This is a genomic window from Limnohabitans sp. 2KL-1, assembly GCF_003063435.1.
GTDB lineage: Bacteria > Pseudomonadota > Gammaproteobacteria > Burkholderiales > Burkholderiaceae_C > Limnohabitans_A.
In genome coordinates this window covers 1-109,509 of the sequence record NZ_NESL01000002.1, presented here as the reverse complement: position 1 = coordinate 109,509, position 109,509 = coordinate 1, and the positions used below count along the sequence as shown (strand labels likewise).

Below are 109,509 nucleotides of genomic sequence, written 5' to 3'. Positions count from 1 at the left end.
TGATCCAGGTGATGTCCATCGACGCTTTTGTCACAGATTCCGCGCTGGGTGCGGGCAGTGGTTCGCCATCGATGACCCCCACCATGCGCTGCACACCGGCCAGCAGGCCGCCTGCAAAGTCTTGCTGGCGAAAAGCTGGGGTGATGACTTCTTCGATGATGCGTTTGCAGGTGGCGTCGTTGAGGGCCCCTTCCAGCCCGTAGCCCACTTCGATGCGCACGGTGCGGTCGTTTTTGGCCACCACCAAAATCGCCCCATCGTCCACTTTTTTGCGACCCAGCTGCCATTGCCCGACCACGCGCAAGGCGTATTGCTCAATGGTTTCAGGTTGGGTCGTGGGCACCACCAAGACCGCCAGCTGGCTGCCCTTGCGCGCCTCGAAGGCGCTCAGCGTCTGTTCCAGCTGGTTTTGCTGGTCGGTGCTGAGGGTGTGGGTCAGGTCCACCACATGGCCTGTCAGGGGCGGCACGGCCACCAGAGCCGGTGCCTGTGCATGGCACAGGGGGGCGCACACCAGCAGGCTCAGCACGATCAGGCGTGCAAGCCATGCGGCGCACATCTGGCCAAGGCCGGGGTGGATGGCGGCGTCATCGCGCATCAGGGGGCCGTGCCTGAACCGGTGATTTTTGGGGCCCCGGTGCCGGTGTCGGTGCCGAAATTCACCGTAGGGGGCCGCGAAATGGCTTGTTCGTTGTCCACCGTGAAATTGGGTTTTTCCTTGTAGCCCAGCGCCATGGCGGTCAGGTTGGAGGGAAAGGAATGCACGGTGACGTTGTAGTCCTGCACGGCCAGGATGTAGCGGTGGCGGGCCACGGCGATGCGGTTTTCCGTGCCTTCGAGCTGGGCTTGCAGGTCGATGAAGCCTTGGTTGGCGCGCAGGGTCGGGTAGTTTTCCGACACCACCAACAGCCGCGCCAGCGAGCCGCTCAGTTCTTTTTGGGCTTGCTGGAACTTCTGAAAGGCCTGCGGGTCGTTCACCAGTTCTGCCGATGCTTGCACCGAGGTGGCTTTGGCCCGTGCTTCCACCACGGCCTGCAAGGTGCCTTGCTCGAAGTCGGCCTGACCTTTGACCACGTTGACCAGATTGGGGATCAGGTCGGCCCGGCGCTGGTATTGGCTGAGCACTTCGGACCAGCTGGCCTTGATGCGCTCGTTGCCGCTTTGAAACTGGTTGTAGCCACAGCCCGACAGGCTCAGGCTGGCGGTCATCAGGCACAGGGCGATCCATCGGTGAAGAACAGGGGGCATGGCAGGCTTTCCGGTGTGAATGGCGTGGGCTCAGCTTATGCCGACCGGGCGGCTGGCACCGTGCGTTCACAGACACAGCCGGTGGGCCTCAGTCCAGGTGGGCTTCTGGGTGCAGATCGCCGGTCAGCGCTTGGAGGGCTTGTTCGTCCAGGGTTTCGGTTTTCAAAAGCGCTTGCGAACAGCGCTCCAAAAGCGCCTGGTTGCGGCTCAGAATCGCGCTGGCCCGTTGCAGGTTGTGGGCCAGCAGGGCCGAAATGGCGGCATCGAGTTTTTGGCGGGTGGCCTCAGACAGCAGCTCGGGGGGCGGGTAAAACAGGGAGTCTGCCGTACCCGGGGTCCGGTTGCTGTCGTGGCTCACGCAGCCCAAGGCATCGTCCATGCCGTAGTGCATGACCATCTCGCGGGCGATTTGGGTGGCTTTGGCCAGGTCGTCGGCGGCACCGGTGGAGATGTGGCCCAGCATCAGGCTTTCGGCAGCCCGACCGCCCAGCAGCACGCAAATTTTGCGCTCCAGCTCCTCCCGGGTCATCAGGTAGCGGTCTTCGGTTGGCCGCTGGAGGGTGTAGCCCAGTGAGCCGATGCCCCGTGCCACGATGGACACCTTGTGCACGGTATCGCCGCCCGGCAAGGCCAGCGCCACCAGCACATGGCCCATTTCGTGGGTCGCCACCGTCAGGCGTTCTTGCGGGTTGAGCACACGGTTGCGCTTTTCAAGCCCCGCCACGATGCGCTCGACCGCTGCGGTGAAGTCGGCCAGCGTCACGCTGTCGGCCTTGCGCCTTGTGGCCACAATCGCCGCTTCGTTGACCAGATTGGCCAAGTCTGCGCCGGAAAAGCCCGGCGTGATGGCGGCCACGGCGTCGAGCGTCAGCTGGGCATCGAGTGGCACTTTTTTGACGTGCACTTTCAGGATGTCCAGCCGCCCCTTTTTGTCGGGCTTGTCCACCAGCACCTGCCGGTCAAAGCGGCCAGCCCGCAGCAAGGCGGGGTCGAGGATTTCGGGGCGGTTGGTGGCGGCCAGGATGATCACGCCCGCCGAGGTGTCAAAGCCGTCCATCTCGGCCAGCAGCTGGTTGAGGGTTTGCTCTTTTTCATCGTGCCCGCCCAGTCCGAGAAAGGCCCCGCGTGCGCGGCCCAGTGCATCGAGTTCGTCGATGAAGATGATGGCTGGAGCCGTCTTGCGGGCCTGCTCGAACAAATCGCGAACCCGGGCAGCCCCCACGCCCACGAACATTTCGACAAACTCGCTGCCCGACATCGAAAAGAAGGGCACACCCGCTTCACCCGCCACGGCTTTGGCCAGCAGGGTTTTGCCGGTGCCCGGCGGCCCGACCAACAGCACGCCTTTGGGCGTGTGCGCGCCCAGCCGCCCATAGTCGGCCGGGTGCTTCAAAAAGTCGACGACTTCCATCAGCTCCTGCTTGGCTTCGTCCACCCCGGCCACATCGGCAAAGCTCACCCCGGTGTCGTGCACCACATAGACTTTGGCCCGGCTTTTGCCGATGTTCAAAAAGCTGCCTGCGCCTTGCTGGCCCATCACGCGCCGGATGATGAAAAACCAGAGCCCGAAAAACACCAGCGAAGGCAAGATCCAGGACAACAGGTCGCGCAGCCACGGGCTGTCGCTCACCCGGTGGTAGCTGACCTTGAAGCCGTCCAGCCGCGCAGCCAGCCCCGGCTCCATGCGCAAAGTGACCCAGCGGGTTTTGCCGCCCGCAGCTTCTTTGAGCGCACCGCTCAGGGTCTGGTCGGACACCGTCACGTCCTCGATGCGGCCATCGCGCAGGGCTTGCTCAAACTGGCTGTAGGGCACCAGTTCGGTGGTGGCGGCCCCCCGGAAAACGGTTTGCAGCCACAGCCCCAGCAGGACGGCCAGCACAGTCCAGGCCAGCAACCGTGTGTCTTTGCGGCCCTGAGTCGGGCCTTGTTCCGGGCCGTGTTCCGGGCCGTTAGCGGGCAGTCGGCTCATGGCTGGACGGGCCGCGCCCGCTCATGAAAAAACAAGCTGAGAATGGTCATGGCTGCGCAGAAACTCTGCTCAAAAAAGACCATCCTGCCCCCGCTTTGGCCTCCCACTTTGCGCCAGCGCAAGAAAGGGCGTCGGGCTACCTGTTTTACCGGGGTGTTGCGGACCTGTGCAATAAGGGTGATTTCAGCGCATGGCGGCGGCAGCCGATTTGATGGCTTCGCGGATGCGCCCGTAAGTGCCGCAGCGGCAGACGTTTTCGATCGCGTCGATGTCGGCATCGGTCGGTGAGGGGGTGCGTTTGAGCAAGGCGACGGCCGCCATGATCTGGCCCGGCTGGCAAAAACCGCACTGGGCCACATCCTTGTCGAGCCAGGCTTGCTGCACCGGATGCAGTTTGTCGCCTTGTGCCAGGCCTTCGATGGTGGTGATGGATTTGCCTTGCATCGATGCGACGGGTATGGCGCAGGGGTTGACGGCCTGACCATCCATCAGGCAGGTGCAGGCTTTGCACACATTGATACCGCAGCCATATTTGGGGCCGGTGATGCCGAGCTTGTCGCGCAGCACCCACAGCAAGGCCATGCCGGGAGGGGCCTCGACGGAGACAGGTTTGCCGTTGACGGTGAAATCGTATTGGGACATGGGATCGGACGTTTCAGTGGGTAAATGGTCAATGAAGGCGGGTGGCTGGACTGTGGTGTTCAGCCCATTCTGGGTGCGGGCAAATCGCCTGGCGGAATGGGGACAAAGTCCACCGGGTGGTTGAGCGGGAACTTGCGCGCCTTGATGCCGGTGGCTCGCGTATAGGCATTGGCAATCGCGCCGGTGGTGGCCGACATGCCCACTTCGCCCAGCCCGCCCACCGCTGCGCCGTTGCCGGGCATGATGATGATCTGTACGTCTTTGGGGTAAGCCTTCATGCGTGGAAAGTGGTACTGCGAGTAACTGCCCTCCAGCGGCAAACCTTTCTCAATGTGCAAGCCTGCGCTCAGAACCAGCGCGATGGACTCCATCAGCCCCCCTTGGATTTGGGCCTCCACCCCCAGCGGGTTGATCACTCGCCCGACATCAATGGCGATCACGGCTTTGGTGATCTGTGGGGATTGCGGGTTGCGGGCATCGATTTCCACCAGGCAGGCGGTGTAAGAGCGCGCCTCCTGATGTACGCCCACCCCTTGCGCAAAACCGGCGGGCATGGCTTTGCCCCATTGGCCCTGTTCGGTGACTTTGCGCAGCACGGCACGAGCACGCTCGTGGCGCAGGGTTTCCATCCGAAAGCGCACCGGGTCTTTGTTCAGAGCACGGGCGATCTCGTCGACCATGATTTCTTCGACCCCGCGTGTCGGCTGGATGTGCACCGAACGAAAGGAGCTGGTGTTCAGCTCCATCGCGATCGGGCTCAGGATTTTGGAGTTCAGCCCCATGTGATAGGGGGAGCTGACCATGGTGTTGAACAGGGTTTGTTCAAAAGCAAAGTTACCGATGGTTTGCTGCACAACGCCGGGAGCGGACGCCACGGCAGCGGTCAGCATTTCCCCCAGACCGTGCCGGATGTCGGTGCGCGGCAAGGCCACGCGGTGGGCGTAGCTGACCACCTGGCCCAGCTGAATGAGGGCACGGGCCCTGTGGTATTGCGGCGGGCGCAAACGTGTGTGGCGCGTGTCGTCGGTGCGGTGGTACATCAGCTTGCAGGGGCGTCCCAGCGCTTTGGAGACTTGTATGGCTTGCTGCACTGCGTCCCAGAACAATCGCCTGCCGAATGCGCCGCCCGAAGGCACCACATGCACCTTGACCTGATTGACGGGCAGATTCAGATCGCGTGCCACCGCTTTTTGCGTGACCACCGGGCTTTGCAGCCCGGCCCAGATTTCGGCGCTGTTGGCGCGCACGTCGGCAATCGCGCATTCCACTTCGAGTGGGGCGTGGGCCGCTGCGGCCCACTCGAACTCGGCTTCCACCACTTTGCTCAGCAAGGGTGGAATGAGGAAGGGGACGGTGCCTTGGCGTAATTTTTTCTGGATGGTGGCGTCCGACTCCTGGTCAATTGAGCCTGGGCCCCAGATGACTTTGAGTGCCCGCACTGCATCCCAAGCCTGCCCAAAGGTTTCGGCCATCACGGCCACTCCGGGCGGGTTGGGCACAAAGCTGCCGCCGCCGGGAATGGGCACGATGCCGATCACCCCGGGCATGCGCCGGACTTCCCCTTCATTTTCAATCCGGATGAAAGTGCCCCGGATCGTCGGTGGCCGACGCACCATGGTGGGTTTGGCATCGGGAACAGCCTGATCGAGCGTGAATTTCTTTTTACCGGTGACGATGTCCAGTGCATCCACCCGCCGCGTGGGTTGCCCCATCAGTCGGTGTTGTGAAGCGGGTTTGGGCGATACACCCGCGATGGGGGTGGTCCATTGGGCTGCGGCAGCACTGAGGCTGCCATAACTTGCGGGCGTGACGCCGGGGCCGGTCACCATGCCGTCTCGTGTGCTCAGTGTGGACGGGGACATGCCCCACTGCCGTGCTGCGGCATGGATCAGCCGGGCACGGGCCTGGGCGGCCAGATACGGCAACACCCCTGACATGGCCCGCATGGTGGTCGAACCACCGGTTTGCTGGTTGAAACCCAGTTCCTGTCGGGCATCCGAGCACACGACATCGACCCGGTTGAGGGGCAAATCCAGATCTTCGGCAACCATCATGGCGCAAGCGGTCGAGATGCCTTGGCCAAATTCGAGGCGGGGCAGTTCCAGCCGCGCCCGGCTATCTGACTCCACCGTCAGCCGGATCAGGGGCATGGTGGGACTGGCCACGATGTGCACCAGATCGCCATAGTCGAAAAAGTCGGTGATGTCGGGTGGCACCTGCGGTATGGCTGCTTGGCTTTGCGTGGGCGTCGCCAGGCCTGCGCCAAGTGTCAGGACGGGGCCGGCCATGGCAAAGCCCAGCAGTTGGCGGCGGTTCAACGCGGTGATGTCCGGTGGGGTCGCGTCCGCTGCGTGATCGTTGAAGGGGTGTGCGCTGGTCATGGTCTTGGCTCCTTTTTTGGCGCAAAGCACCATGATTGAGAGATTGCAATTTTTTAGAACGTTCGTGCTATTTTAAAATTTGAATAATTTCATTTGCAGTTTTATTGTTATTTTTTGTTACCTTGGATGGTTTTGACGGTGTAAGAGGCTTGGGCGTGGCCTGGGTGTGTGGATGCGACGGGTCATTTGGTGCCGCTGGCCTGGAGGGGACGGCATGCCAGAAAACCCTGCGCTGCATGGCCGTGTGTGCAGTGTTCAACAGACTTGGAGGCCCGTGGCGGCGACAGTGTGTCCAGGGTCGGTCATGGTGATCGGCCTTGACGGCAAAGTGTTTGGCGCACTTGTCATGCAGCAGCAACGCTGTGACTTTTTTGGATGGAGAAAACCCATGAGCAACCTTGCACGATTCAACCCCTTCAGCGAACTGCGCGATCCTTTCAGTGATGATTTTTTCAAGGGTTTTGCCTTGCGTCCTGTGTACCGTCTGATGGAGGGGGAACCTCAAATGCGTTTGGACTTGTCAGAAGATGACAAGAACTTTTTTGTCAAAGCCGAAATTCCGGGCGTGAACAAGGACGACATCAAGGTGTCCGTGGACGGGAATCAGGTGTCGGTGAGTGCCGAAGTCAAAAAGGAAAAAGAAGAGAAAGAAGGTGCCAAGCTCATCCGCTGCGAGCGTTATTACGGCAGCGTCTCGCGCAGTTTCACGCTGGACGAAAGCGTTGACCAGTCTGCTGCCGTGGCCAAATACGAAAACGGGGTGTTGCAACTGACCTTGCCGAAAAAGCCCAACGGCCAAAGCCGCATGCTCAAGATTGCCTGAGCGGCGGACCAGGCACCGCGGCGTTCGTGGAGGCGATGGCCCACAGGGCATTGCCTTCACGGGGTGCTGAATTTCAGTGGTTTTGGCCTTGCGCTCGGCCCGGGAAGGCGACAGTGACACTCGGGCGCATTGCTCATAATGGGGTCTTGCCCGTCACCGCCGATGGTGATGCCGATCCGTTCGCCCCATTCGCCAGCATGTCTTCTACCAAACCCTTGCGCGGTGTGCGCGTTCTCAGCCTTGCACTCAACCTGCCCGGCCCGGCTGCCCTGATGCGTCTGGCGCAAATGGGAGCCCGCTGCACCAAGGTCAATCCGCCTGCGGGTGACCCGATGCAGCACTACACACCCGACGGGTACGCTTTGCTGCACAAAGGGGTGGTGAATAAAACGCTGGATTTGAAATCCGAAGCCGGTCAGGCCGCATTGCACAAGTTGCTGCCTGACACCGATGTGCTGCTCACCTCCTTTCGCCCCTCGGCCCTGACCAAACTGGGCTTGAGTTGGAAAAAATTGCACAAGCAATACCCTGCACTGAGCTTGATTGAAGTGGTGGGGGCTCCGGGGCCGCTGGCCGAAATTCCGGGGCACGACTTGACTTATCAGGCCGAGGTGGGGCTAGTCAATGGCATGGACTTGCCCCCCAGTTTGTTTGCCGACATGGGGGGGGCGCTGATGGCCAGCGAAGCCACACTCAAGGCGGTGATTTCGCTCAAGATCACCGGCCAGGGCAGCCGCCATGAAGTGGCGCTGTCAGACGCAGCCGCTTGGTTGGCCTTGCCCCGACAACTGCGCATGACCACACCCGATGGGGCGGTGGGCGGCGCGCACGCGGGCTACCGCGTGTATGCCTGCAAGAACGGCCGCGTGGCCGTGGCGGCACTGGAGCCACATTTTGCAATCAGCCTGTGCACCGCAGCAGGCTTGACATTGACCCATCCGGTCAAAGACCTGTTCAAGCCCGAGACGCAGCAAGCCATTGCCGCATTCTTGGCCGGCAAAACCCGCCAGCAACTGGACAAGTTGGCCGCTGCCCAAGACATTCCGTTGTTGACCTTGCCGGCTTGACCCGTTGCCATCCAGACTGTCGGGTCAAAGGGCGATGACGGGTGTGGCTGTGGATTGCCTTCGCGCACGCTCGTGCCGCAGGCTGGTGTCGATGGAGCCTACCAGCAAGTTCATTTCCTGCGCCAGAATTTTGAGCACGCCGTCCAGCGACACGATGCCCATCAACTCCTCTTGAGTTCCGACCACGGGCACACGCCGAACGCCATGCTCGCGCATGGCATGCATCAGGTCCAGCAGCGAATCGTTCTCACGGGCCGTGACCAGGTGATCGCTCATGATGTCCTCCAGACACAGTGGCTCGGGGTCCAGCCCGGTGGCAACCACGGACATCACGATGTCTCGGTCTGTGACCAGACCGCGCACCTGTCGGCTGCCATTGGCATCGTCCACCACCACCAGTGCGCCCACATGGTCTTCGCGCATCAGTTGCGCCGCCGCAACCACACTGGTGTGCTTGTAGGCCACCGATACCTTGCGCTTGCAGATATCGCCTGCGGTCAGTTGTTTGTCCATCATGGTTCCTTGAAAATATTGAACGTGTGCATGGGCATCAACCCATACAGACATGCTGCGGGTCCATCGGGTTCTTGTCGGTGAGGGCGCGCACATGACGCCTGCAATCGGCAATCGGCAATCGGCGCAAGCAGGGGGGAAGAAAAAATTGGACACCCGTACGTGGCTGTGCGCCCAGGGTCAAACAACTGTGGAAGTTGGGACCGTTTTATCCGGGCATCCACAGTTGCCGTGTGACGGCGGAAAAACGTCACCAGCACCAACGTCCGGGCCAGGGCCAGCACTTTCATGTCGCTGTCACCGTCAAGCACCAAGGGCACGAACAGGTCGCCGCACGCACGCCAGCTGCTGACCCCGCGCACACCGATGCGCATGTCGCCATGCGCGATGCGTTCAAAGCCATGCGCCGTCAGCTCGGCGAGCGGGCGCATCTGTAGCAAGGGCATGTCAAGCAGCATGCCCCCAGACTGCACGGACATGTCACCGACATATCGCCCGACAAGACATTCGGGCGCATCGTGTCCTCAGACGGACGGGGGTTGTACTTCCACCGCAACAGTTTGATCGGTACAGATCTGGACAGCTTGCTAGAGGGCTCCCCCGTTTACTTTGTCGAGGACATGGGCGAAGAGGGGCCTCAGGCCAGCAGTGTGTACCCGGTGGGCAAGCACCACATTTTGCTGTGATGCGCTGCGCCGCTCAGTCGCCAAAGTCCAGCGGCAAACCCACGTAGTTTTCGGCGATGGTGCGTGAACCCGATTCGCTGTGGATCAGGTAGTCCAGTTCGGCGTCCTGGAACTTCTGGCCGATGTCGCCGTTTTCCGGAAAGTGGTGCATCAGGCTGGTGAACCACCAGCTGAAGCGCTCGGCGCGCCAGATGCGGCGCAGGCAGCGTTCGGAGTAGCTGTCGATCCCTGCTTCGGAGTTGTCCTGGTAGTACTCGATGATGGCCGTAGACAGGTACTTCACGTCGGTGGCGGCCAGGTTCAGGCCTTTGGCGCCGGTGGGCGGCACGATGTGGGCGGCGTCACCCGCCAGGAACATGCGGCCAAAGCGCATGGGCTCGGTCACAAAGCTGCGCAGCGGGGCGATGCTTTTTTCGATGCTCGGCCCAGTGATCAGGTGCTTGCGGGCTTCGGGGTCCAGGCGCTTGCGCAGCTCTTCCCAGAAGGCTTCGTCGCTCCAGTCTTCGACCTTGTCGGTCAGCGGCACTTGCAGGTAGTAGCGGCTGCGGGTGGCGCTGCGCTGCGAGCACAGGGCAAAACCGCGCGTGCTGTTGGCGTAAATGAGTTCTTCGTGCACAGGTGGGGTGTCTGACAGCACGCCCAGCCAGCCGAAGGGGTAGACCTTTTCGTATTCGCGGATTTTGTCCTTGGGTGCACTGGCGCGGCACACGCCATGAAAGCCGTCGCAGCCCGCGATGAAGTCGCACTCGATGGTGTGGGTCTGGCCGTCTTTTTCGTAAGTGACGCGGGGCTTGGCGGAGTCGAACTCGTGCACCTGCACGTTGCCTGCTTCGTAAACGGTGGGCAAGCCTGCCGCTTGGCGGGCGTCCATCAGGTCACGCGTGACTTCGGTCTGGCCATAGACCATGACGTTTTTGCCGCCGGTGAGTTGGTTCATGTTGATGCGGTGGCGCTCGCCTTTGAACAGCAGGTCAAAGCCGCCATGTACGAGGCCTTCTTTGTGCATGCGCTGACCCACACCCGCTTCGTCGAGCAGGTCCATGGTGACTTGCTCCAGCACGCCCGCACGAATGCGAGAGAGCACATAGTCGCCGCTTTGACGCTCCAGGATGATGGCGTCGATGCCGGCTTTGTAGAGCAGTTGCCCCAGCAGCAGGCCCGAGGGGCCTGCGCCGATGATGGCAACCTGGGTTCGGGTGGCTTTGGTCATGTGTGTCTCCGTCAAGGGTCTCAAAACAATGACCGCTAGCTTAGGCAATGCCAGCGCTTTTGGCCGGGGGATCTTTCAGACTTTGTGCGATGATTAGATGGCTTGCGCGAATACCGCGCAAATTGATGCGCATCAATGCAGAGCACAGCACAGCATCTCGGGGCTGAACAGGAAAACCACATGACCATTGCCAAAGCAGACTACATCGAAGGCCTGGCCAAAGGCTTGGCCGTGCTCGAAGCTTTTGACACCGAACGCCAACGCCTGAACGCCACGCTGGCCGCGCAGCGCACGGGCATCACCCGGGCCGCAGCCCGGCGGCATTTGCTCACCCTCGCCGAGCTGGGTTATCTGGAAACCGATGGCAGCCACTATTGGCTGTCGGCGCGGGTGCTGCGCTTTGCGGGCAGCTACATGGCCACCTCACGCCTGCCGCGCACGCTGCAGCCCACGCTCAACCGCTTGGCACAGCAAACACAAGCGGCTTTCAGCGCGGTGGTGCTCGATGGCGGTGAGGGCGTGATCGTGGCGCGCAGTGCTGGGCTGTCCGAGCCTGTCCGGCACCTGGCCTATGGCCTGCACTTGGGCGCACGTTTGCCTGCGCATGCCACCTCCACCGGTCGTGTGTTGCTGGCGAGCTGGCCCAAGGCCGAGTTCAATGCTTGGCTCAAGGGCCGTGAGCTGGCGCGCATCACACCGCAAACCGAAGTGGGTTTGGCCCGATTCAAGGCTTTGATCGACAAGGTGAGGCAAGACGACCACTGCCTGGCCTGTGATGCGCACGAATTGGGCATTCATGCGTTGGCCGTGCCGCTGCGCGACATGCAGGGCCAAACCTTGGCGGCGCTCAATGTGGTGGGCACGGCCGATCAGTTGAGCGATGCGGCGGTGGAGCGCAAATGGTTGCCTTTGCTGCTGGAGGCTGCGCGGGAGTTGCGGCCTTTGCTGTAGCGCTTCATTACCTCAGCGCTGGCGCTGCAAAGGTGTGCCGTGCCGTTGTCGGGCATCGATCAAGCCGGCAAAGGCCTCGGCACTGGTTTTTGCAGGGGTGTAGCCAAACCGGGTTTTGAGCGCGGTGTTCAGCAGCACGGGGCGGTAGCGTAAAAAGTCGAGTTGCTCGGGGCCATAGCGACTCACGCCCAATCGGCTGCCGAGCCACAAGGCCGATTTGAGCAGCCAGGCGGGTAACACGCGAGGCGGTTTGTTCAGCCGCCGGGCAATATCGAAGATCGTGAGCGCGCCGTCTCCGGCCAGGTTGAAGCAGCCGCTTTGGGCCTGGCCGCTCAGGGCGTGCAGGATGGCCTCGGTGACATCTTCGTCCCAGATGAATACAAAGGGGCTGTCGGAACCCTGGATGGCCAGCAGGCGGGGTTTTTCAAAAAGGGCCGTGATCTGGTTGTCCACCCGGTCACCCAGGATGGTGCCGATGCGCAGCACGGTTTGCGCCAGTTGCGGATGGTTTTGGCGGTATTGCGCCAGCATCTCTTCGACCAGGCGCTTGTGGTGTGAATAGGCAAAGCTGTCGTTGCCGCGCAAGGGCATGTCTTCGGTGAGCCAGGGCGCATTGTCAGCGTGGTAGCCGTAGGCCGCGCCGCTGGACGAGACCACAATGTGGCGCACGCCGTCTTGCACACAAGCTTGCAGCACATTCTGTGTGCCACCCACATCGACCGAATATTCAAAGGCGCGACTGGAGTCTTTGCCCGGTGTCACGATGGACGCCAGATGGACCACGGTGTCGATGCGGTGCGCGGCGATGGTGTTCGCCAGCGCCGGGTCGCGCACGTCTTGCGTGACCCAGGTGATGCCGGGCAGCTGCTGTGCCGCAGGCAGTTCGCGCACATCCACGGCGATCACGGCTTCGCAAAGTCGGCCTTGGGCCAAGGCGCTGATCAAGCCTTGCCCCAAAAAACCGGCGGCACCGGTGACCAGCACCCGACGTGCTTGGGGAGAGGGTGCACTCATGCGGCGCTTTCAGCCATCGGCCCGCCACTGCGCAAAGGCTTGCGTGCCCAAAAACCGGCCAGGATCAGGCCCGCGATGATGTCCCAAAAGCCCCAGACCCCAGCCACCACGGCCATGCCACCCAGCCCATTGAAGAAGCTGAAGATCAGCACCAGCCCTAAGCCCGCATTGCGGATGCCCACTTCAATCGACAGGGCGCGGCAATCGTAGTCAGACAGGCGAGCTGCCCGCGCCACGGCATAACCGGTGCCAAAAGCCAGCGCGTCGTGCAGCACCACCGCCAGCAGCACCAGCCCCACGTAATCCATGAAGTAACGCCAGTTGCCCGCAATCGCCCCGACGATGAAGCCGATCAGGGCCAAAAAGCTGATGATGCGCAGCGGCTTTTTGAAGCGAGCTGTGAAGGCTGGAAAGCGCTGCACGCAGGCCAGGCCCAGTGCGAAGGGGAGGCCGATGATGAGCAGGATGTGGCCAAACATTTGCAGCGGATCGAGTGCGATGCTGGTCAGCAGGCCCGAAGCCGTGGGGTGGATGCCGCCCCAAAACGCAAAGTTAAGCGGCATGGCCACCACCGAGATGGCATTGGACACAGCGGTCATCGACACGCTCAGCGCCACATTGCCCTTGGCGCGGTGCGTGAGGATGTTGCTGACATTGCCCGGCGGACAGCAGGCCACCAAAATCATGCCCAGCGCGATGCTGGGGGCCGGTTGCAGCACCAGCGTGAGGCCGAAGGTGATGGCAGGCAGCAACAAAAACTGCGCTGCGATGCCCACCGCAAAAGCCATGGGCATGCGCAGCAGGCGGCGAAAGTCTTCCAGCCGCGTGTCCAGCGCGATGCCGAACATCAAGAAGCCCAGCACGGCATTGAGCACGGCCAGCGAGGCGGGGTTGAAATTCAGGCGGATTTCGTCAACAGGCAGCATGGGTGCTTTCGTGATGGATTGAAGCTCAGGCCAGTTCGGCGGCGGTCTGGCGCATGGTGTCGCGGTACACGTCTTTGTTGACGTAGCAGGCCATGCGCTCGACTTTCAGGTAGCGGTAGCCGCCCGACAGATCGGGCGAGGGGCCTTGCCGCGCTTTGGAAAACGCCAGCGCCTGAGGCGATCGGGCATCGAGGCCTTTGAAATAACGCGCCATCACTTCGGCCTGCTCGGCCCGGCCTTCCCAGCCCAGGCCTGCGGCTTCGACCATGCCCAGCACGGCCAGTCGCTCAAAATGCGGCGCAAAGATGTTCAGGTACAGCTGGGGCGACATGCCTTGCCAGTTGAGCAAAGCGTCGTCAATGAAGGGGTAGTGCAGTTTGTAGCCTGTGGCGGCCATGACCAGGTCGTAGTCGGCTTGGCTGCCGTCCTTGAAGTGCACGGTGTGGCCATCGAGCCGTGTCACATCAGGCCGCACCTTCACGTCGCCATGGCCGATGTGGTGCAGGATGAGCGAGTTCACGATGGGGTGCGACTCGTACATCTTGTAGTCGGGCTTGGGAAAGCCAAAGCGCACCGGGTCGCCGGTGAACCATTTGAGCATGGTGCTGTCGACCTTTTGCTTAAGCCAGCGCGGCAGCTTGGTTTTGCCGCCCACGGTGTCGGCGGGCAGGCCAAACACATATTTGGGCACGAAGTAATAGCCCCGGCGCACCGAGATGTCGACGCTTTGCGCATGGTGCACCGCGTCCACCGCGATGTCGCAACCCGAGTTGCCCGCGCCCACGATCAGCACGCGCTGGCCCTTGAACTGCGCGGCCTTTTTGTAGGCCGAGGTGTGCAGCAATTGCCCGCTGAACTGCCCGGGCCATTGCGGCATGTTGGGCTCGGCCAGGATGCCGTTGGCGATCACCACGCCTTTGTACTCGTGGGTTTCAAGCTGGCCGTTGCCCGCATCGAGGGTCACGCGCCAAAGCGTGTCGGGTGCATCGCTCACGGGCTCGACGCGCAGCACCCGCACGCCAAAACGGTAGTGGCGCTTCAAGTTAAAGTGCTCGGCATAGGCCTTGAAGTAGTCGAGCAGCTCGCGGTGGCTGGGGTAATCGGCCGTGCCGCCTGGCATGGGGAATTCCTTGAACTCGGTGGTGCGCTTGCTGGAGATCAAATGGGCCGACTCGTAGACCGTGGAGCGGGTGTTGCCAATGTTCCACAGGCCGCCCACATCGGTGTGGGCCTCCAGGCCTTGAAAGGCGATGCCGTGTTTGGAGAGCGCCCGAGCACCCGCCAAACCGGAGGGGCCAGCGCCGATCAAGGCCATTTGTTGTTGTGTCGGAGTGCTCATGAGGGTCTGTGGGTGATGGTGTCGGTGTCGGTGTCGGTGTCGGTGAGTCCGGGAATCGGTGTGGCCCCGGCCTGGTGGGCGCGGGGTTTTCGGGGCTGGCCCAGCAAGATGCGGTCATGCCAGCGGGCGGGCAAGAGCGACAAGGCACGCGACAGCCAGCCGATGCGGCGCGGCAAAACAATGTGCTCACGCCCCCGGGCCACGCCGCGCAACAAGCTGCGCGCAGCTTCGTCTGGCCCAAGAAGACCGGGCATGGCAAAGGTGTTGCCCGCCGTGAGCGCGGTGCGCAAATAGCCGGGGCTGACGGTGTGCACCGTGAGGGCGCTGCTGCGCAACTCGGCGCGCAGGCTTTGCAAATAGGCGATGAGACCGGCCTTGCTGGCGCAGTAAGCGCCGTTGCCCGGCATGCCGCGCCAGCCCGCCACGCTGGCCACGCCGACCAGTGCACCCGGTTTCTGGCCGTCCAGCATGGTCTGCAAAAACGGTTGAAAGGTGGTGGCCACGCCCAGCAAGTTGATCTCGAGCATGCGGCGCATCACGGCCAGGTCTGCCGGGTCGGCCGTTTCAAAGCCGCCTGCGACACCGGCATTGGCGATGAGCAGATCGGGCGCGCAGTGGTGTGCAAGCCAGTCGCTGGCCATGGCTTGCATGGCCAAAGCATTGGACACATCGGGTGTGTAGATGCGGGTGCGATCCGGGGCCAGAGCGGCCAGGGCGCTCAGGGCGTCACGGTTGAGGCCAACCAAGGCGACTTGTGCGCCCGCAGCGATGAGCTCAGCGGCCAGGGCCTGACCCAGGCCCCCGCAGGCTCCGGTGATGACGGCGTTGCGAAACATGCGCTCCCTGGATGCTTGAGATGAAAGCGTTCATTCTTGCATTTGTCAGGCGGTTTGCGCGCTGGTGAAGACCCTTGTGTTTCACACCCCCAGGTGTTGCTCCAGAACTCTCGGGTCGTCGTGCAGGGCTTGCGAGGTGCCTTCAAACACGACCTCGCCTTTGACCAAAATCACATTGCGGTCGGTGATCTGGGTGACGTGCTTCCAGTTTTTGTCCACGATGATGGCGCTGATGCCGCTTTCTTTGATCAGGCTGCAAATGCGCCAGATTTCTCGGGCGATCAGCGGGGCCAGACCTTCGGTGGCTTCGTCCAGGATCAGCACATCGGGGTTGGTCATCAGGGCTCGGCCGATGGTGAGCATCTGCTGCTCGCCGCCCGACAGCTGCTGACCGCCGTGGTTCAAGCGCTCGGTCAGGCGCGGGAAGGTCTCCAGCACGCGCTCATAGGTCCAGTCGCGCTGACCACGGGTGCCTGCGCGTGCCGCCATCTTGAGGTTTTCAACCACGCTCAGGTTGCCGAAGATGCCCCGGCCCTCGGGCACATAGGCGATGCCCAGCTGTGCCACTTCAAAAGTGGGGCGGCCGTTCATGGTTTGCCCTTTGATCTGCACGGTGCCGCTTTGGGGTGGCACGATGCCCATGATGGATTTGAGCAAGGTGCTTTTGCCCATGCCGTTGCGGCCCATCAGGCCAATGGTTTCGCCACGCGCCACGGCAAAGTCGATGCCGCGCAGGATGTGGCTGGCACCGTAGTAGGTGTTCAAGCCTTGGGCGTTGATCAACAGTTCGCTCATCTCAGTGTTCCTCACCCACTTCTTCGCCTAAATAAGCGGCCTGCACGCCACTGTCGGCGCGCACCACGGCGGGCGTGTCGCTGGCGATCACCTGGCCATTGACCATCACCGTCAGGTGGTCGGCCAGCGTGAAGATCGCGTCAATGTCGTGCTCAACCAGCAGCATGGCGTGGTCTTTTTTCAGACGCAGCAAGAGCTGCACCATGCTTTCGGCCTCCATCACGCCCATGCCGGCCAGCGGTTCGTCCAGCAGCAAGACCACCGGTTCGGTGGCCAGTGTCATGGCGATCTCCAGCTGGCGTTGTTCGCCATGGCTGGCCGCACCCGCGATGGTTTGGCGGCGGTCTTGCAGACCGGCCAGTTCCATGGCGCGTTCGGCCCGGGCGTTGACTTCGGCCATGTTGTCGGCCCGGCCCAACCAGCCCAGTGGGTTGAAAGGCGAGGGCTGCACCCGCGACTGCGCGGCCAGGCGCACGTTGTCCCACACGCTGAAGGTGCGGAAGATGTTGGTTTTTTGGTAGCTGCGGCCCAGGCGGTGGCGCGAGATTTTTTCGGGCGTCCAGCCGGTGATGTTGTGGCCATCGAGCGTGATCTGGCCCGAGGTCGGGGGCAGGTCGCCCGACAGCAGGTTGGTCAGCGTGGATTTGCCTGCGCCGTTGGGGCCGATGACCGCGTGGATGCGTCCGTGCCACAAATCGACGTTGACTTCATTGACGGCCGCCAAGCCGCCAAAACGCTTGGTCAGCTGGCGCGCCGACAGGAGGACTTTGGCTTCACTCATGGCCACTCTCCTTCATCTTTGCGTTCTTGCCCGGGAAAGCCCGGTTGATCAGCCCCAAAATGCCTTTGGGGGCAAACACGATCAGGGCCACGATGAACAGGCCCATCCACATTTGCCAGTGTTTGCCGGTTTTGAACTCGCCCACATCGGGCAAGTCTTTGAAGACGTGTAGCAACACCTCGAAGCTGAAAGCCCCGACGATGGCCCCCGCAAAATTGCCCATGCCGCCCAAAATCACCATCATGATGGCGTGGGCGCTCATGTGAAAGCCCATGAGTTCGGGGTTCACAAAACCGCTTTGCGCAGCCCACAAATAACCGGCCAGACCGGCCAGTGCGCCGGCCAATGTGAATGCGGCCAGTTTGTGGCTGAAGGTGCCAAAGCCCAAAGCGCGCATGCGGTGTTCGTTCACCCGAATGCCCGCCAGCGCTCGGCCAAAGGGGCTCCACAGCAAACGGCGCAAGAAGGCATAGACGCCCACCAGGCAAGCCAGGGTGAAGAAATAAAACACCTGCTTGTTCTCCAGATCAAGCAGCACGGCATCGGGCTTGAAGTTCAAAAAGATGCCGTCTGAGCCGCCCAGCGCCTTGTTGTCAAAAAAGGCAAAGAACACCATCTGGGCAAAGGCCATGGTGACCATGATGAAGTAGATGCCGTGCGTGCGCACCACCAGAAAACCGATGATGAGCGCGGCCAGCGCCGAGGCCCCGACGGCCAGCGGCAAGCTGGTGTACAGGCTCACGGGCGTGTCTTGTGGGGTCAGGAAAGCCAGCGCGTAACCGGCAATGCCAAAGTAGGCTGCGTGGCCCAGCGAAACCAGACCGGTCACGCCTTGCAGCAGGTCCAGACTCATCGCAAAAATCGCCAGGATCATCATGCGGTTGACCATGTCGATGTAGAAGTTGCTGCCAACAAAGGGGAAGGCCAGCAAGGCTAAGAGGCCCAGCACCAGCAGCAATTGCACGCTGCGAGGTAGGATTTCCAGATGGGTTTGGGGGGCGCTCATGAGGATCTCACTGTTTGAAAAGGCCTTCGGGCTTGTACAAAAGCACCGCGGCCATGAGCACATACACCAGCATGCCCGAAATTTGAGGCAGCAAGACTTTGCCGAAAGTGTCGACAAGTCCGACCAACAGGGCCGCGATGAGTGCACCGCGCACCGAGCCGATGCCGCCAATCACCACCACCACAAAGCACATGATCAGCACTTGCCCGCCCATGTTGGGGTAGACGCTGGAAATCGGCGCGGCGATCATGCCCGCAATGGACGCCAGACCCACACCCAACGCGAACACCACGGCATGGATCAGGCTGATGTTCACACCCAGCGCTTCGGTCATCTCGTGGTTGAAGGCCCCGGCACGGATCTTCATGCCCAGACGGGTTTTGGAGATCAGCAAATAAAGGCCCAGTGCCAACACCAGGCACACGCCCGACATGAACAGGCGGTAGACCGGATAAGAAAGCGTGTCGGTCAGTGCAATCGAGGCCGACAGGGCTTCGGGGATTTGCACACCGTGCACATCGTCGCCCCAGAGCATGGAGCGCAGCTCTTCAAACACGTAGATCAGACCGAACGTGAGCAACACCTGGTCCAGGTGGTCGCGGTGGTAGAAGTGCTTGAACAGCAGCTTTTCCAGCAACAGCCCAAAGGCCACCGACAAGGCTGTGCCCACGATGATGGCCAGGGTGAAGCTGCCGAGCATGCCCGCCAGCGACCACGCCAGATAGGCGCCCAGCATATAGAAGCTGCCGTGGGCCAGGTTGACCACGCCCATGATGCCGAAGATCAGGGTCAGGCCAGCAGCCAGCATGAACAGCAGCAGCCCGTACTGGACGCTGTTGAGCAGTTGGATTAAAAAATTGATGAAGTCCATCAGGTCAGGGCCAATTGGAAAAGCGCCAAGCAAAAGTACTTGTAAAAACGGCGGAACAAATCCGCCGCTGCTAGTTTAACGGCTGCTCCGCCCTCAGGAACCCAAGTCGAGAAGGACTCTGCCGTTTTCAATTTTGACGGGCCATGACTTGACCGGTTCAGTGGCCGGGCCGCAGCTGACGGTGCCATCGCGCACATCAAAGAGCGCTTGGTGGAAGGGGCACTCCACCATGTGCCCTTCGACAAAGCCATCGCAGAGTTTGGCGTTGCCATGGCTGCACAGGTTGTTGATGGCATGAACCCCGCCATCTTCGAGTTTGAAGACGGCAATGTCCTGGCCTTCGGGGGTCACAGCGACGCCCGCGCCTTCAAACAGATCGGCCTCGGCGGCCACGTCAATCCAGTTGCTCATTGCGTTCTTTCATTGTGTTTTTGTAGGAGCCAGCCTGCTGGCGATGCACGGGTGGGTGAGCCGTAACCCTTCGCTTGCAGGCAAGCGCCAACAGAAGACGACATCACTTCAGATCGGATAAATGATCGAATTGGGGATCATCTCGCTGTCGTAGACGCAGATGCGCTCGGCGAACTTGAAGCCTTCGGGGGTTTGCACGATGGTGTCGATGTAGCGGCCCACATTGAACACGGTGCTTTCCTTGTCGAGCTTGGTGCGAAACACCGCGTAGTTGGCCTCTGCGTGGATGCGACCGTCTGAAACGCGCCGCACGATGGGTGCGCCCACCACATGCCGCTGGTAATAGGGATCGTGGTAGATCGTTTCGGTGATGCCATACACACGGTCCTTGAGCATGCCCTTGCTGGTCAAGAACAAGGTGGCCAAGGGGAAGCCGCGTTCGAAGTTTTCACGGGGCTGCAGTTTGTAGACGCACTGCTCGGTGAAAAATTCTGGCCACAGGTCCCATTGGCCGCTGTCCACGGCGCTGGCGTAATCGGCATAAAGTTGCTGGATGCCGAACCAGGTTTGCATATCAACCATCATCAATCCTCCATCACTTTTCGCCAGTATTCGTACATGCCCCGGATGAGGGTCTCGGTCACCATGTGGTCGGTTTCGCCCACATCGCGTCCACCCAGCTCCACCAACATGCGGTGTTCTGGCTTGGTCTCGAAGGCTTGTTGAGAGAACTCGATCACTTCGCCGTCGTCTGCCGACACGAAGCCCGCTGGGCCAAACAGGTTGGCCTGACGCAAGCGGCGCACGGTCATGTCGGGGGTGTCGTCTTCAAAGCCAAAGTGGGTCCAGACAAAGTCGAACGCGCCATGGCCGTCGGGCTGGATGTGGCGGGTGGACACGCTGTTGACCTGTTGTTGAAAGATCACGCTGGGGAACAGCGTCATCATCACCGCCGTGGGCATTTGGTCTCCCAGTTGCCACCAGGGTTCGGGCACGATGTCCAGAAAGCTCGGGTCGTTCAGTTGCATGCTTTCCTTGAAGCTGCTGACTTGGGTGACCTGGGCTTTGTCGCCCGTGGCCTGGCCCGCTGTGCCGCGCGTGGAGATCATCGCCGCATGGCGGTGGTGTTCGTCCATGCGCAACTCGGACTTGTTGTCGGCGCGCCAGAGGCCAAAGGTCACAAACCAGGTGTGCAGCAGACCGGGGTGGTAGGGGTCTTTGATGTTTTCCTGCATCAGCTTCCAGTTGCCCGGAATGCGCTGGCGGTTGTAGCCCAAGATGGTGAGCTTGCGCCCGTTGAAGAGGCGGTCGAAGTAACGCAGGATGGTGGGGCCCATGTAGTCTTCGAGCGACTCCACGTCGTGGTCAAACGACGCAAACACCACGCCACTGCGGGTGGCCACTTTGAGTTGTTTCAGGCCATGGTCTTTGGGGTCAAAGTCGGCGGGCATGCCGCCATTGACTTTGCCGTCCTGACGCACACCGCGCCTGAAGGGCACGCCTTGCAGCTTGCCGTCGAGCGCGTAGCTCCACTGGTGGTAAGGGCAAACCAGCTCTTTTTTGTTGCCGTGTCGTTCACGGCAAAACGCCATGCCCCGGTGCGCGCAGACGTTTTCAACGACATGGATCTGACCGTCCTGGCTGCGGGTCAGGATGACGGAGCGCTCACCGATCGCGGTGCGCTTGTAGTCACCCGGGTTGGGGATTTCGGCCTCCAGACCCACATAGCTCCAGTGGTTCTTGTAGAAAAAGCGCTCCAGCTCTTTTTTGTGACTGTCCTGGTTCGTGTACACGGCAAACGGAATCCGGCTGGTGCCGGGCGTCTCCCAGTGGATCGGGTGTTCCTGCATGAGGGGTCCTTGTCAAAACTTGACCTGCATCATGCGCAGAATTGCATATTAAGTAAATCAGATTTTTAATATAATCAAAATTTGAAAATCAAATAAACAGGGCGTATCACCGCATGGACATCACCAAGCTGGATCTGAACTTGTTGGTCGTGTTCCATCACCTGCTGATTCACAAGCGCGTGTCGGTCATAGCCCCGCTTTTGGGTATGAGCCAGCCTGCGGTCAGCAGCGCGCTGGGGCGTTTGCGGGCACATTTGGGCGACGAGCTTTTTTTGCGCACACAAGGCGGCATGACGCCCACGCCCTATGCCTTGCAGCTGGCCGAACCGGTGGCGATGGCTTTGGATGGTTTGCAGCAGGCCCTGAATGTCAGGGCCGCCTTTGACCCTTTGACCAGCACGCGCAGCTTCACCCTGGCGATGACCGATGTGGGGGAAATGTATTTCTTGCCCGTGCTGGTCGATGCCCTGACCCGGGCTGCGCCCGGCGTGACCTTGCAGGTGGTGAGCGTGACGCAGTCGTCGCTCAAGGACGACATGGCCTCGGGGCGCATCGATTTGGCCATGGGCCTGTTGCCGCAATTGCAGGCCGGTTTTTTTCAACAAGCCTTGTTCAGACAAAAATACATCTGTCTCATGCGCCAGTCTCACCCTTTGGCCGCCGACAACAAGCTGACCCTGGACAGCTTCACGCAGGCCGAGCATGTGCGCATCGTGGCGGCTGGAACGGGGCATGGCCGGGTCGATGTGGCTTTGGAGAATCAGAAGTTGCGACGGCAGTTCCGCTTGACGGTGCCGCACTACGTGGCGTTGGGCGATGTATTGAGCCACTCGGACCTGATCGCCACCGTGCCGGAGCGCTTTGCCGACCGAACCCTTGAACCGTTTGGGCTTGTCAAACGCGATCTGCCGATACCGCTGGCAGACAGTGCGATCCACCAGTTTTGGCACAGCCGTTTGCACCGTGACCCGGGTCACCAATGGCTGCGGCAATGGACCTGGGGTCTTTTGGGGGATGGCCAGGTGCCTGACGAAGAAAAACCCATTTGACGGGTGTTCCGCCAGGCGGCGGATCACGGTCAAATGGGTCGGCGCGTGTCGAGTTTTGAAGACAGCAGCAGCCCTGGTGTAACCCAGGGCGCTTGCGGCATCACATGCGGCAGCCAGCGCCGGAGTCGGCCAGGGCCTTGGCGGCGATGCCAATCACCTTGTTTTCCTTGTTGGAAACTTCGCGCAAGTAGATGTCTTGCACGGGGTTGTGCGACTTGCTCATGGTCCACTTGCCGCGTGGGCTGTCGATCACGGCCACTTCCATGGCTTTGATCATGGCGGCTTTTTTGCTCACATCGCCTTGCACCGCGTTGGCCCCTTGCACCAGCAGCAAGCCGGTGTCGTAGCCTTGCACGGCGTACACGTCGGGTTGCATCTTGAAGGTCTTGGCGTAGTTCAGGCGGAACTCTTTGTTGCGCTTGGTGTCGATGCCGTCGCCGTAGTGCAGCGCCGTGAGCACGCCATCGGCTGCGGGGCCAGCGGCTTCCAGCACACCTTCGGTCAGGAAGCCCGAGCCGTACAGCGGGATCTTGCCCTTGAGGCCAGCAGCGGCGTAGTCCTTGAGGAACTTGGCTGCGCCGCCACCGGCGAAGAAGCAGGCCACGGCGTCGGGCTTGAGGGCTGCGATTTCGGTCAGCAGGGCCTGGAATTCGACGTTGGGGAAGGGCAGGCCCAGTTCCTTGACGATGGTGCCACCGGCCTTGGTGTAGCTTTCCTTGAAGCCTTCATAGGCCTCGTCACCGGCAGCATATTTCCAAGTGATCCAGACGGCCTTTTTGTGGCCGCGCTTGACCATGGCTTCACCCAGCGCCATGGTGGGTTGGCTGTTGGAAAAACTGGTGCGGAACACGTTGGGGGCGCACTGGGCACGGGTGGCGATATGCACACCGGCGTTCGGGATCAGGCTGATCACGCCGCTGTCGCGGGCCACTTTGTGGATGCCCATTTGCACACCCGAGTGGACGGTGCCGATCAGCACATCGACCTTGTCGCGTTGCACCAGTTTGTTGGCGTTTTCGATGGCCTTGGATGGCTCGGATTCGTCATCGACCTTGAACCATTCGATCTCGCGGCCGCCGAGCTTGCCGCCTTGCTCGTTGATGGCCATGCGCACGCCGTTTTCAATGGCCACGCCCAATTGGGCGAAGGTGCCGGTGTACGGCAGCATGAAGCCCACGCGGATCTTGCCGCTTTGGGCCAAGGCGGATTGTGGGATCAGTAGACTGGATGAGGTGGCGCCCAGCAAAGCTGCGCCTTGCGTCAGAACATGACGGCGTGAAGAAGAGTGGTTCATGGTTGTCTCCGGTAATGATGGGGTTGTAATGCGTGACAAGCTTTGCCTGTGTTGCAAACCACCAATTCATTATGGAACATTTGTCTCGCTGAATTTTTCAGGGCCTATCCGAGAAAACCCGCAGAGACAGGCGGGTTGTCCATGCAGCGGTCATTCGACCGGAATTGGAATGCGCAATGCACGCACAAGGCCAGGTTCAAGGAAACCCTATACGCTTGATGATGTGGCGGTTCGTGCGGAGATGTTGGTCTGCCCGACAGGGATCGAACCTGTGACCCACAGCTTAGAAGGCTGTTGCTCTATCCAACTGAGCTACGGGCAGAAACAAGAAACGCAAAAGGCCCTTGCGGGCCTTTTTTGTTCAAAACAACAAATTGTTGTTTTCCTTGGAATTTGCCTGAAATGGATCAGGTCAATGGTCGGAGCGGCGGGATTCGAACTCGCGACCCTCTGCTCCCAAAGCAGATGCGCTACCAGGCTGCGCTACGCTCCGACAAGCGATATTCTACCCGGCAAAAGGACGGTTCTTGGCGGTGGGTTCAAAAAAGTTCTGTTTGTCTTCATCCTTGATCCGAATGACCTGTGGGAAGCTTTTGTGGAGCTTCTTGAGGCCATCAGGAAAAAGGCCCACAGGTACAGGCCGCCGGGCATGTTGGTACGGTCTCAGCTGCCTCGTGTGATGGGCATCTCCACATTGCCGGGCATCAGCAGGTGTTTGGCCAGCTCCAGTTTGGCCAGCGAGTTGCGGTGCACCTCGTCCGGGCCATCGGCAAAGCGCAGGGTGCGCTGGTGGACATAGGCATAGGCCAGCGGGAAGTCTTGCGACAGACCGCCGCCGCCGTGGGCCTGGATGGCCCAGTCGATGATCTGGCAGGCCATATTGGGGGCCACGATCTTGATCATGGCGATCTCAGCCTTGGCGACCTTGTTGCCCACGGTGTCCATCATGTAAGCGGCCTTGAGCGTGAGCAAGCGGGCTTGCTCGATCATGCAGCGCGACTCGGCGATGCGTTCTTGCCACACGGTCTGGCGGGCCACTTCACGGCCAAAGGCCACGCGGGTGTTCAGGCGTTTGCACATCAGCTCCAGTGCGCGTTCGGCGCTGCCGATGGTGCGCATGCAGTGGTGAATGCGTCCGGGGCCAAGGCGGCCTTGCGCGATTTCAAAGCCACGGCCTTCACCCAGCAGCATGTTGTCAACTGGCACGCGCACGTTTTTGAGCAGCACTTCCATGTGGCCGTGCGGTGCGTCGTCGTAGCCGAACACCGTCAGGGCGCGCACCACGGTGATGCCGGGCGTGTTGGCGGGCACCAGCACCATGGATTGCTGTTCGTGACGACCGGCATCAGGGTTGGTTTTGCCCATGACGATGTAGATGGCGCAGCGTGGGTCACCGGCACCAGACGACCACCACTTGCGGCCATTGATCACGTACTCATCGCCTTCGCGGCGGATTTCGCACTCGATGTTGGTGGCATCCGACGAGGCCACATCGGGCTCGGTCATCAGGAAAGCCGAGCGGATTTCACCGCGCAGCAGGGGTTCCAGCCATTGGTCTTTCAGGTGCTCGCTGGCATAGCGTTCCAGCGTTTCCATGTTGCCTGTATCGGGGGCCGAGCAGTTGAAGACTTCGGCGGCAAAGGGCACGCGGCCCATGATTTCGCACAGCGGTGCGTATTCCAGGTTGGACAGGCCTTGGGGTGCGCGGGTGGATTTGGGCAGGAACAGGTTCCACAAACCGGCCGCCCGGGCTTTGGGCTTGAGTTCTTCGACGATTTTCGTGGGCACCCAGGCGTTGCCTTTGGCCCTGTTTTCTGCAATCTCTGCAAAGAACCGCTCTTCGTTGGGGTAAATGTGCTCGTCCATGAAAGCCAGCAAGCGGGCTTGCATGTCTTTGACCTTGGGGGTGTATTCAAAATCCATGGTCTCTCTCCTAGGGTTGGGATTCGGTTCTTAAAAATGGGGTCACGCTTGGCGTGCAAAGCGCCAGGCCAACTCGGCCATGGGGCGGGCCCCTGCGCCTGAAGTTTTGGCTTGTTCGCTCGACGCAGTACCGTCTTCGACGCGTTTGGCAATGCCTTGCAAGATGGCCGCGATGCGGAACATGTTGTAGGCCAGGTAAAAGTTCCAGTCTTTGGCCAAGGCCTCGGGTGTGGTGAAGCCGGTGCGCTCGCAGTAGCGGCGGATGTAGTCGGCCTCTTGTGGGATGCCTAAAGCGGCCAGGTCGAGTCCGCCGATGCCCCGGAAGGTGCCCGGGCTGATGTGCCAAGCCATGCAGTGGTAGCTGAAGTCGGCCAGCGGGTGCCCCAGGGTGGACAGTTCCCAGTCGAGCACCGCCAGCACGCGGGCCTCGGTGGGGTGGAACATCAGGTTGTCCAGGCGGTAGTCGCCGTGCACGATGCTGACCAGCGAATCGTCTCTGGCGCTGGGCGGGATGTTTTTCGGCAACCATTCGATCAACTGGTCCATCTCGGGAATGGGCTGGGTGATGGAGGCGGCGTATTGCTTGCTCCAGCGGTTGATCTGGCGTTCGATGTAGTTGCCGGGTTTGCCGTAGCTGGTCAGGCCTTGTTTGGCGAAATCCACCTTGTGCAAAGCGGCCAGCACGCGGTTCATCTCGTCGTAAATGGCACCGCGCTCGGTTTGGCTCATGCCCGGCAGAGACTGATCCCACAGCACGCGGCCTTGCACGAACTCCATGACATAAAACGCGCGGCCAATCACCGATTCATCGTCGCACAGCACATGCATCTGGGCCACGGGCACATCGGTGCCGTGCAGGCCTTGCATCACAGCAAACTCGCGTTCGATGGCGTGTGCCGAAGGCAGCAGCTTGGCCACGGGGCCGGGCTTGGCCCGCATCACGTATTGGCGCGATGGGGTGATGAGCTTGTAGGTGGGGTTCGATTGCCCGCCCTTGAACATTTCCACGCTCAAGGGGCCTGCAAAGCCGGGGAGCCTGGCACTGAGCCAGTTTTCCAGGGCAGGGATGTCGAAGGTGTGGGTGCCCGTGACAGGCCGGGTCCCCACGAAATGATCAAAAACACTCATGGGGATACCCGTAAAAACTGTGGCCGCTGTTTTCAGCGGTGATGTGGATGTGGATGCTGTTGCGTGTCAGTGGTCCGCGTTGACAATCAAAAGCAGGGCATCGCGGTCCAGCACCACCAAGCCACCGGGCTCGATGCGGATGATTTGCTCGCGCTCCATCTGCTTGAGTTCCTGGTTGACCCGCTGACGCGATGCGCCCAGCAGCTGTGCCAGTTCTTCCTGCGCCAACTGCAAACTGATGCGGATGGCTTTGGCGTCTGACAGGCTGGGCACGCCGTAACTGCGCAGCAAGTGGTTGAGCTGTTTGGCCAAACGCGCACGCAAGGGCAGGGTGTTGAGGTCTTCCACCAAGCCATAGAGCTGGCGAATGCGCCGCGCATGCAAGCGCAACATGGCATCGTAGAACTCGACGTGCTGCGACAGGATTTTCTTGAAGTCGGCCTTGGCCACGTTGAGCGTGGTGGTGTCCCCGTGTGCGTAGCAATCGTGCGTGCGCCGGTCCCCGTCGAAGATCGACACATCGCCAAACCAGATCCCTGGCTCCACATAGGTCAAGGTGATTTGTTTGCCTGACACCGAGGTCGAGCTCACGCGTACCGCGCCTTTGGCACAGGCGATCCACTGCTCGGGGGGATCCCCCCGTGCAGCGAGCATATCGCCGTCTTTGTGACGTTTGACGTAGGCGCATCGAAGTATGTCGTGACGAAGTGAAGGTGAAAGGCTTGAGAACCAGCGACCATTGTTGATCGCCTCTCTTTCCTCCATTGTCAGAATGGGCTCATCCATGCTCTGTCCTTTGAGTGACTGGGAATTGTTTTTTTGTCGCCTGGGGGACCAGTCGCTTTATTCGTATTGGGGTTTTTGCTTGTTCAAAAAGGCCGCAATGCCGATGCCGCCATTGGCATGGTGCAGGTTTTTGACAAAGTGATCGCGCTCGCGTGCCAGTTGGGCGTTCAGGCTGCTGCCGTCAGCCTCTGACAACAGTTCCTTGATGCTGGCCAGTGCGTTGGGTGCGCGGGCATTGAGTTGTTCGCACCAATTCAAGGCCTGTTGCAGCGCTTGCCCTGCATCGGTCAATCGGTTGACCACACCCAGTTGCTGCAGTCGCTCGGCACCGATGCGCTCACCGCACATCAGCAACTCGGTGGCCAGCTGGCGCGGCACGGCGCGTGACAGGCTCCAGCTGCCGCCGCCGTCGGGTGACAGGGCGATGCCGCTGTAGGCCATGACAAACACGCTGTTGCGCGCCGCGACGATCATGTCGCAGGCCAGCGCCAGGGAAAAACCGGCCCCGGCCGCAGGGCCTTCGACCGCGGCGATGACGGGCTTGGGGAAGGTGCGGATGGCTTCGATCCAGTTGTGCAGACCTTCAATGCTTTGCGCCTGGTGCTCGGGCGGCAACTGCCGGTTGTTTTGCAGGCGCTGCAAATTGCCGCCCGCGCTGAAGATGCCATTGGCCCCGGTGATGACCACGCTGCGCACGTCGGGGCTCGATTCGGCCACGCTGAGGGCTTCGACCCCGGCGGCGTACATCTCTGGCCCTAGCGCGTTGCGAAACTCCGGGTTGCTGAGGGTGAGGATCAGGGTCTGACCTTCGCTGGTGCTGAGCAGTTGAGCTGTCATTTTGATTATTCAGTTGGGGACAGAGCTAAAGATCTGTCCCTCAAAGTCATTCAGATCGGACAGCGCTGAAGAGCTGTCCCGCAAAGTCATCAGTCTTCCGTGTGCATGAGCGACAGGCCAATCGCACCTCGGCGGCGCAACCAAGGGCTGGGGCGGTAACGCATGTCGCCATAGACGGTTTGCATGTTGAACAGCACTTCGAGGATGCTGTCCGGGCCAAAGCGGTTGCCCATGGCCAATGGCCCCAGCGGATAGGCCAGGCCCAGCGTGACGGCGGTTTCGAGGTCTTGCGGGGTGCAGATGCGCTGCTGGCAAATGTCGGAGGCGATGTTGACGATGCTGGCCACCACGCGCTGGGTGACAAAGCCGCCGCTGTCGCGGATGACCGACACGGCTTTGCCGTCGCGGGCAAACAGGGCGTGTGCTGCATCGCGCATGTCGGTGCGGGTGGCGGGGTTGGTGGCCAGCACGCGGCGTTTGGTGGCCGCGTCGTTGACCAGCATGTCGATGCCCACGGTGCGGGCTGGGTCCAGGCGCTCGACCACGGCCACGGTGGTGATGTCAAAGCCCAGCGGGGCGACGATGGTCAGCGCCTCGGGCGAGGGCGATGCGCCGGTTTCGACTTTGGCGCCCAAATCCTTGAGCAGTTGCAACAGTTCCATGCGGCGGGCAGCGCGGGGCGAGACCCACACGGGCGGGATGTTGTCCACCAAGGGCACGGCGGGTTCGGAGGGCACTTGCGCCACGCCATCCACGTATTTGTAGAAGCCTTCGCCGACCTTTTTGCCGACCACGCCGCCTGCCAGACGCTGGGCGGTGATCACGTTGGGGCGGTAACGCGGTTCTTCGTAATACTGGTGGTAAATCGCCTCGATCACGTGGTGCGACACGTCCAGCGCGGTCAGGTCAAACAGCTCGAAAGGGCCGAGTTTGAAGCCGACTTGGTCGCGCAAAATGCGGTCAATCGTCGCGAAATCGGCGATGCCCTCGCTCACGATGCGCAGCGCCTCGGTGCTGTAGCCGCGCCCTGCGTGGTTGACGATGAAGCCGGGGGTGTCTTGCGCTTGCACCGGAGTGTGGCCCATCTGGCGGGCAAAGTCGGACAGACGCTCGCACACGGTGGCGTCGGTCTTGAGGCCTGCAATCACCTCGACCACCTTCATGAGTGGCACGGGGTTGAAGAAGTGGTAACCCGCAAACTGGCCGGGGCGCTGCAAAGCCGCGGCAATGGCTGTGACCGACAGCGAGGAGGTGTTGGTCACCAGCACGGCCGTGGGGGCCAGCACTTTTTCCAGATCGCTGAACAGGCTTTTCTTGATGTCGAGTTTTTCGACGATGGCTTCGACCACCAGTTCGCAACCGGCAAGGTCTTGCAGACTGCTGGCACCCAGCAAGCGGGTTTTGTAATCTGCCACGGCTTCGGCCGTCAGTCGGCCTTTTTCCTGCAGTTTGTCCCATTGCTGGAACACTGCTTCGCGGGCTTTGGCAATGGCTTCGGCTTGGGTGTCGTACAGCCAGACTTGGCTGCCCGCCTGGGCCGCGATTTGGGCAATGCCCCGGCCCATGGCGCCGGCGCCGATGATGGCAACTTTGGTAAATGCGAGGGTCATGATTCAAAAAGAAGGGTAAAGATCAGGCTGCAAGTTCACACTCAACCCTGGCTTACGCTGGTATTCAGAGCAGTCAACTTGAACTGTAGAAAAACATTATCGCCCCAGTGGGTCCAGTTTTGGCTTTCCAAAAGTGCCTTGGGGCAAGGTGTTTTCAGCTGAGTCTGTGAGCCTTTGAAAGTTCCGGGTCTCGGGTCTGATTCGCTTCAACGCCGCACTTGCAATGCGCCTGGGTTGACGATGTTGGTCGGTGTGCCTTTGATGTAGTTGACGACGTTGTCAAATGCCACGCCGAAATAAAGCTCGTAGTTGTCTTTTTCGACGTAACCAATGTGCGGCGTGCAAATGCAGTTTTCCAGGCGCAGCAACGCAGAGCCTTGCAATATGGGTTCCGATTCGAAAACGTCCACAGCAGCCAGCCCCGGGCGTCCTCTGTTCAGAGCACTGATCAAGGCGTTGGGCGCAATCAACTCGGCACGGGATGTGTTGACCAGCAAAGCGGTTGGTTTCATGCGGCCCAGGTCATCGCCAGTGACAATGCCTTCTGTGGTTTCGTTCAGACGCAGGTGCAATGAGACGACATCGGTGTTTTCAAAAAAAGACTCACGGCTTGTGGCCGCCACATAACCGTCCTTGACCGCTCGGACCCGAGATTCGTCGCTGCCCCAAACATGCACCTCCATGCCAAAGGCCTTGCCGTACCCGGCCACCATCTGGCCAATTTTTCCGTAGCCCCAGATGCCCAGTGTTTTCCCTTTGAGCACGGTGCCTAGCCCGAAATTGACCGGCATGGAGCTGGATTTGAGGCCTGACTGTTGCCAGGCGCCATGCTTGAGGCTGCTGATGTATTGCGGAAGTCTTCGCGAGGCCGCCATGATCAGGGCCCAGGTCAGCTCAGCCGGTGCTACGGGTGAACCCACGCCTTCGGCCACTGCCACGCCCCGTTCGGTGCAGGCCGTCAGGTCAATGTGGCTGCCGACGCGTCCGGTTTGTGCGATCAATTTCAGACGCGGCAATTTTTCGATCAAGGCACGGTTCATGCTGGTCCTTTCCCGGATCAGCACGATCACATCGGCGTCTTTGAGCCGGACGGAAAGCTGACCAATCCCCTTGACCGTGTTGGTGTAGACCTTGGCAGGAAAGTTTTCGAGTTTGGTGGCGCACTCGAGTTTGCGGACGACATCCTGGTAGTCGTCAAGGATCACAATGTTCATATGCGACATTGTGCCTTGTCGGTTGCCTGCTGCTTGTCCGCCATTCGGCTTCGTTGGCATCTGGCCAGCCCGCATCCGGGGCCGATAGGATGAGCCCGTAGGCTATTCCATGGGGCTGTGCCAGCAGCCAACACGGGCCTCAAGATGCCCTGTGCCTGGTTTCCAGGGCTGCGAGGCGATCAAGCTCCGCACAGACATCGGCCATGCGGCCCGAGATGACCATGCGTCCGGCGCAGGCCAAACCTTGGTCACTTTCATGGATCCTTAAAACGCGCAGACTGGGCGCAGTGCGGACGGTTTTTCCCGGCTCATGTCCTTGCAACGGGATGCATGGTGTCGGGCGAGTCGCCCAGACGGGGTGGGGGCGGCCCGAAGGCCGTTTGACCATCACGGGCTGGGGGCGTCCCAGATAAGGCAGTTTGTTGATCAGACCCGATAAAGCAAGCAGAGCGATTCCCATGTGAAACCTTTCAAAAGCATGGAGGTTGGACATAGGCAGGATTGCAAAATAAAGTCGCTGACGTCAGGGCTGATGAACAGCGCCCGCCACCTGATGTCAGGACGTTCGCCATCACATGAGCAAGTTGTTGCGGATCAGTCCCACGGCCAGGCCTTCGATGTCAAAAGGCTCGCCGGGATGGACCAAGATGACGGGGTAGTCGGGGTTTTCAGGCAGCAATTCAATGCCCGTGGCGGTTTTGTGAAGGCGCTTGACCGTCACCTCATCGCCCAGACGAGCCACCACGATTTGGCCGTTGCGCACATCTTTGGTTGATTTGACGGCCAGCAGATCACCGTCCATGATGCCCACGTCGCGCATGGACATGCCCCGCACCCGCAGCAAGTAGTCGGGCTGCTGGCTGAACAAACTGATTTCAATTTGGTAAGTGCGGTCAACATGCTCCTGCGCCAGGATGGGAGAGCCTGCAGCCACGCGCCCCACCAAAGGCAGGCACAACTGGCCCAAACCCGGCAAGCTCATGCTCAGCAGATCGGAGGGGCCGCGCAAGGAGGGGCGCGCGTTGCCCTTAAGGCGAATGCCACGTGAAGTGCCGCTGACGAGCTCGATCACGCCTTTGCGGGCAAGTGCCTTGAGGTGTTCTTCTGCCGCATTGGCAGACTTGAAGCCCAGTGCGCCGGCAATTTCTGCCCGGGTGGGCGGGGCACCTGTGTTTGCAATGGTGTTCCGGATCAGCTCCAGAATTTCCTGTTGCCGGGCGGTGAGTTTGGGGCTGTCGGTCATGGCTGTCTCCTGGGATGGTGGGGTTAACTGTGTTTCCATCCATGTGCTGTATTTTTAAACAGTTATCTTGGTTGTGCAAGCTCATCATGAAAAAATTTGTCATTTCATGACCATGGCGAGCGCATTTTTGCCAAGCAACTTCGCACTTTTTGAATCAACCAGCCCTGGGATGCTGTGCTGCAAGACCGTTCGAACAAAAGACAAAGCCCCTTGACGGGGCTTTGTGCTGATGAATTGCGGCTGGAGCCGCCTGGCCATGTAACGGTTTATTCAGCCAGTGCCGCGAAGGCTCGTGTGGTGATGTCTTCCACGCTGCCGGTCCCGCTGATGGCGCGGTATTTGGGCGCGGTAGCCGCGTCTGCCTTGGCCCAGCTGGAGTAGTAATCCACCAAGGGGCGGGTCTGGGCGCTGTACACATCAAGGCGTTTTTTGACGGTTTCTTCCTGGTCGTCGGCGCGTTGCACCAGTGGTTCGCCAGTCACATCGTCTTTGCCTTCTTCCTTGGGGGGATTGAACTTGACGTGGTAAGTGCGGCCTGACGCGGGATGTGAGCGGCGGCCGCTCATGCGTTCGATGATCGCGTCAAAGGGGACGTCGATTTCCAGCACGTAGTCCAGCTTGACGCCAGCGGCTTTCATCGCATCGGCTTGAGGGATGGTCCGTGGAAATCCATCAAACAAGAAGCCGTTGTTGCAGTCGGTCTGGGCGATGCGTTCTTTGACGAGATTGATGATCAGGTCATCACTGACCAAGCCACCGGACTCCATCACGGTTTTGGCTTGAAGGCCAAGTGGCGTGCCTGCCTTGACGGCTGCACGCAGCATGTCGCCGGTGGAAATTTGGGGAATGTTGTATTTCTGGCAAATGAAAGTGGCTTGCGTGCCTTTACCGGCGCCGGGTGCGCCCAACAGAATCAGTCTCATGAAAGGTCCTTATAGCTTGTCGAAAAATTTGTCAGCAGGACCTCGCAGGGGGCCATCGTGTCTGACGAATGGTTCAAGAATATCATGCGAGGCTCAAACCAGACTTACGTCGACAGCAACGTGCGTACCCTTTCCAGATCTTCGTGCGTGTCGACGCCGGGACCAGGGGGGTGATCGGTGACGTGGACGGCAATCGAATGGCCGTGCCAAAGTGCGCGAAGTTGTTCCAGCGACTCCAGTGCTTCGATGGGGGCCGCAGGCAATTGGGGATACAGTGCCAAAAAACCTGCCCGATAGCCGTAAATGCCCACATGCCTCAGCGGTGCAGGGGAGGGTAGGCGTGTGACTTGGTCACCCGTTTGGCCGTCACGCCACCAGGGGATGGGGGCACGACTGAAATAAAGAGCCATTTGCCGTGCATCCACCACGACTTTGACCACATTGGGGTTGGTGAAGTCGGTCAGCGACGCAATGGCGTGTGCTGCTGTGCTCATGCTGGCCTCGGGCCGTTGTTGGAGCACCCTGGCCACTTGGTTGATGAGTTCGGGATCGATCAAGGGTTCATCGCCCTGCACGTTGATGACCAAGGTGCTGTCTGGCAAGCCCAGCAGTTGGCATGCTTCGGCCAGTCGGTCGCTGCCGCTGACGTGATCTTGTCGCGTGAGCAGGGCCTGAACGCCGTGCACTTTGCAGGCTTGCACGATGCGTTCATCGTCAGCTGCGACCACCACTTGGCTGGCATTCGATTGCTGGGCGCGCTTGGCGACGCGGACCACCATGGGCAAACCGGCGATGTCGGCCAGAGGTTTTTGGGGCAGCCTGCTGGATGCCATGCGGGCTGGTATCAGGACGGTGAAGCCTGCGTTCAAAGATTCGTCGCGCATGGTCAACTCCTCAAATCGCAGGACGCCGAGTGGCCAGTTTTTCGACCTCTTCGTCGCTGAGTGCGCGAGCTTCGCTTTCGAGCAGGATGGGAATGCCATTGCGCACGGCATAGGCCAGGCGAGCGCTGCGTGAAAGCAGCTCCTGGGCTTCGCGGTCGAAATCCAACGGTCCTTTGGTGACCGGGCAGACCAGTAATTCAAGCAGTTTGGTGTCCATGTTGGAATGATAACGGGGGGTTGCGGCTGGTGGTCGTGGCCATCATTTTGTGCAGGGTGCGCTGTTGGTCGTGCGATGGATGGTTCAACCCGCTTTGTTTGGGGCGGGCAGGAGTCGGTCCAGTGCGTCCCAAAAAGCGGGTTCGGGGGTCAGGTGAAGGGGCACGGCCAGGGCATCCGGTTGGTGTCGCCACAGTTTGGCGGCGTCTTTTTCCGTGCACAGCAAGGGCCGTGTCAGGGCCTGGGTGGGCCATGCGGCAAAGTCAAAGTGGTCGGGTAGCGCGGTCGTTTGTTGAAGCGTCAGCCCGTGTTCGCGCAGCATGTTGAAAAAAGCTTCGGGTCTGGCCAGGCCGGCTACAGCATCCAAAGCATGGTTTTTCAAGCTGGCCAGGGCGACTCTTCGGCCTTGTGCATCGTGCGCAACGTCCGCCAATTCGCGGCGAGCCTGATAACCGCCCTTCAAGTTGGACAAGCCCGTGTGCACCACCAGGTCCACTGGTTTAGGCCATGGCTCGCGCAAAGGTCCTGCGGGCAGCAGCCAGCCGTTGCCAATTGCGCGTTCATCCATCACGCAAATTTCAAGGTCCCGGGCGAGAGCCAAATGCTGCAAGCCGTCGTCGCACACCAGGATGTTGACCTCCGGGTGTTGATCCAGCAAAGCCCGGCCGGCATGGGCACGGGACGCCCCCACCCACACGGGAACGCCGGTTTTTTGACGAATCAACAAAGGTTCGTCACCGGTTTCTGCGGGTGAACTGTCAGGCCATACCGCCCGGGTATCCCGGCTTTGACGGCCATGTCCTCTTGAGATCACACCTGGCTTCCAGCCCTGGCGCAACAGGTGTTGCACGAGGGCCATGGTGAGTGGGGTTTTGCCCGCGCCACCGGCGACCACGTTGCCCACCACGATCACGGGAACGGGCAATTGTTGTTGCTTTTGCCAGCCGATTTGGTAAGCCAGCTTGCGGACGCTGAGCAAAACACCATGAATCAAGGCGATGGGTGTGAGCAATCGGGCCGTCAGGCTGCGCGACTGCCAGACCCGTGGCAGCTCACGGTGCAGCCAGGACGCAATGGACATCACGTTTCAGGAGCCCGAGGATTCGGGCGATTGGGTGGCAAATGTGATCTGCGACAAACCTGCCCGGCGCGCAGCTTCCATGGCGTTGATCACCGATTGGTGGCTGGCTTGGGCGTCGGCACTGATCACCAGCGTGGTGGTTTTGGATGCCATGCGGGCCAAAGCGCTGGTCAAAGCGCTGACAGACGTGTCGCCGACAGGCGTCTTGTTGACGGCGTATTGCCCTTGGGTGTTGACCGTCAAAATGATTTGGCGGGGACGGTCCTTTTGTTTTTCTGCCTCGGCCAGCGGCAAGGTCAGGTTGATCTCAGTCAAGCGTGACCAGGTTGAGGTGAGCATCAGGAAAATGAGAACCACCAACAAGACGTCGATGAAGGGTATGAGATTGATCTCGGGCTCGGCCGATCGGTTTTGCTTGCGGAAGTTCACTGGTTTTTCATTCAGAAGCGCAGATGGTTCAAATGGCGTGCAAATTGTTCACAAGCCACTTCCATGGACAGCAGTTGATTGTCTACCAATGACCGGAAATACCGCCAGAACATCAGCGCCGGGATGGCCACAATCAAACCGAATGCCGTGTTGTACAAGGCTATGGAAATGCCATGTGCCAATTGCGCGGGCTGGTTACCGCTGACACTGCTGCTGCCAAAAATCTCAATCATGCCAATCACTGTGCCAAGCAAGCCCAAGAGCGGGGCTGCAGAAGCAATGGTGGCCAAGGCGCTCAGGTAACGTTCCAATTGACCGGCGGCCAGGCGTCCTGCCATTTCCATGCTGCCCGTCAGGTCTTGTGCAGAAGCTTGTGGGTTTTTTTGCAGGCAGCGCAATCCGCTGGCCAGCACGGGGCCAAGGGCACCCATGCTCTCCAGCTTGACGATGGCCTCTTCAGTCGGAGGGCCTCGACGTGTCGCATCCATGGCCTGTTCCAGCGTATGGGGGGGGATAACCTTGGCCGTTTGCAGCTGATACAAGCGTTCAAAAATCAAGGCCAAAGCCAAAATGGAACACAGGATCAAAGGCCAGACTGGCCAGCCGGCAGCTTGAATGATGGACAACAAAACAGTTCCTTCAACGCGGGTGGGTGTGACAAAAGCATGTGATTATGGACGATGCCCAGCATTCCAATGGCCACTGTTTTCAATGTGCGATATGGGGCTTTGAGAGAGCATCGGGCTGTGGATAACTTTGTGAAGAACTTCCCTGAACCGTTCTATTTTGAATACTTGTGTTTGTTGTCTGGCGATTTTTTGAGTGTGTTAAATCATTCAAAATTCAATGAATTCAAATACTTAAATGTTTTTCCATGAAAAAAATCAGCACGGCCCCGCTGGATTTGGGCATGTCGGTTTTTTGTGGAATACTTTTTCGATGAGGCGTTGCCAACGCGCCTAGCGTCTGCCTGACAATCAAGCCGATGAATGAACTGCTGAGTACGAAACCCCGCGCTTGGACCGTGAGCGCCTTGTGCCGCGCTGTCGCTGACAGCCTGGACGCCCAATTCAACCCGGTGAGCGTGCGTGGAGAAATCTCGGGTTTTTCTCGTGCGGCCAGTGGTCATTGCTATTTTTCCATCAAGGACGAAACCGGGCAGATCCGTTGCGCCATGTTTCGCCGAGCGGCCAGCTTGATGAATTTCACGCCACGCGATGGCGAATTGGTTGAGGTTCGGGGGCGTTTGGGGGTGTACGAAGCGCGGGGTGACCTGCAGTTGGTGGTTGAAGCCCTGGAGCGGTCGGGGCAGGGCGCGCTGTTTGAGCAATTTTTGCGACTCAAGGCCAAACTGGAGGCTGAAGGCCTTTTTGATCCTGCACACAAACGGGAATTGCCGGCCCAACCCCGCGCCATTGGTGTGGTGACTTCGCTGGGGGCGGCTGCCTGGCACGATGTGATGACCGCTTTGCAGCGGCGCGTGCCGCACATTCCGGTGTTGATGGCACCCGCCCTGGTGCAAGGCTCGGGGGCTGCCGCCACGTTGGCGCAGGCCCTGCTCGATGTGTATGCCTTCACCGCCGAAGACAACCCGCTCAGCCCCCCTGTGGACGTGATCTTGCTGGTGCGCGGGGGCGGCTCGATGGAAGACCTGTGGTCTTTCAATGACGAAAACCTGGCCCGTGTGATGGCCCAAAGCCCGGTGCCGCTCATTTGCGGCGTGGGCCACGAGACCGACTTCACCATCGCCGACTTTGTGGCCGATGTGCGTGCCCCGACGCCCACGGCCGCTGCCGAAATGGCAGCGACCGACCGGGGTGTGGGCCTGGAGGCCTTGTCGGTGCTGGAACACCGATTGAACCGAGGGCTGTTGCGCCAGCAGGATCGGCAAGCCCAACGTCTGGACAGCGTGGCGGCCCGATGGGGTGTGGGCTTGGCGCGCCAGCAAGAGCGCCAGGCCCAGCGCTTGGCCACCATCGCTGCCCGTTTGAGCCGCCCGCAAGCTTTGCTGGGCCAACACAGCCAGTGGCTGGACCGGTTGGCGCACCGCCTGCAAGCCGGTGTGCAACGTGAGCTGACGGACAGCGGCCACAGGCTGGAGCGCCTGAATGACCGTTTGGGCTTCAACCAGGGCCAGCAGGTGCAGCAACGTGCCCAGCTCCTGGAGCGTGCCGCCTTGCGTTTGTCCTCGGTGGACCCGCATCGGGTGCTGGAGCGCGGTTATGCCTGGCTCAGTGATGAGCGCGGGCAGGCATTGACCCACGTGGCACAGTTTCAGCCCGGCCGGGCGGTGCGGGCGACGCTGGCTGACGGCGAAGTGCCCTTGAAAGTACAGGGCTGATCGCGTCAATGAGAGATGCCTTGTCTTTGTGGGAGGCTGCCCCTGCAGCCGAATGCCTGCATGGGCTCAGGCCGATTTTGGGGATGTGGGTAAGCCATCATGGGCCGGGGCCTGGGCACCTCATGAGGGAGTACCCAAAATCGGTGCCCAGGCCCCGGCCCATGACGGCGATGGGCAGCGTGAGCTCTTCAAAATCGGTTTCTGGGCATTAGCCCACGACGGCGATAGCCGGGTTGACGACGTTTTCAGTGACCTGCTGCGCTAAAGGGCGATCACTCAGCCCCTAAAATGCACGGCTATACCTTCAACCCGCAACAACAAAAGGACACCCTCATGGAACACACCTTGCCCGCACTGCCTTATGCGATCGACGCACTGGCCCCTCACTACAGCCAGGAAACTCTGGAGTTCCACCACGGCAAGCACCACAACGCTTATGTGGTGAACCTGAACAACCTGCAAAAAGGCACTGAATTCGAGAGCATGTCCCTCGAAGAAATCATCAAGAAGTCCAGCGGTGGCGTTTACAACAACTCTGCCCAAATCTGGAACCACACCTTCTTCTGGAACTGCATGAAGCCCAATGGCGGCGGCGAGCCCACAGGCGCGTTGGCCACAGCCATCAACGCCAAGTTCGGCAGCTACGCCGCTTTCAAGGAAGCCTTCGTCAAGAGCGCCGTGGGCAACTTCGGCTCCGGCTGGACCTGGTTGGTCAAGAAAGCCGACGGCTCGGTCGACATCGTCAACATGGGCGCCGCGGGCACCCCCCTGACCACGGGCGACACCGCCTTGTTGACCGTGGACGTGTGGGAACACGCCTACTACATCGACTACCGCAACATGCGTCCCAAGTTTGTCGAGACTTTCCTCGACAAATTGGTGAATTGGTCTTTTGCCGAGAAAAACTTCGGCTGATCCAGACGCTGCCCGCGTCAAAAACCCCGCCTAGCGGGCATGCCGGTCAGCTCAACACTGACCGGCATTTTTTTCGTCTGTTCTATCAAATTGGATCTCAGCGCCTGGTCTGGTGCCGAGGTGTCCGTGAAACAGGGCAAATGGCCCAAGATTGAGCCATGATCCTACACAGTCGTCGCTTTTATTTGACGCTCAGCACCCAAGCGGCCAGTTTTTTGGCGTCCGCCTCGCTCACCTGAGGGTTGGCAGGCATGGGGACCGCGCCCCACACGCCAGAGCCGCCCTTGATGATTTTGCTGGCCAGCTTGTCGGCGGCGGTTTTGTCGCCTTTGTACTTGGCGGCCACGTCCTTGAAGCCGGGGCCGACCAGTTTTTTGTCCACGCTGTGGCAGGCCATGCAGTTCTTGCTGGTGGCCAGGGCCTGATCGGCCATGGCAGGGCTCAAGGCCAGCGCAGTCAGCGTGAGCGCCAAAAGGATTTTTTGCATGAATGCCACTTTCGGAGATCAGTACAAGTCGAGCACGGCACCTTTGCTGGCGCTTGAAGCGTTGAAAGCGAACTTGGCCTGTACGCCGCGTGTGTAGCGGGGTGCGGGGGCTGTCCAGCCTTCGCGGCGCTTGGCCAGTTCGGCTTCGGGCACGTTCAGCTCCAGAATCAGCTTGTGCGCGTCGATGGTGATGCTGTCGCCTTCATGCACAAAAGCGATGGTGCCACCGGCTGCGGCTTCGGGCGCAACGTGGCCGACCACCATGCCCCAAGTGCCGCCGGAGAAACGGCCGTCGGTGATCAGGCCGACGCTTTCACCCAGACCGGCACCGATCAAGGCTCCTGTGGGGGCCAGCATTTCGGGCATGCCGGGGCCGCCTTTGGGGCCGAGGTAGCGCAAGACCATCACGTCACCGGCTTGGATCTTGCCCGCCAAAATGGCTTCGAGGGCCGATTGCTCGTCGTCGAACACACGGGCTGGGCCGGTGATGACCGGGTTTTTCAGGCCGGTGATCTTGGCCACAGCGCCTTCGGGCGACAGGTTGCCCTTGAGGATGGCCAGGTGGCCTTCGGTGTACATCGGCTTGTCGATCGGGCGGATCACGTCTTGGTCAGCGCGAGGAACGTCGGGCACGTCCTTCAGGTTTTCGGCAATGGTCTTGCCAGTGATGGTCATGCAGTCGCCGTGCAATAAACCAGCGGCCAACAAGGTTTTCATGACCTGAGGAATGCCGCCCGCTTGGTGCAGGTCAACAGCCAGGTACTTGCCGCTGGGCTTCAGATCGCAAATGACGGGAATCTTTTTGCGCATGCGCTCGAAGTCGTCAATCGTCCAGTCCACGCCAGCGGTGTGGGCAATGGCCAAAAAGTGCAGCACCGCGTTGGTCGAGCCGCCGGTGGCCATGATCACGGCCACGGCGTTTTCAATGGCTTCCTTGGTGACGATGTCGCGGGGCTTCAAGTCGTTTTTGATGGCTTCGATCAGCACTTTGGCCGATTCCTTGGCCGAGTTCTGCTTTTCGTCGTGCGGGTTGGCCATGGTTGACGAGTAGGGCAGGGACATGCCCAGAGCCTCGAAGGCCGAGGACATGGTGTTGGCGGTGTACATGCCGCCGCAAGAACCCGTGCCAGGAATGGCGCGTTTTTCGATTTCCTTCAGGTCAAAGTCGCTCATCTTGCCTGCAGCGTTTTCGCCTACAGCCTCGAACACGCTCACGATGTTCAGGTCTTTGCCCTGGTAGCGGCCCGGCAAAATGGTGCCGCCGTACACATAGATGGCGGGCACGTTGGCGCGCAGCATGCCCATCATGCCGCCGGGCATGTTCTTGTCGCAGCCGCCGACGACCAGCACGCCGTCCATCCACTGGCCTTGCACGCAGGTCTCGATGCAGTCCGAGATGACTTCGCGGCTGACGAGCGAGAACTTCATGCCTTCGGTGCCCATGGCCATGCCGTCGGAAATGGTGGGTGTGCCAAACACTTGGGCGTTGCCACCGGCTTCTTCAATGCCTTGGATGGCCGCGTCGGCCAGCTTTTGCAGGCCGCTGTTGCAGGGGGTGATGGTGCTGTGGCCGTTGGCCACGCCGACCATGGGTTTGACGAAATCGCCTTCTTCATAGCCCATGGCGTAATACATCGAGCGGTTCGGGGCGCGGGATTTGCCCTGTGTGATGTTGGCGCTGCGGCGGTTGATGGGGGTGATCGGGATGATTTTGTCGCTCATGGTGTTGTCTAGGTAGATGCCCAAAAGAAGGTCGCCACATTCTAACGGGCGAGTCACTGGCTTTTGTGTCCGCTACAGGGCATGGCCGGTGCACAATCCGGGCATGCTGATCCATCCTCAAATTGACCCCGTCGCCCTGCAACTCGGACCTTTGGCCATCCATTGGTACGGCCTGACTTATCTGGCCGCTTTTGGCTTGTTTTTCTGGCTGGGCACACGCCGTTTGGCGCATTTGCCGTTCAAAAATCTGCCGCAATGGCAAAAACGCGATGTCGAGGACATTTTGTTTTTGGGCGTGCTCGGCGTCATCCTGGGTGGGCGTGTGGGGTACTGCCTGTTTTACAAGCCGGCTTATTACCTGTCCAATCCGCTGGAAATTTTGGCGGTTTGGCAAGGCGGCATGAGTTTTCATGGCGGGCTGCTGGGTGTGATGTTGGCCATGGTTTGGTTTGCCCGCACGCGCCAACGCCCATTTTTGCAGGTCATGGATTTTGTGGCCCCTTGCGTGCCGACGGGCCTGGCGGCGGGGCGGGTGGGCAACTTTCTGAATGGCGAGCTTTGGGGACGCTTGGCCGATCCGTCGTTGCCTTGGGCCATGGTGTTTCGCGGCGCTGGCGATTTGCCGCGCCACCCCTCGCAGCTCTACCAGATCGCGCTGGAGGGGCTGCTGCTGTTCGTGCTGTTGTGGCTGTACGCCCGCAAGCCCAGGGCGCAGGGCCAGGTGGCGTTCGCTTTTCTTTTCGGCTATGGCGTGTTCCGCTTCGTGGCCGAGTACTTCCGCGAGCCCGATGCGCACCTGGGACTCTTGAGCCTGGGCATGAGCATGGGCCAGTGGCTGTGCGTGCCCATGATCGTGGGTGGTGCGGCCCTGTGGGTCTGGAGCCGAAAGAGATCTGGGTGAAACCCGGCCCTCTTGGGTTTCTTGAATCCGCTGGGCAGGTTGGCGCGACTCACTTTATGATGCGAGCACTTAAAACGAGGAGACATTTCATGACCGCTCAGTTCAACGCTCAACAGCGCCGGGATTTTTTGAAGAGCCTGGCCGCCTTGTCTGGCAGCCTGCCCCTTTGGGCCCAAGCCCAAAGCAGCTGGCCTTCCAAGCCAGTGACCATGGTGGTGCCGTTTCCTGCAGGCGGCGGTACCGATGCGTTTGCACGGCCTATGTCCGCCCAGTTTGCCAAGCTGACCGGCAAACAACTGATCATCGACAACCGGGGCGGCGCAGGTGGCACCCTGGGCGCCGGGGTGGCGGCCAAGTCGGCCCCCGATGGCTATAACCTGTTCATGGGCGCTGTGCACCACACGATTGCGCCCAGCATGTACCCCAAGCTGGACTACGACCTGGAGCGTGACCTGGTTCCCTTGATCCTGGTGGCCAATGTGCCCCAGGTGCTGGTGGTCAACCCCAAGAAAGTTCCGATGGCCGATTTCAAGGCCTTCCTGGAGATGGTCAAAAAGAACCCCGGACGCCTCAATTACGGCTCAGCGGGCGGCGGCACCTCCCACCACTTGGCGGGCGAGTTGTTCAAGTTGCAGACCAAGACCTTCATCACCCACATCCCTTACCGGGGCGCTGGCCCTGCTTTGCAGGACCTGATCGCGGGCAATGTGGACATGATGTTCGACGGTCTGGGTTCTTCGGCTGCCCACATCAAAGGTGGCCGGATCAAGGCGATGATGGTCTCGGGGGCCAAGCGCAATGCGGCATTCCCGGACGTGCCTTGCTCGGCCGAATTGGGTCTGCCCGATTACACCGTCTCGACCTGGTACGGCGTGTGGGCACCCAAAGGCACGCCAGCCGATGCCCAAGCGCGTGCCATCGAAGAAATCCGCCGTGCTTGCCAGACCGACGACGCCAAAGCCGTCTGGGCCAACCAGGGCGCTGAGTTCCCCAACCTGACCACCACCCAGTTTGACGCTTTCATCAAAAAAGAGCTGGCCAAGTGGTCGCAGGTTGTCAAGGCCTCGGGGGCCAAGCTCGACTGAGCCCTGCATTGAATGTGGAACGGGCCTGTGATCGGGCCCTTTTTCATGCCTTTTTTCACGCTTTCATTTTGAAACCATGACCCACAACAACCTGTTTTCGTCCCTGCGAGCTGCTTTTCCTGCCGACCTGACTGCGGTGGCGGTCGAAACCGACGAGGGCTTGCACTACAGCTGGCAAGACCTGGACCGCGCCACGGCCATGATGGCCAATTTGCTGCAATCGCTGGACTTGCCCGCAGGCAGCCGCGTGGCGGTGCAGGTCGAAAAATCGGTCGAAGCGATGATGCTGTACCTGGCGACCTTGCGTGCCGGGTATGTGTTCCTGCCGCTCAACACTGCCTACCAGAGTGCCGAAATCGAGTATTTCATCGGCAATGCCGAACCGGCCGTCGTGGTTTGCAGCTCAGCCAACTTTGGCTGGGTCAGCAAGATCGCTTTCAAGGCGGGCACGCAGCATGTGTTCACCCTGGGCGATGACCGCACCGGCAGCTTGCTGGAGCGTGCCGCACACCACAGCGACCAACACCAGGCCGTGCCGCGCCAGGCCGATGACCTGGCCGCCATCCTCTACACCAGTGGCACCACCGGGCGCAGCAAGGGTGCCATGCTCACCCACGGCAACATGCTCAGCAATGCGCTCACGCTCAAGGATTACTGGGGCTGGACGAGAACCGGTGGGCCTGAAGGTCGTGGCGATGTGCTCATCCATGCCTTGCCCATCTTCCATGTACACGGTCTGTTTGTGGCCATCCATGGGGCCCTGATCAACGGCAGCAAGATGATCTGGATGGCCAAGTTCGACCCGAAACGCGCCATTGCGCACATGAAAAAGGCCACCGTGTTCATGGGCGTGCCCACGCTGTATGTCCGCATGCTGGCCGAGCCCACGCTCGACAAGGCGGCGGTCAAAAACATGCGTTTGTTCATCGCGGGCTCTGCGCCCTTGTTGATCGAGACTTTTACCGAGTGGCAGCAGCGCACGGGCCACACCATTTTGGAGCGCTACGGCATGAGCGAAACCGCCATGCTCACCTCCAACCCGTATGCGGCTGACAAACGTTACGCCAACCAGTCCGAGCGCCGCGGCGGCACGGTGGGCTTTCCTTTGCCCGGCGTGTCCTTGCGCGTGCGCGGCGACGACGGACAGGACTTGCCGGTGGGCGAGATCGGCGGTATCCAGGTCAAAGGCCCCAATGTGTTCAAGGGCTACTGGCGCATGCCCGAAAAAACCGCTGAAGAATTCACCGCCGATGGTTATTTCAAGACCGGCGATGTGGGCAAGGTCGATGAGCGGGGTTATGTGACCATCGTCGGCCGCAGCAAGGACCTGATCATCAGCGGCGGCTACAACGTGTACCCGGCCGAAATCGAGGGCTACATCAACGAGATGAAGGGCGTGGCCGAAAGTGCGGTGGTGGGCGTGCCCCATCCCGACTTTGGCGAGGTGGGGGTGGCCGTGGTCATCGCCAAACCTGAGGCCAGCGTGCAGCCTGAGGCCATCGTGGCCGAGCTCAAGGCCAAACTGGCCAACTTCAAGATCCCCAAGCGCTGCTTTGTGGTGGCCGAGTTGCCGCGCAACACCATGGGCAAGGTGCAAAAGAACCTTTTGCGCGATCAATACAAAGGGCTTTTTGCCGGCTGAGTCGCAACGGCCCCACAGGGCAGCTGCAAAGATCTGACTTGCGTGGCAGTTTCAGTCGCGCTTCATGGCAAGGCTGCGTCGATCCAAGTTGGAGCGCAGCCTTGTTGCTTTGGGCTCAGCGCAACACCAGCACCGGAATGTGCGAGTGCGTCAGCACCTGCTGGGTTTCGCTGCCCAGCAAGAGGCGTTTGATGCCTTTTCGGCCATGCGAGGCCATCACGATCAGATCGGCTTTTTGCTTTTTGGCGGCGGCAATGATCGCGTCTGACACCACATCCGATTTCACCGTCAGGGTCTTGGTCACCACGCCCTTGGATTTGGCCGACTTTTCAACCGTGCTCAATTGCGCTTGTGCAGACTCGGTCCATTGCTTTTCAACTCGTGAAATTTCCTCGGCCGACAAGGGGATGCTGCCCTCGAAATAAGCTTGGGGGTAACGGGGCACGACTTTCAAGGCCAGCAGTTCTGCGCCACACGTTGAAGCGAGTTCAATGGCACTGGCCACCGCCTTTTTGGACAGGGTGGAACCGTCGGTGGCAACGAGAATGCGTTTGTACATAGATTGCTCCTGATGCGTTTTGGAAGCTTCATGTTAAGCAGGCATGAGGCTTGGTGACTTGATGCACATCAAGCTTTTGTTCGGCCATTTGGCGTATCGTCCGAACATGATCCAAGTCAATGTGCTGCCAGGTTTGGCCGAATCACTCCCCATGCCGCCGACAACAGCGCCTTCACCGGACCACTTGAAGACCGAGCGATTGGCTTTGCTGGACGATCCCGAGGAATGGGCTGCTTTCAGTTTGCCCGACCAGGACCCGATGGGCTGCTGGCGTTCCAGCGTGGTGTTCGAGGGCATGCACTGCGCAGCCTGCGCCATCACCTTGGAAGACGCCTTGCTTGCGGTCCCGGGTGTGCGCTCGGTGCAAATCAGCTCAGCCAGCCACCGCGGGCAAGTGGTCTGGTCGCCCGAACACACCCAGCCCTCCGAATGGATGCGATCGGTGGAGCGTTTTGGCTACAGAGCCCTGCCCGCCAACGATGTCCATGCCCATGAGCGACGCCGCCAGGAGGCCCGGCGCATGGTGTGGCGCTTGTCGGTGGCGGCCATGTGCATGATGCAGGTCATGATGTACGCCACCCCGGCTTATCTGTCAGCGCCGGGAGACATTTCCGACGAGTCGATGCACCTGCTGCGATGGGCCTCGTGGGTCTTGTCCTTGCCTGTCATGTTCTTTGCCTGTGCGCCTTTTTTGGGCAATGCCTGGCGCGATCTGCGCGAGCGCCAGATCAGCATGGACCTGCCGGTGGCGCTGGGCATGGTGGTGACTTTTGTGGTCAGCAGCCTGGGCACTTTTGAACCCGAAGGCCTGTTTGGTGCCGAGGTTTATTTCGATTCCCTGACCATGTTCGTGTTTTTCCTGCTCATGGGCCGCTGGCTGGAGTTGCGCCTGCGCGACCGCACTGCCGGGGCGCTGGAGGCGGTGCTCAACCGCTTGCCTGCCACTGTTCGAAAGCGCATGCCCGATGGGCAATGGGTCCCCATTTCTGTTCGTCGTCTGGCTGTGGGGGATGTGATCGAGGTCCTGGCCGGGGAGGCGTTTGCAGGCGATGGTCGGGTCCTGTCGGGTCAGACCCAGGTGGATGAGGCCTTGCTCACGGGTGAATCCCGACCCTTGACCCGTCAGGCGGGGGATCGGGTGATTGCGGGCAGCCACAACTTGAGCGGCACGCTGCAAGTGCAGATCGAGCAGGTGGGCGCGGCCACCCGTTACGCGCAGATCGTGGCCTTGATGGAAAGCGCCTCGGTGACCAAGCCGTCGATGGCGTTGCTGGTGGACCGCTGGGCCAAACCCTTCTTGATCACGGTGTTGCTGGCCTCGTTGGCCTCGGCTATTTACTGGTGGCCCAGCGACCCGGCCCATGCGGTGATGGTGGCCGTGGCCGTGCTGATCGTGACTTGCCCCTGTGCCTTGTCTTTGGCCACACCTGCGGCCATGTTGGCCACAGCGGGGGCTTTGGCCCGCAGCGGCGTGTTGGTTCGGCGGCTGGAGGCCTTGCAAAACCTGGCATCCATCGACACGGTGATTTTTGACAAGACCGGCACCTTGACCCGCGATGCCTTCGATGTGGTTCACATCCACACCCGCAAGGACATGGACCCCGAGCAAGCGCTGGTTTGGGCGTCGAGTTTGGCGCGGCATTCTTTGCATCCGGTGTCCCGGGCTTTGTGGTCCGAGGCCCGGCGGCGTGCCGAGGGCGCGGCCCGCTTGCCCGAACTGGAGCGCCTCATGGCCCGGGATATTTCAGAACAAGCCGGGCAGGGCCTGCAGGGGCAACTGGACCGGCCTGGCTTGGTGGCCCTGAACCTGCGCCTGGGCTCGGCCCGCTTTTGTGGCGCGCCCCGCCTCAGTGGGCACCATTTGCAAGTCAGTCTTGCCGACGATGCGGGTTGGCTGGCGACTTTCGAGTTGGCCGAAGACGTGCGCCCCGAGGCGGCCAGCGTGGTGACGCGGCTCAAGGCCCTGGGTTTGACGCTCAAGATGCTGTCAGGCGATGGTGTCCAGGCGGTGGCCCAAGTGGCCCGCCAGGTCGGTATTGACGATGCGCAAGGCGGGTGCAGTCCGCAAGACAAATTGAAACAACTGCAGGCCTGGCAAGCGCAGGGGCACAAAGTGGCCATGGTGGGCGACGGCCTGAACGACGGCCCGGTCTTGGCCGGTGCCGATGTGTCTTTCGCCTTGGGGCAGTCGGTGCCGCTGGCTCAGTCCAAGGCCGACTTTGTGCTGATGGCGGGGCAACTGGATGTGCTGGTCAGCACGGTGCTGCGCAGCCGTCAAACTTTGCGCATTGTGAAACAGAACCTGGTGTGGGCGGCGGTCTACAACGCCGCCTGTGTGCCCTTGGCCCTGGTGGGCTGGTTGCCCGCCTGGGCGGCGGGTCTGGGCATGGCGCTCAGTTCATTGCTGGTGGTGCTCAACGCGGTGCGTCTGGCCAGTCCTTTGCCCGCGCAGGCGCATGAGCTTCAACCAGGGCATCCCGCGTGATGCCCGCATGAGGAAAACGCGATGGACATTTTGTATTTGCTGATCCCCTTGTCGGTGGCTTTGGTGTTTTGCATCCTGGGGGGCCTGTGGTGGGCCATTCACCGGGGGCAATTTGAGGACATTGAGGCCGAAGGCGAGCGCATTTTGCGCAACGATTGATTTCGATCAAGTGACCTTGGTGTATACCCGGTCAAACTCTGGCAGTAGTTTTTAAAAAGAAGAGGTGAAAATGAAATTTGCCAATATGCAGGCGACTTCGTACAACGACACCGTTGTCCGACAGTTCGCCATCATGACGGTGGTCTGGGGTGTGGTGGGCATGCTTGTCGGCGTGATCATTGCGGCCCAGCTGACTTGGCCCGAGCTCAATTTGGGCATTTCCTGGCTCAGCTATGGTCGTCTGCGGCCTTTGCACACCAACGCGGTGATTTTTGCGTTCGGCGGTTGCGGACTGTTTGCCTCGGCTTATTACGTGGTGCAGCGCACCTGTAACGTCCGTTTGTTCAACGACAAACTGGCCGCTTTCACCTTCTGGGGCTGGCAACTGGTCATCTTGCTGGCGGCCATCACCTTGCCTTTGGGTTACACCAGCGGCAAGGAATACGCCGAGCTGGAGTGGCCGATTGACATCCTGATCACGCTGGTCTGGGTGGCGTTTGCCGTCGTGTTTTTTGGCACCGTGGGCACCCGCAAGGTCCGTCACATTTACGTGGCCAACTGGTTCTTTGGCGCGTTCATCATCGCCGTGGCGCTGCTGCACCTGGTCAACAGCGCCGCGCTGCCCGTGGGCATGATGAAGTCCTACTCGGCTTACGCCGGTGTGCAGGACGCCATGGTGCAGTGGTGGTATGGCCACAACGCCGTGGGCTTCTTCCTGACGGCGGGCTTCCTGGGCATGATGTATTACTTCATCCCCAAGCAGGCCGAGCGCCCTGTGTACTCGTACCGCTTGTCGATCGTGCACTTCTGGGCCCTGATCTTCACTTACATGTGGGCCGGTCCTCACCACCTGCACTACACCGCTTTGCCTGACTGGACCCAGTCGATCGGCATGGTCTTCTCCCTGATTTTGTTGGCCCCCAGCTGGGGCGGCATGATCAACGGCATCATGACCTTGTCGGGTGCATGGCACAAACTGCGCGACGACCCGATCCTGCGTTTCCTGATCGTGTCCCTGTCGTTCTACGGCATGTCCACCTTCGAAGGCCCGATGATGTCCATCAAGACTGTCAACGCGCTCAGCCACTACACCGACTGGACCGTGGGCCATGTGCACTCCGGCGCTTTGGGTTGGGTGGGCTTGGTGACCATGGGCTCCATGTACTACCTGATTCCCCGCCTGTTCGGCCAGAAAAAGATGTACAGCGTCAAAGCGATTGAAATCCACTTCTGGACCGCCACCATCGGTATCGTGATTTACATCGCCGCGATGTGGATTGCCGGGGTCATGCAGGGCCTGATGTGGCGCGCAGTCAACGCCGATGGCACCCTGACCTACACCTTTGTCGAGTCGGTGAAAGCCACCTTCCCGTTCTATGTGCTGCGACTGCTTGGCGGTTTGTTGTACCTGGGCGGCATGTGTGTGATGTTGTGGAACGTGATCAAGACAGCGACCCAGGGTCGTTCTGTTGAAGTCCAGATTCCCAACCTGACTGCCCACGCCTGAGGAGAAATAAAACATGTCTGAAAACCAAAAATCGGGCGGTCTCTCCCACGAAAAAATCGAGACCAGCAACTTCTTGATGATCGTGCTGATCCTGATCGTGTTGCTGTTTGGCGGCATGGTCGAGATCGTGCCGCTCTTCTTCCAGAAATCCACCACCCAGCCCGTGGAAGGCCTCAAGCCTTACACCGCGCTGCAAGTGGCGGGGCGTGATGTGTATGTGCGCGAAGGCTGCTACAACTGCCACTCGCAAATGATCCGTCCCTTCCGCGCCGAGACCCTGCGCTACGGCTCCTATTCGGTGGCCGGTGAGTTCGTGTACGACCACCCCTTCCAGTGGGGCTCCAAGCGCACCGGACCTGACCTGGCCCGTGTGGGCGGCCGTTACAGCGACGAATGGCACCGCATCCACCTGAACAACCCGCGTGACGTGGTGCCCGAGTCCAATATGCCCGCATATTCATGGCTGGAAAAGAACCCTGTGGACGGTGCCAGCTTGCCCGCTCACATGAAAGGCTTGCGCACATTGGGCGCGCCTTACAGCGACGAAGAAATTGCCAAAGCGTCTGAAGACGTCAAAGGCAAAACCGAGCTGGATGCCGTGATTGCCTACCTGCAAGGCATGGGCATCCACCGCAAGTGAACGGAGCAACGCCATGGACATCAACACCCTGCGCTCCATCGTGACCGTGCTCACCTTTGCCATCTTCCTGGGCATCATCTGGTGGGCCATGTCACGCCGTAACCAAGCCAACTTTGACGAGGCCGCACAACTGCCGTTTCGTCAGGATGACTGAATTGTCCTCAGCACATCACAAATCAAAGGAATCGAAATGAGTGACTTCATCAGCAATTTCTGGCACTTGTATGTGGCCGGCCTCACGCTGGTCAGCATCATCGCCTGCCTGATCCTTCTGTGGTTCAGCGGCAAAGCCAAGGCCATGACGGCCAACGACAACACCACCGGCCACGTCTGGGACGGTGATCTGCGTGAAATGAACAACCCTCTGCCACGCTGGTGGGTGGGCTTGTTCATCATCACCATCGTGTTCGCCTTTGTGTATCTGGCCATGTACCCCGGTGTGGGTAACCTGGCGGGTAAGTTCGGCTGGACATCTGCCGGTCAATACGACGCCGAAGTGGCCAAGGCCAACGCCGAAGTGGCGCCTTTGTATGCCAAGTTTTCGGGCATGCCGCCTGAAGAAGTATCCAAAGACCCTCAGGCCATGGCCATTGGCGACCGTTTGTTCATGAACAACTGCGCTCAGTGCCACGGCTCTGACGCACGCGGCAGCAAAGGTTTCCCCAACTTGGCCGATGCGGACTGGTTGTACGGTGGTACACCCGAGATCATCAAGGCCACTCTGGTTCAGGGCCGCAACGGCAATATGCCCCCCATGGCAGCGGCTGTGGGTTCGCCAGAAGATGTACGCAACGTGGCCCATTACGTGCTCAGCCTGTCGGGCAGCCCGCATGACTCGCTGCGTGCATCGCTGGGTAAGTCCAAGTTCGGTGTTTGCGCGGCCTGCCACGGCATGGACGGCAAAGGCAACCACGCACTGGGTGCGCCCAACCTGACCGACGACATTTGGCTCCACGGCTGGGGCGAGAACGCCATCGTCAACATGATCAACAACGGCAAGGTCAACCAGATGCCTGCGCAAGCTGCCAAGCTGACCGAAGGCCAGATCCATGTGTTGGCCTCTTATGTCTGGGGCTTGTCCAACAAGACAGCCGCTGCAGCCAAATAAGGTCGTCAATCCATCGTTGACCCATTCAGGACACCCCATTGCGGGTGTCTTGTTCATTTGAAAGCAAGTGTTTTGGACTCCAAAGAAAATCCTGCCCGAAAAATCGTGCCCATCGTCCCTGTAGAGGCTGTCACAGGTTCCGGGGATGACGTGCAGATGGTGTCGCTGTACCAGGCGACGCAAAAAATCTACCCACGCAGCGTGCAAGGCATCTTTGCCAAATGGCGCTGGTTCATGGTGGTGCTGACACAACTGGTTTTTTATGGCCTGCCTTGGCTCGAATGGGGTCAGCGTCAGGCGGTGTTGTTTGATCTGGGTGCGCGTCGCTTTTACATTTTTGGCCTGGTTCTTTACCCGCAGGACTTCATTTACCTGACGGCGATCCTGGTGATCTCGGCGTTCTCGCTGTTCCTGTTCACGGCGGTGGCCGGGCGTTTGTGGTGTGGCTATGCCTGCCCGCAAACGGTTTACAGCGAAATCTTCATGTGGGTCGAGCACAAGATTGAAGGCGATCGCAGCGCCCGCATGCGGCTGGACGGCACCAGCATGTCGATCGAGAAACTTTTCAAGAAAGGGTACAAGCACATCGTCTGGCTGGCCATTGCCATGTGGACGGGCTTCACCTTTGTCGGTTATTTCACGCCCATCAAGGACTTGGGCATGGCATTTTTCCTGGGCAACATGGGCTCCTGGGAAGTGTTCTGGGTTTTCTTTTACGCCTTTGCCACTTATGGCAATGCCGGCTTCATGCGTGAGCAGGTTTGCAAATACATGTGCCCCTATGCGCGTTTCCAAAGCGCGATGTTTGACAAAGACACCTTGATCGTCACCTACGATACCGAGCGTGGCGAACCGCGTGGCGCACGCTCCAAAAAAGCCGATCCTGCCGCTTTGGGCTTGGGCGCTTGTGTCGATTGCACTTTGTGCGTGCAGGTGTGCCCCACGGGCATCGACATCCGCGAAGGCCTGCAATACGAATGCATTGGCTGCGGTGCCTGCGCCGACGTGTGCGACACCGTGATGGACAAGGTGGGTTATCCGCGGGGCTTGATCAAGTACTCGACCGAAAACGCGATGAACAACAAATGGACGCGCCAGCAAACCTGGCGTCATGTGTTCCGTCCCCGTGTCTTGTTGTACATCGGCATCTTGCTGGTTGTGGTGCTGGCCTTGCTGACCAGTCTGGGCTTGCGCAAACCCTTCAAGGTCGATGTGGAGCGCGACCGCGCTTCGCTCGCGCGCATTGTGGCCGGGGGACGGATTGAAAACGTCTACCGTTTGCAGATCATGAACGCGGCTGAAACGCCCCTTGATTTCCGAGTCACCGCACAGGGATTGCCCGGTCTGGTTTTGGTCACTGAGCCTGCCGTGCGCGTGGCACCGACCGAGTCGCTTTGGGTGTCGGTCCGTTTGCAGCTGCCGTATGACGCAGCCCCCGCGGGCTCGCACCCGATTGTGTTCACCATCGAGTCGATGCAGCAGGGGGGGGCGGTGCTGTCAGAATTGCAGGAAAAATCGGTTTTCCTGGTGCCTCGGTGATATTTTTCAAAGGCTTTCGCATGTCCAACTCCAAAGATTCCCAACTGGTCAACCGTCCTTGGTGGGCCTTCGGCCATGTGTGGCTGGTGATTGCCGGTCCACTGGTCGTGGTGGTGGCGTCTTTCATCACCTTCTACTTGGCAGCCAACGGGCAAGACCCCGTGCTGACCAAGTCCAGTGCTGAAGTCGACCTCACGGCCCCAGAGGCCCGCACCACCTTGGCCCCCGCGATGCAGGCCAGAAACCACGCGACCACAGGTACTTTGCCTGTCCCCGATTCCAAAAACAAACCCTGAGCGGGTCACCAGGAGAGCGACATGTTGGCAAAACGGATGATGTGGATTGCATGGCCCGCCTTTTTGGTGGCGGGTTTGCTGGAGATGCTGGTCTTTGCACTGGTGGACCCGCAGGATTTGCAGTGGTTTGGGCACCCTTTGGCGCTGTCGCGGCAAGGCGTCTACACCTTGGCTTTTTTTGCCTTCTGGGGGTTGGCCATGGTCTCCAGCGGTTTGACCACGCTGTTGGCCATGTCGCCTTTTGAGGTGAACCGTTGCCCTGTTCCCAAGGATGCAAGACCTGTCGAGTGTGCACGGGGGGCACAGGGCTGCCAATGAACCGGGGACGGGCAGCCAAACGACGCGATGCGCCTGGCGGGACCGCCCGCTTCAATGGCAATGGTTGTTGTGGTTGACCAGGCGCTGCAGGCCTTCGGTGTCCAGAATGCGCACATGGCGCTGTTTGACTTCCACGATGCCGTCTTCGACGAACTTGGAGAAGGTCCGGCTTACGGTTTCGAGCTTCAGACCCAGGTAGCTGCCGATCTCTTCGCGGGTCATGCGCAGCACCAGCTCTGACTGGGAAAAACCACGGGCGTGCAAGCGTTGCACCAAATTCAGCAAAAAGGCCGCCAGGCGCTCTTCGGCCCGCATGCTGCCCAGCAGGAGCATCACGCCATGTTCGCGCACGATTTCGCGGCTCATGATCTTGTGCACATGGTGCTGCAGGGCCGTGACTTCGCGGGAAATTTCCTCGATCCGGTCAAACGGCATGACACAGACTTCGGCGTCCTCCAGGGCCACCGCATCGCAGCTGTGCTGGTCGTTGACGATGCCGTCCAGACCAATGATCTCGCCCGCCATCTGGAAGCCTGTGACTTGGTCGCGTCCATCCTCAGTGGCCAGGCAGGTTTTGAAGAAACCGGTGCGTATGGCGTACAGCGAGGTGAACTTTTCGCCGTTGGTGAACAAGGTGGTCCCCCGTTTGACCTTGCGGCGCACGGCCACCAGATCATCCAGGCGGGTCAGGTCCTGATCGCTCAGCCCCATGGGCATGCACAACTCGCGCAGGTTGCAGTTGGAGCAGGCGACTTTCATGGTTTGGGGATTCATGCTTTATCTCATGGTGGAGTGATGGACTTGCCCTGGATCAATGCTTGAGCTTAAACCGAAAAATTGCCTAAAACGAGGGTATACCCTGAATTCGTGAAAAATCACTGAAAACCAGTATGCCATTTGACGTGAGTCAATGCACCCTTAAAAGCAAACAGGCAAAGTCATCTCCACTGTTTTGTTGACGTTTTAATTAAGGTGCCCTTCCATGTCCGTCATCACGCCTGAATTGCTGACACGTTTTGACGTGCCGGGCCCACGCTACACCTCTTACCCGACGGCAGACCGATTTGTCGAAGCCTTTGGCGAAGCCGATTATGTGCAAGCCTTGGAGCAGCGCCAATTGGGCTTGGTGGGCAAGCCCCAGCCCTTGTCCTTGTACGTGCACATCCCGTTTTGCGAATCGCTTTGCTACTACTGCGCCTGCAACAAGATCATCACCAAGCACAAGGAGCGCTCGGCCGATTACTTGCGTTACCTGGCCAAAGAAGTCCAATTGCACACGCAGCATCTGGGTCGGGGTCAGGCGGTCAGCCAGCTGCATCTGGGCGGCGGCACGCCCACGTTCATGAGCGATGACGAGTTGCGCCAGCTCATGGCCATGCTGCGCCAGCATTTCGAGTTTGTGCCCGGGGGCGAGTATTCGGTCGAGGTGGACCCGCGCACCGTGGACGAGAGCCGTCTGGCCGTGCTGGCCGAGTTGGGCTTCAACCGGCTGAGCTTTGGCGTGCAGGACTTTGACCCCGCCGTGCAAAAGGCGGTGCACCGCATCCAGCCGGCCGAGCAGGTGTTTCAGCTGGTCGAGGCGGCACGCCGGCTGGGCTTTGAGTCGGTCAACGTGGACCTGATCTACGGCTTGCCGCTGCAAACCCCTGAATCCTTTGACCGCACGCTGGCGCAGGTCAACCGTTTGCGTCCGGACCGCATCGCGCTGTATGCCTATGCGCATCTGCCCGAACGGTTCAAGCCGCAGCGCCGCATCCACGCCGAAGAATTGCCCCAGGGGGCGGACAAGGTGGCCATGCTGTCGCGCTCGCTGGACGCCCTGACCGACGCGGGTTATGTCTACATCGGCATGGACCACTTTGCCTTGCCCGATGACGCCTTGGCCGTGGCCAAGCGGCAGGGGCGTTTGCACCGCAATTTTCAGGGCTACAGCACGCAAGCCGATTGCGACCTGATCGCCTTGGGCGTGTCCTCCATCGGGCGCATTGGTTCCACTTACAGCCAGAACGCCAAGACCATGGAGGAGTATTGCGACCTGCTCGACCAGGGCCACTTTCCGGTGGTGCGTGGTCTGGCCCTCACGCGTGACGACCTGATGCGCCGCTCGGTGATCATGGCTTTGATGTGCCAGGGGCACTTGCAGTTTGAAGCCATCAACCTGGCTTGGCTGATCGACTTCAAAACGCTGTTTGCCAAAGAAATGGACCAGCTGGAAGACATGCAGGCGCAAGGCCTGGTGGCGCTGAGCGACACGGGCATACAGGTCACGGCCATGGGCTGGTTTTTTGTGCGCGGCGTGGCCATGGTGTTTGACCGCTATGTGCAGGCCGACCGCAACCGGACCCGTTTCTCCAAAATCATCTGAGGTCCTTGGGTCTTTTGCCCTTGATCCGCCGTCGCCACGGGGCCGTCTGCATCACCCACAATGCGGGTGTCGACATTGAAGCGAACAAACCATGCAAAGTTCTTTGGCCATCACGGCCTTGATGATGGGGGTGCTGGGCGGGCCACACTGCGTGGCCATGTGCGGTGCGGCCTGCGCGGGCCTGGGTCAGGTGGCCGGTGCGCGGCGGGCTCAGGCCTTGCTGGCTTTTCAGCTGGGTCGCTTGGGCGGTTATTCACTGCTAGGCGCTTTGGCTGCCGCCAGTGTGCAGGGCTTGGGCTGGTTGACCACGCAGTCGGCTGCCATCCGCCCGGTCTGGACATTGCTGCACTTGGCGGCCTTTGCTTTGGGACTTTTGCTCATGCTGCAGGCGCGGCAACCCGTGTGGCTGGATGGTGCGGCACGTCGTTTGTGGGCCCGGGTGCGGGCCTTCAATACCCGTTGGGGCCGCGCCGCGCCCTGGATGGTGGGCGGGCTGTGGGCCTTGATGCCCTGCGGCTTGTTGTACTCGGCCTTGATGGTGGCTGCTCTGACCAGTCAGCCTGTGGAGGGGGCGGCCACCATGGCTTTGTTCGCATTGGGCAGCAGCCTCAGCCTGTGGGCCGGGCCGTGGCTGTTCTTGCGCATGCAGACACTGGGTGACGGGGCCTGGGGCATGCGCGTGGCGGGCCTGGCGCTGTCTGCCGTGTCGGCTTGGGCCTTGTGGATGGGACTGGTGCACGATCAAGCCCCATGGTGCGTTACACCCTGAAACCAAAGCGCCGCATGAAGGACGATGCAGACCCGGCCGGGCGTTCACAATCGAAATGGTCCGTGCAAGATGGTTTTGCCTCACGTTTTCGAAAGACTCCCCATGACACTGATTCGAACCCCCTCGATGGTTGCCCTGATGACGGCACTGGCCCTGCCTGTTGTTTCCGTGCAGGCGCAAAGTGTTTCCAGCCCCGCACCTCACGCAGCACATGCCGCAGCAGCGCTGCACCAAGTGCTGCATTTGAGTGCATTGGCCCAGACCGATGTGCCGCAAGACTGGTTGGTGATCAGCCTGTCGGTTCAAAAAGAGGGCTTGCAAGCCCCCGCAGTTCAAAAGCAGCTCAATGCTGTGTTGGCTGCCGCTTTGGCCGTGGCCACGCCCATGGCCAAGACCGGGGCCTTGGAGGTGAGCACGGGTGAAATGAATGTGTCACCGCGTTACGGCCGTGACGGGAAAATCAGCGCTTGGGTGGGCTCTGCACAACTGGTCTTGCAGGGCCGCGATGGCGAGCAAATCGCGACGCTGGCCTCGCGCCTGCAAGAGTTGACGGTGTCGAACATCGATTGGCGGCTGAGCCCGGACCAGAAAAGTGCCGCCGAAGCGCGCATTCAGGCCGAAGCGGTGGCGCGCTTTCAGAGCAAAGCGCAAGCCCTGACGAAGCAGTTCGGCTTTGTGGCCTACACCCTGAGGGAAGTGCGCGTCACAGCGCAGGAGGCGGGCGAAAGCATGGTCATGCCACGCATGGCCATGGCACAAATGGATGCCGCGCCTGCACCCGTGCCGACGGTGGCAGGCAAGTCACGCGTGGTGGTGAACATCTCGGGCAGCATCGCACTGCACTGATTGGCCAGCCGCCATCGGCGCGGCCAAAGGTGCTTCAGGCCGCCAGACCTTTGTAAAGCATGTAAGCGGCCAGCAGGTACAGCACGCTGGCAAACACGCGCTTGAGTTGCTTGACCGGCAGCTTGTGGGCTGTCGCCGCCCCTACAGGAGCCATGAAGACACTGCACAGTGCAATCACCACCAAAGCTGGCAACCACAAGTAGCCAAAGCTGTAAGCGGGCAGATTCTGCACATTCTGACCGCTCACGATGTAACCGGCCACGTTGGCCAGCGCAATCGGAAAGCCCAAGGCCGCACTGGTGGCCACCGCATTGTGAATGGCCACATTGCACCAGGCCATGAAAGGCACGCTGATGAAACCGCCGCCAGCCCCCACCAGACCCGACAGCAAGCCAATCAAGCCGCCTGCACCGAGCAGGCCGGAAAAGCCTGGCACCTGGCGCGAGGGCGCGGGCTTTTTGTCCAGGAACATTTGCGTGGCTGAAAAGCCCACAAACAGCGCAAAGAACAAGGCCAGATAAGTGCCTTTGGCAAACGCAAAAATGCCCATGCTGCCAATCAGGCTGCCGATCACAATGCCTGGCGCCAGACCTTTGACCAGGTCCCAACGCACGGCTTTTTTCTTGTGGTGGGCACGCACGCTGGAGACGCTGGTGAAAATGATGGTGGCCATGGATGTGGCAATCGCCATCTTGACCGCCAGGTCGGGGCTGACGCCGCGCGCACCCAGCAAGTACGTCAAAAACGGCACCATGATCATGCCGCCGCCAATGCCCAAAAGTCCTGCCAAGAAACCGGTGCAAAGGCCAAGAACGGCCAATTCGGCCAACAGCAGAGGTTCGATGATCATGGGGGATGTGGGATTCAAAAAAGGGAAGGTGTCTGCGAGTGCCACCGGACCGGCATCCTGAACCGGGGTTCAGGTGGGCGAGGGCAGACTGGCGTTGGGTTCATCTGACGCGAGATGATCACGCTCACCAGCCAATGTACCAAGCCCGGGCTCTAAGAGCATTGGTTCAAGGAAATATAAAGCCCGGCATGCACCGCAGACGAAGGTGATTGTAGGGGCTTATCGCGCACGCCTGCGGTCGCAAGCGCAACACCCTCGTGTTCAGATCAATTGACCGTCGTTTTTGATGACACCGTCAAGGCGCTGCAGCAGCTGCGCCAAGCGTGCCTGTGCATCAGGGGCATCTCGTCTTCCGTGTGGGCCGTCGTGACGGCCGGGCTGGCTGGCGTTTGCTCGAAGGCCAGGTTCAGTGCCGCCAGCACGGCGATGCGGTCGCGGGCCTTGATTTTGCCCGCATCACGGATTTTGCACATCGCCTCGTCGACCTTGCGCACGGCATCGAGCAGTCGCTCTTGACCACCTTCTGGGCAACCCAGAATGTAGCTTTGGCCCATGATTTGAACGTCGATTTGTTGGTTGCTCATGCGGTGGCCTCAGGTGAAGCGGGGGCGGCGACGGGCAGGCGCTCGATGAGTGCATCCACTCGGGCTCTGGCCGCGGCCAAGCGAGACTTGAGTTGATCGCGTTCCAGACTCAGCGCCTGCACTTGCTGGGTCAGCAAAGCGTTGGTGCGCTGAAGCTCTTCATGACGCAGCAGCAAGTGATCCACACGCTCGGCAATTTGATCGATGGTGTTGGAATGGGCCATGGCATACAGGGAAAAGTAAGAGCACCATTGTAGGGCGTGCGGCCCTCAAGCCACTGATTTTGTAGGTTTACAGACAGCTTTGCGCCTAGAATAAAGATTGTTGGTGCTCGCGCTGCCTGTTCAGGGTGCGCAGTTCAACGGGAAGCAGGAGGGACAAGCCGACAAGGCCCACCTAACCTGCGCTGCCCCCGCAACGGTAAGCAGACGGGTTTTTGTTCACTCAAAAATCCAGCTTTCATCTCAAACCACTGGCTGCCCTGAAACAGGCGACTGGGAAGGTGGTGAAAGCCGCTCTGTCAGCCCGGATACCGGCCAACAAGGTGACCTGTCGCAAGACAGGTCGTAAAGCCCATGCACTGTCGGGGAAGGCGGTGAGGGCGTTTGACTTGTTTGTTTCTCATGAAAAACTATTCCCTTCGCGCGCGCCGATCTGCGCCCGTACTTTTCGCACCTGCATTGTCCTTGCTGTCTCTGGCCACCAGCGCTGTGCTGGCGCAAACCACGGCCGGTGAAATCGTGGTCACCGCCAGCCGCACCGAGCAAATTCTGACCGACGTTCTGCCCCACACCACGGTGCTCGGGCGTGATGCCATTGAGCAGTCGCAGGTGCTGGACCTGCCCACCTTGCTCGCGCGCGAGGCCGGTTTCCAGTTCACCCAAAGCGGGGGCCGAGGCGGGCAGGCCACGGCTTTCTTGCGCGGTGCGGCGTCCTTGCAGGTGTTGGTGCTGGTCGATGGCGTGCCCGTCACCAAACAAGACACCACGGGCGCTGTGAGCCTGGAACACATCATGCTGGACCAGGTGGACCGCATTGAAATCGTGCGCGGCAATGTCTCGGCCATTCACGGCAGTGGTGCGGTGGGCGGTGTGATCCAGGTGTTCACCCGTCAAGGGCAGGGTCAGCCCACGGTCTACGCCAGCGCCGAGCGTGGCTCGCAGGGCAGTCAGCGCTGGAGCGCGGGAACCAGCGGCGCAGCCGGGCCATTGGCTTATGCGGTCTCGGTGGGGCGCATGCGTACGGATGGCATCAACGCGGCCAACCTGTCGCAAACGCTCAACGCCAACCCCGATGCCGACGCCTACCGCAACGACAACCACGCGCTCGACCTGTCCTACAAATTCAGTCCCGAACACAAGCTGGGCTTGCGCTCGACCCATTTCAATGGGCGCTTTGACTACGACGTGCCGGGCAGTTTTTCTGCCCCCACCGACGTGCACCAAGGCCGCACCCAGCTCGACAGCCACACGCTTTACTGGTCGGGTCGGCTGGGGCCGCAGTGGTCTACCCGTTTGAATTACTCCGACGCCAAAGAGCGCAACGACACCGACACCGTGGGCAGCTACTCGTTCACCACGCAGGCCCAAACGCGCACCCGCAGGACGTCGTGGACGCACCAGTTTGACTTGCCCTCCATGGTCTTGTCGGCCGGCTTGGACCACCAGACGCAGGGCATCGACATGGCCACCGATGGCGTGTCCGGCTTGTCGCGTGAACGCAAAGCGAATGCGGTTTACGGCGGCGTGGTTTACAAGCGTGCAGCGCACAACTTGCAGTTCAATTTGCGGCGCGACGATGTCGATGGCATGTCGGCCAAAGACTCGGTGTATCTGGGTTATGGCTATGACCTGGATGCGCAGTGGAAGTTGATTGCCAGCCATGCCACGGCCTTCAACATGCCGCCGCTGGGGTATTTGTTTGACCCCTACAGCGGCAACCCCGATCTGCGTCCGGAAACCGCCAGCACGCGTGAGGCGGGCGTGCAGTGGGCACAAGGGCCACACCGCCTGCGCTCGACCTGGTTCTCGTCGCTCACCAAAGACCTGCTTTTGTACGACATGGGCACGTGGCAGTTCAGCAACGTCAGCCGCGTCAAAAACCAGGGCCTGGAAACCAGCTACAGCGGCCGCTTTCACATGACCGATTTGCGCGCCAGCTTGTCGCTGCAAGACCCGGTGAACGAAGCCACGGGCCAGCAGCTGGTGCGTCGTGCCAAGACCCTGGCCTCGGTGTCGGTGTCGCAGGCCTTGGGCTTGTTGACGCTGGGCGGCAGTGCGCGTTACACCAGGGCACGCCCCGACATCGAAGGCAAGCCCGGCTTGCCCAGCAACACCTTGCTGGACCTGACCGCCCGCTACAGCCTGAGCCGGGAATGGACGCTGTACGGCCGCGTGGAAAACGCGACCGACAGCCGCTACCAAACCGCCTATGGCTACAACCAGCTGCCACGCACCACCACGTTGGGCCTGAGCTGGAAAATGAAACACTGATCGGCCCCAGCCCATGCAAGACCTTTTGCCCCAACGCATCGTTTGCCTGACCGAGGAGACGACCGAGTGGCTGTACCTGCTGGGGCAGGAGGCGCGCATCGTGGGCATCTCGGGCTACACAGTGCGCCCGCGCCGGGCCCGTGAAGAAAAGCCCAAGGTCAGTGCATTCTTGAGCGCCAAGATCGACAAGATTCTGGCGCTCAAGCCCGATTGTGTTTTTGGGTTTTCGGACTTGCAGGCCGATATCGCCGCCCTGTTGATCAAGGCCGGTGTGCAGGTCACGGTTTTCAACCAGCGCAGCGTGCAGGAAATTTTTTCCATGCTGTACCAGGTTGCGGCCATGGTGGGGCAGGCTGAGCAGGGCTTGGTCAAGCTGCAGGCCATGCGTGCTGAACTGGATGCGATCGCGCAACGGGCTGCAGGGTTCAGACGCCGACCCAAGGTGTTTTTTGAGGAGTGGGACGAGCCCCACATCAGCGGCATTCGCTGGGTGTCGGAGTTGATGGGCATCGCAGGTGGCGATGACATTTTTCCCGAGTTGGCTGTGCAATCGCTGGGCAAAGACCGCATCATTGCCGACGGGCAAAGCATCGTTGACCGTGCGCCCGACATCATCATCGGCTCGTGGTGCGGTAAAAAGTTCCGTCCCGAAAAAGTCGCAGCCCGTCCCGGTTGGCAAGATGTGCCGGCCGTGCGCACCGGGCAGATTTTTGAAATCAAATCGGCCGATATTTTGCAGCCCGGGCCTGCGGCCTTGACCGATGGCGTGGCGCAGTTGCACCGCATTTTCAGCCAATGGCAAGCGGTCCATGGCTGAGTGTTTGCAAACTCGCATGGGCAGTTTGGCGACAAGCCAGGGGCTAACCCGTCGGCTGAACGATCGGGCTGAAGATCACACCGGCGTATCGACTTGCACATTCAAAACCGTGCTCAGGGCCGTGTTCGTTGTGTGCGTCTGTGTGCTGGGCTGGGTGCCAGCTGCACAAGCCCTCACCGTGCTCGACGACCGCCAGCACAAGGTCGAAATCACACAAGCCCCGCAACGCATCGTGAGTTTGTTGCCCTCCCTCACCGAAACCGTGTGTGCTTTGAATCAGTGCCACAAACTGGTGGGTTTGGACCGCTATTCCAACTGGCCCGAGTCGGTCAAGGCCGTGCCGCGTGTGGGCGGCGGGCTGGACCCTAACATTGAGCGCATCGTGTCGCTCAAGCCTGACTTGGTGTTGGCCGCCGGTTCGACGCGCGGGGCGGACCGTTTGCAAGCGCTGGGCCTGACGGTGCTGCGCCTGGAGCCGCGCAACCACGCCGACGCGCAAAGGGTGTTGCGCACTGTGGCCCAGGCCTTGCATGTGCCTGCGGCAGACAGTGACCGGGTTTGGCAAGGGATTCAGTTGGGCGTGCAGGCGGCCGTGCAATCGCTGAGTGCCCGTGCAAGGCAGCAGCGGGTTTATTTTGAAGTCAGCCCCGCGCCCTATGGCGCAAGTGAATCGTCTTTCATGGGCGAAACCCTCACGCGCATGGGGGTGGCCAACATTCTGCCTGCGTCGATGGGGCCATTTCCTCAGGTCAACCCCGAATGGGTGGTGAAGTCTCAGCCCGATGTGATCATGGCGGGAGACAGCAGCCGCGCCAGCATGCTGCAGCGCCCGGGTTGGAGCCGTTTGCGGGCCATGCAAGGCCAGCGCCTGTGCGTGTTCAAACCCGATGAATCGGACATGCTGGTGCGCGCCGGGCCGCGCATGGCCGAGGGCGCTCGGCTGATGGCCGACTGCCTGAACCGTGCTGCAGCCGAGGCACCGGTTTCTGCGGACAACCGACCCACCGAGGCAGTGAAATGAGTGCAAGTCCAAATGCACCCCGCTGGGCGCTGCTGCTGTTGGCTGTGGGTTGGGCTGTGGTTTTGTTGGGCACCGCCGCAGGCAGCCAAGGCTGGCAGGCCTGGTGGTTGGTAGACGCCGACCCGGTGTCGCGCCAGATCGTCTGGGACATCCGTTTGCCGCGCAGCTTGGGCGCTTGGTTGGGCGGGGCCTTGCTGGGCTTGGCCGGGGCGGTGGCGCAAGGCTTGTTTCGCAACCCGCTGGCCGATCCGTATTTGCTGGGCAGTGCTTCGGGCGCATCGTTGGGCGTGGGCGTTTATTGGAGTTTGTGGGGCGGCAGCGCCTGGGCCATGAGCGGCTGGTTGGGTCTGGGTCTGACGGGGGCGGCCTTTGTCGGGGCGGTGTTGGCGGTTGTGCTCACGCTGCTCTTGGCACGCGGCGTGCAGCAAACCTTGCGCTTGTTGCTGGCGGGTGTGGTCGTGGGGGTGGTGCTGGGCGCGGTGACGTCCTTGATCTCGCTGCTGCAGCCTCAGGTCTTGCAGGCCATGCAGGGCTTCATGCTCGGCTCGACCGCTTTTGTCAGTTGGAGCGCCTGCCTCACCCTGTCGGTGGTGCTGGTGCTTTGTGTTGCGTTGGCCTGTGCCTTCGCCCGCGTGCTGGATGCACTCACCTTGGGGGAATCCACCGCGCAGAGTCTGGGCGTTCCACTGGCTTTGGCGCGACTGGTGCTGGTGGGGGTGATTTCTCTGGCCACGGGCGCGGCGGTGGCGCACCTCGGTTTGGTGGCCTTTGTGGGTTTGGCCGCGCCGCATTTGGTGCGGTCGCTGGTGCGCTGCACCCATGCCTGGCGCTTGGGTTTGTCGGCGCTCATGGGCGGGGCTTTGCTGGTGCTGGCCGACGTGCTGGCCCGTGTGCTGTTCGCGCCGCAAGAATTGCCTGTGGGCGTGCTCACAGCGGTGCTGGGTGGGGGCTATTTGCTGTGGCGTGTCTACCGCGATGCCGACACCGGAGTCCGTGCATGACCGCCGCCCTGCAGACCCGGCAATTGAGCGCCACGCTGGGCGACAGGCGTGTGCTGAAAAACATCGACCTGCACATCACTGCGGGCCGCTGGACCTGTGTGGTGGGGCCCAACGGCGCAGGCAAGTCCAGCTTGCTCAAAGCCCTGGCGGGTTTGCTGCCGCACACCGGTCAAGTGTGGTGGCAAGGCCAGTCTCTGGAAAGCTTGCCGCGTCAGCAACGGGCCGTGCAACTGTCCTGGCTGGGGCAGGGTGAAACCAGCACCTTGGACCTGCGTGTGTGGGACGTGGCCATGCTGGGTCGTCTGCCGCACCAAGGCTGGCTGGATTCGCCCACGGCGCTGGACACGCAGATGGTCGAAGCTGCCCTGAAGGCCACCCAAGCCTGGGATTGGCGCGAGCGCACGCTGGGCGAATTGTCCGGCGGTGAGCGCCAACGCGTGCTGCTGGCCCGTGCCATGGCGGGCAACGCATCCATCATGCTGATGGACGAACCCCTGGCCAATCTGGACCCACCGCACCAGGTCGATTGGCTGGAGCAGGTGCATTGCCTGTTGGCGCAAGGCACCACTGTGGTCAGCGTGCTGCACGAGATCGGCATGGCCTTGCACGCCGACGACATCGTGGTCATGTCGCAAGGGCAGGTGTTGCACCACGGCGCTGGCCATGATGCCGTGACGCATGCCGCCATTGAAACCGTCTTCGATCACCGCATCCGCATCCACGCGCTCGATGGGCAGTGGGTGGTTTTGCCACGCAGCTCATGAGCGCACGTTGCATCATGGTGCTGGGCACAGCCAGCGGCGCAGGCAAAAGCTGGTTGACCACGGCGCTTTGCCGCTATTACGCCCGTCAAGGCCTCAAGGTCGCGCCCTTCAAGGCGCAGAACATGAGCAACAACGCCCGTGTGGTCACCAGTGCCAGCGGGTGGGGCGAAATTGGCAGTGCCCAATATTTTCAGGCGCTGGCGGCCATTGCCGAGCCCGACGTGCGCATGAACCCCTTGCTGCTCAAGCCCGAGGCCGACACGCGCAGCCAGGTGGTGTTGCTGGGGCAGGTGCACCCCGAGTTGACTGAAACCCCCTGGCGTGAGCGCAGCGAAAAAGTATGGCCGCCCATCGCTGCCGCGCTCGATGAGCTGATCGCCGACAACGATGTGGTCGTGATCGAGGGCGCGGGCTCACCCGCCGAGATCAACCTGATGGCCTGCGACATCGTCAACCTGCGGGTGGCCAGGCACGCGAATGCGCAATGCCTGTTGGTCACCGACATCGACAAGGGCGGCGCCTTTGCCCACCTGTATGGCACCTGGGCGCTGCTGCCGCCCGAAGACCAACAGCGCATTCGGGGTTTTGTGCTCAACAAGTTCCGGGGCGATGCCAGCCTGCTGTCCCCTGCGCCCGAGATGCTGCAGGCGTTGACGGGTGTGCCCACCGTGGCGGTGCTGCCGATGTGGTGGCAGCATGGCTTGCCCGAAGAAGACGGTGTGTTCGATGACCGCAGCCGCGCCAACGGGGCGGTGACCCAAACCGTGGCCGTGATCGCTTACCCGCGCATCAGCAACCTGGACGAGTTTCAACCGATCAAAAATGTGCCCGGTGTGCGTTTGCTGTGGGCGCGCAGCCCGGCCGACCTGGCGGGTCTGCAAGCGGGCGACTGGGTCATCCTGCCTGGCAGCAAGCACACCAGCAGCGACCTGGCTTGGCTGCGCCAGCACGGGCTGGACGCGGCCATTGCGCAACATGCGCAGCAGGGCGGGGCGGTGTTGGGCATTTGCGGCGGTCTGCAAATGCTGGGCGAAGCCCTCATTGACACCCACGGCATTGACGGCAACGCGCCAGGCTTGGGCCTGCTGCCTTTGGTCACCCAGTTCGCACCAGAAAAAACCGTGACCCGGACCGAGGCCCGCTTTGGCCAAGTGCACGGCGCGTGGGGCGCTTTGAGCGGGGTGGCGGTGAAGGGCTACGAAATCCACCACGGCCAGACGCAGGGCCACAGCGCCATGCTGGCGGGTGGTGCGGTGTTGCACGAGGTCATGCCCGGTCTGGCCTGGCAAAGCGGCAACGGCCAGGTGCTGGGCACCTATCTGCATGGACTGCTGGAATGCCCGGCGGTGCTGCATGCCCTGTTCGGCGCGCAGGCCCCTACGCTCGAGACGGTGTTCGATGGTTTGGCCGATTTTCTCGAACAACACATGGGTGTGACCGCCTTGAGCCAATGCATTCAAGCCCATGGCAATCGCTAGAATCTGACGCATGCAACTCAAAATCGTCGTCTATTCCAAGTCCGCATGCCCGCAATGCGAGTCCGTCAAGATGCTGCTCAAAACGCGCTCGCTTGATTTTGAAGAAATCAAAATCGATGGCGAAGCCGAGCGCATGGCTTTTTATGAGAAATGCGGACCCTCGGTCCGCCAGATGCCGCAGGTTTTCATCAATGACCAGCGCGTGGGTGGTTTGGCAGGCTTGCAAGCGGCGTTGACCCAATTGGGCCGCTGACTGGTCGCTGACCCGCCTACCCGGCAGGTCGCTGTGCGCCGCTGACCGTGGCTTTCTCCACAGCTTGGTGTCAAAGCCTGCCATTTGTCCAGGCGTGTCACAACCCGAATCTATCTCTTGGAGAACAAACATGAGCGTGATGATGACCTCCCCCATCACAGGTGCGGCCGCCTGGAAAGGCGGCGACATGGCGGGCGATACGTCCTGGCTGCATCTTTTGTCCTCCGAGGCGATTGCCGCCCTGGATGCCGCCTTGGCGCATGTGAAGGCACGTGGCCTGCGTTTTCCGGATTTCGGCAAGGATGATTTTCCTTTGGCCGGCGATGTGCTGAATTTGAAACAGCACAGCGACGAGCTGGAAAACGGCAGGGGTTTTCTGGTGCTGCGCGGCTTGCCTATTCACCGCTACAGCGAAGAAGACATCCAGATCATTTATTACGGCATGGGCCTGCACATGGGCACGCCGGTGCGACAAAACCCCAAGGGTGATTTGCTGGGGCTGGTGATGAACGTGGGTGATGTGACGAAGAAAACCACCCGCGTCTACGAAACCAACCTGTACTTGCCTTACCACTCGGACCCGTCCGATGTGGTGGGCCTGTTGTGCATCCGCAAGGCCAAGCAGGGCGGTCTGAGTTCTTTGGTGAGCGTGGCGGCGATCTACAACGAGATTTTGCAAAAGCATCCCGCGTACCTGGGCTTGTACTACCGCACCTGGTATTTCTCGCACCTGTGTGAAGACCTGCCCAGCCTGTCGCCCATCTTCAGCCACCACCAGGGCAAGCTCAGCTGCCGCTATTTGCGCCAGTACATCGAGCTGGGCCACGAGGTGCGCAATCTGCCCTTGTCCAAAGTCGAGATCGAGGCGCTCGATTTGTTTGACGAGATCATGCACCGCCCAGACTTCCGGCTGAGCATGATGCTGGAGCCCGGAGACCTGCAGTTTGCCAACAACTACGCGGTGCTGCACTCGCGCAACGAATTTGAAGACCACGGCGTGCACGAACTCAATCGCAAGATGCTGCGCCTGTGGGTCAAGATGCCCAACGCGCGGACTTTGGCACCCGAGTTTCCGGGTCGCAATGGTTTTCCTGCACCCGGCGTGGCGGCCTGACCCTGCTCAGGCAAAGCTTGGGCGGCAGGGCATCACACGCTTGCCACACGGCCATCCCGAGGATGGCCGTTCACTTTTCAGCTTTGCTGCTGGCCGTCTTTTTGGGCGCTGATTTGCCTTGACCGGCTTGATCCAGGCACAGCAAGGTGTCGATGTAGCCCATGAACCGGTTCAGGTAATCCGGTGAAATGTCGCGCATCAGGCCCAGCGAACGCAACACCAGCATGTGCGAGTTGATCGGGCCTGCATTTTGCGGGGCCTGGGCGATGGCCTGAGAGACCTGTTTGTGCACACGGATCTTGCCCAGTTGCTGGCGAAACTGCTGGATGTGCGGGCTCTCGGTTCGCCAGTTGGCGGGCTTGCCACCCGGGGTGTTGGGGCTGTCCTGCGCCATGTCGCGCAGCAGCGTGGCCAGTGGCGAGGGCGTGGCCGATGGGGCTGTGCTTGCGTTGGTGAGGGCGGCCTCTTGCATCCGCGTTTGCATCCGCGCTTGGAAGTTGACCAACGCCTGGCGCAGTTTGCCTTGGAGCAGCAGTTGGGCCGAGCCCGGTGATGCGCGGCTGCGTGCGGCCAGCGTCTGCATGTAGTGCCAGCCCACTGGGTCGTACTGAGCGGCACCACGGGCCTGCAACGCGGCCAGCAGGTCCTCCATGGGCTCGGCTCCGGGCATCGGCGCTTCGGTCATGGCGGCGTGGCCTTTGGCGTGCGGGGCGCGGTGGCGTTGCTGGTTTTGGGCACGGGTGCTATTTCCACGCGGCGGTTTTGGGCACGGGCTTTTTCGCTGGTGTTGGTCACCAGCGGTTGCTCCTGGCCAAAAGCGGCGGCAAACAGCATGGACGAGGGCATGCCCTCCTCGATCAAGGTGCGCGTCACCGTCAAGGCGCGTTGTGCGGACAGTTCCCAGTTGTCTTCGAATTGTCGGTTGCGACTCTTGATGGACTGGTCGTCGGTGAAGCCGCTGACCATCAGCATTTCGTCGCGCGTTTGCAGGTAACTGCGCAGCGGCAGCACCAGGCTTTTGAGCAGCTGGCGGCCTTGGGGTTCGAGCTTGTCGGAGTTCAACTCGAACAGCAGCTTGCCGCTGATGCCGATGCGCCCATTGTTCAGCGTGATGCGGCCGCTGGCCAATGGAATGGCCAGGGCCTGTTCCAGCGACAAGCGTTTTTGCTCTTCCACCTGGCGCTTTTGCACCTCGTCTTCGAGCTGGGAGGCCATGTCCAGCTGCGCCGCCATCACGCCCACCAGCAGCAGCACAAAGGCCCCAAGCAGACCGGTCATCAGGTCGGCAAACGAGATCCAGGTCGGGGCGCTGGAATCGACGTCGGCGTCGTGCTCCAGCATCAGACGGCCCCTTCGGTGGCCATGGCGGCCCGGCTTTGCAAGCTGTCCAGCACGTCCTTTTGAGAGCTGATGCTCAGGTCGATGATTTCGCGGGCCTGCGCCACGTAATAGGCCAGTTGTTCATCGCTGCGCGTCATGGATTTGTCCATGGCTTGTTCGATGCGCTGCAAATGGGCCATGAGTTTTTCGTTGGTCTCGGTGAACGAGCGCACCGCAAAACCGAAGGTCTCGCCCAGGCTGGCCACGTCCACCGCGCTGGCGGTGACTTGGGCGGCGATGTCGCCCAGCTTGGCCGACTCGGTGCTCACCTGTTCGATGAACTGGCTGTTGGCCTGACTCAAGGTGGCCGCTGACGAGCTGACCAGCGCGTCGATCACGCTGCGCTGCTCGGTCGAGGCGTGGTTGATGGCATCCAGCAAGGTGCTGAGCGTTTGCAGGATGCGGGTGCGCTCATCGAGCAAGGCGTTGTCACGCGCCACGCTGACCGAGATTTCCTGGCGCAGCTGGCCAATGACTTCGGCGGCGGCTTTGGGTGCTTCGGAGGCGGTCTCGATCAGGCGGGTGATTGGGTCTTCCAGCGCTGTGCCCAGCGTGCTCAGGTGCGCCGTCACGGCGGTTTGCAATTCGCCCAGCCGGGCCACGGCCGCCTGGCCGCGTGCGTCTTCCGCATCGCGCAGGGCCGACAGTTCGGTGCGCAGCAAGGCGCTCAGCTCTTGCGCTTGCTGGCTGTGTTGGGCGGCCCATTGCGCTTCGGAGGCGATGCGCGCGCGCACCAGCTCTTCGCTGCTGGCCATGAGGCGGGTGACTTCGGCCAGGGTGTGCGTGGCTTGCGCTTGCGTGTGGGTGCTGATGTCTTGTGCGGTGCGGGTCAGGGTGTCACAAATTTCTTGCTGCTGGGCCAGGGTTCTGTCGCCCGATGTTTGCCACTGGCTTTGCAGCGTTGTGGCCAGCTTGTCGAGTGCATCACGCCAGGCGTTCAGGCGCTGCTGGTCGCTGCTGGCTTGCTCGGTTTGCACCCGCTGAATGTCGCCCAATGTCTGCTGGGCCTGGGTTTGCACCTGCGCCGTGATGGTTTGCGCAGTCTCGGTGAGCGTGTCGCAAATGGCTTGCTGCTGGGCCAGGGTCTGCGTGCCCGAGGCTTGCCATTGTTCGCCCAGCGCGGCGGCCATGCTGTGCAGCGAGGCTTGCCACGCGTCCAGCCGCTGCTGGTCGGCGCTGCTTTGCTGTGCGTGTTGGGCTGCGTAGGCGGTGTTCACCGAGGTCACCAGTGCTTCAGCGCGTTGCGCAAAGGTCTGGTTGAAGCCCTCCAGTGTCTGGCCCACGCGCGCCACCATGTCGGTGCTGGCGGCTTCGTGTCGGCTGAGGGCTGCGCTGTAGCTGTGGGCCACGCCTTGGGCGGTGGTGCTTAATTGGGCATGGAGTTCGCCCAATTGCTGTTGCGTGTTGTGCAGCAGTTGCGCGTTCAGGCTTTGCGCTTGCTCGGCCAATTTCGCCATGGTGGCTTGCACCAAGGGACGGATGCCGTCACTGGCCACTTGCATGCTCTGGCTCAGGCTGGTGCGCAGCGACTGGTCCACCGATTGCGCCAGGCCGGTGTAGGCGCTGTGCACTTCTTGGTGAAAGCTTTGCTGGTTGGCCAGCAGCCGTTCGTTGATCTGCTGGCTGGTTTGCGCCATCTGGGCCATCAAGTTCTGCAGTTGTTGCACCACCTGGGGTAAGGCTTGCGCCTGTTGCTGCAAGGCCTTGAAGGTTTCCTGCCGCTGGTGCGTGAGCGAAAAGCTGCGCAGGCTGGTGGCGATGAGCGTGTCCAGCAGCTGGCCAGCCTGAGCACGCTCGCGCCGGGCCAGGCTGCTCATCAGGCCCAGCATGGCCGAGGTGGCCACGCCCGCCACCGAGGTGCCAAACGCCAAGCCCAGGCCCTTGATGGGTTCAGCAAATGCGGCCCGAATGCCCGCCACGTTGCTGGAGCCTTCCAGCGCAAACACCGCGCCATTGAGCGTGACCACCATGCCCAAAAACGTGCCCAGCATGCCAAGCATGACCAAAAGGCCTACCAGATAAGGCGTGAGGGCTGGACCCGGCAGGCCTGTGCGTTCACCTTCCACGCGCTGGCGCACCGGGTTGTGCAAGCCCGAGGGCAGGGTGATCAGCCAGTCATTCAGGTTTTGCAGGTCTTGCGGAATCTGGACCAGGGCTTGGCTCAGGGCTGCGGTGGCGGCGCGGTATTGGCGCAGCTCCATGGCACCAAAAACATAGACCGCGCCAATGATGGTGGCCATGCTCAGAACCAGCGGGTGCGAGGTGGCCACAGCGGCCGCCACCCAGACGACCGCCAAGGCGCCAAGGAAGAAGGCGATGGGAAAGGAATAGCGTTTCATTGTTCTTGTGGGGTTTGAGATTCAAAGGCTTCTAAAAGTGCGAGCGTGGGTTGCAGCCGTGTGTCCAGTTCGGCGAGCAAGGCCGTGCGCAGGGTTTGCCGAAAAGCCATGAGCCAACTGCCGGGATTCACGGCGGTGCTGGCGGCATGGGCTGCCTCGGTGGTGACCAGGGCATGGGCTTCGGCTTGCTGCTTGATGTGTTGCTTGACCGCTTGTGCAAAGCCTTTTTCGAGCAGTTTGGCCACTTTGCCCAGCAGCATGGCTTCGCGTTCACCGAGGATATTTTCAAACGCCGCGTCCAGTGTGGCCAGTTGCTGCAGCGGGCCTGGGCATTTGCCCAGTTGCCCACGCACCTGCGAGCGCAAGCTGTGCAGGCTAGTTTCCATTTGCCGCTGATGCGCCGCATGAAAGCGGCGGTAGGGCTCGTAAGCGGTTTTGGGCTCCAGTGGCTCGTCGAGTGTGGGCGGCGGCATGTCGATGCGCGCCAGGCCCGAACCAGTGGGCGCACCTTGTTGGATGGATTGCTCCAGTTGGGCGCGCACTTTCTCGGCGTGTCGTCGCAGCGCTTGGGCGCTCATCGTGGCGGCGCGGCGCACCTGCGCTGGCGTGTCGTGGGGCGTGGCCTGCTCGGGGTGGAGCACGCCGTGCAAGGCGATGGCCTGGCGAAAGTTCAGCCAGTCGCCCAGTTGTTGCCCAACATCTTGCTGGGTCTGGGCAGCATTCAACATGGCGTTTTCGGTCAGAAAGCGCGTGAGCCGTGAGCTGTTGAAGGGGGCACGCGCGGGGGCTTGCGTCATAGGTTCAATCGGAGCCATGCCCTTCGTCGGGTAAAGGCTGCTCCTTGGGGGCGATCAAGTGGGCGGGGAGGTGGGGACGGAGTGATTGAATGGGCTGCTTTACGCTGCGCCGTCGCTTGCTGATTTTACCTTTTCAAGCCAGGCTCCCCGTGTCATGATTTCATGTTGGATGGGCTTTTAAAAATGAATTCAAAAGGTCGTATTTTTCCGCTGTGGCTGGCTGTTTTGGCCCTCTTGGGAGGGATGGGCGCCATGCCAGCCTGGGCCGAACCCGACGAAGAGGCCCTGGGCAAGCCGCTGGGTTACCCGATGGGGCCGCGCTGGTCGGCCATGGAAAACCGGGTCGGGTCCTGGTCCGCTCTGCACCGGGTGCCGGGTGTCTTGACGCAAACGGTGTCCAAAGGGCAAGCGGTCTGGCCACTGTCCAAGGCCGCTGAGCCCCCACTGATCCAGTACCGCTTTCGCAACATCGGATACACGCTGGACGAGTATCTGGAGCGGCGGCGCATCACGGGTTTGTTGATCCTGAAAAATGGTGAAATTGTGGCTGAGCGCTACCGTTACGGGCGCACCGAAGACGCCCGATTTTTGTCTTTTTCCATGGCCAAAAGCGTCACCTCCATGTTGATCGGGACGGCGCTGGAACGCGGTGTGATCGCTTCGCTGGATGAGCCCGCAGGGCAATACGCGAAAGACCTGGCGGGCAGCGCCTATGGCGACACGCCGATCCGGCATTTGCTGCGCATGAGTTCGGGCGTCACCTTCACCGAGCGCTACGACGGGCAGGATGACGTTTCCAAACTCTCGTACAGCTTTGCCACCGGCAGCCCCTCGGTGGTCAGTGTGCTTCGGTCGTTTTCAAACCGCCACAGCCCTTCGGGCCAGAAGTTTGTGTATGCCAGTGCCGAAACCGAAGTGTTGGGCCGGGTGCTGACAGCCGCCACCGGGCGCAGCATGGCCGATCTGACCAGTGAGTGGCTTTGGAAGCCGATGGGCGCGGAACAAGACGCTTTCTGGTGCCATGGCCGTGACCGTCAGGCGGGCGCTTATTTTTGCTTCAATGCCAGCTTGCGGGACTGGGGCCGCCTGGGTGCGCTGATGGCCAACGACGGCAAAGTGGGGGATCGGCAAATCGTGTCTGCCGAATATCTGCGCGATGCCACCGAGGTGTCGCGCCAGCCTGCGGCGTTTGCACCGTACAAGGCCACGCCCTATTTTGGCTATGGCTACCAGTTCTGGCTGCACCCTTTGAAAGAGCGCAGTTTTGCTTTTCAGGGGGTGCATGGGCAATCGGTGTTTGTGCAGCCGGCCACCGGCATCGTGATGGTGCAAACCGCCGTCTATGCCCAGGCCAGTGGTTACCAGGACCCTGAGCCCTATGCCGAAAGGACGGCTTTGTGGATGGGCGTGCTGAAGTCTTTGGGCGGGCGAACGGAACGCTACTGAAGCGAGCGCTTCAGCCTTGAGCGGGTGTTTTGGGCTCAAAGTCGCAAAACGCCGCCACCGCGCACTGCCCGCACAGGGGTTTGCGGGCCTGGCAGACATAGCGCCCGTGCAGGATCAGCCAATGGTGCGCATCCACCAAATATTGGGCCGGGATGCGTTTGAGCAGCTTTTGTTCGACTTCCAAAGGCGTTTTGCCCGGGGCCAGGCCCGTGCGGTTGCCGAGGCGAAAGATGTGCGTGTCCACCGCCATGGTCGCCTCGCCAAACGCCGAGTTCAGCACCACATTGGCGGTTTTACGGCCGACGCCGGGCAGGGCTTCGAGTGCTTCACGGGTGCGGGGCACCTGGCCGCCGTGTTGCTCCACCAAAATGCGGCAGGTTTCCATCAGGTGCTTGGCCTTGCTGCGGTACAGACCGATGGTCTTGATGTAGCTCTCCAGCCCCTCCAGCCCCAGGTCCAAAATCTTTTGCGGCGTGCCCGCCACCGGGAACAGCTTGCGCGTGGCCTTGTTCACGCCCACGTCGGTGGCCTGGGCCGACAGCAGCACGGCGGCCAGCAGCTCGAACACGCTGGTGTATTCCAGCTCGGTCACGGGCATGGGGTTGGCGGCTTGCAGCGTGGCAAAAAAAGAGTCGATTTGTGCGGGCTTCATGGCGTTGAAAAGTGGGTGTGCAGAAGTTGGCAAAATGTGGGCCAATTCAACCCGGGAAGATACACCACCATGTCTTTGCAATTTGCCGATCGCCTGAACAACGTCGAAACCTCCGCCATCCGTGAGCTGTTCAAGCTCTTGGGCAAGCCGGGCATCATCAGTTTTGCGGGCGGCTTCCCGGACAGCGCCATGTTTGACGTGGACGGCATCCGAGAAGCCAGCAACGCGGCCCTGACGCAAGACCCCGGCGCGGCGCTGCAATACGGCGCGACCGAAGGCTTTGGCCCGCTGCGTGAGCAACTGGCCCACTTCATGGCCCAAAAGGGTGCCCAAGACGTGACTGCCGACCAGCTGATCGTGACCACCGGCAGCCAGCAGGCGCTCGATTTGATCGGCAAGACCATGATCAGCCCCGGCGACAAGGTGATCGTGGAAGGCCCGACCTTTTTGGCCACCATCCAGTGCTTTCGCCTCTACGGTGCTGAGCTCATCAGCGCCCCGGTGGACGGTCACGGCGTCAAAACCGACGAACTTGAAAAGCTGATCGCCGAGCACAAGCCCAAATTTGTGTATTTGATTCCCACCTTTGGCAACCCCAGCGGTGCCTTGCTCAGCGCCGAGCGCCGCCGCCAAGTGCTCGAGATGGCGGTCAAACACCAGACCCTGATCGTCGAAGACGACCCTTATGGCGATTTGTATTTTGGCGAAACACCACCGCCCAGCTTGCTGGCCATGAGCGCATCGGTGCCCGGCAGCCGCGAGCTGCTGGTGCATTGCGGGTCGCTCTCTAAAGTGCTGTCGCCCGGGCTGCGCGTGGGCTGGATGATCGCCCCCGCCGAGTTGCTGGCCCGCGCCACCATGTGCAAGCAGTTCAGCGACGCCCACACCAGCACCTTTGCCCAGGCCACGGCCGCGCAATACCTGTTGGCGGGCCGCATGCCTGCCACCTTGGACAAAGTGCGTGCTGTGTATGCCAAACGTGCCCAAACCATGGGCGACGCACTGCGCCGTGAGCTGGGTAATGCGGTGGAGTTTGTGCAGCCCCAAGGCGGCCTGTTCGTCTGGGCGCGCCTGACGGGTGCAGGCGGCAAGGTGGCAGACGGCAACGTGTTCGCCAAACGCGCCATCGACAACGGCGTGGCCTTTGTGCCCGGCACGCCGTTTTTCTGCGCCCACCCCGACCACGCCACCTTCCGCCTGAGCTTTGCCACGGTGGGCGAAGACAAGATCCTTGAAGGCGTGGCGCGTCTGGCCAAGGCGCTGTGATCCTTGTCTTGTAGAAGCCCACCCCGTGGGCGATTGCTTGGTGTGTTTGCATGCCATCGCCCGCGGGGGTGGTCTCCAACAAATCCACCACGGGCGATCAGCCCACGCGCCCCTCAAACCGTCGCCCAAAGGCTTGGGCTCATCCAAACTCAAACCCACATGTCCACCGAACTTTGCATCGAAGTCAACGGCACCGAGGTCTGGCTGCAAGGGCAGGGTGACGAAGTCATCCTCATGCTGCACGGCTGGCCCGATACCCGCGCCTTGTGGAACGGCACGGTGGCCGCGCTTCAGGACCGCGCCATCTGTGCGCGCCTGACGCTGCCGGGTTTTGAAAGCGGCCCTGCGGCCACCAGCTTGGGTGACATGTGTCAGCTTCTTCGCCAGATCGTGGACCGCATCAGCCCGGGCCAGCCCGTGACGCTGATGCTGCACGACTGGGGCTGCATTTTTGGCTACGAATTTGCCATGTACCACCCTGAGCGCGTGGCCCGTGTGGTGGCGGTGGACGTGGGGGACCACAATTCGGGTGCCTTGTTGCGCAGCTGGGGCGTCAAGGAAAAGTTATCGGTGATGGGCTACCAGGTGTGGCTGGCCTTGGCCTGGAAAATCGGCGGCAGTCTGGGCACCCGCATGACCCGCGCCATGGCCCGCGGGCTGCGTTGCCCGACGGCGCAAGAGAACATCACCCACAAGATGAACTACCCCTATGCCATGCAGTGGTTCGGCACGGCGGGTGGCTTCAAGGGTGCGGCGCAAATTCAGTTGCCCATGCCACTGCTGTTTGTCTATGGCGAGCGCAAGCCCTTCATGTTCCATTCGGCCCGATGGCTGGAAAAAGTCGCAGCCACGCCCGGCAGCGCGGTGCAAGGCTTGCCGTGCGGGCATTGGGTCATGATCTCGCGGCGTGAGGCCTTCCATGCCCGGGTGCGTGAATGGCTCTGGGGCAGGGCTTGAGGATTTCGCCATGAAACCCGAAGACCTGGAAAAACTGGTCAGCATGCCCATGCCTTTTGGCAAACACAAGGGCACGCTGATCGCCGACCTACCCGGCAACTACCTCAACTGGTTTGCCCGTGAGGGTTTTCCCAAAGGCGAGGTGGGTCAGCTTTTGCGGCTGATGCAAGAGATCGACCACAACGGGCTGAGCGATTTGCTCAAACCCTTGCGTGCGGCCCGGCGCGGCTGATCACTCCTGCCCGTACATGATGTTGATGCGGGCGACATATTTGGACGCCCCGGCACCGACCTGACGGCCCTCGTGCACCACCGAGTCGGGGCCAAAGCCGTGCCGGAAAAACACCGCCGAGCCTTTGCGGGGCAACACATCGACCCAGGAGCCATCGCGCCGGAACAAACGGGTGCAACCGCCGCTCACGCCGTCTTCCGGGCCATTGAGGTAGAGCACCATGGTCAGGCCCGAGTGCACGCTGTCGCCCCATTGCAGCATCCGGCGGCGGTCTTCGCTCAGGCTGTAGCCGGGCCATTGTCCGTCCACATGGCGGTTGAAGACATCGTCGGCGTCGTAGCGGTACATGTTCAGGCGCTGGCTGAGCAGGCCGTACAGGGGCTGACCGTCGATGGCGGGCGGCAGCAGGTGCCGCATGCGGGCCATCAGCGGATCGAGCAAGCGGTCGTCGGCCACCCAATGCACCGATTTGTTCATGCGCATGCCAGGTGGGGTGTTGATGCCGGGCGCTTCGTCGCGGTAGCCCATCAGTTCACTGGCGGTGACGATGGCGTCGGCTTCTTCGGGTGTGAGCAGATCCGATATTTCAAACGCCAGCAAGTCACCGAGTTCCATGTCGCTGCGGACCGGTTTCAGGCTGGTTTGTGTTTTCAGTTGCAGGGCGCGGGGGCTGCTGCTAAAGGCGTGGATGGGGGTCATGGGCACCACACCGCCCATGGGCAAGGAGCCGGGCATGTAGGCCACGGCCCAATGGTGGGGCCAGTCGGGATGGCCTTGCTGGCTGGCGGTGTCCCAAGCGGGCGAGACGGTACAGGTCATGGGTGGGGGTCCTCTAAGAGCGGCTTCACCACTGGCCGATGTTGGGCATGGAGACCCAGGGTTCGACCGGTGGCTGGGGGGTGCCGCGTTGCAGCAATTCGATGGAAATCTGGTCGGGTGAGCGCACAAAGGCCATGTGGCCATCGCGGGGCGGGCGCACGATTTGTACGCCGTGGTCCAGCAGCCGTTGGCAGGTGGCATAAATGTCGTCCACGGCGTAGGCCACATGACCAAAGTTGCGCCCTTGCGTGTAGCCGGTTTCGTCCCAGTTGTGCGTCAGTTCGATCTGCGCCTGGCTGTCGCCGGGCGCGGCCAGATAGACCAGGGTGAAGCGCCCGGCGGGCACGTCAAATTGGCGCAGCACTTGCAGGCCCAGTGCATCGCGGTAAAAGCGCAGTGAAGTGTCCAGGTCCGCGACCCGGACCATGGTGTGCAGGTATTTCATGGTCGGTGAGCGGCGTTCACTTGGATTTGAGCACCCAAAGCGCCAGCTTTTGGGCATCGGCTGCAGGCAGTTGGCCTTGAGGCGGCATGGCCATCTGGCCCCATTTGCCCGAGCTGCCCTGGCGAATGCTTTGGATCAGCTGGTCCTTGGCATCTGCTTGATCGGCATATTTGGCGGCCACGTCCTTGAATGCAGGTCCGACCAGGGCACTGGCCATGGCGTGGCAGCCCGTGCAGCCATTTTTCTTGGCCAGCGCTTCATTGGCCCAGCCCTGGCCGCTCAGCAGCAGACCGGATATCAAAAGCAGTGCGGCTTTCATTCAGCGCCCCAGTTGTTTGAGCAAATCGGGCTGGACGATTTCGATCCAATAGCCGTCGGGGTCTTTGATGAAAGCGACGTCTTTCATCTTGCCTTGATCTGGTCGCTTCACATAGGTCACCTGGTTCTCGTCAAACCAGGCCACGGCGGCGGCCAGGTCGGGCACCGAAAAACAGATGTGACCAAATCCCTGCGGCTGGGCGTTGCCATCGTGGTATTTGAATTCGGGGTCGTTTTCCGTGCCCCAGTTGTGGGTCAGCTCCAGAATGCCGCGCTGGCTGAAGGTCCAGGCGGTGCGCTCGCCCTCGTCATCTGGTGCCGACTCGGTGTCGGCTTGGCGGTGCAAAAAGTACAGCGAGAACTTCATCTCGGGGAAGTCCAGCTTGCGCAGCACCCGCATGCCCATGATGCGGGTGTAAAAGTCAAGACTGACCTCAGGGTCCTTGATGCGCATCATCGCGTGGTTGAAGACAAAGCCGCGTGTGGGTTCGGGCGTGCTGGCGCTCACGCCGGGATGGGATTCTGTGTGAAAGCTCATGTCAAGTTCAGAAGTTGAAAAATCAAGGGAACCGCTGTCGCGCGTGCTGTGAACAGTGCGTGACAAGACCTCTGGAGACCGCTCGGTTCTCCAGGTCAAAGCAGTGAAAAGATGGATTACCTGCCCACTGCCGCCAGCATCTTTGGGGGCGCGATGGCCCCCCCAGCGCGTGCGGTGATGGGCATGGCCACCTGGGGCGGCGGGTTGAGTTGCTTTTCCAGGTTCATCATCGAGCGGTGCAGGTAACGCATGCTGGTGACCCGCAAGAACGATGCAAAGTTGGGCACCTCCCCCCGGTGCGCCAGGATTTCTTCGTGAAATTTGGCGATCAGGGCGTTGGTGGTGCAGCCTTCTTCTTCGGCCATTTCGGCCAGGATGTCCCAGACCATGTTTTCCAGTCGGATGCTGGTCAACACGTTTTTGATGCGCACCGTGCGTGAGCGTTGCTCATACTGGATGGGGTCAGCTTTGACAAAATATTCACACATGGCGCGCTCCTGCGGCTAGAACAATCTGGGACATCTTGGGTGGCGCTTTCAGCTCAAAGCGCTTTTTCGGTCATCAATTTGGCGATCTGATCGGCTTGGCGAATGGCCAGCGTCACGATCGTCAAAGTGGGGTTTTCTGCGCCGCCAGTGGTGAACTGGCTGCCGTCGCTGACAAACAGGTTGCTGATGTCGTGCGATTGTCCCCATTTGTTGACCACGCCGTCTTCGGGTCTGGCGCTCATGCGACAAGTGCCCATGTTGTGGGTGGACGGGTAGGGTGGCGTGCGGAAAGTCTTGATGGCCCCGGCCGCGTTGTAGATGCGCTCGGCCTGTGTGAAGGCGTGGTTGCGCATGGCGATGTCGTTGTCATGGTCGTCAAAGTGGACGTTAGGCGCGTAGTTGCCGTACTGGTCCTTGACGTTCTTGTTGAGTGTGACGCGGTTGGTTTCGCGAGGCATGTCTTCGCCCACCAGCCACATGCCGGCCAGGTTGGTGTAGTGGTCCATCCACCAGGAAAATTCAGGGCCCCAGCCACCAGGGTTCAGGAAGGCGGCCATGAAGGGGATGCCCAGCGACAGGGTTTCCAGCTCGTAACCGCCCACAAAGCCCCGGCTGGGGTTGTGCGCCGCTTCGTCGCGCACGATACCGGCCATGGTGGTGCCGCGGTACATGTGGACCGGGTTCTTGAAGGCGGCATACACCGAGCCGGTCATGTGGCGCATGTAGTTGCGGCCCACTTGGCCAGAGGAGTTGGCCAAGCCGTCCTTGAACTTGCTGGACTCCGACATCAAGAGCAGGCGGGGCGTTTCGATGGCGTTACCGGCCACACAAACCACGCGGGCTTTTTGGCGTTGCTCTTTGCCGTCCTTGTCAAAGTAGACTACGCCGGTCACTTTGCCTGCGGCGTTGTGCTCGATGCGGGTGACATGCGACTGCGGGCGCAGCTCAAAATGGCCGGTGGCTTCGGCACGCGGAATCTCGGTGTACAGCGTGGACCATTTGGCACCGCTTTTGCAGCCCTGGAAGCAAAAACCCAGCTGCATGCAGCGGCCGCGGCCGTCGCGGGGTTGGCTGTTGATCGCCATGTTGCCGGTGTGCACTTCCTTGTAGCCGAGCTTGGTGGCCCCGGCGTGCATGACCTTGAAGTTGTTGTTGCCCGGCAGGCCGGGGATGCCGTTGGTGCGGGTCACGCCCATTTTGTTTTCGGCTTTGGCGTAGTAGGGGGCCAGCTCGTCCAGCGTGACGGGCCAGTCCAGCAGGTTGGCACCGGCCACGTTGCCGTAAACGGTTTTGGTGCGGAACTCATGCTCTTGAAAGCGCAGTGAAGCCCCGGCCCAGTGGGTGGTGGTGCCACCCACGGTTTTGCAGATCCAGGCAGGCAGACCGGCAAAGTCTTTGGCCACGCGCCAGGAGCCCGAAGTGGTTCGGGCGTCCAGCCAGGCCAGCTGGCTGAACGACTTCCATTCGTCGTTGATGAACGATTCTTGCGATTGGCGTGCGCCCGCTTCGAGCGACACCACCTTGATGCCTTTTTGGCAGAGTTCGTTGGCCAATGTGCCGCCGCCTGCGCCTGAACCAATGATGACGACCACGGAGTCGTCATTGAAATCAAATTTAGCCATGTCAATCCTCTGTATTCTGTGGGGGGTCTATGCGATGTGCAGCCGGTATCAGCCCATGAAGGGCGGTGGGCTGGCTTCTTTGGACGGGGCAGGCAACCATTTGAGGTCTTGAAAGCCCCGGGTGATGTAGCCGCCTTTTTCCCAGGCCGAGCCGGGGTAGCCGAACACCGCATAGGCCATGTCGTTGTCATACAGCGATGTGACACACTGACCGCGCACGGTGGCAAAGAACGCTGTGCCTTCCATGCTCAGTACCAATTCGTATTGCTGCTTGGCGCTGGCCTTGGCAAAGTTGCCGCCAGTGGATTTGTTCAGGTAGGCCACGCCGTCTTGAAGCATCTTGGCCGCACCTGCGTCACCTGCAGCTTTGGCGTCCAGGTCTTTGGACAGCAGCGCATAAACCGCGTCGGGCAGTTTTTTGTGGGGGAACAACACACGGCCCATGGCCATCAGGGTCTGGCCCTCGGCGGTGGAGAGTTTCTTCAGTTCCAGCGCCCAGGCGGTGGACGGGGCCAGGGCCGCGAGCATGGAGCCCGAAGCGAGGGTGCCAAACAGCAGGCCGGACCCCTTGAGGAAGTCGCGGCGTGCCAAAGGCATGTTGACTTTGCGGACGACGCCGCTTTCTTCGTCGCAGCCAGCGGCTTCAACGTTCTGGGTGATGGGGATGACGCGCATGAAAGTCTCCGTTGATTTGGATGTCTTTGCAGGCTTTGCAAAGGACGGATCCAGTATTTCAGCGGAGGCCGGGCAGCGGGTGATAGCTGGCTACTTACAAACGGCCAAACCCTCAGGGTTAACGCGGGGAATCAGTCGCGCACATGACTGATTCGCTGTTCAATGCATCAGGGTTTGACGACTTCCAGCAGGCGGTCGAGTCCGCCTTCGTTGATGGCCACCATGGCTTGCTCACGCACCTTGGGTTTGGCGTGGTAGGCCACCGACAGACCCCCCGCTTCAGTACAGACGCCCATCATGGGCAGATCGTTCGCGCCGTCGCCCATGGCGATGCATTCGTGCGGTTCGATGCCCAGCAGGGATGCCACTTCGAGCAAGGTGCGGCGTTTTTCTGCGCCATCGCAAATGTCGCCCCAGCTTTGCATGACCAGGCCCCCGGTCAGCTCGCCATTGACAATTTCCAGCCGGTTGGAACGGGCGAAGTCGATCTTCAAGCGGTCTTTGACGCGGTCTGCAAAGAAAGTGAAGCCGCCCGAGACCAGCAGCACTTTCATGCCCGCCTTCTGGCAGGCCGCAATCAGATCTGCTGCGCCGGGGTTGATCTTCAGGCGCTCGGTGTAGACGCGTTCCATGTCGGCCAGCGTCACGCCCTTGAGCAGCGCCAGACGGCGGCGCAGGCTGTCCTTGAAATCGGTGATCTCGCCGCGCATGGCCGCTTCGGTGATGGCCGCCACCTCGGCCTTGCGGCCCACGGCATCGGCGATCTCGTCCACGCACTCGATGCTGATGAGCGTCGAATCCATGTCAAACGCGATGAGCTTGAACTGGGACAGTGCCAAGGGGGCGGTGAAGCCTTGAATGGCAAGGCCGGGGGCGAAATGGGTGGCGGTGGCGGTGGCGGTGGTCATGGGGTGGGGAAAAGTTGAAATGGAAACAGGTTCAGGTCAGCCAATTTTGCACTGGAAGCGCGCTGTTTCTCGGGCATGCGTTTCTCGGGCAAGCGCTGCATGGGCAGCTGGCCCATGTCTCACGCATGGCCCGACCTGTTCAGTCGGTCAGGTGCTGCGTCCTTTCTGTGCCGGGCAAACCAAACAGTATCCGCAGCTTGGCCAGACCGACGACGGGCCGGGTGTGTGCTTTTGCGCTCTTGCTGGCGGCGGTCTTCACGCTGAACGAGGCCCCATGGGGGGCGGCGCATGAGAAGATCGCCCGATCCATGAATGCAGTCAACACATCTTCTCAGCCGCCCCTGTCCCCTGGCCTGCAAGGCACTGCGCCCGATTGGGGCGCCATTTGGCAGGGCCTCGATGCCGAGCTGCTGGCGTACTTGAAAAGCGCCGTGCAGGCCATGCCCGAGGGCGATTTGGTGGCGGGTGCAAAAAAGATGCCCGAGCTGATGCAGGGCCTGAAACAAGACAAGCCCAACACCGATTTGTTGCGCCAGCGCGTGCTGGCCAAGATGCAGCTCAAAACATTGCCGCCCCTGATTTTGGAACTGCTCAGAAGCGCGAGCTTGTCGGAGCCGCTGGTGTCGGTGTTGAGCGACAAGGCCATTGAGCTGGGTTTGTCGGCCTTGATGCAGCGCTTTGGCCGGGTACCGGTGCTGGCGGCGATGGGGCTCGATGAGCGCGAGTCGGTCCGTGCACTGGCCCAATCCCATCTCGAATCCAGCACCCAAGCCAGTGCCAAGGGCATCGCCAAGACCGGCAAACCCAAGGCAGAGGAGACCTTCAAACAGCGCTTCAAGCCTTTGCTGACGTTGCTGCAGCCGGTGTTGGCAGATTTGCCTTACGAGCCGCCTGCATCCCGCCTGAACCTGCGCCAGGCACCAGCGCCCGCAACCGCGCAGCCCCAAAGCCGCGAGCAGGCGGAGCGCGAGATCCGGGCCAGCCCCTTGTTCAAACAGGTACAGCGCGAGCGCAACGAGTTGCAAGACGAGCGCGATGGCCTGCTTCGCCAGCGAGACAAGCTGAGCAAGGACGTGCAAGCGCTGGACGAACAGTTCAAGGCCGTGCGTGCGCGGCTGACCGCCGCCGAGGGCGATTGGCGTGTGCGGGTGGCGCAGGGCATTGCCGATGGCTTGAACAAGCGCATGGCCCCATGGCTCATGGCCAGCGAGGCGTTGGCCTTGCCCGTGTCAAACCCGTCTGATCCACTGGATCGGGCGCGGCAGTTGTTGGCGCGGCAGGCGCAGGAGGACAAGCGTTACGGCACGCGCAGCGCCGTGGGTCAGCAATTGGCCGAGGCGCAGCGATTGCTCGCAATGCTGCAAGAGGCGCAGGCCGAGGCTTTACGGCCTTTGCCTCAGCTGGGCGAGGAGCAGCGTGCGCTGGCCAACCACATGGAGGCCTTGCAGGCGCGGCTGGTCCAAACCTCGATTCAGCCCACGCGCCAGCCCGTTCGGCAGCTGGGACAGGCGTTGCTGGCCATCCATGACATGGACGAGCTGCAGGAGAAAAAGCGCGAGGTCGAGCGCAGCATGTCCGCCGAGGCCTGGAGTCTGGCGATGTGCCAGCAGGCCTACGATTTGCTGGACAGGCGGGCGATGCAGATTTATGACCTGCACCACCCGGTCAGCGGGGTGCTCAAGGACGAGCACCCGCCCGTCACGCCCAAGCAGCATTTTGAGCACGGGCTGCGCCATGCGCGACCGATCCGCCTGATCATCGATGGGCACAACCTGCTGCCCAAACTCAAGCCGCTGATCGGGGCCGAGTATTTTTCTGCCACACAGGGGCCCAATGCGCGGGCGCGGGCTTTGCTGATCGAGCGGGTGCGGTTGATGACCGACCTGCACCCTTTGCTGAGCGCCGACATCTTGTTCGATGGCCCGGATGACCAGCATTGGAGCGAGACCGAAAGCCTGCGGGTGTGGTTTTCTGGCGGCCAAGGCAACGACCGGGCGGACGGTCGCATTTTGGAGAGTTTGCAAGCGCAACGCTATCAAGGTCAGGATGTGGCCTGTTTTGTGGTCACCGAGGACCGTGATTTGCGGCTCAAATCCCAGGCTTTGAAGGCCATGGTGGTCTCGCCCCTGGAGATGTGGGCCATGGTGTATTGAGTCTGCTGCATGGAGCCTGTGGCGGCGCGGCCTCAGTCGGTGTTCTCTGTGACCATTTTGAGCGCGGTCACCAGGGTGCTCACGGGCGTTTGGCGCACACCAATTCTTGCGCCTGTGGTGAGTTTTGGCGTCGGGCCACTGGACTTTGCTGCAGCCACTGGTGCACGTCTTGCAGCACTTCGCGGGTTTGCAGCTGGCGCGTCAACAGGTGCCAGCCTTCGGGGTAGACCACAAAGTCCAGCGCAGCACCGGGGGCACTTGCAGCGTTCAGGCGTGTGAGCCAATCGCACACAGGGGCGGGCGGGATGATGCGGTCGCGCAAGCCGTACAGTACCAGGCTGCGCTGCGGGGGGTGTTGGCTCAGGGTCTGGGCGCGGCCCATGAGGGTGGTCACCCCGGCCAGGCTGCTGACGCGGGTGGCCTTGATGAACAGCGGGTCGCGGCTGAGGTCGCGCGAGACAGCGGGGTCGTCAGTCGGGGCGATGCCCAGCGATGGCAGCCCGCGTCCGGTCAACGTCATGTCCGGGACGATGGCGTTCATGAATTGCAGGCTGAGCCGCTGGTACCAGGGCATGCTGTGGGCACCCCAGACAGCAGGGGCCTGCAGCACGATCTGGTCGGCCACCAGGCCAGGCGATTCAGCAGCCGCCACCCACACCAGGGCACCGCCCATGCTTTCGCCCACCACCGTCAGCGGCAAACCGGGGTGCCGAGCGCGAATTTGCGCGGCGATGTGGCGCAGGTCGGCCAGCAGCGCATCCGATCCGGCCCAGATCCCGGGCTGGGGATTGGCCCCGAAGCCGCGTTGGTCATAGGCGTAGACCGTGGCATGGAGCTGTGTGGCCAGGTGTTGCGCCAAGGGCTCGAATGCCTTGCTGTAGTCGTTGAAGCCGTGCACGCCGAGCACGATGTGCCTTGGATTGGGCGTGGCCCACAGGCGTCCGGCCAGGCTTTGGCCGTCTGGCAGATCAAAGCGTGTGGGGCTTGCGGGGATCGGATGGGCGGGGAGGATGCTGTCGGATGTGCGCGGTGCGGCCGCTGGTAGGGTGGGTGCCGCGCAGCTGGCCAGCAAGCCCAAGCTGGCCATGACCATGAACAGTGGGATACGAAGGCGGGGTGCAAAGCGTGAAGGTGTCATGGGTATGCGAGACAGGTGCCGGGGTGTGCAGGTGGCGAGGGGTGCAGGCGGTCATCCGGGGGCGTCAAGGCGGGTCATGCGGGCGACTTCGGTTGCCACCTGTTCTCGCAGGCGGGTCGGGCCTGCGACCGAGCCGCCACCCGCAAGATCAAAGCCCTTTGAGCTTGTCCAGCGCCGCCAGCAGCGTTTCGTCTTTCTTGGCAAAGCAAAAGCGGATGACTTTCTGGTCGAAGCCGTTGCCATAGAACGCCGACAGCGGGATGGCGGCCACACCGATCTCGGCAGTGAGCCATTGGCAGAAGTCGGCTTCGCTCAGGTTTTTTTCGGGCACCTTCAGGTCTGAGATGTCGACGCACTGGAAGTAGGTGCCTTCGCCGGGCAGCAGCCTGAAATGCGTTTGCGCCAGGCCCTGGCGGAACAGGTCGCGCTTGCGCTGGTAAAAGGCGGGCAGCTCCAGATAAGGCGCAGGGTTGGCCATGTAGCGTGCCAGGCCGTGTTGCATGGGGGTGTTCACGGTGAACACCATGAATTGGTGCACTTTGCGGAACTCGGCGGTGTAGGCCGCTGGGGCGGCCACAGTGCCCACTTTCCAGCCGGTCACATGGTAGGTTTTGCCAAAGCTCGACACGATGAAGGCGCGGGCGGCCAGGCCTTCAAAGTGCGCGGCGCTCCAGTGTTGCAGCGGGGCATAGACCATGTGTTCGTACACCTCGTCGCTGATGAGCACGATGTCGGTGGGGGCCAAAATCTCCTGGAGGGTCAGCATCTCTTGCCGAGACCAGACCATGCCGCTGGGGTTGTGCGGCGAGTTGATCAGGATGGCGCGGGTGCGCGGGCTGATGGCGGCGCGGATCTTGTCAAAGTCGGGCCGGAATGTGCCGGGTGTCAGGGGCACGCGCACCACTTGGCCACCCGCGAGTTCGATGTTGGGCACGTAGCTGTCATAGCAGGGTTCGAGCACGATGACTTCATCGCCCGGGTGCACGATGGCCAGGATGATGGTCAAGATGGCCTGGGTGGCACCGGCCGTCACGGTGATTTCGCTGACCGGGTCGTAGTGGCGGCCATACAGCGCTTCGATTTTTCTGGAGACGGCTTCACGCAGGGGGGCCACGCCGGCCATGGGCGGGTACTGGTTCAGCCCTTCTTGCATGGCGTCGTTGACCAGGCTCAGCAGGTGGGGGTCGGCACCAAAGTCCGGGAAGCCTTGGCCCAGATTGACGGCTTTTTTCTCGGCGGCCAGTGCCGACATGACGGTGAAGATGGTGGTGCCCATGTGGGGCGCTTTGGAAACCAGGCTGGGGGTGCGTGCAGTCATCGTGCAAGTAGGATCAGGGGGTTGAACAAACGGTGTGGGGCTCAGAGTTCGTAATCGTTCACATGGCCGCTCATGGCCTTGGCCACCAAGGGGGCGGTGAGTCGGTCGCTGAGCAGTTCGGCAAACTGGTAGACAAACTGGCGCAAATAAGCGCCACGCTTGAAGGCGACACGGGCGACGTTCATTCCGAGCAGCCCACCCAGGGGGCGTACCGCCAGGTCTTTCACCGGGTCGTCTTTGACCGCCATTTCGGCCACGATGCCGATGCCCAGACCCAAGCGCACATAAGTTTTGATGACATCGGAGTCAATGGCTTCCAGGGCGATGCGCGGGATGATTTTTTTGGCTGCAAAAGCATGGTCAATCCGACTGCGTCCTGTGAAAGACGGGTGGTAGGTGATGATCGGCTCGCTGGCAATGTCCTCCAGTGACAGGTGCTCTTTGTGGGCCATCGGGTGCGCGAGCGGCAGCACCAACACGTGCTGCCATTCGTAGCAGGGCAGGGTGACCAAGTCTTCGTAGGCGGAAAGTGATTCGGTGGCAATGCCGATTTCGGCCGTGTCATCCAGCAGCATTTTGGCCACTTGATCCGGTGCGCCTTGGTGCAGGCTGATGTTGACTTTGGGGTATTTCTCGCGCAATTTGGCCACCGGCATCGGGAGCACATAACGGGCTTGGGTGTGGGTGGTGGCAATCGACAGGGTGCCGCTGTCCTGCGCACTGTATTGCTCGCCAATTTTTTTGAGGTTGCCCACTTCGCGCAAGATCAGCTCGATGCTCCGCAGCACATGCTGTCCCGGTTCGGTGATTCGCTTGAGGCGTTTGCCATGGCGTGCAAAGATTTCGATACCGAGTTCTTCTTCCAACTCGATGATGGCTTTGGACACCCCCGGTTGTGAGGTGTGCAGAACCTTGGCGGTTTCGGTCAGGTTCAGATTGCGCCGGGCGGCTTCTTGGACAAATCGAAATTGATGAAGGTTCATATGCTTGTTGTCATATTGACGTCAAGCATTATGCTTTATGTGTCTATCAAATTTGTCCTGAGGCGATCTCGGCCATGAGTGCCGTCATGGCAGGGTGCTCACCCACAGAGGGTAAAAGTTCGAACTGCATTTGGGGGTAAGCCTTGACCAAGCCCTTGACCAATTCGGGCAAGTCTTCGCGGGCGTGCCGACCCACCCCCAAGAACATGGGCACGATGCGCAAATGGGTCATCCCGTGCTTCATCATGTGCTCGACCGTGCTGGGCAAGTCGGGCAGGGTCAACTCCAGAAACGCGACATCCACAGTGATCTCGGGCCACTGATCGCGCATGCGCTTGGCCACGGCATCAATGGGCAGACGCCAAAGCGGGTCGCGCGATCCATGCGCAAACAAAATGACGCCCGTGGACGCCTGACTGGATGGGGAAAAAGAAGAAGTCATCGCCGTAGAACCATCCACCAAAATGCCGCCAAGGAAATGGCGCTGTAAATCAAGGCCGGCGCTGCAGAGGTCAAAAGCGGTTGCCAGTTCTGCAAGTTGCCCACGAAGCTGAACACATTGTTCAGCAGGGAAAAGCTGATCCCGGCCAGTACGCCGCCAAATACATGCCCAGCAATTTGACCCGAGCGAAAGTGCAAGTAGGCAAACGGCAAGGCCAGCACCAGCATGACCAGGCAGCTCAGCGGGTAAAAAATTTTGCGCCAGAACTCGATTTCGTAGCGTTGGGCATTTTGGTTGTTCACCGACAGGTGCCGCATGTAGCGGAACAATTCCCAAGTGCCCATGCGATCGGGGCTGAGCAGCGCCGCTGCAACCATGTCCGCACTGATCTCGGTCGGCCAGTTTTTCTGGGTCAGCTGTACCGATTTGAAGCGCATTTTGTCCGCCGATGCGGGTTCGGTGATGGATTTTTCTTCCACCCCGCCGAGTAACCACCGTCCTGACTGGATGTGTGCCTGACGGGCGGTGGTGATGGCCAGCAGTTGGCCCTTGTCGTTGAACTCGTGAATGCGCACTTCTTGCATCAGTGCGATGCCATCAAAGCGGCGCACATTCACAGCGTACTGTTTCTGATCTTGTTTTTCCCGCAGCCAGGCCCCGGTTTGTCCTACGGTCAACTGTCCCTGAAAGGGGGCTTTGATTTGGTGCGCTTGCCGCTCCGCCCACGGTGCAGCGTAATCCCCGAAAAAGAAGGTCAGCGCAGAAAAAATCAGTCCCAGCTTCAACAGAGCGCTCAAAGCCATGGCAGGCTCCAGCCCGCCTGTGCGCAAGATGGTGAACTCAGAGCTTTGTGCCAGCCGAGCCATGACAAAAATGCTGCCAATCAGCACAGAGATCGGCAGCAGTTCGTAAACATGATCCGGTGTTTTCAGCGCAATGTACAAAAGGGCATGTTGCAACTGGTAGCCCTGACTGCCGTAACGCGAGAGCACTTGCAATTCATCGACCATGTCGAAAAAGAGGAACAGGGCCAGGAAACCCAGACTCACAAACAGCACGGCCCGGATGATTTCACCGTAAAGCAGACGACGCACCGTTTTCATGTGCTGCTCCTTGGTGCCCTGCCGTTCACAGGCATCAGTGTTCGCCAACTCCAGTTCATGTGACGAATCGTCAGCCACAACACGGCCAGCAAAAACACCCCCCCGTGCAGCATCAGCATGAAGGCCCCAGCCCCCACGCGGCCTGTGCTGATCCAGTTTTGTCCCACGGTCAGCAAGTTGTAATAGGCCACAAAAACAAACAGGGCCAAACTGAGGTGGTAACTGCGACCCACCCTGGGGTTGACCGCCGACAGGGCCAATGCCAGCAGGACCATGTTGATGGCCGTGAACAACAAGCCCGTGCGCCATGCCAATTCGGCTTGGTTGGCGGCTGTGGGCTGCTGGATCAATTGCCAAGTGGCGCTTTGGCGGCTGTTCACGGCTGCACCGGGCAAGGCGTTGTCGGTGTCAATCAGCAACTGGTAACGCTCAAATTGCGTCAGGCGGGTTTCGCCCGTATCCAGCTGCGTCAGCCACTGCTGACCGTTTTCCAGGTACAAAAATCGGTCGGTGCCTACAAATTCCACCCGGCCCTGGGATGCCGTTGTGACACTTTCGAGTCGGCCATCCCGGCTGGAGACAAAGACATTGGTACCCCAGCGTTGTCCCGGACTGTCTTTGTCAATGAAAAAGACCCGGTTTCCGCCGGCGGACTCCTGGAATTGCCCAGGTGCGATGCGTTCAACGTCGTTGCGTTTTTCATACCTCTGTTTCAGGTCCTGGATTTGTTGGTGGCTCCAGGGCAAGACAAACAGCGACAGCAAAGCGATGACCAGCAAGATGGGCCATGCAAAACGCAACAGTGGTTGCACGAAATTGGCCAGTCCCTGGCCACTGGCAAACCAGATCACCATCTCGCTTTCACCGTACATTCTGGACAAGGTGGCGACGCAAGCGATGAAAAGGCTCAAGGTGGCGATGGTGGTCATTTGCCCCAGAACGCTCAAGCCCATGACCAGCATCACCTCCGAGGGGTTGACGCTGCCCCGACTCGCTTGACCCAAAGTGCGTATCAGGATAATGGTCATCACAATGGTCACCAAAATCACCAGCGTGGCGCCAAAATTGCGCGCAAGGTCTTTGCGTAGAGATGAATGGAATAACATTGGCAAAAAGGAAAAGCTGAATTATGAACTTCGAAATCCAAAAGCGTTCCCTCTCGCGTGTGATTCAAGATGATTTTGATGCCTTGATCATTTTGTGGCCTGGCGCACTCGTGCCGGACGCCTCCGCCCAGGACCCGGTCTCTCGCATGGTCGCCATGGCCGTCCAAAATGGCGACTTTGAACTCAAGGCAGGCGCTGTGTTGAGTTTGTATGGTCAGCCAGGTGTTCAAGTGCGTCATCTGGTGGTGGCGTGTACAGCCGAGAACAAGGCTGTGCAGATCCGCAGTGCGATGCAGGGGGCTTGGGCCGCCATGAAGGCCGCCAAAATCAAACGCATCGGGCTTCACGTCCCAGCTGACACGATGCCCCAAGTTTTGCAGTGGGCCTTGGTTGGTCTGTGCGAGGCCAGCTACAGCTACACCACGACCGTGAGCCAACCTGCCGTGCGTTCGTTCAAGCAGGTGGTGGTCAGTGTCGACAAGCTACAGGCCAGCCAGACGTCGGCAGTGGCACATACCCAAGCGCTGGTCGCCGGCATGGAAGTGGCCAAGGAGTGGGCCAACCGCCCGGCCAACCATTCAACCCCCACCCAATTGGCCCAGGTTGCCAAGACCATCGCCAGTGGCCGTGCTTTCAAGTGTGAAGTACTCGGGCCTAAAGAAGTGGCCAAACTGGGCATGGGCTCGTTCATGGCGGTGGCACGCGGCTCGGCCGAGCCCTTGCGTTTCATTGTCATGCGCTACAACGGGGCCGCGGCCAGCCAAGCCCCTGTGGTGTTGATTGGCAAAGGCATCACTTTTGATACCGGTGGTATCTCCATGAAGCCCGCAGCTGAAATGGACGAGATGAAGTTTGACATGAGCGGCGCCGCCAGTGTGCTGGGTGTCTTCAAAGCACTGGCCCAACTGCAGCCCGCCATCAATGTCGTGGGGCTGATTCCTGCCACGGAAAACATGCCCGATGGCTTGTCTGTCAAACCAGGCGATGTGGTCACGAGCATGAGTGGCCAAACCATTGAAATCCTCAACACCGATGCAGAGGGCCGCTTGGTCTTGTGCGACGCCCTGACTTATGCCGAGCGCTTCAAGCCTCAAGCCGTGATTGACATTGCCACCTTGACGGGGGCCTGTGTGATCGCTCTGGGTGCGGTACGTACCGGCTTGTTCTCCAGTGATGATGCATTGGCCCATCAGTTGTTTGAGGCGGGTGAAACAGCGGGTGACCCTTGCTGGCGCATGCCCTTGGATGAAGACTATGCCGAGGCCTTGAAGTCGCGCTTTGCCGACGTCGCCAATGTGGGTGGTCGTGCGGCAGGCTCCGTCACAGCCGCCAAATTCTTGCAACGTTTTGCCAAACGTTTCGCTTGGGCCCACCTGGACATCGCGGGCACGGCTTGGCGCAGCGGCGCAGCCAAAGGTGCAACGGGCCGTCCTGTCGCCTTGTTGCTGCAGTATTTGTTGGCCCAGGCCGGGCAAGCTCAACCCGTCACGAAGTCTGCTAAAAAATCGGTGGGCAAGCCCCAGGGGCGTGCCGCACCGCGCAAGGTGCTTTGAGCGCGCAGGCGAACAAGCGCTGGCAGCCCCGATCTTGATGACACGCATCGAATTTCATTTCAACACCCCTGAGCGCTTGCAACACACTTGCCGTTTGTTGCGCAAGGCCCATGCTCAAGGGTTTCGCATCGCCGTGATGGGCGCGCCTGCAACGCTCAGGCAACTTGATGCATCACTGTGGAGCTTTCAAGATGTGGCATTTTTGCCGCATTGCTCCGAACTGGACACACAGGACGTTCAACAAGCATCTGCCATTTGTCTGGGCACCGATCCCCATGTCTGGGGCATTCAGGACGTCTTGGTGAACCTGGGAGACGACGTGCCGGCTGGATTTGACCGCTTTGAGCGCTTGATCGAGGTGGTGTCCAGCGATGAACATGGTCGAATGCAGGCCCGCCAGCGCTGGAAACATTACAAAATGCTGGGTTATGAACTCCTTCAGCACGACCTGTCCAAAGCGAGCGCGCCATGACCCCCAATGATCCGCATGTCCCGCCCAACCCTGTTTTGCCAGAACAGATTCCCATCTTGAGCGGCAAGATGGTCATGATCGACGTCCCTGAGGTCGTCAGGATTGCATTGGATGCCAGGGCCGCAGAAAAGAAAGCCTTACTGGCCTTGAGCGGGGAGTTGGTGCAAAACCTGCGCCCTGAAATTGAACGCTTGACAGCCGAGTTGGTGGAGCGAACTTTGCAGGGCGTTTGGGAGAAAAGGGCCAAAATGTACCAAGACCATTGAATTTGCCCTTGCATAGAGCGTTGGATTTTGGTTTTCCCTGAGTGAGGTGGAGGCTTTTTTGCAGTATCTTTACGGCTTGCTTGATTGAAGCAAATTTATTCTTCGGAGTTCCTATGAAATTTTCTGGTACACGCTCTTTGACCGTGGTGGCTGTTGCTGTAGCAGCCGTCGTATTGGCAGCATGCGGCAAAAAAGAAGCCGTATCTGACGCCTTGGTCGTCAAAATCGGCCACGTTGGTCCTGTCAGTGGTGCCATTGCTCACTTGGGCAAAGACAACGAGAACGGTGCCCGCATGGCCATTGAAGAGCTCAATGCTGCTGGCTTGAAAATCGGGGACAAGGCTGTCAAATTTGAATTGCTGGCCGAAGACGATGCTGCCGATCCTAAGCAAGGCACTGCTGCCGCCCAGAAACTGGTCGATGCCAAAGTCAATGGCGTGATCGGCCACCTGAACTCCGGCACCACCATCCCTGCTTCGCAGATTTACAACACAGCAGGCATTCCCCAGATTTCTCCATCGGCCACCAACCCCAAGTACACCCGTCAGGGCTACGCAGGTGCCTTCCGCGTGGTGGCTGATGACGTCCATTTGGGCGGTACCCTCGGCAAATATGCCGTTGAAACCCTCAAAGGCAAAAACATCGCCGTGATCGATGACCGCACCGCTTACGGCCAGGGCGTGGCTGAAGAGTTCAAGAAGGGCGCTACCGCTGCCGGCGGCACCATCGTGGGCCATGAGTTCACCACGGACAAAGCCTCTGATTTCAACGCTATCCTGACCACCCTGAAGGCCAAGAAGCCTGACGTCGTGTTCTTCGGCGGCATGGACGCTGTGGCCGGCCCGATGCTGCGCCAGATGAAGTCTTTGGGCATCAATGCCAAGTTCATGGGTGGCGACGGCATTTGCACAGCCGAGTTGGCCAAGTTGGCGGGCGACGCGATGAAGGACGAAGCCGTGGTTTGCGCTGAAGCCGGCGGTGTGGAAGGTGAACAGAAAGTCGGCATGGACAAATTCCGTACAGACTTCAAGGCCAAGTTCAATGCCGATGTGCAGGTCTACGCGCCTTACGTTTACGACGCTGTCAAGGTCATGGCCACGGCCATGGTCAATGCAGGTTCTGCCGATCCAGCCAAGTACTTGCCTGCACTCAAGAGCATCACTTACAAAGGTGTGACCGGTGACATCGCTTTCGACGAAAAGGGCGACATCAAGAACGGCGCTTTGACCATGTACACCTACAAAGGTGGTGAGCGTTCGCAAATCGCTGTGGTTCGCTGATTTGACGGCCCCCTTTCTCGGGGGCTTTGTTTGAAGACTGAAACGCCCGATGGTTTCCATCGGGCGTTTTCACATGGGTGCGCCCAGCATGGGCGCACACCTGCGGGTGCAAGTCCCGCTGCGAGCTGGTCACAGTGAGCAAAGCGAAGCGCAACTGCGTGAGGGTGACCGAGCGTGGGAAGGAAGCGTGGAGCGTAAATCGTGAGCCGATGAACAAGAACCGTATAGAAGGCGTTGCCAAACAGGGCGAGTGGGCAACGTGTCACTTTTCACCATATTGAGTCCAATCCGTTTTCGGCATTTAGGAGCCACCCCGTTTTCGGCATATACGAGCCAGTGCGTTTTCGTCACTTGCAGGCCAACTGATTTTCAGCATATAGGAGCCAGCTGCCGGCGCTCAACAGCCAACTCGAACCCGGCCCATCGTCGTTACCTTCTGAACCTTTTGTTCAGGAGCGACTGATGGGCCGCAGAAAGATCGAGATGTATGAATTCCGAAACGTCCTTATTCGCCTGCGCGCAGGCGACCGTGACCGCGAGTTCTTCATAGCAGTCAAGGGGGTGTCCGTTGCACCGGCCCATTCAGACTGAAACCGACCACCCTCTCTCACGGATTCATACTGCAGGTCGAAGTTCGGCCAGCGCACTGCATCAGTTTGCATATGACGTCGTGCAACTTGTCGACATTTTCCATTTGACGGGAGGTGAGGACAGCATGCACACAGGGACTATCAAGATGGCGCTGACTTCACTTTTGCGCTGGCACCCGTGAGGTCCCCCAGCTTTGCGCCATTGCGAACAGCTTCTTCCCTGGTTACGGCCAAACCTTGGCGCCGCAGGGCCTCTTGGGCGATGGAAAAAGCCTCCTCACGACGAAGCACCAGCACACCACTTTCGTCGGCCAGTACCAGATCGCCGGGCAGTACAGGCACGCCACCACAGCTGATCGGAATGTTCAAACCACCGCCCAGGTTGTAGAGCCGGGTGGTCATGGCCGAGAGACCCCGGCACCACATTGGAAAATCCGACTGTTGGATCTCGGACAGGTCGGTGCAAGGCCCGTCCACGATACCGGCGACAGCACCAGCCGCCTTGGCTGCAACCGTAACACCTCCGCCCCAGCACGCGTGGCGTTGGTCTCCCAAGCGATCCACCACCAGCACATCGCCCGGGCGCAACAGGCCTGCGGCATGATGGAGTAAGGTCGAGTCCGCTCCGGGGATGGCCAGCGTTACTGCCGTGCCCACCACGCGCTTGCTCCCCAGGAGTGGCCTCATGCCCGGGTCCATGAAACCATACAGATGCCAGTGACCAACAGTGGCAGTTTCAACGCTCTGCATCAGGCTTACCAGTTCCGCAGACAGCGGCCGGGGCATGTCCTTTACCGTGTACATGGGATGCCTTTGATGTCGTGCATGGGAATCAAGGAGCGGGCACGGTCAATCTGTGACTTTTCCAGCCGCGCTGACACAAAGCCGACCCCGTCTGACGCCTTGGCCACCACATGCCCCCAAGGGTCACAAACCAGGGAGTGGCCATAGGTCATGCGCTTTTCCCCGTTGATCAGGTGTGTGCCGGTTTGGCCCGCCGCAAGAAAATAGGTTTGGGTTTCGATGGCACGGGCTCGGCACAAAACTTCCCAGTGGTCCTTGCCTGTCTGCAGTGTGAATGCAGAGGGCAGCACGACGATGTCCACCCGTTGCTGCATCAGTTGCTCGAAGATGGCATAGAAACGCAGGTCAAAGCAGATGGCACCGCCAACCTTGAATCCCTCGAGGTCGTATGTCATGACCGATTCGCCGGGTTTAACGGTAACCGATTCGCGGTACGCTGTGCCGTCGGGCGCGACGATATCGAACATGTGGATCTTGCGGTAACGGGCCACTTCACGCCCACTGCGGTCAAAGACCACCGAGGTGTTGTAAACCCGTTGCTCGTTGGGAATGCGTTCAACCAGAGAGCCTGCATGCAGCCAGACCTTGTGGCGCGCGGCGAATTCGGCGAGTCGCTCGTAGGCCTGACCCCCTGGGACATCCTGGGCCAGCGTGATCTTGCCCTCCTTCTCACCTGCATAAAAGTCCACATATTCGGGCAGCACCAAGAGATCGGGGTGATCTGCAAGGCAGGCGGCCTCCATCAAACGTGTGGCGTCGGCGAGGTTGGCGTTGCGATCAGGGCCGGAGTTGGTCTGGACCAGGGAGACTCGGAGTTCTTGCTTCATGATTCGGTTCAATCGATAGGGGTAGGTTTACTCAAGCCCTTCGGCCTTGAGCGTGCGCTGCAGGCCCTCAATGCCGTTGCGAATGAGTGCAAATTGTGTCGACACCACAAGCTCACTGGCACCATGGGCCAAGGCCAGGGCACGCTCGGCGGGGGTCCAGGCGGGCATGATCCAGTCCTTGCCGTTTTGCTTCGCAGCCTGAGCGCAGCGGACAATGGCAGCCTGGTCTATGGCGTCAAAACGGTAAGTTCCCCTGCCGCTTGATAAGCACAGGTCACTCGGGCCAGGAAACAAACCATCCACCACATCAAGGGCTGCAATGGCCTCCACATCGGCCAGGCTTTCAGGGGTCTCTATGAGCGGGTAGCAGCGTGTGCGACGGTCTTCGGCCGCATAAAACGAATCATCTGGTCGGCGATAACCTACCGGTCGCCCCCCGAAATAACTGCGTTTGCCGCGTGGTGGAAATTTGGCTGTGGCGCACACCTCGGCAGCTTGATGTACGTCCATGATGTGCGGGATGATCACGCCGTCGCTGCCGCAGTCCAACGCCTGTTGAATCGCTTCCGGCTGGGGACCGGCCACCTTAGCAAGCACATGCATACCCTTGGCCTTGGTGAAGGCTAAAAATTTATCCAACTCGCCCAATGGGAACAGTCCGTGCTCAATATCGATCACGAGCCGACGGATTCCACAGGTATGGGCGATTTCAACATAGGCAAACTGGGGCTCTGACATCCAGAGAGAATAGGTAGGCATGCGTGAAGTCCTCGCGTTCGGGTTCAGTTTTGAGGCAGGTTGAGCGACTCTGCCACCTTGACCAGCACCCGGCCTTCGGCCTGCAGACGAGCCGTGGTGTCAGAGGGGGTGGACAGTACTTGCGTCATGCCGACCTGTTGCAGCTTGGCTCGCACCTCCTTGTCATCGAAGCCCTTTGCCAAGATGCTGTGAAGGGCTGCAACGACTTGGGGTGGCGTGCCCTTGGCGACCGAGATGCCAAACCAGGCGACAGACTCAAAGGGAAGGCCCAGTTCGGTTGCTGTGGGTACCTGGGGCAAGGCGGACGAGCGGGCCTTGCTGGTGATGAACAGCGGTGTTATTCGGTTGGCATCGATAAATTGCTTGAGGGCCTCGACGTTCGTGATAACTGCTTCGACATGCCCCCCCAGAAGATCGGTGATGGCGGGCGTGCTTCCCTTATAAGGCACCGAGCTCAGCTCAATGCCGGCCGCTTTGTCGAACAAAACTTGCGTAAGGTGGCCGTGGCTGCCCAGGCTGGCATTGCCTACCCGTACAGCTGACGGTTTTTGTTTGGCGTACTTGATGAAGTCAGGCAGGTTTTTGGCGGGAAAATTGTTGTTGGCCACAAATACGAATGGAACATCGACCAGAACGGTCACATGCGAGAGCATCTCTTCTGGCTTGAAGTCCCTATACACCGCAGGCGCCACCGAATTTACGCCACTGGAGTTGAGCAGCAGGGTGTAGCCGTCTGGTACAGAGCGGGCTACCTGCTTTCCGCCGATGGAGCCGCCAGCGCCAGGCTTAACATCTACCATCACGGGTTGCCCAGTCTCCTTACGCAACACATCGCCGACGATGCGTGCCAGCACATCAGCTGTTCCCCCTACGGCGTAGGGGGCCAAGATGGTGAAGGGTTTGTTGGGAAAAGGCTTTTCCTGTGAGGCTGCGCCTGTAGCAATCAGCGCCGCCGTGAGGCACATCAGTCGGCGAGCCAAGCTGGTTTTCAAGGTGTTCATGAGGGTCTCTGTGCTAGTATGAAATGAATCCGAGGGCTGTGTAGACCTCGGCAAGTGAAGTGTTCTCATGCTAGTTCACGCTACAGTTGGGGTCCAAGCAAATGTTTTTATCGACCCATAAAGGTCTTTGCGGCCATCCCATCGACTCGAGATGAACATCCGCTTCCTGAAGACAGTGGTCTGGCTGGCCTACTACAAAAACTTTCGCATCACGGGTGAACGGCTTCATTTGACGCAACCCGCCATTTCCAGCCGCATTCAGCAGGTGGAGCAGGAGCTGGGTTTTCGAATCTTCGAGCGACAGGGGCGCGAGGTGAGCTTGACGCCTGCGGGCCAGATCTTCGTGACCGACGCACAGGAAATCGTTCATCAATATGATGCGATGGTCAATCGCCATCGACCGTCCCAAGCGCTGGGAGGCGTGGTCAAAATTGGGCTGGCGACCAGCATGGCGCACCTGCTGCTTCCCGGCATCATCGACCAATTGCGCGAACGGCATCCCCAAGTCCGTTTGGAGATATTGACAGCGGACACCAACGTCAAGTTGGACTTGCTGGCCAGTGACCAACTTGACATCTGTCTGATGGCCAATCATTTCGAAACCACCATGCAACTTCAAACGCAGCCCTTGTGTAGCCTGAGCATGGTCTGGGTTGCATCGCCTGCGCTGGTGTCACTGTCGTCCTACAGCTACTCGGCGGCTGAGCTGAGTATGTTGCCCATCATCTCTTATGCCCCAGGCACTTTGAATGCAGCGCGTACTCACGCCTTTTTTGGCGTTCATCAAAACAACATTCGCCAGCTGACGATCTCAAATTCCCTGGGTACATCAATTCAAATGGCCGTCAAAGGTATAGGTGCTGCCGTGTTGCCTACCGCGCTTGTCAAGTCGGAATTGGCTTTGGGACAATTGGTCGCAATAAGGACAGACCCGCAGTTCCCCGATACAGACTATGTTGCAATCTGGCCCCGTTCGTCCAACCATCCTGCAGCACAGGCCGTGGCTTCCATGGCATTGAGCGAGGCGAGGCAACTGATGCAGCAATTGAGCAGTGATCTGGTGCGCGTATCCTGATCCGTGGGGACAGCTTTGGCGCGTGGCCTGACAAAAATACCGCCAACGTTCCACGGCTAGACACGAACCGTGGCGAACATCAAAGAACGATGGAAAAGAAAAAGACCCTATAAATCAATGACTTACAGGGCCTTAATTGTGCTTCAGTGAACATCTAAGAACATCTGAAAAACTAACTTTGGCGGAGCAGGCGGGATTCGAACCCGCGGTGGGCTATTAACCCACACACGCTTTCCAGGCGTGCGACTTAAACCACTCATCCACCGCTCCGAAGCGTCGTATTGTAGCAGCGTAAAACGCCTGTTTTGACTCGGATAGTCAAATGCTGAGCATTGTCTGTTGGCGCGGCCACGTTGGTTTTTTTGTGAATTCTGCGTGACAGGCCCATGGTGGGTGGGTTTTGTCCTTAAACTTCGCGACTGTTTGTCTTTCTTTAGCCCATCCCTCTGAGCAAGCCCATGAAATTTCGCTTCCCCATCGTCATCATTGACGAAGACTACCGCTCCGAAAACACATCCGGTCTGGGCATCCGTGCGCTGGCCGATGCCATCGTGAGCGAAGGCTTTGAGGTGCTGGGCGTGACCAGTTACGGTGACCTGTCGCAGTTTGCGCAGCAGCAAAGCCGCGCCAGCGCCTTCATTTTGTCGATTGACGACGAAGAGTTCTCTCCCGGTCCCGATCTGGACCCGGCCGTCATCAACCTGCGGGCCTTCATTGACGAAGTGCGCCGCAAGAACGCCGATGTACCGATTTACATCTATGGCGAGACCAAAACATCGCGCCATTTGCCCAACGACATCCTGCGCGAGCTGCACGGTTTTATCCACATGTTTGAAGACACGCCCGAGTTTGTGGCGCGTCACATCATCCGCGAAGCCAAAAGCTATTTAGAAGGCGTGCAACCACCGTTCTTCAAGGCCTTGCTCGACTACGCCGAAGATGGCTCGTATTCGTGGCACTGCCCCGGTCACTCTGGCGGTGTGGCTTTTCTCAAGAGCCCGGTGGGCCAGATGTACCACCAGTTTTACGGCGAGAACATGCTGCGTGCCGACGTGTGCAATGCGGTGGAAGAATTGGGCCAGTTGCTGGACCACAACGGCGCCATTGGCGAGAGCGAGCGCAATGCCGCCCGCATCTTCAATGCCGACCATTGCTTCTTTGTGACCAACGGCACCAGCACCTCCAACAAGATCGTCTGGCACCACACGGTGGCCCCGGGTGACGTGGTGGTGGTGGACCGCAACTGCCACAAGTCGATCTTGCACGCGATCATCATGACCGGCGCAGTGCCCGTGTTCATGAAGCCCACGCGCAACCATTTCGGCATCATCGGCCCCATCCCCAAGAGCGAGTTTGAGCCTGCGGCCATCATGGCCAAGATCAAAGCCAACCCCTTGCTCAAGGGCGTGGACCCCAAAAAGGTCAAGCCCCGCGTGATGACACTCACGCAGTCCACCTACGACGGCGTGCTCTACAACACCGAAACCATCAAGAGCATGCTCGATGGTTATGTGGAAAACCTGCACTTTGACGAGGCCTGGCTGCCCCATGCAGCCTTCCACCCGTTTTATGGTCCGTACCACGCGATGGGCAAAAAGCGTGCACGGCCGAAAGAGTCGATGGTGTATGCCACGCAGTCCATCCACAAGCTGCTGGCCGGTATCAGCCAGGCCAGCCATGTGCTGGTGCAAGACGCGCAAAACACCAAGCTCGACCGCCCGTTGTTCAACGAGGCGTATCTGATGCACACCTCGACATCGCCGCAGTACAGCATCATTGCCAGCTGCGACGTGGCCGCGGCCATGATGGAGCCACCCGGTGGCACCGCATTGGTCGAAGAGAGCATTGCCGAAGCGCTGGATTTTCGCCGCGCCATGCGCAAGGTGGACGACGATTACGGCAAAGACTGGTGGTTCAAGGTCTGGGGCCCTGAAAAGTTTGCCGAAGAAGGCATTGGCCGAGCGGACGACTGGATCTTGCGCAACGACCCCCGCAAGAAGGCCAGCAAGTGGCATGGCTTTGGCCAACAGCTGGCCGACGGCTTCAACATGCTGGACCCCATCAAGTCCACCATCGTGACGCCTGGCCTGAACCTGGATGGCAAGTTCGACAAGACCGGCATCCCGGCGTCTATCGTCAGCAAGTTCTTGACTGAGCATGGCGTGGTGGTGGAGAAGACGGGCCTTTACAGCTTCTTCATCATGTTCACCATCGGCATCACCAAGGGCCGCTGGAACACCTTGCTCACGGCTTTGCAGCAGTTCAAGGACGAATACGCCAAGAACCAGCCGATGTGGAAAATCATGCCGGAGTTCTGCCAGAAGCACCCGCGCTACGAGCGCATGGGCCTGCGCGATCTTTGCCAGCATGTGCACGAGATGTACGCTAAGTACGACATCGCCCGCCTGACCACTGAGATGTATTTGTCGGACCTGGCACCTGCCATGCGCCCTTCAGATGCCTACGCCCACATTGCCCAGCGCAAGACTGAGCGGGTTGAAATCGACCACCTGGAAGGCCGCATCACCGTGGGCCTGGTCACGCCTTACCCACCGGGTATTCCGTTGTTGATTCCCGGCGAAGTCTTCAACAAGAAGATCGTGGACTACCTCAAGTTCGCCCGCGAGTTCAACGAAAAGTGTCCTGGCTTTGAGACCGATATCCACGGTTTGGTGGAAATCAAAGACGACGATGGCAAGAAGCGGTACTTTGCGGATTGCGTGAAGGCTTAAGGCATTTGCGGTGGGTTTTTGCCTCTTGGGTCTTTGGGGCCGAGGGGAGGGCAGGTGAGTTGGGGCCCTGTGCAGGGGCTCAGAGGCGCTTCGCTTTGCCACATCGCCCCCGCACAGGGCCCCAACTCACCTGCGGGGGAGCATTGAAAAAAGCGGCTTTTGCCGCTTTTTTCAATTCCAGGAGATGTTTGTTCTATCCCACTATCTATGGCCAGTGGCCAACCGCTGATGGTTGAAACAGTCCGTGCGTTCGAGCAGTCCTGCCACGTTCACCTGGCCTATGGCCCCAAGAACAACCACTCAGCCTGAGGTGAGGTGGGCGCTGAACCGGGCGATTTGGCGAGCGAAGCGAGTGATGAGCCCGGGCAGCGCCCGCCTTGCCTCAGGCGGTGTGTGAAAAAGCAGGGACCAGGCCTTATAAAGCGCAGTCCCTGAACAGGCATCAAGCCGCTGCCGATGGCTCCGCAATGCCACCCACCACCTGGCTGAAACCACCGTCCACATAAGTGATTTCAGCGGTCACACCGGCAGCCAAGTCGCTCAGCATGAACGCGGCCACATTGCCCACGTCCTCAATGGTCACGTTGCGGCGAATCGGCGAGGCTTCGGCCACCACCGACAAAATCTTGCCAAAGCCCTTGATGCCGCTGGCCGCCAGCGTCTTGATGGGGCCAGCCGAAATGCCGTTGGCACGCAGACCCCGGTTCTGGCTGCCCAGCGACTCGGCCAGGTAACGCACCGATGCCTCCAGACTCGCCTTGGCCAGGCCCATGGTGTTGTAGTTGGGCACCGTGCGGATCGCGCCCAGATACGTCAGGGTCAGCACGGACGCCTTGTCGTTCAGGTAAGGCAAGGCCGCTTTGGCCATGGCGGGGAAGCTGTAGGCGCTGATGTCGTGGGCGATCTTGAAGCCCTCGCGCGACAAACCGTCCAGAAAATCGCCGGCAATCGCTTCGCGCGGGGCGTAGCCGATGGCGTGCACAAAACCGTCAAACTTGGGCCAGGTGGCCGACAGGTCGGTGAAGAGCTTTTCAATCTGCTCGTCGCTGCCCACGTCGCAATCGAAAATCAGCTTGGAGTCAAAATCGGCCGCGAATTCGGTGATGCGGTCCTTGAAGCGCTCACCCACGTAGCTGAAGGCCAGCTCGGCACCTTGAGCGTGACAGGCCTTGGCGATGCCATAAGCGATCGAGCGGTTGGACAGCACGCCGGTGATCAGCAGCTTTTTGCCCGACAGAAATCCTGTTTTTGTAGTCATGTCTTCAACTCCTGGAAAATGTGGGCAGAATTGTCGCATGCGAAGACCCATGGCCTTTTTCTGGACACACTGCTGCTTGGCCTTTTGGCTCTGCATGTCGGGCTCCGCCTGGGCTGCCCACGCTTATGCACAGTTTGGCGACATCCGCTATCCGGCTGGATTCACCCATTTCTCTTATGTGAACCCGGCCGCGCCCAAAGGCGGCGAGATTGTGCTGGTGCCGCCCACCCGTCAGTCCAACTTCGACAAATACAACCCGTTCACGCTCAAGGGCAGTGCGCCCCCGGCCATGCTGGCCATGATGTTCGACACCTTGTTGGTGAGCAACATGGACGAGCCGACCACGGCTTACGGCTTGCTGGCTTCCGATGTGACGGTGGCCAACGACCGCATGTCGGTGACTTTCCAGATCCACCCGCAAGCCCGTTTCCACAATGGTGACCCGGTGTTGGCCAGTGATGTGCGCCATTCCTTTGAGCGCCTGACCAGCAAGCAGGCCGCACCCCAGTACCGCACTTATTTTGGCGAGGTCAAAGGTGCCTCGGTCCTGGGCGAACGCAGCATCCGTTTTGATTTTGTGCGGCCCAACAGCGAGTTGCCTTTGATTGTGGGCAGCTTGCCGGTGTTCAGCCAGAAATGGGGGCTGGAGGGTAAAAACTACAAGCCGTTCGATCAGATGGTCATGGACATGCCCATCGCCTCGGGGCCTTACCGCATGGGCCGGGTGCAGTTTGGCAAGGACATCACTTACGAGCGCGACCCGGCTTATTGGGCCAAAGACCTGAACGTGCGCAAAGGCTTGTTCAATTTTGACCGCATCACCTACAAGATTTATAAGGACAGCACTGCGCAGCTCGAAGCCTTCAAGGCGGGCGAGTTCGATTACATGCAGTCTTTCATCGCCCGCGAGTGGGCCCGGGCCTTCACCGGTCGTGCCTTTGAGCGCGGCGAGCTGATCAAGGCCGAGTTGCCGCATGGCAACGCGGGGGACTTTCAGGGCTTTTTGTTCAACCTGCGGCGCGACCAATTCAAGGACGTTCGGGTGCGCCAGGCCGTTGCGCTGGCCATGGATTTTGAGTGGCTGAACCGACAGCTGTTTTACAACGCCTACAGCCGCGTGCGCGGCTATTTCGTGGCCAGCGACTTTGAAGCTAACTGTCATGAATCCAGAGCGACGCCCCGAATGATGAAAGAAACTTGAGGGTGGAGGAGCCAAGGGTAGATGCCGAGAAACTTTTTTGGGGACCACAACCCCGATAGCTAACTTGGCACGCCATCACCGACTCGTACCCCGAATTGACTCCATCGGTTACCCGATGAGATCTGACGTTAAAAAGAGCTGCTGAGCACAAAGCTCAGACAAGCCCTCTCGGTGAGGTACCCCGGCTCCTCCAACGTTGAAGTTTACTCATCGAATGGAGGTTCTCGATGGACATTGGTCCTATGTACGAACGTGTCATTGGTTTGGATGTACACCAAGCAAAAATTACCGGCTGCGCCATCATTGAGCACGCTGACGGCTGCGTCACGCACGATCGGCGCGAGTTTGGCGGCTTCAAACGCGACCGCCAAGCGCTGGCCGAGTGGGTGCGTAGCCTCAACCCGCAAGTCGTGGTCATGGAGAGCACGGGCATTTACTGGAAGAGTCCGTATGCGGCGTTGGAAGCGGTCGGCATCATCGCTTGGGTGGTCAACGCCCGCCACGTCAAAATGGTTCCCGGTCGCAAGACGGATGTGGCCGATGCGCAGTGGCTGGCCTCACTGGCGCGTGCGGGGCTGCTGCGTGCGTCCTTTATCGCCAAGGCTGACTTGCGCAGCCTGCGCCACATTGCACGCCAGCGGCAAAAGCTCGGTGGGATGCTGGCGAGCGAGAAAAACCGCTTGCACAAACTCCTGGCAGATGCGGGTGTGCGCTTAGGCGTGGTGGTGTCGGACCTGCACGGGCAGTCTGCGCGTGCCATGGTCAAGGCCATCATTGCGCAAAAAAGCATCCCCGACATCCTCAACCTGGCCAGCAAGCGCCTTAAAGCGAGCCGTGAGGAGATATTTGAGGCTTTGCAGGCTGAAGAGCTGACGGCTGCGCACAGGTTTGTGCTGGCTGAAATCATGGCGCACATTGAGGAGTTGGAGCAACGCATGGCCCGCTTTGACCAGGAGTTGTTGCGATGCTTGGATGAAGCAGGATACACAGCGCCTTTGCGACTGCTGCAGACCCTGCCGGGCATTGACTTGATGGGGGCTGCGATGCTGGTGGTGGAAATTGGGGATGACATGAGCGTCTTTGGCAGCGCCCAAAAGTTAGCCTCGTGGGTGGGCATGTGCCCGGGCAACAACGAATCGGCGGGCAAGCGCCAAAGCGGCAAGATTCGCAAGGGAAACGCTTGGGTCAGGCGGTTGCTGTGCGAATTTGCACAGGCTGCAGGGCGAAGTCGCTGTGCGCTCAAGGACAAGTTCCAGGCGCTGAAGGTGCGCAAGGGGCATAAGCGCTCGATCGTGGCACTGGGGCACAAGATGCTGCGCACGATTTACGCGATGCTGAGCAAAAAGACGCATTACGTTGACAAGGCGGTGGACTACGAAGCCTTGATGGTGGCGCGAAATGCGCCACGGTGGATACAAATGTTGGTCAAACACGAATTCATAACCAGGCCAATCTGATCAGAACACGTGGCGGTCAACGGCGCTGGCCTTCGCCGAGGCCAGGCACAGGCTTGTCTGCAGTTGTTGTTCTTTCACGTTAATATGAGTACCTTTAAAAGCACTCGGATCAGTTCATGACCCATCAAATTTTGTCCGAAACGGCTGCCAGCATATCGGAGCTCAAGCGCAACCCTATGGGCACGGTGGCTGCAGGGGATGGCTTTCCGGTGGCCATCCTCAACCGTAACGAGCCTGCCTTTTATTGCGTGCCAGCCGCATGGTTCGAAAGCATGATGGCGCAGCTGGAAGACATGGAGCTCAACGCCATCGCCGACGCCCGCAAAAGGCAAAAAGTGGTGAAGGTCAAGCTTGATGAGCTTTGAGCTGGCTTTTCTGGAGGAGGCACTGGACGAATGGCAGCGGCTGGATGGTGCCATTCGGACACAACTGAAAAAGAAACTGGCTGAACGACTGCAAGCACCTCGCGTGCCCGCATCCCAACTCAGCGGCCACCCCGACCGCTACAAAATCAAACTGCGCAGCGTCGGATACCGGCTGGTCTATGAGGTACGCGACCAGCAAGTTCTGGTGCTGGTGATCGCCGTGGGCAAACGCGACCGGAACGCGGTCTACCGGGCAGCGGCGCAACGTTAATTTTTTTGAATCAACCATCGTCCTCAAAGCGCGAATCCGACGCCCACGCCAGGCCAAGGTGCCTGCGCCCGATAAAATCCCCCACCTATGACAAACCAACTCGACAAAAAATCCCAAGCCTGGTCCGCGCTCTTTTCTGAACCCATGAGCGAGTTGGTCAAGCGCTACACCGCCAGCGTGTTCTTTGACAAGCGCCTGTGGCAAGCCGACATCACCGGCAGCCTGGCCCACGCCGAGATGCTGGCCGCGCAAAACATCATCGGTGCCAGCGACCTGGCCGACATCCAGCGCGGCATGGCGCAGATCACGCAAGAAATCGAGTCCGGCGCTTTTGAATGGAAACTGGACCTGGAAGACGTGCACCTCAACATCGAAGCGCGCCTGACCCAGCTGGTGGGCGATGCGGGCAAGCGCCTGCACACCGGGCGCAGCCGCAACGACCAAGTGGCCACCGACGTGCGCCTGTGGCTGCGCAGCGAGATGGACCTGATCATCGACCTGTTGGTCGACCTGCAAAAGTCGCTGGTCGATGTGGCCGAGCAAAACGTCGAGGTCATCCTGCCCGGTTTCACCCACCTGCAAGTGGCGCAACCGGTGAGCTTTGCGCACCACCTGCTGGCCTATGTGGAAATGTTCAGCCGCGATGCCGAGCGCATGAGCGACGTGCGCCGCCGCACCAACCGCCTGCCGCTGGGCAGCGCTGCCTTGGCCGGCACCACCTACCCGCTGGATCGCGAGCGCGTGGCCCGCACGCTGGGCATGGTCGACGAAGCAGGGAACCCACAAGTCTGCCAAAACAGCCTGGACGGCGTGAGCGACCGCGACTTCGCGATTGAGTTCACTGCAGCCGCTTCTCTTTGCATGGTGCACATCAGCCGTTTCTCGGAAGAATTAATTTTGTGGATGAGCCAGAACTTCGGCTTTGTGCGCATTGCCGACCGCTTCACCACCGGCTCGTCCATCATGCCGCAGAAGAAAAACCCCGATGTGCCCGAGCTGGCACGCGGTAAAACCGGCCGCGTGGTCGGCCACCTGATGGGCCTGATCACCCTGATGAAGGGCCAGCCCCTGGCCTACAACAAAGACAACCAGGAAGACAAAGAGCCACTGTTCGACACAGTGGACACGCTCAAAGACACCCTGCGCATCTTCAGCGAAATGGTGGGCGGCCAGGTCAACCCGGCCACTGGCAAAAAAGAAGGCGGCATCACAGTGAACGCCTCCGCCATGGAAGCGGCCGTGAAGAAGGGCTACGCCACCGCCACGGACCTGGCCGACTACCTCGTCAAGAAAGGCCTGCCCTTCCGCGATGCGCACGAGGTGGTGGCCCATGCGGTCAAGACCGCGCAAGGCTTGGGCGTGGACTTGTCAGAGCTGCCACTCGAAACCCTGCAAAAGTTCGACAACCGCATCGAAGCCGATGTGTTTGGGCCGCTCAGCCTGCAAGGGTCTTTGAACGCCCGCAACACCTTGGGCGGCACAGCGCCTGCGCAGGTGCGGATTCAGATTGCGCGGCACCGCAGCCGCTTAAGCTGATGCCGACTTGCTGGATCATTGCGGGTCAGAATGGGGCTGGAAAAACAACCTTCGCGTTGGAATACCTGCCTCAAGTGGCGCATTGTTCACGCTTCGTCAATGCTGACTTGATTGCAGCCGGTTTATCGCCCCTCGCTCCTGAACGGTAATTACTCGCCGCCAGCAGGCTCTTCCTGAAAGAAATTGAAGCCAGCATTCAAATGCGAGAGGATTTTGCATTTGAAACAACTCTTGCTGGTCGTAGCTACCTGAAGCTCATTCACCGACTCAAGGCGGATGAATGGCGAGTGGAATTGATTTACCTCGCTTTACCCAGCATGGAAATGTCGAAATGGCGTGTGGCGGAACGCGTTGCACATGGAGGTCACAACATTCCATCTGAAGACATCGAACGCAGATTTGCGCGAAGTTTGACCAACTTGCTCGACCTGTTCAGCACACAAACCGATACCTGTCGTTGCTATCTCAATGCGGGGCCAGTGCCCGAACTTGTATTTGACCAAGAAGGTAAATTGCGTAACATCGTTCATCCGGAACATTACCAAGCACTCCTGCAGAAAGCCCGTCCATGATCATCACATCCACCACGCCCAGCCCACAAGCACTGACAATGCTCAAAGCACTGCAAGATGCTGTTTCCAAAAATCTGGAAAAAAAACAAAAACTCGGACAGTACGTGGTGACTTGGGAAAATGGGCATCCGGTCACCAAAGGTGCGGATGCGCCCCAAAGGCCAAGCTGAGCCTTTTTCCCTGAAAAGTTAGAGTGTTTGAGTGACCGACACCGTCGCCAAACGCTGCCCATTTCTCCCAACCCCCATCGGCATAGGGGGCCTCCCTGATGGGAGGCACCCCTGCCACACCACCCGGCATGCGGGTCCGCACCGGGCGGTTCGAGCGCTTGAGGTCAGGACAGCCTTGGCACCCCCAGCCGATCAAAGTAC

112 protein-coding genes, 3 tRNA genes, 1 pseudogene and 1 riboswitch (1 of these 117 only partly in view) are annotated in these 109,509 nt (G+C 60.3%); of the genes and pseudogenes, 49 read left to right on the top strand and 67 right to left on the bottom strand.

Annotated elements, in window-relative coordinates:
* From B9Z47_RS05145 to B9Z47_RS05125, 5 genes are all read right to left on the bottom strand, one after another.
* Positions 1-598: the 5' portion of a YgcG family protein gene (locus tag B9Z47_RS05145; RefSeq protein WP_233253664.1), read on the bottom strand. The gene continues 278 nt to the left of window position 1, outside the view; 598 of the gene's 876 nt are visible here — the first part of the coding sequence; it begins with the start codon at positions 596-598; its stop codon lies off the left edge, out of view.
* Positions 598-1,248, bottom strand: a complete 651-nt coding sequence (locus tag B9Z47_RS05140) for a LemA family protein (protein ID WP_233253663.1) — start codon at positions 1,246-1,248, stop codon at positions 598-600. The genes B9Z47_RS05145 and B9Z47_RS05140 overlap by 1 nt, the downstream gene beginning before the upstream one ends.
* 88 nt (positions 1,249-1,336) lie before the next feature.
* Positions 1,337-3,217: an ATP-dependent zinc metalloprotease FtsH gene (gene ftsH, locus B9Z47_RS05135; protein WP_108330196.1), complete on the bottom strand. Its 1,881-nt coding sequence runs from the start codon at positions 3,215-3,217 to the stop codon at positions 1,337-1,339.
* A 183-nt stretch (positions 3,218-3,400) separates the two neighbouring features.
* Entirely contained in the window at positions 3,401-3,859 is a 459-nt protein-coding gene (locus tag B9Z47_RS05130; RefSeq protein WP_108330195.1) for a (2Fe-2S)-binding protein, read from the bottom strand.
* 59 nt (positions 3,860-3,918) lie between these two features.
* Positions 3,919-6,240 (bottom strand): xanthine dehydrogenase family protein molybdopterin-binding subunit, encoded by a 2,322-nt coding sequence (locus B9Z47_RS05125; protein WP_233253662.1) that lies wholly within the window; start codon positions 6,238-6,240, stop codon positions 3,919-3,921.
* Positions 6,241-6,628: 388 nt separating this feature from the next.
* On the opposite strand from B9Z47_RS05125, the gene B9Z47_RS05120 reads away from it, so the two are divergent.
* Together B9Z47_RS05120 and B9Z47_RS05115 are read left to right on the top strand one after the other, a co-directional pair.
* Positions 6,629-7,063 (top strand): Hsp20/alpha crystallin family protein, encoded by a 435-nt coding sequence (locus B9Z47_RS05120; protein ID WP_108330710.1) that lies wholly within the window; start codon positions 6,629-6,631, stop codon positions 7,061-7,063.
* Between the two features lie 197 nt (positions 7,064-7,260).
* On the top strand, positions 7,261-8,130 hold the full coding sequence (locus B9Z47_RS05115; protein WP_108330709.1) for a CoA transferase: 870 nt from the start codon (positions 7,261-7,263) through the stop codon (positions 8,128-8,130).
* 24 nt (positions 8,131-8,154) lie between these two features.
* Here B9Z47_RS05115 and B9Z47_RS05110 read toward each other — a convergent pair whose 3' ends face one another.
* Positions 8,155-8,643 (bottom strand): CBS domain-containing protein, encoded by a 489-nt coding sequence (locus B9Z47_RS05110; RefSeq protein ID WP_108330194.1) that lies wholly within the window; start codon positions 8,641-8,643, stop codon positions 8,155-8,157.
* A gap of 233 nt (positions 8,644-8,876) precedes the next feature.
* Between B9Z47_RS05110 and B9Z47_RS18340 the strand changes: the two genes are divergently transcribed.
* Complete coding sequence (locus tag B9Z47_RS18340; protein ID WP_146185754.1) at positions 8,877-9,080, top strand: hypothetical protein; 204 nt, start codon at positions 8,877-8,879, stop codon at positions 9,078-9,080.
* Between the two features lie 30 nt (positions 9,081-9,110).
* On the top strand, positions 9,111-9,329 hold the full coding sequence (locus B9Z47_RS05100) for a cold-shock protein (protein ID WP_108330192.1): 219 nt from the start codon (positions 9,111-9,113) through the stop codon (positions 9,327-9,329).
* A 13-nt stretch (positions 9,330-9,342) separates the two neighbouring features.
* Here B9Z47_RS05100 and pobA read toward each other — a convergent pair whose 3' ends face one another.
* Entirely contained in the window at positions 9,343-10,539 is a 1,197-nt protein-coding gene (pobA, locus tag B9Z47_RS05095; protein WP_108330191.1) for a 4-hydroxybenzoate 3-monooxygenase, read from the bottom strand.
* A gap of 180 nt (positions 10,540-10,719) precedes the next feature.
* Between pobA and B9Z47_RS05090 the strand changes: the two genes are divergently transcribed.
* On the top strand, positions 10,720-11,490 hold the full coding sequence (locus tag B9Z47_RS05090) for an IclR family transcriptional regulator C-terminal domain-containing protein (protein WP_108330708.1): 771 nt from the start codon (positions 10,720-10,722) through the stop codon (positions 11,488-11,490).
* A gap of 12 nt (positions 11,491-11,502) precedes the next feature.
* On the opposite strand, the gene B9Z47_RS05085 is transcribed toward B9Z47_RS05090, so the two are convergent.
* The 11 genes from B9Z47_RS05085 to B9Z47_RS05035 form a co-directional block, all read right to left on the bottom strand.
* Complete coding sequence (locus tag B9Z47_RS05085; RefSeq protein ID WP_108330190.1) at positions 11,503-12,504, bottom strand: SDR family oxidoreductase; 1,002 nt, start codon at positions 12,502-12,504, stop codon at positions 11,503-11,505.
* Positions 12,501-13,430 carry a bile acid:sodium symporter family protein gene (locus B9Z47_RS05080; RefSeq protein ID WP_108330189.1) on the bottom strand — a complete coding sequence of 310 codons (930 nt, stop codon included), beginning with the start codon at positions 13,428-13,430 and terminating at the stop codon, positions 12,501-12,503. The genes B9Z47_RS05085 and B9Z47_RS05080 overlap by 4 nt, the downstream gene beginning before the upstream one ends.
* 25 nt (positions 13,431-13,455) lie before the next feature.
* Complete coding sequence (locus B9Z47_RS05075) at positions 13,456-14,769, bottom strand: NAD(P)/FAD-dependent oxidoreductase (protein ID WP_108330188.1); 1,314 nt, start codon at positions 14,767-14,769, stop codon at positions 13,456-13,458.
* Positions 14,766-15,605, bottom strand: coding sequence for an SDR family oxidoreductase (locus B9Z47_RS05070; protein WP_108330187.1), 840 nt, complete (start codon positions 15,603-15,605; stop codon positions 14,766-14,768). The genes B9Z47_RS05075 and B9Z47_RS05070 overlap by 4 nt, the downstream gene beginning before the upstream one ends.
* 81 nt (positions 15,606-15,686) lie before the next feature.
* Positions 15,687-16,400, bottom strand: coding sequence for an ABC transporter ATP-binding protein (locus B9Z47_RS05065; protein ID WP_108330186.1), 714 nt, complete (start codon positions 16,398-16,400; stop codon positions 15,687-15,689).
* A gap of 1 nt (position 16,401) precedes the next feature.
* Positions 16,402-17,181 (bottom strand): ABC transporter ATP-binding protein, encoded by a 780-nt coding sequence (locus B9Z47_RS05060; protein ID WP_108330185.1) that lies wholly within the window; start codon positions 17,179-17,181, stop codon positions 16,402-16,404.
* Positions 17,174-18,187, bottom strand: coding sequence for a branched-chain amino acid ABC transporter permease (locus B9Z47_RS05055; protein WP_108330184.1), 1,014 nt, complete (start codon positions 18,185-18,187; stop codon positions 17,174-17,176). Before B9Z47_RS05055 ends, B9Z47_RS05060 begins: the two co-directional genes overlap by 8 nt.
* Before the next feature lie 7 nt (positions 18,188-18,194).
* Positions 18,195-19,058: a branched-chain amino acid ABC transporter permease gene (locus B9Z47_RS05050; protein ID WP_108330183.1), complete on the bottom strand. Its 864-nt coding sequence runs from the start codon at positions 19,056-19,058 to the stop codon at positions 18,195-18,197.
* Between the two features lie 93 nt (positions 19,059-19,151).
* Entirely contained in the window at positions 19,152-19,469 is a 318-nt protein-coding gene (locus tag B9Z47_RS05045; RefSeq protein WP_108330182.1) for a non-heme iron oxygenase ferredoxin subunit, read from the bottom strand.
* Positions 19,470-19,577: 108 nt separating this feature from the next.
* A complete protein-coding gene (locus B9Z47_RS05040; RefSeq protein WP_369911710.1) occupies positions 19,578-20,051 on the bottom strand; it encodes a nuclear transport factor 2 family protein in 474 nt (157 codons plus the stop codon).
* Between the two features lie 2 nt (positions 20,052-20,053).
* A complete protein-coding gene (locus tag B9Z47_RS05035; RefSeq protein WP_108330180.1) occupies positions 20,054-21,319 on the bottom strand; it encodes an aromatic ring-hydroxylating dioxygenase subunit alpha in 1,266 nt (421 codons plus the stop codon).
* Positions 21,320-21,432: 113 nt separating this feature from the next.
* On the opposite strand from B9Z47_RS05035, the gene B9Z47_RS05030 reads away from it, so the two are divergent.
* Positions 21,433-22,368, top strand: coding sequence for a LysR family transcriptional regulator (locus B9Z47_RS05030; RefSeq protein WP_108330179.1), 936 nt, complete (start codon positions 21,433-21,435; stop codon positions 22,366-22,368).
* Positions 22,369-22,468: 100 nt separating this feature from the next.
* Here B9Z47_RS05030 and B9Z47_RS05025 read toward each other — a convergent pair whose 3' ends face one another.
* The 16 genes from B9Z47_RS05025 to B9Z47_RS04945 all read right to left on the bottom strand — a co-directional run bounded on the left by B9Z47_RS05025 (position 22,469) and on the right by B9Z47_RS04945 (position 36,565).
* The gene (locus B9Z47_RS05025; protein ID WP_108330178.1) at positions 22,469-23,662 is read right to left on the bottom strand and encodes an ABC transporter substrate-binding protein; all 1,194 of its coding nucleotides are present in this window, start codon (positions 23,660-23,662) and stop codon (positions 22,469-22,471) included.
* Between the two features lie 245 nt (positions 23,663-23,907).
* Positions 23,908-23,984 (bottom strand) — tRNA-Arg (locus B9Z47_RS05020).
* A gap of 94 nt (positions 23,985-24,078) precedes the next feature.
* Positions 24,079-24,155, bottom strand: a tRNA-Pro gene (locus B9Z47_RS05015).
* 170 nt (positions 24,156-24,325) lie between these two features.
* Positions 24,326-25,585 carry an acyl-CoA dehydrogenase family protein gene (locus B9Z47_RS05010; RefSeq protein ID WP_108330177.1) on the bottom strand — a complete coding sequence of 420 codons (1,260 nt, stop codon included), beginning with the start codon at positions 25,583-25,585 and terminating at the stop codon, positions 24,326-24,328.
* A gap of 42 nt (positions 25,586-25,627) precedes the next feature.
* Positions 25,628-26,713: a phosphotransferase gene (locus tag B9Z47_RS05005; protein ID WP_108330176.1), complete on the bottom strand. Its 1,086-nt coding sequence runs from the start codon at positions 26,711-26,713 to the stop codon at positions 25,628-25,630.
* A gap of 66 nt (positions 26,714-26,779) precedes the next feature.
* Entirely contained in the window at positions 26,780-27,499 is a 720-nt protein-coding gene (locus B9Z47_RS05000; RefSeq protein ID WP_108330175.1) for a Crp/Fnr family transcriptional regulator, read from the bottom strand.
* A 57-nt stretch (positions 27,500-27,556) separates the two neighbouring features.
* Complete coding sequence (locus tag B9Z47_RS04995; RefSeq protein WP_108330174.1) at positions 27,557-28,336, bottom strand: oxepin-CoA hydrolase, alternative type; 780 nt, start codon at positions 28,334-28,336, stop codon at positions 27,557-27,559.
* Positions 28,337-28,425: 89 nt separating this feature from the next.
* On the bottom strand, positions 28,426-29,946 hold the full coding sequence (locus tag B9Z47_RS04990) for a 3-hydroxyacyl-CoA dehydrogenase (RefSeq protein ID WP_108330173.1): 1,521 nt from the start codon (positions 29,944-29,946) through the stop codon (positions 28,426-28,428).
* 206 nt (positions 29,947-30,152) lie between these two features.
* A complete protein-coding gene (locus B9Z47_RS04985; protein WP_108330172.1) occupies positions 30,153-31,160 on the bottom strand; it encodes a D-2-hydroxyacid dehydrogenase family protein in 1,008 nt (335 codons plus the stop codon).
* Between the two features lie 571 nt (positions 31,161-31,731).
* A complete protein-coding gene (lexA, locus tag B9Z47_RS04975) occupies positions 31,732-32,403 on the bottom strand; it encodes a transcriptional repressor LexA (RefSeq protein WP_108330170.1) in 672 nt (223 codons plus the stop codon).
* Positions 32,404-32,669: 266 nt separating this feature from the next.
* Entirely contained in the window at positions 32,670-33,326 is a 657-nt protein-coding gene (gene adk / locus B9Z47_RS04970; protein ID WP_108330169.1) for an adenylate kinase, read from the bottom strand.
* A gap of 104 nt (positions 33,327-33,430) precedes the next feature.
* Positions 33,431-34,210 (bottom strand): 3-deoxy-manno-octulosonate cytidylyltransferase, encoded by a 780-nt coding sequence (kdsB, locus tag B9Z47_RS04965; RefSeq protein WP_108330168.1) that lies wholly within the window; start codon positions 34,208-34,210, stop codon positions 33,431-33,433.
* A gap of 10 nt (positions 34,211-34,220) precedes the next feature.
* Positions 34,221-34,427: a Trm112 family protein gene (locus B9Z47_RS04960; protein ID WP_108330167.1), complete on the bottom strand. Its 207-nt coding sequence runs from the start codon at positions 34,425-34,427 to the stop codon at positions 34,221-34,223.
* A gap of 84 nt (positions 34,428-34,511) precedes the next feature.
* On the bottom strand, positions 34,512-35,507 hold the full coding sequence (gene lpxK / locus B9Z47_RS04955; protein ID WP_108330707.1) for a tetraacyldisaccharide 4'-kinase: 996 nt from the start codon (positions 35,505-35,507) through the stop codon (positions 34,512-34,514).
* A gap of 6 nt (positions 35,508-35,513) precedes the next feature.
* Entirely contained in the window at positions 35,514-35,936 is a 423-nt protein-coding gene (locus tag B9Z47_RS04950) for a biopolymer transporter ExbD (RefSeq protein ID WP_108330166.1), read from the bottom strand.
* Between the two features lie 11 nt (positions 35,937-35,947).
* Positions 35,948-36,565 (bottom strand): MotA/TolQ/ExbB proton channel family protein, encoded by a 618-nt coding sequence (locus B9Z47_RS04945; protein WP_108330165.1) that lies wholly within the window; start codon positions 36,563-36,565, stop codon positions 35,948-35,950.
* Positions 36,566-36,921: 356 nt separating this feature from the next.
* Between B9Z47_RS04945 and xseA the strand changes: the two genes are divergently transcribed.
* Both xseA and B9Z47_RS04930 read left to right on the top strand, forming a co-directional pair.
* Entirely contained in the window at positions 36,922-38,277 is a 1,356-nt protein-coding gene (xseA, locus tag B9Z47_RS04940) for an exodeoxyribonuclease VII large subunit (protein ID WP_108330164.1), read from the top strand.
* 333 nt (positions 38,278-38,610) lie between these two features.
* Entirely contained in the window at positions 38,611-39,192 is a 582-nt protein-coding gene (locus B9Z47_RS04930; RefSeq protein WP_019431287.1) for a superoxide dismutase, read from the top strand.
* Between the two features lie 181 nt (positions 39,193-39,373).
* On the opposite strand, the gene B9Z47_RS04925 is transcribed toward B9Z47_RS04930, so the two are convergent.
* Positions 39,374-39,679 carry a c-type cytochrome gene (locus tag B9Z47_RS04925; protein ID WP_108330162.1) on the bottom strand — a complete coding sequence of 102 codons (306 nt, stop codon included), beginning with the start codon at positions 39,677-39,679 and terminating at the stop codon, positions 39,374-39,376.
* A gap of 18 nt (positions 39,680-39,697) precedes the next feature.
* On the bottom strand, positions 39,698-41,401 hold the full coding sequence (gene ilvD, locus B9Z47_RS04920; RefSeq protein ID WP_108330161.1) for a dihydroxy-acid dehydratase: 1,704 nt from the start codon (positions 41,399-41,401) through the stop codon (positions 39,698-39,700).
* Between the two features lie 103 nt (positions 41,402-41,504).
* On the opposite strand from ilvD, the gene lgt reads away from it, so the two are divergent.
* The 3 genes from lgt (at position 41,505) to B9Z47_RS04905 (ending at position 45,029) form a co-directional block, all read left to right on the top strand.
* Positions 41,505-42,302, top strand: a complete 798-nt coding sequence (lgt, locus tag B9Z47_RS04915; RefSeq protein ID WP_108330706.1) for a prolipoprotein diacylglyceryl transferase — start codon at positions 41,505-41,507, stop codon at positions 42,300-42,302.
* Between the two features lie 89 nt (positions 42,303-42,391).
* A complete protein-coding gene (locus B9Z47_RS04910) occupies positions 42,392-43,387 on the top strand; it encodes a tripartite tricarboxylate transporter substrate binding protein (protein WP_108330160.1) in 996 nt (331 codons plus the stop codon).
* Positions 43,388-43,463: 76 nt separating this feature from the next.
* Positions 43,464-45,029 carry a malonyl-CoA synthase gene (locus B9Z47_RS04905; protein WP_108330159.1) on the top strand — a complete coding sequence of 522 codons (1,566 nt, stop codon included), beginning with the start codon at positions 43,464-43,466 and terminating at the stop codon, positions 45,027-45,029.
* A gap of 115 nt (positions 45,030-45,144) precedes the next feature.
* On the opposite strand, the gene B9Z47_RS04900 is transcribed toward B9Z47_RS04905, so the two are convergent.
* A complete protein-coding gene (locus B9Z47_RS04900) occupies positions 45,145-45,588 on the bottom strand; it encodes a universal stress protein (protein ID WP_108330158.1) in 444 nt (147 codons plus the stop codon).
* A 151-nt stretch (positions 45,589-45,739) separates the two neighbouring features.
* On the opposite strand from B9Z47_RS04900, the gene B9Z47_RS04895 reads away from it, so the two are divergent.
* The 9 genes from B9Z47_RS04895 (at position 45,740) to B9Z47_RS04855 (ending at position 53,640) form a co-directional block, all read left to right on the top strand.
* Positions 45,740-48,073 (top strand): cation-translocating P-type ATPase, encoded by a 2,334-nt coding sequence (locus B9Z47_RS04895; RefSeq protein ID WP_108330705.1) that lies wholly within the window; start codon positions 45,740-45,742, stop codon positions 48,071-48,073.
* A gap of 21 nt (positions 48,074-48,094) precedes the next feature.
* Positions 48,095-48,232, top strand: coding sequence for a cbb3-type cytochrome oxidase assembly protein CcoS (gene ccoS / locus B9Z47_RS04890; protein WP_108330157.1), 138 nt, complete (start codon positions 48,095-48,097; stop codon positions 48,230-48,232).
* Between the two features lie 70 nt (positions 48,233-48,302).
* Entirely contained in the window at positions 48,303-49,739 is a 1,437-nt protein-coding gene (gene ccoN / locus B9Z47_RS04885) for a cytochrome-c oxidase, cbb3-type subunit I (protein ID WP_108330156.1), read from the top strand.
* Between the two features lie 13 nt (positions 49,740-49,752).
* Positions 49,753-50,379, top strand: coding sequence for a cytochrome-c oxidase, cbb3-type subunit II (ccoO, locus tag B9Z47_RS04880; protein WP_108330155.1), 627 nt, complete (start codon positions 49,753-49,755; stop codon positions 50,377-50,379).
* 13 nt (positions 50,380-50,392) lie between these two features.
* The gene (locus tag B9Z47_RS04875; protein WP_108330154.1) at positions 50,393-50,533 is read left to right on the top strand and encodes a cbb3-type cytochrome c oxidase subunit 3; all 141 of its coding nucleotides are present in this window, start codon (positions 50,393-50,395) and stop codon (positions 50,531-50,533) included.
* Between the two features lie 36 nt (positions 50,534-50,569).
* Positions 50,570-51,487 (top strand): cytochrome-c oxidase, cbb3-type subunit III, encoded by a 918-nt coding sequence (gene ccoP / locus B9Z47_RS04870; protein WP_108330153.1) that lies wholly within the window; start codon positions 50,570-50,572, stop codon positions 51,485-51,487.
* 72 nt (positions 51,488-51,559) lie between these two features.
* The gene (gene ccoG / locus B9Z47_RS04865) at positions 51,560-53,026 is read left to right on the top strand and encodes a cytochrome c oxidase accessory protein CcoG (RefSeq protein WP_108330152.1); all 1,467 of its coding nucleotides are present in this window, start codon (positions 51,560-51,562) and stop codon (positions 53,024-53,026) included.
* Between the two features lie 20 nt (positions 53,027-53,046).
* Positions 53,047-53,322: a nitrogen fixation protein FixH gene (locus B9Z47_RS04860; RefSeq protein WP_108330704.1), complete on the top strand. Its 276-nt coding sequence runs from the start codon at positions 53,047-53,049 to the stop codon at positions 53,320-53,322.
* A gap of 21 nt (positions 53,323-53,343) precedes the next feature.
* Positions 53,344-53,640, top strand: coding sequence for a hypothetical protein (locus B9Z47_RS04855; RefSeq protein WP_108330151.1), 297 nt, complete (start codon positions 53,344-53,346; stop codon positions 53,638-53,640).
* A gap of 51 nt (positions 53,641-53,691) precedes the next feature.
* Here the strand turns inward: B9Z47_RS04855 and fnr are convergent, their stop codons facing one another.
* Positions 53,692-54,414 carry a fumarate/nitrate reduction transcriptional regulator Fnr gene (gene fnr, locus B9Z47_RS04850; protein ID WP_108330150.1) on the bottom strand — a complete coding sequence of 241 codons (723 nt, stop codon included), beginning with the start codon at positions 54,412-54,414 and terminating at the stop codon, positions 53,692-53,694.
* Positions 54,415-54,622: 208 nt separating this feature from the next.
* Between fnr and hemN the strand changes: the two genes are divergently transcribed.
* From hemN to B9Z47_RS04835, 3 genes are all read left to right on the top strand, one after another.
* Entirely contained in the window at positions 54,623-56,005 is a 1,383-nt protein-coding gene (gene hemN, locus B9Z47_RS04845) for an oxygen-independent coproporphyrinogen III oxidase (RefSeq protein ID WP_108330149.1), read from the top strand.
* A 91-nt stretch (positions 56,006-56,096) separates the two neighbouring features.
* Positions 56,097-56,774 carry a sulfite exporter TauE/SafE family protein gene (locus tag B9Z47_RS04840; protein ID WP_108330148.1) on the top strand — a complete coding sequence of 226 codons (678 nt, stop codon included), beginning with the start codon at positions 56,097-56,099 and terminating at the stop codon, positions 56,772-56,774.
* Between the two features lie 102 nt (positions 56,775-56,876).
* A complete protein-coding gene (locus tag B9Z47_RS04835; RefSeq protein ID WP_158271620.1) occupies positions 56,877-57,620 on the top strand; it encodes an SIMPL domain-containing protein in 744 nt (247 codons plus the stop codon).
* Positions 57,621-57,654: 34 nt separating this feature from the next.
* Here B9Z47_RS04835 and B9Z47_RS04830 read toward each other — a convergent pair whose 3' ends face one another.
* From B9Z47_RS04830 to B9Z47_RS04820, 3 genes are all read right to left on the bottom strand, one after another.
* Positions 57,655-58,470, bottom strand: coding sequence for a sulfite exporter TauE/SafE family protein (locus B9Z47_RS04830; protein ID WP_108330146.1), 816 nt, complete (start codon positions 58,468-58,470; stop codon positions 57,655-57,657).
* A 266-nt stretch (positions 58,471-58,736) separates the two neighbouring features.
* A complete protein-coding gene (locus B9Z47_RS04825) occupies positions 58,737-59,054 on the bottom strand; it encodes a cell division protein ZapA (RefSeq protein WP_369911709.1) in 318 nt (105 codons plus the stop codon).
* Positions 59,051-59,278, bottom strand: a complete 228-nt coding sequence (locus tag B9Z47_RS04820; protein ID WP_108330145.1) for a DUF904 domain-containing protein — start codon at positions 59,276-59,278, stop codon at positions 59,051-59,053. Before B9Z47_RS04820 ends, B9Z47_RS04825 begins: the two co-directional genes overlap by 4 nt.
* Before the next feature lie 84 nt (positions 59,279-59,362).
* Positions 59,363-59,610, top strand: a riboswitch (cobalamin riboswitch).
* Positions 59,611-59,734: 124 nt separating this feature from the next.
* On the opposite strand from B9Z47_RS04820, the gene B9Z47_RS04815 reads away from it, so the two are divergent.
* The 8 genes from B9Z47_RS04815 to B9Z47_RS04780 all read left to right on the top strand — a co-directional run bounded on the left by B9Z47_RS04815 (position 59,735) and on the right by B9Z47_RS04780 (position 67,994).
* A complete protein-coding gene (locus B9Z47_RS04815; RefSeq protein ID WP_158271619.1) occupies positions 59,735-61,546 on the top strand; it encodes a TonB-dependent siderophore receptor in 1,812 nt (603 codons plus the stop codon).
* Positions 61,547-61,559: 13 nt separating this feature from the next.
* The gene (locus B9Z47_RS04810) at positions 61,560-62,363 is read left to right on the top strand and encodes a cobalamin-binding protein (protein WP_108330143.1); all 804 of its coding nucleotides are present in this window, start codon (positions 61,560-61,562) and stop codon (positions 62,361-62,363) included.
* On the top strand, positions 62,356-63,384 hold the full coding sequence (locus tag B9Z47_RS04805) for an ABC transporter substrate-binding protein (protein ID WP_233253660.1): 1,029 nt from the start codon (positions 62,356-62,358) through the stop codon (positions 63,382-63,384). Before B9Z47_RS04810 ends, B9Z47_RS04805 begins: the two co-directional genes overlap by 8 nt.
* Entirely contained in the window at positions 63,381-64,385 is a 1,005-nt protein-coding gene (locus B9Z47_RS04800) for an iron ABC transporter permease (RefSeq protein ID WP_108330142.1), read from the top strand. Before B9Z47_RS04805 ends, B9Z47_RS04800 begins: the two co-directional genes overlap by 4 nt.
* The gene (locus tag B9Z47_RS04795) at positions 64,382-65,149 is read left to right on the top strand and encodes an ABC transporter ATP-binding protein (RefSeq protein ID WP_108330141.1); all 768 of its coding nucleotides are present in this window, start codon (positions 64,382-64,384) and stop codon (positions 65,147-65,149) included. Before B9Z47_RS04800 ends, B9Z47_RS04795 begins: the two co-directional genes overlap by 4 nt.
* On the top strand, positions 65,146-66,627 hold the full coding sequence (locus tag B9Z47_RS04790; protein ID WP_108330140.1) for a cobyric acid synthase: 1,482 nt from the start codon (positions 65,146-65,148) through the stop codon (positions 66,625-66,627). The genes B9Z47_RS04795 and B9Z47_RS04790 overlap by 4 nt, the downstream gene beginning before the upstream one ends.
* A 10-nt stretch (positions 66,628-66,637) precedes the next feature.
* Entirely contained in the window at positions 66,638-66,880 is a 243-nt protein-coding gene (locus tag B9Z47_RS04785) for a glutaredoxin (RefSeq protein WP_108330139.1), read from the top strand.
* 130 nt (positions 66,881-67,010) lie between these two features.
* Positions 67,011-67,994 carry a TauD/TfdA family dioxygenase gene (locus B9Z47_RS04780; RefSeq protein ID WP_108330138.1) on the top strand — a complete coding sequence of 328 codons (984 nt, stop codon included), beginning with the start codon at positions 67,011-67,013 and terminating at the stop codon, positions 67,992-67,994.
* A gap of 70 nt (positions 67,995-68,064) precedes the next feature.
* On the opposite strand, the gene B9Z47_RS04775 is transcribed toward B9Z47_RS04780, so the two are convergent.
* From B9Z47_RS04775 to B9Z47_RS04760, 4 genes are read right to left on the bottom strand one after another with little or no spacing between them, the layout of a single operon-like run.
* Positions 68,065-68,679 carry a DUF2894 domain-containing protein gene (locus tag B9Z47_RS04775; protein ID WP_108330137.1) on the bottom strand — a complete coding sequence of 205 codons (615 nt, stop codon included), beginning with the start codon at positions 68,677-68,679 and terminating at the stop codon, positions 68,065-68,067.
* Positions 68,676-69,335: an OmpA family protein gene (locus tag B9Z47_RS04770; protein WP_108330136.1), complete on the bottom strand. Its 660-nt coding sequence runs from the start codon at positions 69,333-69,335 to the stop codon at positions 68,676-68,678. Before B9Z47_RS04770 ends, B9Z47_RS04775 begins: the two co-directional genes overlap by 4 nt.
* Positions 69,335-71,713 carry a DUF802 domain-containing protein gene (locus B9Z47_RS04765; RefSeq protein WP_108330135.1) on the bottom strand — a complete coding sequence of 793 codons (2,379 nt, stop codon included), beginning with the start codon at positions 71,711-71,713 and terminating at the stop codon, positions 69,335-69,337. The genes B9Z47_RS04770 and B9Z47_RS04765 overlap by 1 nt, the downstream gene beginning before the upstream one ends.
* Entirely contained in the window at positions 71,710-72,510 is an 801-nt protein-coding gene (locus B9Z47_RS04760; RefSeq protein ID WP_108330134.1) for a DUF3348 family protein, read from the bottom strand. Before B9Z47_RS04760 ends, B9Z47_RS04765 begins: the two co-directional genes overlap by 4 nt.
* Positions 72,511-72,762: 252 nt before the next feature.
* On the opposite strand from B9Z47_RS04760, the gene B9Z47_RS04755 reads away from it, so the two are divergent.
* Positions 72,763-73,956 carry a serine hydrolase gene (locus B9Z47_RS04755; protein WP_158271618.1) on the top strand — a complete coding sequence of 398 codons (1,194 nt, stop codon included), beginning with the start codon at positions 72,763-72,765 and terminating at the stop codon, positions 73,954-73,956.
* A 10-nt stretch (positions 73,957-73,966) separates the two neighbouring features.
* Here B9Z47_RS04755 and nth read toward each other — a convergent pair whose 3' ends face one another.
* Positions 73,967-74,608 carry an endonuclease III gene (gene nth / locus B9Z47_RS04750; RefSeq protein ID WP_108330132.1) on the bottom strand — a complete coding sequence of 214 codons (642 nt, stop codon included), beginning with the start codon at positions 74,606-74,608 and terminating at the stop codon, positions 73,967-73,969.
* A gap of 69 nt (positions 74,609-74,677) precedes the next feature.
* Between nth and B9Z47_RS04745 the strand changes: the two genes are divergently transcribed.
* The 3 genes from B9Z47_RS04745 (at position 74,678) to B9Z47_RS04735 (ending at position 77,063) form a co-directional block, all read left to right on the top strand.
* A complete protein-coding gene (locus tag B9Z47_RS04745; protein ID WP_108330131.1) occupies positions 74,678-75,874 on the top strand; it encodes a PLP-dependent aminotransferase family protein in 1,197 nt (398 codons plus the stop codon).
* A gap of 159 nt (positions 75,875-76,033) precedes the next feature.
* Positions 76,034-76,831 carry an alpha/beta fold hydrolase gene (locus tag B9Z47_RS04740; RefSeq protein ID WP_108330130.1) on the top strand — a complete coding sequence of 266 codons (798 nt, stop codon included), beginning with the start codon at positions 76,034-76,036 and terminating at the stop codon, positions 76,829-76,831.
* Between the two features lie 10 nt (positions 76,832-76,841).
* Positions 76,842-77,063: a DUF3820 family protein gene (locus B9Z47_RS04735; protein WP_108330129.1), complete on the top strand. Its 222-nt coding sequence runs from the start codon at positions 76,842-76,844 to the stop codon at positions 77,061-77,063.
* Here B9Z47_RS04735 and B9Z47_RS04730 read toward each other — a convergent pair whose 3' ends face one another.
* The 9 genes from B9Z47_RS04730 to B9Z47_RS18525 all read right to left on the bottom strand — a co-directional run bounded on the left by B9Z47_RS04730 (position 77,064) and on the right by B9Z47_RS18525 (position 83,186).
* A complete protein-coding gene (locus B9Z47_RS04730; protein WP_108330128.1) occupies positions 77,064-77,882 on the bottom strand; it encodes a 2OG-Fe(II) oxygenase in 819 nt (272 codons plus the stop codon). It lies immediately after the preceding gene.
* 25 nt (positions 77,883-77,907) lie between these two features.
* Positions 77,908-78,327 (bottom strand): VOC family protein, encoded by a 420-nt coding sequence (locus B9Z47_RS04725; RefSeq protein ID WP_108330127.1) that lies wholly within the window; start codon positions 78,325-78,327, stop codon positions 77,908-77,910.
* A 16-nt stretch (positions 78,328-78,343) separates the two neighbouring features.
* Positions 78,344-78,646, bottom strand: coding sequence for a c-type cytochrome (locus B9Z47_RS04720; protein ID WP_108330126.1), 303 nt, complete (start codon positions 78,644-78,646; stop codon positions 78,344-78,346).
* Positions 78,647-79,183, bottom strand: coding sequence for a lactoylglutathione lyase (gloA, locus tag B9Z47_RS04715; RefSeq protein WP_108330125.1), 537 nt, complete (start codon positions 79,181-79,183; stop codon positions 78,647-78,649). It abuts the gene before it with no gap.
* A gap of 116 nt (positions 79,184-79,299) precedes the next feature.
* Positions 79,300-79,671: a ribbon-helix-helix domain-containing protein gene (locus tag B9Z47_RS04710; RefSeq protein WP_108330124.1), complete on the bottom strand. Its 372-nt coding sequence runs from the start codon at positions 79,669-79,671 to the stop codon at positions 79,300-79,302.
* A 53-nt stretch (positions 79,672-79,724) separates the two neighbouring features.
* Positions 79,725-81,293 (bottom strand): GMC family oxidoreductase, encoded by a 1,569-nt coding sequence (locus B9Z47_RS04705; protein WP_108330123.1) that lies wholly within the window; start codon positions 81,291-81,293, stop codon positions 79,725-79,727.
* 48 nt (positions 81,294-81,341) lie between these two features.
* Complete coding sequence (locus B9Z47_RS04700; protein WP_108330122.1) at positions 81,342-81,968, bottom strand: twin-arginine translocation signal domain-containing protein; 627 nt, start codon at positions 81,966-81,968, stop codon at positions 81,342-81,344.
* 167 nt (positions 81,969-82,135) lie between these two features.
* Entirely contained in the window at positions 82,136-82,876 is a 741-nt protein-coding gene (serB, locus tag B9Z47_RS04695; protein WP_108330121.1) for a phosphoserine phosphatase SerB, read from the bottom strand.
* A gap of 139 nt (positions 82,877-83,015) precedes the next feature.
* A complete protein-coding gene (locus B9Z47_RS18525; RefSeq protein WP_158271617.1) occupies positions 83,016-83,186 on the bottom strand; it encodes a hypothetical protein in 171 nt (56 codons plus the stop codon).
* Between B9Z47_RS18525 and B9Z47_RS04690 the strand changes: the two genes are divergently transcribed.
* Complete coding sequence (locus B9Z47_RS04690) at positions 83,185-85,029, top strand: hypothetical protein (protein ID WP_146185752.1); 1,845 nt, start codon at positions 83,185-83,187, stop codon at positions 85,027-85,029. The genes B9Z47_RS18525 and B9Z47_RS04690 overlap by 2 nt on opposite strands.
* A gap of 79 nt (positions 85,030-85,108) precedes the next feature.
* Here B9Z47_RS04690 and B9Z47_RS04685 read toward each other — a convergent pair whose 3' ends face one another.
* From B9Z47_RS04685 to lptF, 6 genes are all read right to left on the bottom strand, one after another.
* Positions 85,109-86,167 (bottom strand): alpha/beta fold hydrolase, encoded by a 1,059-nt coding sequence (locus B9Z47_RS04685; RefSeq protein WP_108330119.1) that lies wholly within the window; start codon positions 86,165-86,167, stop codon positions 85,109-85,111.
* A gap of 148 nt (positions 86,168-86,315) precedes the next feature.
* Positions 86,316-87,485 carry a pyridoxal phosphate-dependent aminotransferase gene (locus tag B9Z47_RS04680; RefSeq protein ID WP_108330118.1) on the bottom strand — a complete coding sequence of 390 codons (1,170 nt, stop codon included), beginning with the start codon at positions 87,483-87,485 and terminating at the stop codon, positions 86,316-86,318.
* 41 nt (positions 87,486-87,526) lie between these two features.
* Complete coding sequence (locus tag B9Z47_RS04675) at positions 87,527-88,468, bottom strand: CysB family HTH-type transcriptional regulator (protein WP_108330117.1); 942 nt, start codon at positions 88,466-88,468, stop codon at positions 87,527-87,529.
* A 46-nt stretch (positions 88,469-88,514) separates the two neighbouring features.
* Positions 88,515-88,910 carry a sirohydrochlorin chelatase gene (locus B9Z47_RS04670; RefSeq protein ID WP_108330116.1) on the bottom strand — a complete coding sequence of 132 codons (396 nt, stop codon included), beginning with the start codon at positions 88,908-88,910 and terminating at the stop codon, positions 88,515-88,517.
* A complete protein-coding gene (gene lptG / locus B9Z47_RS04665; RefSeq protein ID WP_108330115.1) occupies positions 88,907-90,013 on the bottom strand; it encodes an LPS export ABC transporter permease LptG in 1,107 nt (368 codons plus the stop codon). Before lptG ends, B9Z47_RS04670 begins: the two co-directional genes overlap by 4 nt.
* Positions 90,010-91,119 carry an LPS export ABC transporter permease LptF gene (gene lptF / locus B9Z47_RS04660; protein WP_108330114.1) on the bottom strand — a complete coding sequence of 370 codons (1,110 nt, stop codon included), beginning with the start codon at positions 91,117-91,119 and terminating at the stop codon, positions 90,010-90,012. Before lptF ends, lptG begins: the two co-directional genes overlap by 4 nt.
* Before the next feature lie 23 nt (positions 91,120-91,142).
* Between lptF and B9Z47_RS04655 the strand changes: the two genes are divergently transcribed.
* The 4 genes from B9Z47_RS04655 to B9Z47_RS04640 all read left to right on the top strand — a co-directional run bounded on the left by B9Z47_RS04655 (position 91,143) and on the right by B9Z47_RS04640 (position 94,690).
* Positions 91,143-92,672: a leucyl aminopeptidase gene (locus B9Z47_RS04655; RefSeq protein WP_108330113.1), complete on the top strand. Its 1,530-nt coding sequence runs from the start codon at positions 91,143-91,145 to the stop codon at positions 92,670-92,672.
* A gap of 37 nt (positions 92,673-92,709) precedes the next feature.
* Positions 92,710-93,144, top strand: coding sequence for a DNA polymerase III subunit chi (locus tag B9Z47_RS04650; RefSeq protein WP_108330702.1), 435 nt, complete (start codon positions 92,710-92,712; stop codon positions 93,142-93,144).
* Positions 93,141-93,410, top strand: a complete 270-nt coding sequence (locus B9Z47_RS04645; RefSeq protein ID WP_108330112.1) for a hypothetical protein — start codon at positions 93,141-93,143, stop codon at positions 93,408-93,410. The genes B9Z47_RS04650 and B9Z47_RS04645 overlap by 4 nt, the downstream gene beginning before the upstream one ends.
* Positions 93,411-93,523: 113 nt before the next feature.
* Positions 93,524-94,690, top strand: coding sequence for a branched-chain amino acid ABC transporter substrate-binding protein (locus B9Z47_RS04640; RefSeq protein ID WP_108330111.1), 1,167 nt, complete (start codon positions 93,524-93,526; stop codon positions 94,688-94,690).
* Positions 94,691-95,421: 731 nt separating this feature from the next.
* Here the strand turns inward: B9Z47_RS04640 and B9Z47_RS04630 are convergent.
* From B9Z47_RS04630 to B9Z47_RS04615, 4 genes are read right to left on the bottom strand one after another with little or no spacing between them, the layout of a single operon-like run.
* Positions 95,422-96,084, bottom strand: coding sequence for an RraA family protein (locus tag B9Z47_RS04630; protein ID WP_108330109.1), 663 nt, complete (start codon positions 96,082-96,084; stop codon positions 95,422-95,424).
* Positions 96,072-96,911 carry a carbon-nitrogen hydrolase family protein gene (locus B9Z47_RS04625; protein ID WP_108330108.1) on the bottom strand — a complete coding sequence of 280 codons (840 nt, stop codon included), beginning with the start codon at positions 96,909-96,911 and terminating at the stop codon, positions 96,072-96,074. The genes B9Z47_RS04630 and B9Z47_RS04625 overlap by 13 nt, the downstream gene beginning before the upstream one ends.
* 27 nt (positions 96,912-96,938) lie before the next feature.
* Positions 96,939-97,670, bottom strand: coding sequence for an HpcH/HpaI aldolase/citrate lyase family protein (locus B9Z47_RS04620; RefSeq protein WP_108330107.1), 732 nt, complete (start codon positions 97,668-97,670; stop codon positions 96,939-96,941).
* Positions 97,671-97,693: 23 nt separating this feature from the next.
* Positions 97,694-98,671, bottom strand: coding sequence for a tripartite tricarboxylate transporter substrate binding protein (locus B9Z47_RS04615; protein WP_158271616.1), 978 nt, complete (start codon positions 98,669-98,671; stop codon positions 97,694-97,696).
* 151 nt (positions 98,672-98,822) lie between these two features.
* On the opposite strand from B9Z47_RS04615, the gene B9Z47_RS04610 reads away from it, so the two are divergent.
* Positions 98,823-99,746 (top strand): LysR family transcriptional regulator, encoded by a 924-nt coding sequence (locus B9Z47_RS04610; RefSeq protein ID WP_108330105.1) that lies wholly within the window; start codon positions 98,823-98,825, stop codon positions 99,744-99,746.
* Between the two features lie 179 nt (positions 99,747-99,925).
* Here the strand turns inward: B9Z47_RS04610 and B9Z47_RS04605 are convergent.
* Positions 99,926-100,016 (bottom strand) — tRNA-Ser (locus B9Z47_RS04605).
* Positions 100,017-100,204: 188 nt separating this feature from the next.
* On the opposite strand from B9Z47_RS04605, the gene B9Z47_RS04600 reads away from it, so the two are divergent.
* Positions 100,205-102,478 (top strand): arginine/lysine/ornithine decarboxylase, encoded by a 2,274-nt coding sequence (locus B9Z47_RS04600; protein WP_108330104.1) that lies wholly within the window; start codon positions 100,205-100,207, stop codon positions 102,476-102,478.
* Positions 102,479-102,920: 442 nt separating this feature from the next.
* Here the strand turns inward: B9Z47_RS04600 and fabI are convergent, their stop codons facing one another.
* On the bottom strand, positions 102,921-103,736 hold the full coding sequence (gene fabI / locus B9Z47_RS04595; RefSeq protein ID WP_108330103.1) for an enoyl-ACP reductase FabI: 816 nt from the start codon (positions 103,734-103,736) through the stop codon (positions 102,921-102,923).
* Between the two features lie 76 nt (positions 103,737-103,812).
* Between fabI and B9Z47_RS04590 the strand changes: the two genes are divergently transcribed.
* The 7 genes and pseudogenes from B9Z47_RS04590 to B9Z47_RS18650 all read left to right on the top strand — a co-directional run bounded on the left by B9Z47_RS04590 (position 103,813) and on the right by B9Z47_RS18650 (position 109,308).
* Complete coding sequence (locus B9Z47_RS04590) at positions 103,813-104,937, top strand: extracellular solute-binding protein (protein ID WP_369911708.1); 1,125 nt, start codon at positions 103,813-103,815, stop codon at positions 104,935-104,937.
* 227 nt (positions 104,938-105,164) lie between these two features.
* Complete coding sequence (locus B9Z47_RS04585) at positions 105,165-106,394, top strand: IS110 family transposase (protein WP_108330102.1); 1,230 nt, start codon at positions 105,165-105,167, stop codon at positions 106,392-106,394.
* 116 nt (positions 106,395-106,510) lie between these two features.
* Positions 106,511-106,759: a type II toxin-antitoxin system Phd/YefM family antitoxin gene (locus B9Z47_RS04580; protein WP_108330101.1), complete on the top strand. Its 249-nt coding sequence runs from the start codon at positions 106,511-106,513 to the stop codon at positions 106,757-106,759.
* A complete protein-coding gene (locus tag B9Z47_RS04575) occupies positions 106,749-107,030 on the top strand; it encodes a type II toxin-antitoxin system RelE/ParE family toxin (protein WP_108330100.1) in 282 nt (93 codons plus the stop codon). The genes B9Z47_RS04580 and B9Z47_RS04575 overlap by 11 nt, the downstream gene beginning before the upstream one ends.
* A gap of 87 nt (positions 107,031-107,117) precedes the next feature.
* Positions 107,118-108,566: an argininosuccinate lyase gene (gene argH / locus B9Z47_RS04570; protein WP_108330099.1), complete on the top strand. Its 1,449-nt coding sequence runs from the start codon at positions 107,118-107,120 to the stop codon at positions 108,564-108,566.
* Between the two features lie 170 nt (positions 108,567-108,736).
* A pseudogene (locus B9Z47_RS18840) lies at positions 108,737-109,138 on the top strand (zeta toxin family protein); the annotation flags it as partial.
* Entirely contained in the window at positions 109,135-109,308 is a 174-nt protein-coding gene (locus tag B9Z47_RS18650; protein ID WP_199226262.1) for a hypothetical protein, read from the top strand. The pseudogene B9Z47_RS18840 and the gene B9Z47_RS18650, both read left to right, overlap by 4 nt.
* The last annotated feature ends 201 nt before the right edge of the window (positions 109,309-109,509 follow it).

What these genes read in the sequence shown, in the direction of transcription:
- B9Z47_RS04645 (WP_108330112.1), top strand. Translation starts at nt 93,141, where the DNA reads ATGACCCCCAATGATCCGCATGTCCCGCCCAACCCTGTTTTGCCAGAA.
- B9Z47_RS04800 (WP_108330142.1), top strand. Translation starts at nt 63,381, where the DNA reads ATGAGTGCAAGTCCAAATGCACCCCGCTGGGCGCTGCTGCTGTTGGCT.
- B9Z47_RS04610 (WP_108330105.1), top strand. Translation starts at nt 98,823, where the DNA reads ATGAACATCCGCTTCCTGAAGACAGTGGTCTGGCTGGCCTACTACAAA.
- ccoN (WP_108330156.1), top strand. Translation starts at nt 48,303, where the DNA reads ATGAAATTTGCCAATATGCAGGCGACTTCGTACAACGACACCGTTGTC.
- ccoO (WP_108330155.1), top strand. Translation starts at nt 49,753, where the DNA reads ATGTCTGAAAACCAAAAATCGGGCGGTCTCTCCCACGAAAAAATCGAG.
- adk (WP_108330169.1), bottom strand. Translation starts at nt 33,326, where the DNA reads ATGAGACTGATTCTGTTGGGCGCACCCGGCGCCGGTAAAGGCACGCAA.
- fabI (WP_108330103.1), bottom strand. Translation starts at nt 103,736, where the DNA reads ATGACTACAAAAACAGGATTTCTGTCGGGCAAAAAGCTGCTGATCACC.
- B9Z47_RS04960 (WP_108330167.1), bottom strand. Translation starts at nt 34,427, where the DNA reads ATGGACACCAAACTGCTTGAATTACTGGTCTGCCCGGTCACCAAAGGA.
- B9Z47_RS04725 (WP_108330127.1), bottom strand. Translation starts at nt 78,327, where the DNA reads ATGAAATACCTGCACACCATGGTCCGGGTCGCGGACCTGGACACTTCA.
- lptG (WP_108330115.1), bottom strand. Translation starts at nt 90,013, where the DNA reads ATGAAAACGGTGCGTCGTCTGCTTTACGGTGAAATCATCCGGGCCGTG.
- B9Z47_RS04620 (WP_108330107.1), bottom strand. Translation starts at nt 97,670, where the DNA reads ATGCCTACCTATTCTCTCTGGATGTCAGAGCCCCAGTTTGCCTATGTT.
- B9Z47_RS05110 (WP_108330194.1), bottom strand. Translation starts at nt 8,643, where the DNA reads ATGGACAAACAACTGACCGCAGGCGATATCTGCAAGCGCAAGGTATCG.
- B9Z47_RS04625 (WP_108330108.1), bottom strand. Translation starts at nt 96,911, where the DNA reads ATGAAGCAAGAACTCCGAGTCTCCCTGGTCCAGACCAACTCCGGCCCT.
- B9Z47_RS05025 (WP_108330178.1), bottom strand. Translation starts at nt 23,662, where the DNA reads ATGAACCACTCTTCTTCACGCCGTCATGTTCTGACGCAAGGCGCAGCT.
- B9Z47_RS04680 (WP_108330118.1), bottom strand. Translation starts at nt 87,485, where the DNA reads ATGACTGCACGCACCCCCAGCCTGGTTTCCAAAGCGCCCCACATGGGC.
- ftsH (WP_108330196.1), bottom strand. Translation starts at nt 3,217, where the DNA reads ATGAGCCGACTGCCCGCTAACGGCCCGGAACACGGCCCGGAACAAGGC.
- B9Z47_RS05130 (WP_108330195.1), bottom strand. Translation starts at nt 3,859, where the DNA reads ATGTCCCAATACGATTTCACCGTCAACGGCAAACCTGTCTCCGTCGAG.
- B9Z47_RS04775 (WP_108330137.1), bottom strand. Translation starts at nt 68,679, where the DNA reads ATGACCGAAGCGCCGATGCCCGGAGCCGAGCCCATGGAGGACCTGCTG.
- lpxK (WP_108330707.1), bottom strand. Translation starts at nt 35,507, where the DNA reads ATGTCCATTGCGTCCTGGCTGCACCGTGAGCTGCCACGGGTCTGGCAG.
- B9Z47_RS04900 (WP_108330158.1), bottom strand. Translation starts at nt 45,588, where the DNA reads ATGTACAAACGCATTCTCGTTGCCACCGACGGTTCCACCCTGTCCAAA.
- B9Z47_RS04650 (WP_108330702.1), top strand. Translation starts at nt 92,710, where the DNA reads ATGACACGCATCGAATTTCATTTCAACACCCCTGAGCGCTTGCAACAC.
- argH (WP_108330099.1), top strand. Translation starts at nt 107,118, where the DNA reads ATGACAAACCAACTCGACAAAAAATCCCAAGCCTGGTCCGCGCTCTTT.
- xseA (WP_108330164.1), top strand. Translation starts at nt 36,922, where the DNA reads ATGAATGAACTGCTGAGTACGAAACCCCGCGCTTGGACCGTGAGCGCC.
- B9Z47_RS04995 (WP_108330174.1), bottom strand. Translation starts at nt 28,336, where the DNA reads ATGACAGCTCAACTGCTCAGCACCAGCGAAGGTCAGACCCTGATCCTC.
- B9Z47_RS04910 (WP_108330160.1), top strand. Translation starts at nt 42,392, where the DNA reads ATGACCGCTCAGTTCAACGCTCAACAGCGCCGGGATTTTTTGAAGAGC.
- B9Z47_RS04575 (WP_108330100.1), top strand. Translation starts at nt 106,749, where the DNA reads ATGAGCTTTGAGCTGGCTTTTCTGGAGGAGGCACTGGACGAATGGCAG.
- B9Z47_RS05070 (WP_108330187.1), bottom strand. Translation starts at nt 15,605, where the DNA reads ATGTTTCGCAACGCCGTCATCACCGGAGCCTGCGGGGGCCTGGGTCAG.
- B9Z47_RS04685 (WP_108330119.1), bottom strand. Translation starts at nt 86,167, where the DNA reads ATGACACCTTCACGCTTTGCACCCCGCCTTCGTATCCCACTGTTCATG.
- B9Z47_RS05055 (WP_108330184.1), bottom strand. Translation starts at nt 18,187, where the DNA reads ATGAGCGCCCCCCAAACCCATCTGGAAATCCTACCTCGCAGCGTGCAA.
- B9Z47_RS04805 (WP_233253660.1), top strand. Translation starts at nt 62,356, where the DNA reads ATGGCTGAGTGTTTGCAAACTCGCATGGGCAGTTTGGCGACAAGCCAG.
- B9Z47_RS04705 (WP_108330123.1), bottom strand. Translation starts at nt 81,293, where the DNA reads ATGGCTAAATTTGATTTCAATGACGACTCCGTGGTCGTCATCATTGGT.
- B9Z47_RS04675 (WP_108330117.1), bottom strand. Translation starts at nt 88,468, where the DNA reads ATGAACCTTCATCAATTTCGATTTGTCCAAGAAGCCGCCCGGCGCAAT.
- lgt (WP_108330706.1), top strand. Translation starts at nt 41,505, where the DNA reads ATGCTGATCCATCCTCAAATTGACCCCGTCGCCCTGCAACTCGGACCT.
- B9Z47_RS05030 (WP_108330179.1), top strand. Translation starts at nt 21,433, where the DNA reads ATGGACATCACCAAGCTGGATCTGAACTTGTTGGTCGTGTTCCATCAC.
- B9Z47_RS04760 (WP_108330134.1), bottom strand. Translation starts at nt 72,510, where the DNA reads ATGACGCAAGCCCCCGCGCGTGCCCCCTTCAACAGCTCACGGCTCACG.
- B9Z47_RS05090 (WP_108330708.1), top strand. Translation starts at nt 10,720, where the DNA reads ATGACCATTGCCAAAGCAGACTACATCGAAGGCCTGGCCAAAGGCTTG.
- B9Z47_RS04830 (WP_108330146.1), bottom strand. Translation starts at nt 58,470, where the DNA reads ATGATCATCGAACCTCTGCTGTTGGCCGAATTGGCCGTTCTTGGCCTT.
- B9Z47_RS04740 (WP_108330130.1), top strand. Translation starts at nt 76,034, where the DNA reads ATGTCCACCGAACTTTGCATCGAAGTCAACGGCACCGAGGTCTGGCTG.
- B9Z47_RS05075 (WP_108330188.1), bottom strand. Translation starts at nt 14,769, where the DNA reads ATGAGCACTCCGACACAACAACAAATGGCCTTGATCGGCGCTGGCCCC.
- B9Z47_RS04835 (WP_158271620.1), top strand. Translation starts at nt 56,877, where the DNA reads ATGACACTGATTCGAACCCCCTCGATGGTTGCCCTGATGACGGCACTG.
- B9Z47_RS05010 (WP_108330177.1), bottom strand. Translation starts at nt 25,585, where the DNA reads ATGGATTTTGAATACACCCCCAAGGTCAAAGACATGCAAGCCCGCTTG.
- B9Z47_RS04655 (WP_108330113.1), top strand. Translation starts at nt 91,143, where the DNA reads ATGAACTTCGAAATCCAAAAGCGTTCCCTCTCGCGTGTGATTCAAGAT.
- pobA (WP_108330191.1), bottom strand. Translation starts at nt 10,539, where the DNA reads ATGACCAAAGCCACCCGAACCCAGGTTGCCATCATCGGCGCAGGCCCC.
- B9Z47_RS05045 (WP_108330182.1), bottom strand. Translation starts at nt 19,469, where the DNA reads ATGAGCAACTGGATTGACGTGGCCGCCGAGGCCGATCTGTTTGAAGGC.
- B9Z47_RS04600 (WP_108330104.1), top strand. Translation starts at nt 100,205, where the DNA reads ATGAAATTTCGCTTCCCCATCGTCATCATTGACGAAGACTACCGCTCC.
- B9Z47_RS05040 (WP_369911710.1), bottom strand. Translation starts at nt 20,051, where the DNA reads ATGGTTGATATGCAAACCTGGTTCGGCATCCAGCAACTTTATGCCGAT.
- B9Z47_RS04780 (WP_108330138.1), top strand. Translation starts at nt 67,011, where the DNA reads ATGAGCGTGATGATGACCTCCCCCATCACAGGTGCGGCCGCCTGGAAA.
- B9Z47_RS04630 (WP_108330109.1), bottom strand. Translation starts at nt 96,084, where the DNA reads ATGTACACGGTAAAGGACATGCCCCGGCCGCTGTCTGCGGAACTGGTA.
- B9Z47_RS04690 (WP_146185752.1), top strand. Translation starts at nt 83,185, where the DNA reads ATGAATGCAGTCAACACATCTTCTCAGCCGCCCCTGTCCCCTGGCCTG.
- lptF (WP_108330114.1), bottom strand. Translation starts at nt 91,119, where the DNA reads ATGTTATTCCATTCATCTCTACGCAAAGACCTTGCGCGCAATTTTGGC.
- B9Z47_RS05060 (WP_108330185.1), bottom strand. Translation starts at nt 17,181, where the DNA reads ATGAGTGAAGCCAAAGTCCTCCTGTCGGCGCGCCAGCTGACCAAGCGT.
- B9Z47_RS04925 (WP_108330162.1), bottom strand. Translation starts at nt 39,679, where the DNA reads ATGCAAAAAATCCTTTTGGCGCTCACGCTGACTGCGCTGGCCTTGAGC.
- B9Z47_RS04790 (WP_108330140.1), top strand. Translation starts at nt 65,146, where the DNA reads ATGAGCGCACGTTGCATCATGGTGCTGGGCACAGCCAGCGGCGCAGGC.
- lexA (WP_108330170.1), bottom strand. Translation starts at nt 32,403, where the DNA reads ATGACCGACAGCCCCAAACTCACCGCCCGGCAACAGGAAATTCTGGAG.
- B9Z47_RS05120 (WP_108330710.1), top strand. Translation starts at nt 6,629, where the DNA reads ATGAGCAACCTTGCACGATTCAACCCCTTCAGCGAACTGCGCGATCCT.
- B9Z47_RS04580 (WP_108330101.1), top strand. Translation starts at nt 106,511, where the DNA reads ATGACCCATCAAATTTTGTCCGAAACGGCTGCCAGCATATCGGAGCTC.
- B9Z47_RS05000 (WP_108330175.1), bottom strand. Translation starts at nt 27,499, where the DNA reads ATGGATGAGCCCATTCTGACAATGGAGGAAAGAGAGGCGATCAACAAT.
- B9Z47_RS05125 (WP_233253662.1), bottom strand. Translation starts at nt 6,240, where the DNA reads ATGACCAGCGCACACCCCTTCAACGATCACGCAGCGGACGCGACCCCA.
- B9Z47_RS05085 (WP_108330190.1), bottom strand. Translation starts at nt 12,504, where the DNA reads ATGAGTGCACCCTCTCCCCAAGCACGTCGGGTGCTGGTCACCGGTGCC.
- B9Z47_RS05005 (WP_108330176.1), bottom strand. Translation starts at nt 26,713, where the DNA reads ATGAGTGTTTTTGATCATTTCGTGGGGACCCGGCCTGTCACGGGCACC.
- B9Z47_RS05080 (WP_108330189.1), bottom strand. Translation starts at nt 13,430, where the DNA reads ATGCTGCCTGTTGACGAAATCCGCCTGAATTTCAACCCCGCCTCGCTG.
- B9Z47_RS04990 (WP_108330173.1), bottom strand. Translation starts at nt 29,946, where the DNA reads ATGACCCTCGCATTTACCAAAGTTGCCATCATCGGCGCCGGCGCCATG.
- B9Z47_RS04795 (WP_108330141.1), top strand. Translation starts at nt 64,382, where the DNA reads ATGACCGCCGCCCTGCAGACCCGGCAATTGAGCGCCACGCTGGGCGAC.
- B9Z47_RS04895 (WP_108330705.1), top strand. Translation starts at nt 45,740, where the DNA reads ATGCCGCCGACAACAGCGCCTTCACCGGACCACTTGAAGACCGAGCGA.
- B9Z47_RS04755 (WP_158271618.1), top strand. Translation starts at nt 72,763, where the DNA reads ATGCCAGCCTGGGCCGAACCCGACGAAGAGGCCCTGGGCAAGCCGCTG.
- fnr (WP_108330150.1), bottom strand. Translation starts at nt 54,414, where the DNA reads ATGAATCCCCAAACCATGAAAGTCGCCTGCTCCAACTGCAACCTGCGC.
- B9Z47_RS04905 (WP_108330159.1), top strand. Translation starts at nt 43,464, where the DNA reads ATGACCCACAACAACCTGTTTTCGTCCCTGCGAGCTGCTTTTCCTGCC.
- B9Z47_RS04855 (WP_108330151.1), top strand. Translation starts at nt 53,344, where the DNA reads ATGTTGGCAAAACGGATGATGTGGATTGCATGGCCCGCCTTTTTGGTG.
- ccoS (WP_108330157.1), top strand. Translation starts at nt 48,095, where the DNA reads ATGGACATTTTGTATTTGCTGATCCCCTTGTCGGTGGCTTTGGTGTTT.
- B9Z47_RS18525 (WP_158271617.1), bottom strand. Translation starts at nt 83,186, where the DNA reads ATGGATCGGGCGATCTTCTCATGCGCCGCCCCCCATGGGGCCTCGTTC.
- ccoP (WP_108330153.1), top strand. Translation starts at nt 50,570, where the DNA reads ATGAGTGACTTCATCAGCAATTTCTGGCACTTGTATGTGGCCGGCCTC.
- nth (WP_108330132.1), bottom strand. Translation starts at nt 74,608, where the DNA reads ATGAAGCCCGCACAAATCGACTCTTTTTTTGCCACGCTGCAAGCCGCC.
- gloA (WP_108330125.1), bottom strand. Translation starts at nt 79,183, where the DNA reads ATGAGCTTTCACACAGAATCCCATCCCGGCGTGAGCGCCAGCACGCCC.
- B9Z47_RS18650 (WP_199226262.1), top strand. Translation starts at nt 109,135, where the DNA reads ATGATCATCACATCCACCACGCCCAGCCCACAAGCACTGACAATGCTC.
- B9Z47_RS05050 (WP_108330183.1), bottom strand. Translation starts at nt 19,058, where the DNA reads ATGGACTTCATCAATTTTTTAATCCAACTGCTCAACAGCGTCCAGTAC.
- B9Z47_RS04615 (WP_158271616.1), bottom strand. Translation starts at nt 98,671, where the DNA reads ATGAACACCTTGAAAACCAGCTTGGCTCGCCGACTGATGTGCCTCACG.
- B9Z47_RS04785 (WP_108330139.1), top strand. Translation starts at nt 66,638, where the DNA reads ATGCAACTCAAAATCGTCGTCTATTCCAAGTCCGCATGCCCGCAATGC.
- B9Z47_RS04720 (WP_108330126.1), bottom strand. Translation starts at nt 78,646, where the DNA reads ATGAAAGCCGCACTGCTTTTGATATCCGGTCTGCTGCTGAGCGGCCAG.
- hemN (WP_108330149.1), top strand. Translation starts at nt 54,623, where the DNA reads ATGTCCGTCATCACGCCTGAATTGCTGACACGTTTTGACGTGCCGGGC.
- B9Z47_RS04745 (WP_108330131.1), top strand. Translation starts at nt 74,678, where the DNA reads ATGTCTTTGCAATTTGCCGATCGCCTGAACAACGTCGAAACCTCCGCC.
- B9Z47_RS04820 (WP_108330145.1), bottom strand. Translation starts at nt 59,278, where the DNA reads ATGGCCCATTCCAACACCATCGATCAAATTGCCGAGCGTGTGGATCAC.
- B9Z47_RS04730 (WP_108330128.1), bottom strand. Translation starts at nt 77,882, where the DNA reads ATGACCTGTACCGTCTCGCCCGCTTGGGACACCGCCAGCCAGCAAGGC.
- kdsB (WP_108330168.1), bottom strand. Translation starts at nt 34,210, where the DNA reads ATGCGCGACGAATCTTTGAACGCAGGCTTCACCGTCCTGATACCAGCC.
- B9Z47_RS04825 (WP_369911709.1), bottom strand. Translation starts at nt 59,054, where the DNA reads ATGAGCAACCAACAAATCGACGTTCAAATCATGGGCCAAAGCTACATT.
- serB (WP_108330121.1), bottom strand. Translation starts at nt 82,876, where the DNA reads ATGACCACCGCCACCGCCACCGCCACCCATTTCGCCCCCGGCCTTGCC.
- B9Z47_RS04735 (WP_108330129.1), top strand. Translation starts at nt 76,842, where the DNA reads ATGAAACCCGAAGACCTGGAAAAACTGGTCAGCATGCCCATGCCTTTT.
- B9Z47_RS04710 (WP_108330124.1), bottom strand. Translation starts at nt 79,671, where the DNA reads ATGTGTGAATATTTTGTCAAAGCTGACCCCATCCAGTATGAGCAACGC.
- B9Z47_RS04765 (WP_108330135.1), bottom strand. Translation starts at nt 71,713, where the DNA reads ATGAAACGCTATTCCTTTCCCATCGCCTTCTTCCTTGGCGCCTTGGCG.
- B9Z47_RS04700 (WP_108330122.1), bottom strand. Translation starts at nt 81,968, where the DNA reads ATGCGCGTCATCCCCATCACCCAGAACGTTGAAGCCGCTGGCTGCGAC.
- B9Z47_RS05035 (WP_108330180.1), bottom strand. Translation starts at nt 21,319, where the DNA reads ATGCAGGAACACCCGATCCACTGGGAGACGCCCGGCACCAGCCGGATT.
- B9Z47_RS05115 (WP_108330709.1), top strand. Translation starts at nt 7,261, where the DNA reads ATGTCTTCTACCAAACCCTTGCGCGGTGTGCGCGTTCTCAGCCTTGCA.
- B9Z47_RS04875 (WP_108330154.1), top strand. Translation starts at nt 50,393, where the DNA reads ATGGACATCAACACCCTGCGCTCCATCGTGACCGTGCTCACCTTTGCC.
- B9Z47_RS04810 (WP_108330143.1), top strand. Translation starts at nt 61,560, where the DNA reads ATGCAAGACCTTTTGCCCCAACGCATCGTTTGCCTGACCGAGGAGACG.
- B9Z47_RS04930 (WP_019431287.1), top strand. Translation starts at nt 38,611, where the DNA reads ATGGAACACACCTTGCCCGCACTGCCTTATGCGATCGACGCACTGGCC.
- B9Z47_RS05065 (WP_108330186.1), bottom strand. Translation starts at nt 16,400, where the DNA reads ATGAGCGAACTGTTGATCAACGCCCAAGGCTTGAACACCTACTACGGT.
- ilvD (WP_108330161.1), bottom strand. Translation starts at nt 41,401, where the DNA reads ATGAGCGACAAAATCATCCCGATCACCCCCATCAACCGCCGCAGCGCC.
- B9Z47_RS04670 (WP_108330116.1), bottom strand. Translation starts at nt 88,910, where the DNA reads ATGACTTCTTCTTTTTCCCCATCCAGTCAGGCGTCCACGGGCGTCATT.
- B9Z47_RS04860 (WP_108330704.1), top strand. Translation starts at nt 53,047, where the DNA reads ATGTCCAACTCCAAAGATTCCCAACTGGTCAACCGTCCTTGGTGGGCC.
- B9Z47_RS04640 (WP_108330111.1), top strand. Translation starts at nt 93,524, where the DNA reads ATGAAATTTTCTGGTACACGCTCTTTGACCGTGGTGGCTGTTGCTGTA.
- B9Z47_RS05140 (WP_233253663.1), bottom strand. Translation starts at nt 1,248, where the DNA reads ATGCCCCCTGTTCTTCACCGATGGATCGCCCTGTGCCTGATGACCGCC.
- B9Z47_RS04770 (WP_108330136.1), bottom strand. Translation starts at nt 69,335, where the DNA reads ATGCTGGAGCACGACGCCGACGTCGATTCCAGCGCCCCGACCTGGATC.
- B9Z47_RS04985 (WP_108330172.1), bottom strand. Translation starts at nt 31,160, where the DNA reads ATGAACATTGTGATCCTTGACGACTACCAGGATGTCGTCCGCAAACTC.
- B9Z47_RS04840 (WP_108330148.1), top strand. Translation starts at nt 56,097, where the DNA reads ATGCAAAGTTCTTTGGCCATCACGGCCTTGATGATGGGGGTGCTGGGC.
- B9Z47_RS04585 (WP_108330102.1), top strand. Translation starts at nt 105,165, where the DNA reads ATGGACATTGGTCCTATGTACGAACGTGTCATTGGTTTGGATGTACAC.